The following is a 112,034-nucleotide window of genomic DNA, read 5'->3' as shown; positions in this document are numbered from 1 at the left end:
CCTTTCAAGCTTTTCAGGCGTATCTCAGTTCATCAGGCCGGCATGCTTCAGCGCCGCATCGATCGCCGCTTCCGTTGCCGGTTCCAGCGTGCTCATCAAGGGCGAACGGACCCGGCGATTGCCGCCGCGTGTCTTCGACAGCGCATATTTGGTGCCGCAGACGCCGGGCTCCATGAAGATCGCCCTGTGCAGCGGCATCAGGCGGTCCTGATACTCAAGCGCCTTGGCGTAATCACCGGCAAGCATTGCCGCCTGAAACTCGGAACAAAGGCGCGGCGCGACATTGGCGGTGACCGAAATGCAGCCGACGCCGCCATGGGCGTTAAAGCCGAGCGCCGTGCCATCCTCGCCCGACAGCTGGACAAAATCCTTGCCGCAGGAAATGCGCTGTTCGGAAACCCGATCGAGTTTGCCGGTCGCATCCTTGACGCCGATGATATTCTTATGCGCTTTGACCAGCGCACCCATGGTTTCCGGCGACATGTCCACCACCGAGCGCGGCGGGATATTGTAGATGACGATCGGCAGTTTCACCGCTTCGGCGACAGCGGAAAAATGCGCGAACAGGCCCTTCTGCGTCGGCTTGTTGTAATAGGGAGTGACGACCAGCAGGGCATCCGCACCGGCCTCCTGCGCGTGCAGCGCAAGCTCGATTGCTTCATCGGTATTGTTGGAGCCAGCACCCGCAATGACCGGAACCCGTTTCGCCGCAACCTCGATGCACAGCTCAACGACCCGTTTGTGCTCATCGTGAGAGAGCGTCGGGGATTCCCCCGTCGTGCCCACGGGCACAAGGCCGTTGCTGCCTTCGGCGATCTGCCATTCCACATGGGCGGCAAAGGCCTTTTCGTCCACGGAACCATTGTCCGTGAACGGGGTAATGAGGGCGGGAATTGATCCCTTGAACATGCAAAGCTCCTGGCGCCGAGCGGTTCATGCTTCGGCCGCATTCGATGGTTAAAACCGGCACACATTAGAGCCAGCCCTTGGCGCCGACAAGCGCAAAGGCAGCGTATTTTGTCCGAAATTGTCGGAAGTGTGACAGTCTCCGGGCCGGGATCGGCGAGCGCAAAAAGCTGACGCCAAAAAGCGACGTCGCTCGCGGGCCAGTGAATAAAAGTTGATCGAATTGCAGGGCGGAAATTAAGATTTCATTAAGCCTGAAATCCCAAGATTCCGGTGCGGGACTGAAAACCTTCTCGGCAATCCCGCTGCAATGAAGCGATATTACAAGAAAGTCGACAAATCCGTACACGATGAAGAGCGGCATGAAAAAGACAGTCTGGGGATTAATGGCGGCGGGGCTTGCCGCAACCGTTTGGAACGCACTGGCCGGACCACTGCCGGAAGGTGCGGCCCCCCTACCCTATGTCAAGCCAAACGCGCCAGCCGTTCCCGCTTTCATGCCCGCCTCGCCCGAAATCACCGGCGCCATACCGCGCCTCAACCGTCCTGATGATACCAGCCAGTTGAAGGCCGGCCTCGACGCGCTTTCCAGCCGCGATGCGGCCAGGGCAATCGCGCTGCGCAACACCATGCCGAGCGGCAGCCTCGACCGGCATATTCTCTCTTGGGCGATTGCTGTCTCCGGCCAGAAGGACGTGCCATCAGCCGAGATCGCCACCGCCCAGCGCGAACTGGCCGGCTGGCCCGGTGCCGCCACCCTGCGGGCGAATTCCGAAAAGGCGCTTTACCGGGAAGATCCGCCGGCCGCTCAGGTGCTTTCAGCCTTCGGCAGCAGCCGGCCGGAAACGGCAGAAGGCACGGTCGTGCTTGGCAAGGCGCTCGCCTCCTCCGGTAAGACAGACGAATCGCAACGTCTCATTCGCCAGCTCTGGGTCAGCGAAGGCATGGACAAGGACATGGAAGACCGTGTGCTTGCCGAATTCCCTGCCTATCTGACGCCGGCCGATCACAAGGCACGCATGGATTATCTGATGTATCGCAGCCGCATCGGCCAGGCGAAGCGTTTCGGCGATCTCGGCAAGGCGCAGTCGCTTTATAATGCCTGGGCGGCGGTGCTGCAGCGATCCGCCAATGCCACAGCGTTGCTGGGCAAGGTCGACGCCTCCTGGCGCAACGATCCGACCTATCTCTTCGCGCGCATCGAGAACCTGCGCAACCAGCAGAAATATCCCGAAGCCGCCGTCCTTCTGCGGCAGGCGCCGAAGGAAACGGCCAAGCTCGTCAATCCCGGCGAATGGTGGAATGAGCGCCGCATCATCGCGCGTGGTGTTGCCGATCTCGGCGATTTTGCCGAGGCCTATCGCATCGTCGCCAATCATTCGGCCACCTCGTCCGTCGATATTGCCGATGCGGAGTTCCATGCCGGCTGGTATGCGCTGAGGGCGCTGCGTGATCCGACAACGGCGGCACGCCACTTCAATACGCTGCTGCAGACCTCGAACCGGCCGCTTTCGGCCTCGCGCGCCTATTATTGGCTTGGACGGACGGCGGAAGCCGGCGGGGCGGGCAATGCCCGTGATTTCTTCGCCAAGGCAGCCGCCCATCCCGGCACATTCTATGGCCAGCTGGCCGCCGCGCGAATCGGCACGAAGACCCTGAACGTCAGCTACCCCAACCCCAGCAACGGCGACCGGGAACGTTTTGCCGGCCGCGAGGCCGTGCGCGCCATCGACCGGCTGGAGGCAGCGGGTTACGGCTGGCGTGCCGACAGTCTTTACCGGTCGCTTGCCGAACAGCTCGACAGCCCCGGCGAGCTAGCCATTCTGGCAGCGCGGGCGGAAGGCAACGGCAATCATCAGGTTTCACTGCAGATCGGCAAGACGGCTTTCAGCCGCGGCATCGATGCGGCAGCTCTCGCCTATCCGCTCGGCGTCATTCCGGCCAGCGCCAATATTGCCGGCTCCGGCAAGGCGCTCGCCTATGCCATCGCCCGGCAGGAAAGCGCCTTCAACCCGGCCGCCGTCTCCGCCGCCAATGCCCGTGGCCTGCTGCAATTGCTGCCTGGAACCGCCAAGGGCGTGGCCGGGCGCCATGGCCTGCCCTACACGCAGGCGATGCTGACCAGCGATGCCGGCTACAACGCCACGCTCGGCGCCCACTATCTCGGTGAACAGATCGACAGCTTCGGCGGTTCCTACATCCTCACCTTCGTCGCCTATAATGCGGGGCCGAAGCGCGTGCCGGAATGGATCTCCCGTTATGGCGACCCGCGCGGCAAGCCCATCGACGAGGTGGTCGACTGGATCGAGCGCATCCCCTTCCCCGAGACGCGCAATTATGTGCAGCGGGTGATGGAGAATTATCAGGTCTATAAGACCAGGCTCGGGCAACAGGCCGATATCGTCGATGACCTGCGCCATGGACGTGCGGGGTAAAAGTCGGCTCCATCGTCATCAGAGCATTCAGGCACGGGCTAGCCCGTGCTTTTTTGTTTCAACAGTCAGACGACACGTCGCATTGCCTCTGGGCCCCCAAATGAAAAAACCCCGGCATCTCTGCCGGGGTTTCCTTCACTGACTGCGTCAGATCAGATTAAAAGTCGCGCTGAAGGCGGACGAAACCGGTGACCTGATCGTCCTGACCGTCTTCGTCGTAGTAGTTTGCAGTGATCTTGGTGCTCAGACCATCGGTGATCTTGTAGTCGATCGTTGCGCCGGCGGTCCATGCGTCGCGATTAGACCAGTCGTTCGAAACGATTGCCGTTGCACCGGTGTTCACGACAGTGATCTTGTCGCCAACATTGCCGAGATACTGCACTGCCGGGGTGATCGTCAGGCGGTCGGTTGCCTTGATCGCGTATTCAGCAGCAACCGTCCATTCGGACAGAGCGTAGTAAGCGTTGGGGCCAGATGCCCAAACACCAGCAAGTCCAAGGGTGCCAGGTCCGATATCCGCGAATACCATTGCGCGGATAGCGCCTTCTTCCTGATCAACGTCGTAAGAACCGATCAGCTGAAGAGTAGCAGCGCCGAACTTTCCGCCAACGCCAGCCGTGATGCCGACATTGTTATCAGGCTCCTGGGACAGCGGGAACAGACCGGTAACCGGGTCAGCTGCACCAGTGATGGTTGCGAACTGGCTGCCGGTGCCCTCAAGTTCGTCAACCGAGATACCAGCCCAGAACGAACCGGTGTCGTAGGTATAACGGATGGAGTTGAAGAGCGTATTGGACGAAAGAAGATCGGTCTCGCCAGAGAGATCGTCATCCCACCAGCTGTAGAACTTGCCGACGCGCAGGCCACCAAGTTCGATGAATGCCTGACGAGCTTCAAGACCAGAAGAGCTGGACTGACCGTTGCCTGCATCAGCACGGAATTCGATGAAACCACGCAGGGCGCCGAGTTCGGTATCGGTGCGGGTGTCAACGTTGAACTGAGCGCGGGTAAACGAATTCCAGTCCGACGTGCCGGACTGATCGCGGCCGAAGTTGGTCTGGAAACGAACGTAACCGCTGAACTTCAGGCAGGTTTCGGTGCCAGGAATGTAGAAGAAGCCGGTGCCGAAAGCGTCGCAGACGCGAACATATTCCAGGGGCTCGGGCTCGGCAGCGACGATGGCGTCGGCAGCGTGAGCGCCGGATACTGCTGCGAGAGCTGCAGCGGAGCCGATAAGAAGGCTCTTGATGTTCATGGTTGACCTCCAGTCAAACGCTTAATCTTCTAAGCAGCGGGTGGGAAAGCACTCAGAAATGCGTGCCGCTTATGAACCTGATTAGAGCTAAAACTGCGCAGGTCGGCAATCTCAATCATGACAAAAGGAAGACAGTAAGGTGTCCTTAGTTTTTCATTGTTGCGAAATAGCTACAATTCTAACGGCTGAGCACATTCATTAACAAAAGGTTAATTTCTTATTTGTTTCAGTAGCTTAGTAAATCTACCGCATCTCCGCCCGGAGGAAGAGGCGTCTTGGAAACTCGTCCAAAATTTGGCGCGCCTTATTCAAGATTGAGAATATGACCGTCCTTATTGCCTCTTTTCAGCTGATTCCTCTGCGTCCGGCGATCCATACGAATCAGAAATCGGCGGAAACCGTGAATAGCTTTTTTGATGCGAGATTCGAGTTATTGCGCGATTGTCAGAAATAGAAAAACCCCGGCATTTCTGCCGGGGCTTCCATCACTGACGATGTCAGATCAGATTAGAACGAGCGCTGAAGGCGAACGAAGCCCTTCCACTGCTCATCACGATTGTCTTCGTCGTAGTAGTTAACTGCGACCTTCGTGGAGAGACCAGAAGTGATCTTGTAGTCGATCGTTACGCCAGCCTGCCATGCGTCACGGTTAGACCAGTCGTTGGTGATGATTGCAGACGCACCAGTCGGAACGCCAGCAGCGTTGGTCAGAGCAATGCGGTCAGCAACGTTGCCGAAGTACTGACCACCGGGGGTGATCGTCAGCTTGTCAGTTGCCTTGATTGCGTATTCAGCAGCAACTGCCCACTCGGATTCAGCGTAGTAAGCGTTTGCGCCGGAAGCCCAAACACCAGCAAGACCGAGAGTGCCCGGACCGAGGTCGGCCGTTGCGATCAGGCGGATTGCGCCTTCTTCCTGGTCGATGTCGTAGCCGCCGATGAGCTGCAGGGAAGCAGCGCCGAGCTTGGCGCCGAGGCCGAGAGCGATACCAACGTTGTTGTCAAGTTCCTGCGAAAGCGGGAAGAGGCCAAGACCATTTGCCGGACCGGTGATGGTTGCGAACTGGCTGCCCGTGCCTTCGAGTTCATCAACCGAAACGCCTGCCCAGAAGGAACCAGCGTCATAGGTGTAACGGATCGAGTTGAACAGAGCGTTCGTGGAAAGAACGTCAGACTCGCCAGAGAGGCCATCGTCCCACCAGCTGTAGAACTTACCGACCTTCAGGCCGCCGAGTTCGATGAAGGCCTGGTCAACAAAAACGCTCGAAGACGAGGACGAGCCGTTGTCAGCATTGCCACGCAGACCGATGAAGCCACGCAGAGCGCCGAGCTCGGTGTCGGTGCGGGTGTCAACTTCGAACTGAGCGCGGGTGAACGAGTCCCAGTCAGAAACGCCAGACTTGTCACGACCGAAGTCGGTCTGGAAACGAACGTAACCGCCGAACTTCAGGCAGGTTTCGGTGCCGGGGATGTAGAAGAAGCCAGTGCCGAAAGCGTCGCAAACGCGAACGTATTCCAGGGGCTCAGGCTCAGCAGCGACGATAGCGTCGGCAGCGTGAGCGCCGGATACTGCTGCGAGAGCCGCAGCGGAGCCGATAAGAAGGCTCTTGATGTTCATGGTTGACCTCCAGTCAAAGTTTTTAAGTGGGTCTGGGTACTTTCGCTGAAGGACAGCATTCCCTGCCCCATTCCCGTGTTCTTAGAAGCCAAACGATCCACCGCCTCGCTTCTGGTGGTGAAAATACAAAAGGTTTCGCCGCTTGCAATCACCAACATCCGATAAAGCGCATTTACGTATATGCTTCATTTCGGTTTGTTGCGGAAACAACACACACTGAGCATCCAGCCTATGACTGCTTTTACAAAGCGTTAAGATTTTTGTTGAAAATCCGTTAGTTAGCGAAGTTAACAAGGTCTTTCTAAACTATCGGACTTTCCAGCCATTCCTTGCTCTCCAGGAGCGCGACAGCGGGATTTATTACGTGGATTGATTTGGAATCAAAGTTGCACCTGAAATGCACAGAGAGGCAAAAGCGGGAAAGACCGCTTGCCCGGGGCTGATTCACCAAGCAGCGATTCGACGGGAGGATAGATATTCGGCGTAACTGGATGATGTGCCTCGGGCACATGCCGCATGCTACCGACGACGCCACTTCCTGTTGGGTGCAGCCGCGTCGGTGCCTGCCTGTATACGAACCGCGACCATAGCCGGACTTGAGAACAGGTCCGGCGCCGGTTTAGGGCTCAGCTGCCGTCCAGAGCCACATCGAGTGAACGCCGATCGATTCGCTCCTGCAACGCAACCACGACGGCCAGCAGGAATTCCCGGCGTCGGGGCGCGGTGGTTTTCTCCAAAGTCGTCGTCAGCCGTGCGTGAATCTTCTCCATAAACCCCACATGGTCAAAGCGATGGGCGGATATGTTGATTTCAACCTCGTCCATATAGTGTGCGAGGTGTGGACCCAGTTCCAGATTCGCGTCCGTCTGATAGTGAGAAGCCATCTGCTCAGCAAGCGTGGCCATCTGCGCGTAAGGGCCGTATTCGTCGGTCATCAAATCTCCTTCGTGCGGGCGAAGATTTAGATAGGCGATCTTTTTCCGAGAACGAGATGCCTTGAAGGCTCATCCGCATAAAAGATCGGCTCGAATCTCTAAAATATCCGTGATCAATCCATAGCCTGTCGATTCGTTCTTCACCGCGAGTGCTGACGAACGCCGACAATTGCTGAAGGTCGCAAGGGAGGAAATCGGTTGCCAGCTGCCTGGCCCGCCGTCACATTACGTTCGGCCTGCAGCCAGGGAGAAATGCCGAAGCGATTATTAGTTTTGAAAGAAACTGATGGCGGAGAGGATGGGATTCGAACCCACGATACGCTTTTGACGTATACTCCCTTAGCAGGGGAGCGCCTTCGACCACTCGGCCACCTCTCCGGTGCGGCCTGATTATTGCTTAAAAAAAATGAATGCAAGGCTTTTTCGCCAAGAACCCGAAAAACCTGTTGGGCAAATAGGGCTCCGTGAAACTTTGCAGGCAATTCGGGAACTTCTTGCAGGCCGACACGTTCTGGCTTCGGTAACAGAAGAGGTGTTCTAATGGCTCAGACCAAACTGAATGTTGTCGAAGACACGATCGAAAACCAGATTGCCGAGTTGCGCTCGCAAATCTCGTCGCTTTCGAAATCCGTTTCCGCCCGCGCCGAAGGTGTGAGCGAAGATGCGTCCGAATTTCTGGACGAGGCACGCGGCCGGGTTCGCAAGGCTGCCCATAATGTTCGCGCCCAGGGCCAGAACGTTGTGGAAGCCGTGAAGGAAAATCCGGGTACGGCAACCTCGCTGCTGACGATCGTCGGCGCACTCGGTTTTGCGATCGGTTATGTGGTGGGCACGAGCACACAGCAGAGCTCGTCCAACAGCAGCCTGTATCGCTGGCGCTGATCGCCGTATAAATTGAAGTTCAGGCAAGGCGGGTCTCACCTGCCTTGCCTTTACCTATTGGGATAAAGCGCAGGAAAATGGGGGCGAATATGCGGTTCAGCGACGATCTTGAAGCAGCCTTGTCGGATTTCGCGAGGGATCATGCCATACACAGGGATGAAGCCGTGCAGCGCATCATTCGCGCCGCTCTGATCAACGGCGGCTATCTCGCTTCCGGCGAAGAAGGCATTCCGCCGGAAAAGCTGAACGCCAGCAACGACGACTGATCAATAGCCCGATCTGGATGGTTGAGGTGCCGATCCGCCCTTGTAACGGGCGGAGAGCGCGCGAAGCGTATTGGCGAATTCCGTCACATCGGCACCAACAGCCACGAAGGATGCGCCAAGCTCCAGATAACGGCGATTATAGGCCTCGTTGAAGGTCAGAATGCCGGCAGCCTTGCCCGCCGCGACGATCTTCACGATCGCTGCTTCGATCACGGCCTGCACTTCCGGCTCGTCGATCCGGCCGAGATAACCCATGTCGGCGGCGAGATCGGCCGGGCCGATGAAGACGCCGTCCACACCTTCTACCGCAAGAATATTGTCGAGATCGTTGATCGCCGCCCGCGTTTCGGCCTGCACCAGCAGGCAGACGCCATCCGAGGCGCTGTCGGCATAATCGGCTATCGTGTTGAAGGCGGAGGCACGGGCCACCGCCGCGCCCATGCCGCGAATGCCACGCGGCGGATAATGCATGGCACTGACCAGATCACTCGCCTGCTCCGCCGAATCAACCATTGGCACGAGGAGCGTGCGTGCGCCGGCATCCAGCAACTGCTTGATCATCCAGCTTTCACCAACGGGCACGCGCACGACAGGCTCGGCGGGTGATGTGGCAAGCGCCCGCAGCTGATCGATGATGCTGCGCAGATCATTCGGCCCATGCTCCCCGTCGATCACCAGCCAGTCGAAACCCGCTGTACCGGCGATTTCCGCCGTGATGGCCTCGCCCATATCGAGCCAGAGGCCAATCTGCGGCTTGCCCGCATGGATGGCGGTTTTGAAACGGTTTTCGGGAGCGGGCATGATATCCTCAGGAAAGCAATAATTTCAGATCGGCGGCAGCGTCCGCCAGGATGGCGCGATCCGGCTCTGCACCGATATCGAGCAGTTTCTTGCCGGCGACATAGGCCTTGGCATCATTGACGGCATCGACGGCCACGAATCGACCGTCGCGGAAATACCAGACAGACCAGCTGCCTTCGCGCGCACCGGGCCTCAGCATCGTTTCGTCGTAACCGAGATTGAAGCCGGCAATCTGCAGCTTCACCTCATATTGATCCGACCAGAACCAGGGTTTCGCCTCATAGGCGGCTTCGGTGCCGGCCAGCACCTCAGCGGCGGCCTCAGCCTGATCAACGGCGTTCTGTACCGATTCGAGACGAACATGCTGACCACGCCACGGCAACATGTTGCAATCGCCGACCGCATGAATATCTGCATCCGATGTGCGGGTAAGAGCGTCAACGACAATGCCGTTGCCGACATCAAGGCCCGATTCGCGGGCAAGCCGGTCGTTCGGAGTCACGCCGATGCCGACGATGACAAAATCGACATCGAGCATCGAACCGTCGGAAAGTTCGGCAGCGGCCACCCGGCCATCCATGCCGACAAGGCGCACGAGCCCGGTTTTTTCGCGGATAGAGACGCCATGGGCCTGATGGATGCCGCGCATGATATCGGCGGTTTCCTTCGCTGCCACGCGCTGGAGAATACGGTCGGCCATCTCGATCAGCGTCACTTCAAGGCCGAGCTTGCGGGCAACCGCCGCCGCTTCGAGGCCGATATAACCGCCGCCGATCACCAGCAGCCTGCGCCCCGGCTTCATCTCCTCCACCAGCCGGTCGGCATCGCGCTTGTCGCGAACCGTCAATACGCCTTCGAGATCGCCGCCAATGCTGGCGGGCAGCAGACGGGGTGCCGCACCCGTCGCCAGCGCCAGCTTGTCATAGGAAAGTGTGCTGCCGTCCTGCATGCGCACGGTTTTCGCCGCGCGGTCAATCTCCTCCACCCAGGTAGAGAGCCGGATATCGACGTTGTTTTCCGCGTACCATTCCTCGGGGCGGAACATCAGCCGGTCAAAGCTCATCTCGCCGAGAAGGTATTTTTTGGAGAGCGGCGGCCGCTGGTAGGGATAGGCATCCTCGGAGCCGATGATGGTGATGGGACGCTCGTCCTTCAGCGCCCGAAGCTTCGACGCCAGCGCGAAAGCGGCCTGCCCTGCCCCGACGATTACCAGCCTTCCCGTCACAGTCCACTCCCAGAAGAATCACGAAGCGCCGATAGTGCCGCACCTCGCGAAGTCATATTGCAGGATCAGGCGTAACGCCAAGTACGGCCCCAGTCAACCGCGCAGCGACACCAGCCCTGTGCAAGCGTGACACATTATCAGCATAGCCTGCGGCTTCGCTGCAACCGGATGGGGCATAGCGCATTTTCATGAGTGGAAACATCGGCTTCCCCAGTGAAAGCTGGTCGAGATCGACACAGACTAGAGAGAATTGCGTAGATTTCCTTCACGCCCTGGCAAGGAAGCCGCGTTAAAATAGGCACCTAAAGAGGCAATCCGGGAGGTTGTCATGGCTCTACATATGGATATCAGTCAGAACGTTCCCCAGGACGAGAAGTATGAGAAATTTCCGATCGACCGGCCCGGCAAGATCACCTTCATCGGGCATCATCTCAGCGCCAAGGACACCATGCGTTGCCTGGTGCGCAGCATTTCCCTCTATGGCGCGGAACTGGATGTGAGCCCCGAACTGGAAATGCCGACCAATTTCTATCTGGAGATTCTCGGTATTCGCGATGAGATCGGCTGCACGCTGATCCGCCGGGAGGAAGAAAAGGTCACCATCGGCTTCAACATGCTGATCGATGCGGAATTCCTGCACCATGTCCGTCGGCTGAGTTTCGAGACCAGCGCCTGAGCCGGCCGCACAGGGCCAGCGATTCGCCGACAGCGTTTCCTGCCGTGTCGTGCTAAGAAAAAACTCTTCCAAAACAGTCATTGGATAACCGGGCGCGCCTTGCGTCCGGTATTTTTGCACCTATTGTGAGCCGTGTTTTCAAACACAGCTACCGGAACTTTCAGCCAATGTCCGCTTTCTCACGCCTCACGCCGCTTGCCGTCTCGCTTCCCTCAACCGTTCCTTTCGTTGGCCCTGAGGCCATCGAGCGCAGCCGCGGCCTGAAGGTGGAAGCGCGCATCGGCGCCAATGAAAGCGGCTTCGGCCCCGCGCCTTCAGTGCTTCTCGCCATGCGGGACGCGGCGGCGGAGACCTGGATGTACAGCGATCCGGAAAATTTCGAGCTGAAGGAAGCGCTTGCCATTCACCACGGCGTTGCACGCGGCAATATCGCCATCGGCAGCGGGGTTGATGGATTGCTGGGGGAGATCGCCAGGCTGATCGTTGAGCCGGGCACGCCTGTCGTCACCTCGTTTGGCGGCTATCCCACTTTCAATTACCATGTGAACGGTTTTGGCGGCAAACTCGTCACCACGCCCTATGTCGATGATCACGAAAATCTTGACGGGCTTCTCGATCTCGTCATCCGGGAAAATGCGCCGCTCGTCTATTTCGCCAACCCTGATAATCCGATGGGAAGCTGGTGGGAGGCGAGCGAAGTCGTCGCCTTCGCCCGCGCATTGCCGGAAACCTGCCTGCTCATTCTGGACGAGGCCTATTGCGAAACCGGGCCCATCAGCGCCGTGCCGGCCATCGACGCGCTGATCGGCCAACCGAATATCCTGCGCATGCGCACCTTTTCGAAAGCCTATGGGCTGGCCGGTGCGCGCGTGGGTTATGCCATCGGCACGCTCGGCAATGTCGAAGCCTTCGACAAGATCCGCAATCATTTCGGCATGGCGCGTATTTCCGTCGCCGGCGCCCTCGCGGCGCTGAAGGATCAGGCCTATCTGCATGAGGTGGTTGGCAAGATTTCCGATGCCCGCGATCGTATTTCCGCGATCGCCCGCAATAACGGCCTTTCGCCGCTGCCGTCGGCCACCAATTTCGTCACCATCGATTGCCACCGCGACGGCGCTTATGCCCGCGCCATCGTTGATGGGCTGATGGACCATGGCGTGTTCATCCGCATGCCGGGCGTTGCCCCGCTCAACCGCTGCATTCGTGTCAGCGCCGGCACCGCCGACAAGCTCGATCTTTTCGAGCAGGCGCTGCCAAAGGTTCTCAAGGCGATCGGGTAAATTCCCAACCCAACCTCATTCCTGTGCTCGTCACAGGAATGAGGGGTGGAGAATGCCGCGGGTTCCACGCACCGATTCAAGTTCCCCTCACAACCCCCTGTTCGCGAATCATTTTCTGCATCACCAGACATAAGAAAACCGCGCCGGCCTTGTTCCTGCCGGTCGCGGTTTGATGTGTCAGCGCAAAAGCTTGTTTTCAAAGCCCTCGCCGCGTTCCCCTTCGGGTTTACTTTCCTTTGCACCGGTCAGCGGGACTGGAGGGAACCGGACCGGAAATCTCAATGATACCAAGGGTAAATCAGTGCATCGTCATCCAGTCGCGGGCGGCGCGCAGCGCTTCGGCCAGTTCCGCCTTCGTCATGTTGCGGGCAAGATCGGCGCGCAGCGAAGCGGCTCTTTCCGATCCGCGGATCGCGGCGATGTTGAGCCATTTATGGGCCGCGATCAGGTCCACCTTGCAGCCCCGGCCGGTCGCATAGACCAGGCCGAGATTGCAAAGAGTGTCGGCGCGGGTTTCGCCACCGGCAGCCATTTCGATATCGCTGATGTCAAAGCGTGCCATCGTTTTTATCCCTGTCCTTCTGCCTGTTTCATCATTGCCTTCTTGTCGAGGCTATCGTCCGGACCCGCCGTCTTTTGCGGCTTTTTTCGTCCTTCCGTCCGGCAGGTTTTCCCTGCGCTTTTGATGACTTCACTATGCCACGGGGCTTTCAACGCTCGCTTAAAAGGCATGATTAATGCGTCGCAAACAAACTGCAAACGATTGGTAAAATTGGGTTTTTGTTAAATATCACGAGCCGCGGAAATTAAGGACTTTGCGGCGAATTTTACGAAAACTTCAGAATTGGATTTAAATCCTTCCTTCACCATGATCAAAACAGCAATTTTCGAAATTGGCCTTTTTCCCTCTTCCAGCCGATGCAAATGCCGCGCCGCAGCCGCAAATTTCTATTTCCTTTTACGTGAACGTCAAATACTATCCGCCTGCCCGTCATGAGGATGAAGCGGGCACAGGATAGAGCGGCGCGAGGAGCAATCGTTGCACCGCAGGGCGGCTTTGGGCCAGAGACGGCGCATGGCACGCTAAAGAGGTTTGATCTGCGCAAGCCGCGTCTTCGGCCCATCCGGCTCAGGAAAGCCTGCGCGAATTTCGGGAGGAATTTTATGAAGCGTATAATGACGATTGCCGCCGCCCTTATGATGAGCGGCAACCTTGCCTTTGCTGGCGAGGCAATCGAGGGCAACTGGAAGACGGCCAGCGGCGAAACCGCCGTGATCGGCCCCTGCGGCGGCGCCTTCTGCGTGACGCTGAAGACCGGCAAACATGCCGGAAAACAGATCGGCAAGCTTTCCGGCAAGGGAAACAGCTATTCCGGCGAAATCACCGACCCCGCCAACGACAAGACCTATAGCGGCTCCGGCACCGTTTCCGGCAATTCGCTGAGCATGAAGGGCTGCGTGCTGAAGATTTTGTGCAAATCGCAGACCTGGACACGGCTGTAACCGGGAAGGCGGCGGGCAGGCTTTCAGCCGCCCGCCAGCACGGCGTCATGCGACCTGGACAGAGATCGCGCGTGGAACACACAGGCCCGTTGATGTATCGTTGCTTCGAGCCGAATATCAATGAGAACGACGATGCCCCCTAGCCTTTCGACGATCCTGATCGCCGGCACATCACATGTGGGCAAAAGCACTCTTGCCGGCCTGTTGAGCACAAGGCTCGGCTGGCAGGCGATATCCACCGACAGTCTCGCCCGCCACCCCGGCAGGCCGTGGCCAGGCATTCCGGCACCGGTGGAGGAATATTATACGGCTCTCTCGACCGAGACGATCCACTGGTTTCTGAAGGTGCATCACCAGAACATCTGGCCACTGATCCGCCCGATGATCGACAGCAGTTCCCATACCGGTAATCCCGCAATCTTCGAGGGTGCGGCCCTGCGCCCGGAATTCATATCGCCCCTGCTCGGCAGCACGGTTGCCGGCGTCCTGCTTCATGCCGGGAATGATTTCCTTCTCGAAAGAATGCGCTCCCACGCCCGATATGAGGATGCAACGGCCGGCCAGCGGCGCATCATGGACGCCTTCATCGAGCGTTCGCTGCGGGAAAATACCGAAATGCTGGCATCGGCGCGCGAACACCACCTGCCGATTGTCGATGTGACCAGCCCGGAAGCATTGAAAACCCTCGTGGCCGATCTCGCAGCGCGGGCAAAGGCTGCTCCTGCCTGAAGAAAATCGCGGGATCTGTGATGCGCCCTGCGCCATTGCGGCATCAAGCCGCCATGTCACCACCTGTTAACATCCCTGAACACCATATGAACCGGGGCCTCAGGGTCCGTTCAGTCCGACTATGGCAAAACTCTGTCCATCAACTCCAATAAAGGGGAATGGACATGACAAAGTTGATCAGCCGGCTGGCAATCTTCGCGTTTCTCATGGCGATCTTCGCCATGTCCTTCGCCTCGCTCGTCGTTAATCCCAACCGCAGCTTTCAGCGGGTGAATGCCGGGGCGGCGATTGCCTGCCAGCACGGCCCGGCGCCGGCCACCAATTGCCCCGTCGTGCTGTGAGGACCTGATGATGACGACAAGCTTTTCCAACGGCCTGTTCTCCGCCCTGCGGCTGGTGCTGATGGCCTCGATCTTTCTCGGCCCGGTGGCCGGACTTGCGGTCTACAAGGCCGATCCCCGCCCGGCATCCAAGGGCGCCGGTTTCGTGCTGCTGATGAGCCTGCAACGCGGCGCGCTCGGCTGAGATTTCGCGCACCCTCCTATCGATCCAGCAGCTTTTTCCGTTTCTTTTCAGTTTCTTCGCATTTCTGTCGCTTGCCTGTCGAAATAGGCCTCTTATAATGGGCCATGACAATAGCAAAACCAACGATTCCGCCCTTCACCTTCATCAGCCCCGAGCCTTTCGCGCCGCAGTCCTTCACGGACCCGAAAGAAGCTGTTGAGGCTTTGACCGCGCTTTACGAACGCAATACGGCGTTCCTGATCAATTCCTTCACCGACCTTGCCAAGGGCGCGCCGATCACCGGCCGTTACCGCGCCTGCTACCCGCAGGTCAGCCTCGAGACATCCACGTTCGGCCATGTCGATTCACGCCTTTCCTACGGGCATGTCACCTCCCCCGGCGTCTATACGACCACGATCACCCGGCCGGATCTGTTCCGCCATTACCTGAAAGAGCAACTGGGGCTTCTGATCAAGAACCACGGCGTTCCGGTCACCGTGGCGGAATCGGCTACGCCCATTCCGCTGCATTTCGCTTTCGGCGAAGGCGCCTATGTCGAGGCGGCGGCGGCTTCGTCGCTCTCCGACGTGCCGCTGCGCGATCTGTTCGATACGCCCGACCTCAACAATACCGACGACCTCATCGCCAATGGCGAATATGACCAGGTGCCGGGCGAACCCGCTCCGCTCGCGCCTTTTACCGCGCAGCGCATCGATTATTCGCTGGCCCGCCTCAGCCACTATACGGCGACGAGCGCCAGCCATTTCCAGAACTTCGTGCTGTTCACCAACTACCAGTTCTATATCGATGAATTTGCCGCCTGGGCGCGCAAATTGATGGCCGACGGCGGTGAAGGCTATACGGAATTCGTGGAGCCAGGCAACATCGTCACGCTTGCCGGTTCCGACAGGCCGACAACCGATATGACGCTGGCGCGGCTGCCGCAAATGCCCGCCTATCATCTGAAGAAGAAGGGTCATGCCGGCATTACGCTCGTCAATATCGGCGTTGGCCCTTCCAACGCCAAGACGATCACCGACCATATCGCCGTGCTGCGCCCGCATGCCTGGCTGATGGTGGGCCATTGCGCCGGCCTGCGCAACAGCCAGCGGCTGGGCGACTATGTTCTGGCCCATGCCTATGTGCGTGAGGATCACGTTCTCGACGACGACCTGCCGGTCTGGGTGCCGATCCCGGCGCTTGCCGAGGTGCAGCTGGCGCTGGAAGGTGCCGTCGCCGAAGTGACGGGTTACGAGGGCTTCGAGCTGAAGCGCATCATGCGCACCGGCACCGTCGCCACCATCGACAACCGCAACTGGGAACTTCGCGATCAGGCCGGCCCGGTCAAGCGCCTGTCGCAATCGCGCGCCATCGCACTCGACATGGAATCCGCCACCATCGCCGCCAACGGCTTCCGCTTCCGCGTGCCCTACGGCACCCTGCTCTGCGTCTCCGACAAACCGCTGCATGGCGAATTGAAGCTGCCGGGCATGGCGACGGAATTCTACCGCACCCAGGTCGCCCAGCATCTGCAGATCGGCATCCGCGCCGTGCAGAAACTGGCCGCCATGCAGAAGGAAACCCTGCATTCCCGCAAGCTCAGAAGTTTTTACGAGACGGCGTTCCAGTAAAAACAGATTTCGCGGCACCCTGCCTTGGTGTATGATTTCGAAAATCGATACACCAAGGATTTTTCTATGCGCACGAATATTGAGCTTGATGACGCCTTGATCGCAGAAGCGATGGAAATCACTGGCCTTCCGACGAAAAAGGCGACGGTCGAAAAGGCGTTGCGCGATCTCGTAGAAAATCTCGGGCGGCGAAAAGCGTTGCAGGAACTTAGAGGTATCGGCTGGAAGGGCGATTTAGAAGAAGTCCGCGGCAGCTGGAGCGCAGATAGTATAAAGTCGCAAGACGCCGCAGAATGATCGTTGTTGACACGTCTGTCTGGATCGACTGGTTTCAGAATAAACAAACGCCGCAAGTCGCTACACTCAGCGATATCAACGATCTTTCCGACGTGATTATCGGAGATATCATCCTGCTCGAAATCCTACAGGGAGAGCGGAACGAAAGACGGGCGGCGGCGATCGAGAGCCGGCTGAAGGTTTTCGAGCTTGTATCAATGTTGACACCCGAATTTGCCGTGGCTGCCGCTGCGAACTACCGAAAACTACGCGGCCTTGGAAAGACAGTGCGCAAAACAGCCGACCTCATCATCGGCACCTACTGCATCGAGCACGGGCACAAGCTCCTGCAAAACGACCGGGACTTTCAGCCGATGGCCGATCATCTCGGTCTGCAATTCGTCTGAACCTCAAACCACCTTCACAGTCCCCTGCACGCGGATGGGAAAATTCACCGAACGCGCTATGAAGCACTTGTCATGCGCATCATGGTGCAGCTCATCCGCCCGGGCGGGATCACCCTTCGAAATAGTGATGACCGGTTTCAGCACCACTTCGCTGAACTGCCCGGCGCCATCCTTTTCCATGACAAGCGTGCCTTCGGCATTGTCGACATAGTCTTCGACGATGATGCCGTTGACGGAGCAGAAATGCAGGTACCAGAGCTTGTGGCAGGCCGAGAGCGAGGCGACGAGCAGGTCTTCCGGGTTCCAGCGGGAGGGATCACCGCGGAAGGCGGGGTCCGAGGAGCCGGTGATATCCGCCTTGCCCGCCGTGGAAATCGTGTAGTCGCGCTCATAATCGCGGTATCCCGACGTTCCCTTGCCGCGATTGCCGGTCCATTTCACCTGCACGGCGTAATGATGTTCCTGTCCTGCCATGTGATTATTCCTCCCTCGAAATCTTTTTTCCGCATTTCCCAACGGAAAACCGGTGTCCACTTTTCCTAGAAATGCTCGCGTGTATCGCGCAGGTGGTTGAGCCCCTGGCGCAGCGTCTCGATGATCTCGTCCACTTCGGAACGGCTGACGGTCAGCGCCGGCGAGGCCAGCATGCGATCTCCCGTGGCACGCATGACGAGGCCGTTTGCAAGGCAATGGTTGCGCACGGCGGTTCCGATATCGTCCGGCTTGGCGAAACGTCTGCGGGTTGCCTTGTCCGCCGTCAGTTGCAAACCGCCCATCAGGCCAACATTCACGGCCTCGCCCACCAGTTCATGATCGGCAAGGCTTTTCCAGCCCTCGGAGAAATAGGGGCCGATATCGTCACGTACCCGCTCCACCAGCCCCTCATCCTCAATGATACGGAGGTTTTCCAGTGCCGCGGCAGCACAGACGGGATGGCCGGAATAGGTGAAACCGTGGTTGAAATCACCGACCTCTGAAAGCATCACCTCCGCCACCCGGTCTGAAACGATGACACCACCGATCGGCAGATAACCCGATGACAGTCCCTTGGCGACGGGAGCGAGATCCGGCTCCACGCCAAAATGCTGGTATCCGAACCACGAACCGAGACGGCCGAAACCGCAGATCACCTCGTCGGACACCAGCAGAATGTTGCGCGCCTTGCAGATGCGGGCGATTTCCGGCCAGTAGGTCTCCGGCGGCACGATGACACCACCTGCGCCCTGAATGGGTTCGGCCACGAAAGCGGCGACATTTTCCTCGCCGAGTTCATCGATCTTGGCGTCCAGTTCCCGAGCCACCTTCAGGCCGAATTCGGCGGGTGAGAGATCGCCACCCTCGGCATACCAATAGGGCTGGCCGATATGGGCGATGCCTTCGATGGGCAGGTTGCCCTGTTCATGCATCCATTTCATTCCACCGAGCGAAGCGCCGGCTACCGTCGAGCCATGATAGCCGTTGCGTCTTGCGATCACCCTGGTCTTCGTGGGATGGCCAAGCGCCTTCCAGTAGACCCGCGCCATGCGGAACCAGGTGTCGGTGGCTTCCGAACCGGAATTGGTGAAGAACACATGGTTCATCTTCGGCCCGGCGCGCGAGGCGATCTTTTGCGCCAGAAGCGTCGCGGGCGGGGTGGTGGTGCCGAAAAAGGCGTTGTAGTAAGGTAGCTCGTTCATCTGGCGCTGCACGACATCGGCGATCTCGCGGCGTCCATAACCGATATTCACGCACCAGAGGCCGGCAAAGGCATCGAGATATTTCTTGCCGGTGCTGTCGTAGATGAAGACCCCTTCCGCGCGCTCGATGATGCGGGTGCCGGCGGCATTCAGCTTGCCCATGTCGGAAAAGGGGTGAAGGTGATGGGCGGCATCGATGGCCGCGAGATTGGACATCGGCTTGGAGACTTCATTCATGACAGATCGCACTCCCATAAAGGCAACGGCGCTCACGCCACCGCGCCCGCCGAACATGGCCGGGCAGCTTCGATTTGGCAAGGCTGGTGGTTTTTAAGAGAATATTGATTGGCTCGGCGCAGCCCCTGAATTTACAGTCGGTTGCGCTATGCGAAAAACGCCCGCCCCACCAGTACCTTCAACTCGCCGGCGTGAACCTTCAGCGCGACGTCCCGCTCCATCGGCAACAGTTCACCGTCGATGACGCAGCGCACATCGTGGCGTTTCTTCGGAAAATGCAGTTCCACGTCCGTTACGGTCATCGCCGTCACAGCAGCGTTTTCTTTGAGCTTGCCGCGCAGAATGTCGAGGGCGAGTTTTGCAACGCCCGAGGGGCGCAGCGGATCGGTGAGGTAAAAGCCGAGATGGCCGCCCGAGACATTCTCCGCCACGAGCAGGGAATTCTGGCCGAACTCGTTATTGGAGACGGAGATCGCCGAGACCTTGCGGTGCTGAGTTTTGCCATTAACGGTATATTCCACCTCGAAGACCGGCGGATTGAGGATGACGCTGATGGCAGCGCGGATGCTCGCCTTGATCTTGCCGAGACGGGAAGCGAAGGCGAGATTGTTGCGATAGCGCACCATGCGCGAATGCAGGCCCGCGGAAAACTGGTGCACGAAAAGGCGGCCATTGACGCTGGCGATGTCGACGCTGGCGATTTCGCCATGCGCCAGTGTTTCCAAGGCCTGGCGAATGTCGAGCGGCAGTTTCAGCGAGCGGGCGAAGAGGTTCATGGTGCCGGCTGGAACAATGCCAAGCGCGATGCCGTGTTTCCAGGCGATGGCCGCCGCGGCGGAAATCGTGCCGTCACCGCCGCCGGCGATGATGCCTTCAATGCCCGGCTCCTCGGCGGCGCGTTCCATCTCCTTGACGATGTCCTTGCCGGAAACCAGACGGCAGTCGATTTCGTGGCCGGCGCGGGAGAAGACCGCGCGAGCATGATCGCAATAGGCGTCCATATCAGTGGTGCGAAATGTGCCACCGTCGCGATTGAAAATTGCTATGAGCTTCATGTTTCCAACCCGATCCCGCAACGCAGCCGCGCGTAAATGCCTGGCTTCCAATAGAGTTCCGAACACCATCGCGTGAAGATGTTTTTTTACCGCGAATCGCTCTACCGCAATGCGTCATTTCATGTTAGGGGTCACTTAAGGTCATTTTCATGACCGCGCATCTCCAGTCAGGGCAGACCGTTCCCATACGGTCTTGCCCTTTTTTCTGTGGGCCCTCCCCGTTTTTCAGGTCACGATGAGCCAGTCGAATATGTCCGAAGCCCGCTCTGGTGCGGAGAGTGAAACCGTTTACACGGCAGCACCAGCCGTCGCCCTTTCACCGCTTGCCATCGCGCTGATCGAACTGGCGCTGGCCGCCGGCGGTTTCGGCATCGGCACCGGCGAATTCGCCATCATGGGCCTGCTGCCTGACGTCGCCACCACCTATGGCGTCACCGTTCCGCAGGCGGGTTATGTCATCACGGCCTATGCGCTGGGCGTCGTCATCGGCGCGCCGATCATCGCCGTGCTGGCTGCGCGCATAACACGCCGCACGCTGCTTCTTGGCCTGATGGGACTTTTTGCGGCCGGCAACATCTTGAGCGCGCTTGCGCCTGACTTCCTGAGCTTCACCCTGCTGCGTTTCGTTACCGGCCTGCCACATGGTGCCTATTTCGGCGTTGCAGCACTGGTGGCGGCCTCCATGGCGCCTATCCACAAGCGTGCCCGCGCGGTTGGCCGCGTCATGCTCGGTCTCACCATTGCCACCCTGCTCGGCACGCCGCTTGCCACTTTCTTCGGCCAGCTCCTGTCCTGGCGTGCGGCCTTCATGCTGGTGGGCGGCATCGGGCTCCTGACAGTCGCGCTTCTGTGGCTGTTCCAGCCGCGTGACAAGGTGGAGGAAGGCGCAAGCGTCTGGCGCGAACTCGGCGCATTCAGGCGCGTGCAGGTGTGGCTGACGCTCGCCATCGCCGCCGTTGGTTTCGGCGGCATGTTCTCGGTGTTCAGCTATATCGCCAAGACCACCACCGATGTGGCGATGATGCCGGTGTCCACCGTATCCATGGTGCTGGCGCTGTTCGGCATCGGCATGAATGTCGGCAATGTCGTCGGCTCACGGCTCGCCGATATCTCGCTCAATGGCACGATTGGCGGCATGCTGGCCTTCAACGTGCTGGCCATGACGGTGTTCGGCATGACGGCGGACAATCCGTTCATGCTGTGCATCTGCGTGTTCCTGATCGGCTGCGGTTTTGCCGCCTGCCCGGCCGTGCAGACCCGGCTGATGGATGTGGCGCAGGATGCGCAGACGCTGGCGGCCGCCTCCAACCATTCCGCCTTCAACATTGCCAATGCGCTCGGCGCCTGGCTTGGCGGCCTCGTCATCGCCATGGGTTTCGGTTACGCCTCGACAGGGTATGTCGGCGCGGTCCTTTCCCTTCTCGGGCTTGGCGTTTTCCTTGTTTCGGTCACCGTCGAACGGCGCGCAAAAGCCGGCTGACAGCCGGTTTTTCAGCGGTCGAAACGCCCTCTCCGGCACGCTTCAGAAACCTTACGGAAATTTCACAATCGGCTCGCTTGACTCTTTTTCGTTTCAGGCGCAACACGACGTTACGCACCGGCCGTGACCCGGCACAGTGCGGATTTCAACGGAGCATCATTAGATGTCTAGCGACAGTAGTAGTCGATTGCCTTTGCCGAAAGCGGCGAACGGGAACTGATCCGACCTCTGTCGGCTCACCACCGCGTTCGCCGTAATCGGCGAATCGACGGAAAGGTGAGCAATCATGAACTTCCACACTCTCTCCCAGAGAGCCAGCAAGGCCGCACGTCTTCTCCGCAGCGGAAATGCCGGTTCCACCACCATTGCAGAACGTGTCGAGCACCTCAACACGCTTGATACCGACGCAGCCGTCGCTGCCCTGCTTGCCATGCCGCAGGCAAAGGCCGTGGCCATTCTCGACCGGCCGGAACTGCATGACGCAGCCGCCATCATTGCCGGCATTCCCCTTGAACAGGCCGCCCGCTTCGTCAACCTGATGTCCGACGACCGCGTCGCCGACGTCATGGCGGAAATGGAAGAAGAGCCGCGTGCCAAGCTGTTTGCCCGGCTGGACCGCACCACCGCGCTCTCCATCAAACATCTGATGGGTTATCCGCCGCGCACGGCCGGTTCCATCATGACCACGGAATTCGTCAGCGTGCCGCTTGACTGGACGGTGGAACAGACCCTTTCGCACATCCGCGTCGTCGAGCGGTCGCGTGAAACGGTCTATGCCATCTATGTGCTGGCTGAGGACGGGACGCTGACGACCGTCGTGACGCTGCGTCGTTTGCTGACCGGCGAGCCCAGCGCTTCCATCCTCTCCGTCGCGTCGAAGGAGGGCATTGCCTATGCAAGCCCACTAATGTCGCAGGAGGATGTGGCCCGGCTCATCCGCAAGCATGACCTTCTGGCGCTTCCCGTCGTCGACGACCACTCGCATATTCTCGGCATCGTCACCGTTGACGACGTGATCGACACCATGATCGCCGACACCACGGAAGATGCTCACAAGTTCGGTGGTATGGAAGCGCTCGGCAAGCCCTATATGGCCATGGGCTTTCCGGACATGATCCGCAAGCGCGCCGGCTGGCTCGCAGCCCTGTTCCTCGGTGAAATGCTGACGGCGAGCGCCATGCAGCATTTCGAGGGCGAGCTGGAAAAAGCCGTTGTGCTGACGCTGTTCATTCCACTCATCATGTCTTCGGGCGGCAACTCCGGTTCGCAGGCCACCTCGCTCATCATCCGGGCGCTGGCACTCGGCGAACTCAAGCTTTCGGACTGGTGGCGGGTACTGCTGCGGGAAATCCCGACGGGCCTGACGCTCGGCTGCATCCTCGGCGCCATCGGCTTCCTGCGGCTGACCATCTGGCAGCAGGCAGGTTTCTACAATTACGGCGAACACTGGCTGCTGGTCGGTGCCACCGTCTTTGCGGCACTGGTCGGCATCGTCACCTTCGGTTCGCTCGCCGGTTCCATGCTGCCCTTCCTGCTGCAACGCCTGCGGCTCGATCCGGCCAGCGCATCGGCACCCTTCGTCGCCACGCTGGTGGATGTCAGCGGCCTCGTCATCTACTTCTCGGTGGCGCTGGTGATCTTGAGCGGCACGTTGCTCTAACGACAAAAGGCCCGCTCGAAAGAGCGGGCCTTTTTCATTTGCGACCGAAAAAGCGCGAGGCCCTGCCCTCAGCCGCCGGCGCTGATGACGCCTGTTCCCAACAGAGCGAGCAGAATGAAGCCGATGACCACGCGGTACCAGACGAAGGGCATGTAGCTCTTGGTCGAGACCAGCTTCAGGAACACGACGATCACGGCATAACCGACGATAAAGGCGATGAGGGTCGCAAGCCCGGTCTGGCCCCAGCCGACCGGATTGTCCTCGCCGATGCTCTTGAACAGTTGGTAGAAGCCGGAGCCGAAGACGGCGGGAACGGCGAGCAGGAAGGAATACCGCGCCGCCGCCTCACGGGTATACCCCAGAAGCAGGCCGGCGCTGATGGTGCCGCCTGAACGCGAGACGCCGGGAATGAGCGCCATCGCCTGCGCGAAACCGAAAAGGATGCCATCGCGCCAGATCAGCTGGTTCAGCTTGTAGCGCTTCTCACCGATCCTGTCGGCAAGACCAAGAACGATGCCGAAGACGATCAGCATCACCGCGGTGATATAAAGATTGCGCAGCGAATGTTCGATCGCATCCTTGAAGAACAGCCCCAGAAACACGATCGGCACCGAACCGACGATGATCAGCCAGCCGAGCCGGGCGTCCGCCTTGTTATATTCGCCAAGGCGCAGGTTCTGCCGTAGCCAGGCGGCGGCAATCCGCATGATGTCGGACCAGAAATAGACCAGCACCGCCATTTCCGTGCCGATCTGGGTAATGGCGGTGAAGGCGGCGCCTGGATCTGCGCCTGATGGCAGGAACTCCCCGGCGATCCTGAGATGCGCGCTTGAAGAAACCGGAAGGAATTCCGTAAGTCCTTGCAATAGACCGAGAAATCCGGCCTCCATCCAACCCATGCTCATGTGCTTTGATGTCCCTGCTGCGAATCGAGTTTGCAGCATTATGCATCAATCGGGGCAAATCCGTGTTGCATCGCACCATGAAAATGGCCCGCGCGCGACCTTGCTTTTACCCGTAATTTCTCTCAGGCCGCCTTCTCCGCAACCGTGGGCGCCCGCGTATATTTCTCGCCGTTCTTGCACACGACATGCGCGTCGCCCCAGCTTTTCAACGCCGAAATGACCGGCCGCATCGTTTCGCCAAGCGGCGTCAGCGCATAATCCACCCGCGGCGGCACCACCGGAAAGACGGTGCGCGAAATCAGGCCCGCCTCTTCCAGCTCACGCAGCTGCTTGGTCAGCATGCGCTGGGTGACGCTCGGGATGTGGCGGCGCAGCTCGTTGAAGCGCAGCGTGCCCTCATTGATGAGGTGATAGAGGATCACGCCCTTCCATTTGCCATCGAGAAAACTCAAGGCCGATTCCACCGGGCAGCCGGGAAAGTTGCCGGTGAGCTTGGCGCGCGGTCGCGACATCTACAGTATCCTTTTTGTATGTATCACCACAAAATGTGCATTCTTGCGATTGATGTTCATATGTATCAAGTAAGAGGCACGCAAACAAGCAAAGGAGACTGTTCATGCGCGCCATCGGTTACAAAACCAGCCAGCCCATCACCGCGGCGGATGCCCTCATCGACATCGATCTGGCCCAGCCGGAAGCCAAGGGGCACGACATTCTGGTGGAGGTGAAGGCGGTTTCGGTGAACCCTGTGGACACCAAGGTGCGCCGCAACCAGTCGCCGGAAAATGGCGCCACCCGCGTGCTGGGTTTCGACGCTTCGGGTGTAGTAAAGGCCGTCGGCGACAGGGTCTCGCTGTTCAAGCCGGGCGACGAGGTGTTTTACGCCGGCGTCATCAACCGTCCGGGCTCCAACAGCGAATTCCATCTGGTCGATGAGCGCATCGTCGGCGCAAAGCCGAAATCACTCAATTTCGAGGAGGCCGCCGCCCTGCCGCTGACAGCGATCACCGCTTACGAAACGCTGTTCGACCGGCTGCGGGTGAAGGAGCCGGTTCCGGGCGCTGCCAATGCCGTTCTTGTCATCGGCGGTGCCGGCGGCGTCGGTTCTATCGCCATCCAGCTTCTGCGCGCCCTGACGGATCTCACCGTCATCGCCACGGCATCGCGGCCGGAAACCATGGAGTGGGTGAAGGAACTCGGCGCGCATCATGTCGTGGATCACGGCAAGCCGATCGCACCGCAGGTGGAAGCGCTTGGCCTTGGTGCGCCCGGCTTCGTATTCTCGACCACCCATAGTGATATCCACGCCGCCGACAGCGTGGCGACGATTGCGCCGCAGGGTCGTTTTGCGCTGATCGACGATCCGGCCGGCGGTTTCGACGTCATGGCCTTCAAGCGCAAATGCGTGTCGATCCATTGGGAAATGATGTTCGCCCGCGCGGTTTTCGAGACACCTGACATGATCGAGCAGCACAAATTGCTCAATCACGTCGCGGAACTGGTCGATGCCGGCAAGATCAGGACGACGCTGACCGAGGTTTTCGGCACCATCAATGCCGCAAACCTCATCAAGGCGCATGCCCTGATCGAGAGCAACACGGCCAGGGGCAAGATCGTGCTTTCGGGCTTCTGATCAACGGCGAGGCATCCGCATCGCGGACGTCTTTGCCCCTTAAAGAGATATCCGTGCCGCGCGAAAACCGCGCGGCCGTTCCATCAATCATCATCAGGATCTTCCGGGCACGGCCAGGAGGCCGGCGCGGTGAGGCCATTCGGCAATTTGGTCTTGGCGTCGCCACAGGCAATGTCGATCTGTTTCTGGTCGAGGCCGGTGGCCGTGGAGAGATCGACACCTTCGATGCGGGTGAGCAGCAGGAAGGCGCTGGTGAAATCCACCGGACCGCCAAGCGTGGCACCGCCGAAGCGGGCACGCGACAGGTTGGTCAGGGAAAATTTCGAGCCGTTCAGCGAGGCACCCTCGAAATCGGCACGTCCGAGCTCGGCCTTGGTGAAATCCGTACCGTCGAGCTTGGTCTTCTCGAATTTGGTTCGCTGCATTTCTGCATTGACGAATTTGGCGTTGGTGGCGTCGGCAGCGGAAAAATCGCTGCGATAGGCTTCCACCTTGGTCAGATTGGCGCCCTGCAGGTTCGCCTCGCCCAGCGCCGTACGGATGAGCTTGGCCTTTTCGAGATTGGCCCCCTTCAGCGAAGAGCCGCGCAGGTCGGTATAGGTGAAATCCGTGCCGTAAAGCATCGCCGAATCGAGATTGCTGCTGCCGAGCATCAACATGCGCTTGTTGCATTCGCGCCAGTCGATGCCGGCCATCGCATCGGTGCGGCAGCTGGCAGCCCCGAGCGGGCCGCCGCTCAGCGAAACGACCGCCAAAACCACCCCCGCCGCCACAGCAGCGCCAAACCGCGTCTTTCCCACGATATTCAGCCTTTGAAAGCCGGACATTCTTTCACTCCCTGTCGCCGGGCGACGGCGCAAACGCAACAGCTCTTGAGCCGAACCGGGACCATATGCACATTCAAGGCGTTACCGCATTATCGCCCCGCAATCCACGGGCCGGATGAGGTTACAACACCCCAACATCCTATATGTAAGAAATCGAAGAGCAATCCACAAATACTGAGGGAAAAGAGGCAATGGTCGCTACTGTTGCGTCATGGCGGACGCGATGCGGCGGCGAGGGCTTATTGCGCCTATGTTGTTGGAATGAGTTTTTGCAGGCGGAAACGGCACGCTCCGCAGAGGTCGCCCATTCGGTCACGCGCGCCGTCCGAACAAATTCGACATCATCCTCGGGCCTCTCCCGAGGATTCGTCCAAATATCGTAAAATCATCTGTTGCAGATGCTCGGGACAAGCCCGAGCATGACGAAGAGGGATACCCTCACCCCATCACATATTGGCGTAAACCGGCCCCTCGCCGCCCTGAGGCGGCACCCAGTTGATATTCTGGTTGGGGTCCTTGATATCGCAGGTCTTGCAGTGCACGCAGTTCTGGGCGTTGATCACGTAAACTTCCTCGCCGTCCTTCTCCACCCATTCATAAACGCCGGCGGGGCAATAACGGGTCGAGGGACCGGCATAAATGTCGTGTTCGGAGCGCTTCTGCAACTCCATGTCCTTCACCTGAAGATGCACCGGCTGGTCCTCCTCATGGTTGGTGGAAGACAGGAACACCGACGACAGCCGGTCGAAGGTCAGAACGCCATCCGGCTTCGGATAGGCGATCGGCTTGTGCTTCGAGGCCGGTTCGAGGCTCTGCGCATCCGTCTTGCCGTGCTTCAGCGTGCCGAAGACCGAGAAGCCGAACAGCTGGTTCGTCCACATGTCCAGACCGCCGAGGCCGACGCCAACCAGCGTGCCGAATTTCGACCAGAGCGGCTTGACGTTGCGCACCCGCTTCAGGTCCTTGCCGATATCGCCGTCGCGCCATTCGGCTTCGATCTCGACTACCTCGTCATGGGCGCGGCCTGCTGAGAGGGCTGCGGCGATCTTTTCCGCCGCCAGCATGCCCGAAAGCACCGCATTATGGCTGCCCTTGATGCGCGGAACGTTGACGAAACCGGCGGAACAGCCGATCAGCGCGCCGCCGGGGAAGGTGAGCTTCGGCACCGACTGATAACCGCCCTCGGTAATCGCGCGCGCGCCATAGGAGATGCGCTTGCCGCCCTCGAAGGTATCGCGGATCGCGGGATGGGTCTTGAAGCGCTGGAATTCCTCGAAGGGGTAAAGATAGGGGTTCTTGTAATTGAGGTGGACGACGAAGCCGACGGCAACGAGATTGTCTTCCAGATGATAGAGGAACGAGCCGCCGCCGGTCTTGAAACCCAGCGGCCAGCCGAAGGAGTGCTGCACGAGGCCTTGCCTGTGGTGTTCCGGCTTGACCTGCCAGAGTTCCTTGATGCCGATGCCGAATTTCTGCGGCTCGCGATCCTTCGACAGGTCGTACTTTGCGATCAACTGCTTGGCGAGCGAACCGCGCACGCCTTCTCCAACAAGCACATATTTGCCGTGCAGCTCCATGCCGCGGGTGAAGGCAGGGCCGGGCTCGCCGTTCTTTTCGATGCCCATATCGCCGGTGGCGACGCCGATAACGGCGCCTGCGTCATTATAAAGCACTTCGGTGGCGGCAAAGCCCGGATAGATCTCGACGCCGAGCGCTTCCGCCTTTTCCGCCAGCCAGCGACAGACGAGGCCAAGCGAGACGATGTAATTGCCATGATTGTTCATCAAAGGCGGCATCATGAAATTCGGCAGGCGAATGGAGCCAGCCGGGCCTAAGAACATGAACTGGTCGTCCTTGACCTCGGTCTTGAAGGGATGCCCCTCCTCTTTCCGCCAGCCGGGCAGCAGCCGATCGATGCCGATGGGATCGACCACGGCGCCCGAGAGAATATGCGCGCCAACTTCCGCGCCTTTTTCCAGAACGACGACCGAAAGCTCCGGCTCGACCTGCTTCAGCCGGATCGCCGCGCTGAGACCCGCAGGACCCGCGCCAACGATCACAACGTCGAATTCCATCGCTTCGCGTTCGGGCAGTTCCATCGCTTCCGTCATCTTGTCCTCTCAGATCGCCGGTCCCATCCGGCTGTTGTTATCGTTTTTCGTACCGCCGAGTCGCACCGCCTGCGCCAGACAAAAAGCCCATCCGCGACACCGCAGCGATCGGCACCTGTCTTCGCAAAGCGAGACGCCTTTGTCGAGCGTCTATAATGCCAAATCAGGTCGTACGCCAGTCAATTGTCAGACAACCTGATGAATACAGATTACTTTTACGTGCACGTAATAAAAAGAATAGGCTCCGCCCTTTCGGCCGTCAAGTATGATTGGTTTAACGTCTCGAAACGAGAGAACGCAAAAGCATGTTTTCGATCCTGGAGTTATGCACCATCTTGAATAATGTCAGCCTAACGGCCGTCTTCAGAAACCACGCGGCCATTGTGATGCATGTTCGCCATCAGCCTTTGTAAGCCTTTGATTCGAAACCGGGTGAAAGCGGCTATATCGCCCGTGGCTTTCACGCGAATAAGCGCACCCTCGTAAGCCTCGATGATACAAGCGCAAAGATCCGATACATCCTCATCGCCGGCAATATCGTCTTCATATTGGGCTTGGGTGAGCAGTTCGCGAATACTCGTCTCCCATCGCCCGAATGAAATAGCAAGCGCGTCCCGAACCAGAGCGCTACGGCCTGCGGAAGTCTGCGCAATGACGCCGTAAAGGCAGCCTGCATAAGGCCCGTCTTGCTTAAGCTCCAGTTCCAGCGTTTCAAAATATACCGATAGGCGCTGCAACGCGCGCAACGATGTATCCGAAAAAAGTCGCTCCCTGATATGCGCATACTTTTGCTCGTAGGCCTCGATGACCGCCACCACGAAGTCGTCCTTGCTCGCAAAGAAGTAATAGAACGACCCTTTTGGGACATCCACTTCCTTCAGGATCGGGCCGATCCCCACGCCCTCATACCCGTGAGCGAGCAGCTGGCGCATTCCCTCCGAAATGAGACGCGTGCGCGTCGCAGATTGACCATTCATAACTAGACCGATCGTCTACATTGCTGATTATACATACTTCTCTCCTTGGAGCGATGCCTATATGAGTCTAGCACATGAACGTTCTAGTGGCATATATCTTGTAGCAGCCTCGGCAGTTTTATGGAGCACGGCTGGGCTTTTCGTCCGAATGGCGGATATGGATATGTGGTCGATGGTGGCGTGGCGCTCTGCCTTCACCTTTTTGGCTCTTGGGGCGTTTTTTCTGCTTCGAAATAGATTTGCCAGACAACGGTCGTCGATGTCATTCGGTTTCCCCGGCATTGCCGGATGCTTGGTGTCTGCGATCGCGGCGATTACATATATCGCGTCCCTGCGATGGACGACCGTCGCCAACGTGATGACGATCTATGCGACACTCCCATTTATTGTGGCCGGCATCGCATTTGTGTGCTTGCGGGATCGGGTTACCTACCGTTTCGTCATCGCTGGCTGCTTGGCTTTCGTTGGAGTATTGATTTCGGTTGGCGCGGCAGTATCGCACCAGGACATGCTCGGTATCTTTGCCGCCTTCATCATGACCACGGGATGCGCCACGCAAATCGTTATCGCGAAGCGCTTTCCGGACATGGACACCACCCTGATGACCGCTCTTGCAGCCCTGATCTGCATTTGCGTCGCGCTGCCGCTGATGCAATTTGAGATACCCGCTCCGACGCAGATCATCGCCTGCGCACTTTATGGCGTCCTCACCACGGCATTCGGCTATATATTCCTGCTCCAAGGATCCCGGCGCATAAACGCCGGCGAGGCCGGATTAATTTCCATGCTGGATGTTATTCTCGGACCAGTATGGGTCTGGCTATTTTACAATGAAGTCATATCGCCCATCGTCCTGACGGGAGGCGGCATCGTGATAATGTCTGTAGCCTGGTATTTGGCGGGAGATCGCAGAGCGGCTACAGCACCGTGAAATACAGTTCTACTGAGGCTGACGCACGGAGCATTCAAACTGCCCATTCCTCATCCGTCGTGAACACGATCGTCAGCCAGCGGTCACTCCCCTCGCCGCCGAGCGCATTGCCGATCTCGTCGCGGATCGCGTCCCACTCCTCCAGGCGCCGGGCCGGCCAGTTCTTCGGGACAATGAAGAAGAGCTCGATCTGCCGGCCGCGGCCGACACGGGCGACGTAGGAATAGTGCGAAGCAAAGCCGAATTTCGTCACGATCTCACCTGCCACGCCGTCCACATGCTGCTTGAACTCCAGCGGCGTCACCAGAAGAATGTCGGCAAGCGCCTGTTTCACATTGCCGAGCGGCATGGGGATGATGACGAGGCAGACCAGCGCCAGCACGGCCGGGTCGATATAGGGCGCGAGCCAAGCTTGCGACGTGCCCGTGAGGCCGTAGCCGATGGCGAAGGCGACGAACAGCGCCATGCTCAGAAGCGCACTCATCAGCCAGCTTTTGGCATCCAGCGCCACGAAAGCGGATTTCAGCCTGCGGTTTTGCCGTTTGACGAACCATGCCATGGCGAGTGAGACGGTAAAGCTGACGAAAGTGACGATGATGGCGTAATCGAACTCGATCGAGCGTCCGCCATCCATCAGGCTATCGATGGCATTGATGAGCGCATAGATCGCCGCCCCCATCAACAGCGTGCCGTTGAGGCCGAGCACCATCGGCTCCAGATGCCAGAAACCCATGGTGAAACGTTCCGCCAGGCGGCCACCGGGCCTGGGTGCTGCGGAAGCGGCAATCAACCGCGCCACAAGCAGCGCCAGCACCGTCATGAAAGCATCGGTGAGCGCATAAACACCGTCGAAAACAACCGCGAACGAGCCGGAAAACAGGCCCGCGCCAATGCCGAACAGCGCCAGGACAACCGTGACGGCAATGGAGAATTTCAGCAGGGATTGTTCTGTCATGACGTGTATTTGACCTTCAAAAGCAGAAACCGCCTTATAGAGGTTTTTCGCGTTTCTGCGCGTGGCGAAAAATCTCTAACTCTTTGTTTTGTCGCATTTCCGGACGGAAAACCGGGGTCCACTTTTCCTGGAAATGCTCTATAAACACCACATACGGCACTCACAAGACAGGACAAACTCCATGGATTTCGGCATTTCCGGCAAACGCGCCCTCGTTCTCGCCTCCTCTCGCGGCCTTGGGCTGGGCATTGCCACCGCGCTGGCGAAAGAGGGCGCAAACGTCCTTCTGGTTGGCCGAAGCGGTGAAAAGCTGGCGGAAAATTGCAAGGCGATCAATGCGCTCGGCAAGGGCAAGGCCGACTGGGTGTGGGGTGATCTTGCCGATGACAATTTCGTCGAATCCATGGTTCAGGCCGTCGAGGACAAGCTCGGCGGCATCGATATTCTCGTCAACAATACCGGTGGTCCGACGCCCGGCCTTGCGCAGGAAATGACGGTCGACAAGCTCGACACCTTCTTCCAGTCCATGGTGCTGCGGGTCATCACGCTGACCAACGCGCTGCTGCCGCAGATGAAGGAACAGGGTTTCGGCCGCATCCTCACCGTCGCCTCGTCAGGCGTGTTCGAACCGATCCCCAATCTCGCCCTTTCCAACACCCTGCGCGGCGCGCTTGTCGGCTGGAGCAAGACGCTGTCGTCAGAAGTGGCCTCCTTCGGCATCACCTCCAACCTGCTGCTGCCCGGCCGCATCCATACCGACCGCATCGACGAGCTGGATGGCGCCAATGCCAAGCGTCTCGGCAAGAGCATTGAGGAAGTGCGTGAGGCCTCCGTCAAGGGCATTCCGGCCGGCCGTCTCGGCACGGTGGAAGAATTCGCCGCCGCCGGCGCTTTCCTCTGCTCGGTGCCGGCGAGCTATATTACCGGCACGATGCTGCGGGTAGACGGCGGCGCCGCGAAGTCGAATTAAAGGCTTCCGCCTCAAGGCCGATCAAGGAACCGTTGCGTAGATCACGTAACGGTTTCGCCCCGTATTCTTGGCTTCATAAAGCGCGGTATCGGCGTGGCGCAGCACCTCGCTGGCGCTTTCGCCGGGATTGGCATAGGCGATGCCGGCAGAGCAACTGTAACGGAAATCCGGCCTGTCCCCAAGAGGCGAAGCCTGCGCCAGCGATGACAAAAGCTGCCGCATCAGACTATCGGCGCTGTGCATCCGTGACCCGCTGAGGACCAGCAGAAACTCTTCTCCGCCGATCCTGCCAAGAAGATCATCACGGCCGGCGGTGGCGGAGAGCCGGGCCGCAAAATCTTTCAGCACGAGATCGCCATAGGCATGGCCGAAGCGGTCGTTGACACTCTTGAAGTGGTCGATATCCATGATGATGACGGCGAGCGCCTGCGCCTTGTTCGGTCCCAGCAGATGGTTGAGCGTATCCATCGCATAACGGCGGTTTCCAAGCCCCGTCAGTTCGTCACTCAGCGCGGATTTGAGCGCCCGGTCCCGCTCCTGGCGCAGATCGCGCAATTCGATGCCGAGTTCAGACACGTCGGTGATGACGCACAGCATCCAGCCGCCCGGCAACGTCGTTTCGGTCGTCAGCATCCACCGACCGTCCTTCAGGCTGGTTTCGATGGTGCGAAACGGCAATTTGCCACGCCGCGTCTTTGCCGAGCGCAGCCACAATTCGAAATCCGAAGTCTCTATGCTCGTGCCGGTGGTGGTACGATAGCCGCTGCGCATCATATCCACCCAGCTGGGGAATTCATGGCGTCCTATGCCGAGCGCGGCGCGGAATGCGCTGTTGGCGAAACGAAGCTCATCATTACCATCAAATAGCGCGTAGCCTTGTTGCGACGCCTCCATGAGTGTCATGAGCTGGTGGATGAAAACGTCCATATCACCCTGAACGATACCGCTGTCGTCAGGCGTCGCGTCGTCCAATACGTATTGGCTGATCTTGTAGGGCATCGAATTTCCACGGCTACGAAAACGACAGGCGACCAAATAAACTGTGCCAGAAAAACATGCCATTATTGAATAAAATATTTATTTCACATAACAAATTAGCATCGTTTCGTGCCTCTTACTTTATGTGACGACCTTAGCAGCGAATCCCTCAAGTTATTTTCCAAAACTACCGTGTTGTTTCATCATGGAATAATCGTTCTGTTTACCATGCGCCGCGACGGTGCCGTCCCTTTTCAAAAACCAAAGACGGGCGGCACAGGGCGCAAAAACAATAGGCGGCGCTTGCCATTCCGTCGGCCTTGTGCAATCAACCGCCCTCCTCTGACATCGGGGTGCCAAGGGCATCCCTTATCTTCACGCCGGGCCGCCCAAGGGCCGGGCGGGTTCTTCTATCGGCACAAGGATATGGCGATGACGCAAAAGCGGGCTCTCGGCCTCGATTTCGGCACGACCAACACGGTCATGGCTCTTTCCGACACTGGCAGCGCAAGCCATTCCATGCGCTTCACCAGCAGCGCGGGCACGGATGACAGCATGCGCACGGCGCTCTCTTTCATGAAGGATGCCGGCCTGGGTGCGGCCGCCCTGCATGTGGAGGCGGGACAAGCCGCCATCCGGCAATTCATCGACAATGCCGGCGACTGTCGTTTCCTGCAGTCGATCAAGACATTTGCGGCCTCGCCGCTGTTTCAGGGCACGCTGATCTTCGCCAAGCGCCAAAGCTTCGAAGACCTGATGGAGGTGTTCCTGCGCAAGCTGAAGACCTATGCGGGATCCGAATGGCCGGGCGATGTGTCGACCGTCATCGCCGGCCGGCCGGTGCGTTTTGCCGGCAGCAATCCGGACGAAACGCTGGCGCTTGCCCGTTACAACGAAGCGCTCACCCGGGCCGGTTTCCCGGAAATCCACTATGTCTATGAGCCGGTGGCGGCCGCCTATTATTTCGCCCAGAGCCTGAAGAAGGACGCCAATGTGCTGGTGGCGGATTTCGGCGGTGGCACGACGGACTATTCGCTGATCCGGTTCGAAACCCATGCCGGCAAGCTTTCCGCCACCCCCATCGGCCATTCCGGCGTCGGCGTGGCGGGCGATCATTTCGACTTCCGCATGATCGACAATCTGGTCTCGCCTGAGATCGGCAAGGGCAGCAAGTTCAAAAGCTTCGACAAGGTGCTGGACGTGCCTTCCGGTTATTACGTGAACTTCGGCCGCTGGAACCAGCTGTCGATCTTCAAGACCTCCAAGGAATTCACCGACCTCAAATCGCTGGTGCGCTCGGCGCTGGAGCCCGACAAGCTCGAACTCTTCATCGATCTCGTCGAGCATGACGAAGGTTACCCGCTCTATCAGGCGATCTCCGCCACCAAGATGGCGCTGTCGTCTGCCCAAGAGGCGGAATTCAACTTCTCGCCGCTCGGCAAGGCCGGACGCAAGATGGTGAAACGCAGCGATTTCAACAACTGGATCGCCGACGATCTGGCCAAGATCGAGGGTGCGCTGGACGAGGTTCTGGAGAAGACGAAAGTTGCACCAGAGGCGATCGACAAGGTGTTCCTCACCGGCGGTACCTCCTTCGTGCCGGCGGTGCGGGAGCTTTTCACCCGCCGTTTCGACGCCGACCGGATCGAAAGCGGCGGCGAGTTGCTCTCGATCGCCCATGGTCTCGCCATGATCGGCGAAAGCGGCGATATTCAGCGCTGGACAGCGTGATTTACGGGTTCCCCGGGCGGGGAACATGGGGTAATTTCCACCCATGATCGCCGCCCACGACCTTTCCCCGGCCGAACTTGCCGCCCTCCTGCATTTCCATGCGGATGCGGGCGTGGACTGGATGCTGGAGGAGGCGCCGGTCGACCGTTTCGCCGAATTTGCCGCCGCCCGCCCGATGCCGGGACAAGACGCTGCCACACCGGCTAGGCAGGCGCAGAGCCCGGCCGACCGCCGTACTGATGCGCCTCAACGGCAGGCGCCAGGCCGGAGCGCGCCTGCGCGCGGTGCACCGGCAGCCCCCGCCATTCAGCAAAATGTCGCCATGCCGGACGAGCAGGCCGTGTCGGCGGCGCGTTTTGCGGCGGAAAGCGCGCGCTCGCTCGGCGAACTGAGAACCGCGCTTGAGGGTTTCAACGGCTGCAACCTCAAGAACAGCGCGCGCAATACGATTTTCAGCGAGGGCGACCCCGCCTCCGCCATCATGGTCATCGGCCCCATGCCTGACGCCGATGACGACCGCGAGGGCACGCCCTTTGCCGGCAAGACGGGGCAGCTGCTCGAGCGCATGCTGGCGGCCATCGGCCTGGAGCGCAGCGCCATCATGATCGGCAATGTCGTGCCGTGGCGGCCGCCGGGTAATCGTCCGCCGACTCAGGCCGAGATGGATATCTGCCGCCCGTTCATCGAGCGCCAGATCGCACTGGCAGAGCCGAAACACCTGTTGCTTCTCGGCAACTTCACCGCACGTTTCTTCTTTGGCGGCACCGGCACCATCCATACGCTGCGCGGACAGTGGCGTGATGTCGCAGCCGGACACCTGATTCTGCCGGCGCTCGCAAGCCTGCACCCACAGGAACTGCTGAACGCGCCAGCCAGCAAGTCCTTGGCCTGGCAGGATTTATTGGCTTTTCAGACAAAGATCACTGAAGGCTGATTGCCTCATTCCTGATCAATGTAAATGAATTATGAAAAAAGCCATGCGCATTACGCATAACAGCGGCGCATTTGGCCGGCTTGCCGAATCCATGCTGCGCTGCGATATACCGGACGTGTCTTGGGAGGAATTCGGTTAAAGGAACCAAGGCAATGACCACTCGCTTCCGTCCGGTACATTCCGGCTTTGAAACGCTCCGCCTGGCGGGCCTCGGCCCTCGCTCCAGTCAGGGTTACCATCGTTTCGGCGCAGCCGCAAACGAACAGATGACCGCACGCGCTGCCATGCAGCAGGTCCGCGTGACGCGTCCCTCGGCAGTCTTTGCGGATTTCCGCGAGCGCTGAGAAGCACTCAGGCCAGTTTAACGCTGGTCCCTGGATATGATTGCGCGCTGGCGTCTTTCTTCGGGAAGGCGCCTTTTGCTTTTGCGCGTTTTGCTGAGAGAGACAGCGAGGCTATGAACCTCGCCAAATACTCTGACGTCATCAACTTGAATACAATGCCACCAAGTATACGGCGGTGGAGAACACCCCTCACCCCTGCGGTGTCGATGCCTTGCGCGCCGCGCGTCTCGCCAGACCCAGTTGATGCTCGCGGAAAATGATGAAGATGCCGGCGAGGATGACGATCGCGGTGCCGATCAGCATGGTGATGGTGGGAATATCTCCGAAAAGGATATAGGAAACCGCGATCCCGAATACGATGGAGCTGTATTCGAAGGGCGCGATGACGGAGACTTCGGCGTGGCGATAACTTTCCGTCAGGAGAATCTGTGCAACGCCGCCGCAGATGCCGCTGGTGATCAACAGCATGGCCTGCGTCATCGTCAGCGCGCTCCAGCCGAGGGGCACGCTGATCAGCGATAACAATGTGGCGGTCAGCGAAAAATAGAGCACGATAGTCGGCGTCTTTTCCGTTTCCACCAGCTGCCGCACCTGGATCATCGCCAACCCGCCCAGCGCCGCGCCGCACAGCACGGCAATAGCGCCCAGCCCCTCGCCCGCGGCGAAGCCGCCTTCCCGCAAAAGCGTCATCTTCGGCCACAAAATGACCAGCACGCCCATCATGCCGACAAAGACCGCGCTCCAGCGATAGATGCGCACCTTCTCACGCAGGATGAAGGCGGCGAAAACAACGGCAAGCAGCGGTGAAGCATAACCGATGGCGATGAATTCCGGCAGCGGCAGCATGGTCAGCCCGTAAAAACCGCAGACCATCGAAAGAATGCCGAGAAAACCGCGCTTGAAATGACCGAGAAGATTGTTGGTGTGCAGCGCGCTCGCCAGCGCATGCAGCCAGGCGAGATAGACGACGATGGGCAAAATGGCGAAAGCGGAGCGGAAGAAGGTGATCTGTCCGGCCGGCACATCGCCCGCGGCCTTGATACAGGTCTGCATGACCAGAAAAAAGCCAACCGAAATCAGCTTCAAGCTGATCCCGCGGAAGGGGCTCATCGGTTCGGCGTTCATTGGCAGTTACTCATATCGGCTGCGCAGACACGCCATCGGGAGGTTTCATGCGGGGGAGACGACGCGGGGGAATTGGATTGGCGCAAGGCTAGAGCATTACCCGGCCGCTTTACAACAAAAAATGTTATTCACCCATGAATTTCGTTGATCTCAAGCGCGCGACAACCGCATCGACCGGCACCTGATCCAAGCTGGCGTGATGAACAAAAAATCAGCGCACAAGCGACACCGCTAAAATTTGAAGAAAATAAAATATAATTTCAGCAATCGTTCAACATTTGCTGCGATGGTCCTGATGTCCGGCGGCGGGAGGATCGTCTGCGGGGCCGGCAAAGCCTTCCATGGCGGGACAGAACGTCCTCCGATGCGCACATGAACGTGACGAATACTCCACCTATTTTACATCCGGGCCTTATGACGACATGATGCCGGGAGACCACGCCAAGTTATTCAGGGATAGTCATGCGAACAGACACGGGCCAGATCGTTCACCTGGCAGATTACCGCCCAACCGATTTCGTTCTGGAGCGGGTGGATCTCACCTTCGAACTCGACCCCAAGAATACCAAGGTCGAAGCCCGTCTGATCTTTCACCGGCGCGAGGGCGCAGAGCGTGACGCACCGCTGGTTCTCGATGGCGACGAGTTGACGCTTTCCAGCCTGCTGCTCGACCAGGTAGAGCTACCTGCCGGTCGATATGAGGCGACGCCTGATAGCCTGACCATCCGCGACCTGCCGGCCGAATCTCCCTTCGAGATCTGCGTCACCAATTACATCAACCCGCAGGTCAATACGCAGCTGATGGGGCTTTATCGCACCAATGGCGTCTATTGCACCCAATGCGAGGCGGAAGGTTTCCGCCGCATCACCTATTTCCCCGACCGCCCGGATGTTCTGGCGCCCTATACGGTGACGATCATCGCGGCGAAGGAAGGTAATCCGCTGCTGCTCTCGAACGGCAATTTCCTCGGCGGCGGCAATTACGACGAAGGCCGTCACTTTGCGGCCTGGTTCGATCCGCATCCGAAGCCTAGCTATCTCTTTGCGCTTGTCGCCGGCGATCTCGGCGTGGTGGAAGATACCTTCACTACCATGTCAGGCCGCGACGTTGCGCTGAAGATTTATGTCGAACACGGCAAGGAGCCGCGCGCGGCCTATGCCATGGATGCGCTGAAACGTTCGATGAAATGGGACGAAGAGCGTTTCGGCCGCGAATACGACCTCGATATCTTCATGATCGTCGCCGTGTCCGATTTCAACATGGGCGCGATGGAGAACAAGGGTCTCAACGTCTTCAACGACAAATTCGTGCTGGCCGACCCGGAAACCGCCTCCGACGCGGATTACGCCAATATCGAGCGCATCATCGCGCATGAATATTTCCACAACTGGACGGGCAACCGCATCACCTGCCGCGACTGGTTCCAGCTGTGCCTGAAAGAAGGCCTGACGGTTTATCGCGATCAGGAATTTTCCGCCGACATGCGCTCGCGCCCGGTCAAGCGCATTGCCGATGTGCGCCATCTGAAATCGGAGCAGTTCCCGGAGGATTCCGGCCCGCTGGCGCATCCGCCGCGCCCGGACACCTATCGCGAAATCAACAATTTCTACACAACGACCGTTTATGAAAAGGGTGCCGAAGTCACCCGCATGATTGCCACCATTCTCGGGGCTGACGATTTCAAGAAGGGCATGGACCTCTATTTCGAGCGCCATGATGGCGAAGCGGCAACCGTCGAGGATTTCGTCAAGAGCTTCGCTGACGCCAGCGGCCGCGATCTGTCGCAGTTTTCGCTGTGGTACACGGAAGCCGGCACGCCGCTCGTCTCCGTCTCATGCGCTTATGATGCCGGCAATGCTGCCTTCAAGCTGACACTGGAACAGACCGTGGCGCCGACGCCCGGCCAGCCGGTGAAGCAGCCGCGCCACATTCCGCTATCGCTGGCGCTGATCCTCGATAATGGCCAGATCGCCGAACCGCAGGCCGTCGAAGGCGGCGAATATCGCGATGGTGTGCTGCATCTGACCGAACGCAACCAGACCTTCTCCTTCTCCGGCATTTCCTCGCGCCCGGTGCTGTCGATCAATCGCAGTTTCTCGGCGCCGATCAATCTGGATTTCGAACAGAATGCTGATGATCTGGTGCAGATCGCCCGGCATGAAACCGACATGTTCGCCCGTTTCCAGGCGCTGACCGATCTCGCCCTGCCGGCACTGATTGCCGCCACCAGGGCGGTGCAGAATGGCGAGGAAATCCGCACTGATGCGGCCCTGTCGGCCACGCTTATCGAAATCATCGGCAACGACGCGCTGGAACCGGCATTCCGGGCGCAGGCGCTGGCCCTGCCGAGCGAAACGGATATCGCCCGCGAACTGGGTGGCAACACCGATCCCGACGCCATCCACAAGGCACGCAATGCCACGATCGCGGCGATTGCCACGGCCGGCGTCGAAACGCTACGGCGCCTTGCCGATGGTGTTGCCAATGGCGAGGCGTACAGCCCCGATGCCGACAGCGCCGGCCGCCGTTCCCTGCGAAACGGCGCCCTGAGCTTCCTCGCCTTTGCCGAGGGAACACCGGAGCGGGCGGCGAAGGCCTATGCCGACGCCACCAACATGACCGATCTCGCACATGCGCTCAGCGTCCTGACCCAGCGTTTCCCTGACAGCGCCGAGACGAAGGAAGCCCTTGCCGCCTTCGAAACGCGCTTTGCCGACAATGCGCTCGTTCTCGACAAGTGGTTCTCGCTGCAGGCCGCCATTCCCGGCGACGGTGCGCTTGACCGCATCAAGACGCTGATGAAATCGAAACATTTCATCGCCACCAATCCGAACCGGGTGCGCTCGCTGGTCGGCACGCTCGCCTTCGCCAACCCCACCGGTTTCCACCGTGCCGATGGCGCTGCCTATCGCTTCCTCGCCGAGCAAATCATCGCCATCGACAAGCGCAATCCGCAGCTTGCCGCCCGCATTCTCACCTCCATGCGCTCCTGGCGGTCGCTGGAGGCAAGCCGTGCCGAACACGCGAAAGCCGCGCTTTCGACCATTGCCGAGGCAAAGGGCCTGTCGACGGATGTGAGCGATATTGTCGGACGCATCCTGAAGGGCTGAACATCCGCCGAAGCTGCACTACTATTCTGATCCACGCCATGACGCCGTCTTGATTTCCATCAAGGCGGCGTCATGCATTGCGCCGCATCATGCTGTGGAAGGGCCGAAGGCGCCCGCGATCAGAAAGGAATTGCAGATGACGGACATGTCGAGGACCAGCGCTTCGTTTCAGCGCTTCATGACCGATGCCCCGGCCCACAAGGCGGCATGGTTTCAGGCCATTCAGGGTCTCGGTGCGGCCTCCACGCTGGATGTGAAAACGCAGAGCCTGATCTATATCGGCATTCTGGCCGCACTGCGCCTGGAAAGCGGCATCGGTTTTCATGTGATGGAAGCCAAGGCGCGCGGTGCGAGCCGCGAGGATATCATCAGCGCGGTGCTCACCGGCCTCCCCGCCGCCGGCAATGCCGTGATCGGCGCGCTCGGGCCTGCATTGGATGCTTTCGACGGCATTTGAGCACGTCCCCGCACCACCGGAATTGAGGTGTCGGCTCACTGTTTTTCTTCATGAATCCCGCTTTCCCCCAAACCGGCACAGATTGTCCCGAAAAAATACGGAGTCGGTTCAAGGGGTTAAAATTCTTTTAACTTTTGCCTCTGGACACGGCGAATCGCATTTGATTCATTAGGGATATTCGAGCGGCGGCGCTTCGAATCAGTGGGGATATCTAAAAGGCGGGACAATGACGAACGTGCGGCGGGCGACTGCGGGCGATGAGCGGCCGTATGCCAAATTTTCTGATCTTGCGGCCTGGGGCGAAAGGCTTTCCAACGACCTGATGGGTTTGATGAATGGCTCCGACCGCCCGATGCCGCAGGTCGAGACCCTGCTGAAACGCCTGATCCCCATTCTCATCCTCGCCTTTCTTGTCGTTGTCGCGGCCTCGCGCATGCTGGGCATCGCCGCCGAATATGGCCGCATGGAAGAAGCCGCCCGCCACTCCACCGCGCTGACGGCGCTCACCGCCAAGGCAGCACTTCTCAACAATGATACGATCTTCACCGCGCAGGATCGCACCCGCGCCGAGGCGAGCCTTGTCGCCGCTTTGCCGTCGGGCAGCCTGGCCGATGGCACTATGGTGCTGCTATCCGGCAGCAACGGCCGCATCTTCGCGGGCGCCGGCAAGGAAGCTTCGCTTTATGTCGGCACCTCGCTGCCGGCCCTGCTTCCCGAGATCGCCATCGTGCAGCGTTTCCCCGGCACGCCCGGCACCATCGAGACCAATATAGACGGCCAGCAGCATTATGCGACGATGATCCCCTTCGGCGACGATGGCGCGATGGTGATCGCGGCACGCTCGCTGCAACCTATTCGCTCCTTCTGGCGCAGCGAAATCGCCATGAACGTCACGCTGTTTGCCGGCATCTCCTCCATCCTGCTCGTCGTGCTCTATGCCTATTACATGCAGGTGAAGCGCGCCCGCGATGCCGACGACATCTTCGCCGAATCGAACCTGCGGGTCGAGACGGCGCTCTCGCGCGGCCGCTGCGGCCTGTGGGATTTCGATCTCTCCAGCCGACGCATGTTCTGGTCCGGTTCGCTCTACGAAATTCTTGGGCTGCCGCCGAAGGCCGCACCGCTTTCCTTTTCCGACGCGGCCCGGATGATGCATTCCGAAGACGGCAATCTCTATGAACTGGCACGCGCTGTCGGCTGCGGTAACCTGCGCCAGATCGACCAGATTTTTCGCATGCGTCATTCCAAAGGGCACTATGTCTGGCTGCGGGCCCGCGCCCAGGTCATCCGCACCAATAACGGTCCACGCGTCATCGGCATCGCCATGGATGTCACCGAGCAGCATCGTCTTGCCCAGCGCTACGCAGAGGCCGATCAGCGCCTTGCTGACGCCATCGAATCCACCTCGGAAGCCTTCGTGCTATGGGACAAGAACGACCGCCTCGTAATGTGCAATATCCACTACCAGAAGGCCTATGGCCTACCGGACAGCGTGCTGGTGGCCGGTACGGAAAAGAGCACGGTCTACGCTGCCGCCGCACGCCCGGTCGTGGAACGGCGCGTCGCCGATCCGGATCAGTCCGGCCTGTCGCGCACAACGGAAGTGCAGCTTGCCGATGACCGTTGGCTGCAGATCAACGAACGCCGCACCCGCGATGGCGGCCTCGTCTCCGTCGGCACAGACATCACGCTTCTGAAGCGCCATCAGGAACGGCTGCGCGATTCCGAGCGACGGCTGATGGCTACCATCGGCGACCTCTCCGCCTCACAGCACAAGCTGGAGCGGCAGAAGACCGAGCTTTCGGACGCCAATGCCAATTACCTCGCCGAAAAAGAGCGCGCCCAGGCCGCCAACCGGGCGAAATCGGAATTCCTCGCCAATATGAGCCATGAGCTGCGCACGCCGCTCAACGCCATTCTCGGCTTCTCAGAAATCCTGCAAAACGAGATGTTCGGGCCGGTCGGCTCACCGAAATATTCCGAATATGCCCGCGACATCCATGACAGCGGCAAACACCTCTTGAACGTCATCAACGACATTCTCGACATGTCGAAGATCGAGGCGGGCCATATGCGCATCAACCGCGAGACCATCGATCTCGCACCGCTGATCGAGGAAACCCTGCGTCTGACTGCCATTCAGGCCGAACAGAAGAACATCACCGTGCAGCAGAAGGTGTGCGCCGGGTTGACGATGCAGGGCGACCGCCGGGCCATGAAGCAGATCATGCTCAACATTCTTTCAAATGCCGTGAAATTCACCGGCGATGGTGGCCGCATCGCGCTGCGCACCCATGTGCATGAGGCGGCGATGATCCTCACCATCGCCGATACCGGCATCGGCATTCCGGCGCAGGCCTTGCAAAAGATCGGTCAGCCCTTTGAACAGGTGCAGAGCCAATATGCCAAGAGCCAGGGCGGCTCCGGCCTCGGACTTGCGATTTCCCGCTCGCTGGTGAAGCTGCATGGCGGCACGATGAAAATCCGCTCGTGTGAGGGCCGCGGTACGGTGGTGACGATCATTATTCCGCATGCGGCAGGGGTGTGTGGGACGGTGCATTGAAGCTTGGTGGGCGTGGTTTGCGCCCCTTTGCGTTGGCGAGTGCGGTTTACCCCCTCTGCCCTGCCGGGCATCTCCCCCTCAAGGGGGGAGATCAGCTAGAGGCTAGCGCTCACCCATTCGCAACGTAAGAGATGGCCGAGAGGCTGCCCCATGTCGATCTCCCTCCTTGAGGGGGAGATGTCCGGCAGGACAGAGGGGGGTGAAGCCGCACCCACCGAGCTACCCGCCGTTCTTCACCACCGCCACAAACGCCTTCCGCACCGCCTTCGACAACCGCTTAACCTCTCCCTCCAGCGTCGGGATATCAGGGCAATCCCCCGCCCGGCACACAAGATCGATCAATCCGGCCGGCGCTTCCTTCGGATTGAAGGCGCCATCGATACATAGACGCACGATCTGCGAGATTTCCGTGTAGAGCCCCATCGCCGCCATGCAGTCGTCAAAGGCTTGGCTCTCCATCACGGGTGCGGCGAGCGCCTGCAGCGCTTCCGCCGTGTTGCGGCCCGGTTCGTGCGCGCCAAGGCCCTTTACCGGCCCGATCAGCGCCAGGTATTGGGCGATGAATTCGAGGTCGATCAGCCCGCCATTGATGAGCTTGAAATCCCAGTTGTTTTCCGGCGGCTTTTCCTGCTCGATGAGGCTGCGCATGTCCAGCACATCTGTGGAGACCTTGGCCACATCTCGCTTTTGCGAAAGGATGGAGGCGATGATGCTGCGGGCATCCTCCATCAGCGAAGCATCGCCGCAAATGAGGCGCGCGCGGGAGAGCGCCATGTGCTCCCAGGTCCAGGCTTCCTCGCGCTGGTATTTCTCGAAAGCGGATATGCGGGTCGCCACCGGGCCTTTATTGCCGGAAGGGCGCAGCCGCATGTCGACCTCGTAGAGCACGCCTTCCGCCGTTGGGGCGGACAGGGCGGCGATCAGCCGCTGGGTGACGCGGGTGAAATAACGCACCACATCGAGCGGTTTGGCGCCGGTGGATTCCTGGGCGGTGTCGTCATAATCGTAAAGCAGGATGAGATCGACATCCGACCCCGCTGTCAGCTCGAAGGAGCCGAGCTTGCCCATGCCCATGACGGCCACGCGACCGCCGGGATAGGGCCCATGCGCCGCCTCCATTTCCGAAAGAACGGCATTCAGCGCCGCCTCGATCACCAGATCGGCAAGATGGGTGAAGGCGCGGGCGGCGACCTCGCCGCGGATAGCGCCGGTCAGCAGCCTGACACCGATGAGGAACCGCTGTTCGGCGGCGAAGATGCGCAGCCGGTCGAGAATATCCTCATAATGGCGGGCATTGGAGAGGAAATTGCCCATGCGGTGGGCGAGGTAGTCGCGGGTCGGCACGTCGCTCATCAGCGCCGGGTCGAGCATGCCATCAAACACATGCGGACGGGCGGCGATGATTTCCGCAAGACGCGGGGCCGAAGACATGATCGTCACCAGCAGCGACAGGAGTGCGGGGTTGTTGCCGAGCAGCGAGAAAAGCTGGATGCCCGCCGGCAGGCCCGAGAGGAAATTATCGAAGCGCAGCAGCGCCTCATCCGCCCGTTTGCTTTCACCGAAAGCCCTGAGCAGATCAGGCGTCAGCTCCGTCAACCGCTCACGCGCCTCGACCGATTGTGTTGCCCGGTAACGGCCATTGTGCCAGGTGCGGATGACACGGGAAATATCCTCCGGCCGCTGAAAACCAAGCGTGGAGAGCGTCTTCAGCGTATCGGGATCATCCTTCTGGCCGGTGAAGACCAGATTGCCAGCCTCTCCGGAAAGCTTCGTTTCCTGCTCGAACAGCGCCGAATAACGGCGCTCCACCAGCCGCAGCACCTCTTCCAGCTTTTCCGAAAAAGCCTTGGTGTCTTCAAAACCGAGCATGAAGGCGATGCGCTTCAATTCGGCCTCGGTGTCTGGCAGCACATGGGTCTGCTCGTCGCGCACCATCTGGATGCGGTGCTCCACCTCGCGCAGGAACCAGTAGGCTTCCGTCAGGCTGTCGCGCGTTTCGGCGTCGATCCATTTCGCCTCGGTCAGCGCGGCCAGCGCGTCCTCGGTCGCCCGCACGCGCAGCGGCGGCATGCGGCCGCCGGCGATGAGCTGCTGCGTCTGGGCGAAGAACTCAATCTCGCGGATGCCGCCACGCCCGAGTTTGACATTGTGGCCCTTCACCGCAATGGCGCCATGGCCCTTATGGGCGTGGATCTGCCGCTTGATGGAGTGGATATCGGCAATCGCTGCATAATCGAGATATTTGCGGAAGATGAAGGGGGTCAGCTCGCGCAGGAAGTTCTCGCCCGCCTTGATATCACCGGCAACCGGCCGCGCCTTGATATAGGCGGCGCGTTCCCAGTTCTGACCCCTGCCCTCGTAATAAAGCAGCGCCGCTTCCACGGGGATGGCGAGCGGCGTTGAGCCGGGGTCTGGCCGAAGCCGGAGATCAGTGCGGAAGACATAACCATCGGCCGTGCGCTCCTGCATGATGCGCACAAGGCGGCGCATCATGCGGCCGAAATTCTCCGTCGCATCATAGGGATCGTCGATGATGCCCGCTGACGGTTCGAAGAAGACGACGGCATCGATATCGGAGGAGTAGTTGAGCTCGCGCGCGCCGAGCTTGCCCATGCCGAGCACGATCAGGCCGGAACCCTCGCTGGGTGCTGCAAGATTCTTCAGTTTCAGCTTGCCGCTCTCATGGGCTGAGAGCAGCAGGTGGTCGATCGCGGCAGAGAGCGATGCATCCGCCATCTCGCTCAGCCAACGCGTCGTATCGCGGGCGGTGAAGATGCGGGCGAGATCGGCAAGGGCCGCGACAAAGGAAAGCCGCCGCTTGGCGATTCTCAGCCGTGACATCACTTCGTTTTCGACGGGCACGGCGTCCTCGGCGGGCTTCCAGCAATCGCGCGCGTCACGGACCAGATCAGTCAGCAGCGGCTCCAGCGGTTTCGAAATCGCCAGCGTCAGAAGCCCCTCATCCGCCGCCGCCATGTCGCGCAGATAGGGCGACAGGGTAAAAGCGGCAGCGATGAAATCCTTCAGCGGACTTTCGCCGGCCAGCAGCGCAGCCACCGCCGGCTCGGCCTTGCCGATATCCTTTAGCGTCGAAAAAACGGATTTCAGTTCCGTCTGCGTATAGGGGCGGATCACGCCCGGCGGAACCTCGCTCAGCCGCCTCTCGACGGTTTCCCGTTTCGTCACTGTCTCTCTCCCTCTTCCGCCCGACCTGCCAAAGCCTGCCGGCGCGCCTCTCTGGCGTTGTAACAAATGCCGCGCGCTTTGCGACCAGAAAACCGCTTGCGGTGATGTTTTACCAAGGCCCGGCACCGCGTAATGTCTCCGCAATTGTGCCCGCATAGCGTCATCCTCAACGAAACCAGACTTCCCGGTTTCCGAGGCCTGGTGCTGCAACGGATAGGATGATGAAAAAGATTTTTAAGGTGAAATTTCAGAAAAACCTGCGCGCTGCGGCACTCTGCCTTGCCGCGCTGCCGATGGTCGGGGCGCTCCATGCGCCGGCCTTCGCCGCAGATATCGGCAAATCGGACCGCATGGCCGAACCGGGCGCGGGTTTCGACAATGCCCGCTACAGCAACTCCAGCGAATGGAAAATCACGCTCGGCGTTGGCGCGGCCTATGCCCCGAAATATGAAGGTTCTGACAAGCTGAAAGTCGGCGCCGTGCCGCTGATTTCCGTGGCCTATGGGGATTTTCTCAACGTCGATTTCAGCAGCGCCACCGTCAATCTCCTCAACCAGAATGGTTTCAGGCTTGGCATCAAGGGTGGCTGGGAAGGTGGCCGCAAGGAAAAGGATGACCGGAAGAACCTGCACGGTCTGGGCGACATCAAGGCAGGCGGCGTGGTCGGCGGCGTCATCGCCTATAGTGTCGAACCCTTCGAAATCTACGCCAAGGTGGACAAGACCATTGGCGGCAGCGAGGGCCTGACCGCAACGATCGGCGCGAGCGTTTCGCACAAGATCGACCAGTTCATCCTCGGCGCCGACCTCTCCGCCACCTGGGCCGACGATAACCACATGAAATCCTATTTTGGCGTCACCTCGGCACAATCCGCCCGCTCCGGCCTGCGCCGCTATGACGCGAAGGCCGGTTTCAAGCGCATCGATGCCACCGCTTCGATCTCCTACATGATGACCGAAAACTGGTCGGTGACGGGGATGGGTGGTGCCGGCTTCCTGATTGGCGATGCCAAGGACAGCCCCCTGTCGAAGAAGGATATCCAACCCTTCGCCATGATCGGCATGTCCTACACGTTCTGAGCGGGGAAATAGCGCATGCATTAGCGGGGGGGCGAGCTTTACGCACACGTCCCTGCCCTTGCGCATCTGACATCTACAACAGGATGCCGCCCCATGCACCTGCGGCGGCCTCAAGCATGTCTTCGCGCACGAGAATAACGGTGCTAAAACCACAGGTGTCCGTTAAGGCTTCGAAATGGGAAAAACCATCGAAATGGTCAGTCCCGGGCAGGCCGTATTGGTGGCATCCGTGTCCGAGAGCACCAGCGATCCGCCGTGCAATTCCATCACGGCTTCCACCAGCGAGAGGCCAAGCCCAGTGCCCGGCTTGGAGCGGCTTTCGTCCAGCCGCACGAAGCGTTTCAGCACCTCACCGCGCTTGTCGGCGGGAATGCCGGGACCATGATCGGCAACAGAGAGCACGATTGCTTCGGGTTCTTTCACCAGACGGACGACGAGTTTCTTGTCGCCCTCGCCTTCGCAGGCATATTTCATGGCATTGTCGATGAGATTGGAAAGCGCCTGGCCGATCAGTTCGCGGTTGCCCTGCACCGAAAGGCCCGGCTCTATCTGCGATTCCAGCGCAAGGCCGGCATCCTCGGCCACCGGCTCGTAAAGCTCGGCGCTGTCGGCGGCGATGGCCGACATGTCCACGTCAGTCATTTCGGCGGCGATCGAGCCTGCCTCAACGCGGGAGATCATCAACAGTGCATTGAAGGTGCGGATGAGCTGGTCGGATTCGGCGATGATGCCTTCAAGAGCGGCGCGCCGTTTCGTCTCGTCATTGTCATCGAGGGCGGCGGCCGCCTTGTTGCGCAGCCGTGTGAGCGGCGTCTTCAGGTCATGGGCGATGTTGTCGGAAACCTGGCGCAGGCCCTCGTTCAGCTTTTCGATACGGCCGAGCATGGCGTTGAGCGAGCCGGACAGCCGGTCGAATTCGTCCCCGGAGCGGCCCTGCGGCAGGCGCTGGGAAAGGTCGCCGGCGATGATCCTCTTGGTTGCCGCCGACATGCGGTCGATGCGTTTCAGAGCGTTGCGGCCAATGCCGAACCAGATGAGCAAGGCACCGCCGCTCATGATCGCAAGCGCCACCATCAACGCATTGCGCACCAGCGCCCGGAACTTCGTCGGCTCTCCAAGATCGCGGCCGATCAGGATGCGCAGACCGTTGTCCAGCATGAAAACATTGGCGGTGGCGAGATGCTGCACGCTGTCGCCGCTTTCGGAATAACGCTCGTAACGGAACGGAAAGCCCGTCCAGCCTTCCTTGTCGAAGACGCCGGGCTGCACGGAGGCGACGTTGCCGGCAAGGATTTCGCCGTTCGGGCCGGCAATGATGTAAAGGCTCGCGCCCGGCTGGCGGGCGCGGCGCTCCATCATCCGCAGCAGCGGATTGATGCCGCCGCGATTATAGATGCGCTGCACATCCGAGACTTCCTGCAACACGGCATCGCGCGTCTGCTGGTTCAGCAGCCGTTCCGACAGGGCGGTGACGTAAAAGACGAGGAAGGCGGCGCAGAGTGCGAAGAGCAGGATATAGAGCGCCGAAAGGCGCACCGCTGTCGATCTGAACAATATTCTGAGGCGGGCCATTTTCGCCAATCAGCCCTCGTCCTTCATCATGTAACCGGCACCGCGAATGGTCTTCAAGAGCGGTTTCTCGAAGTCCTTCTCGATCTTCGAGCGCAGGCGGGAAACATGGACGTCGATGACATTGGTCTGCGGGTCGAAATGATAATCCCAGACATTTTCCAGCAGCATGGTGCGGGTCACCACCTGGCCGGCATTCTTCATCAGATATTCCAGCAGCCGGAATTCGCGCGGCTGCAGCAGGATTTCCTTGCCGCCGCGGCGGACATCGTGCGACAGGCGGTCGAGTTCGAGATCACCCACGCGGTAGATCATGTCCTGCTCGGGCTTGCCCTTGCGGCGGCCGAGCACCTCGATGCGGGCGAGCAGTTCGGAAAAGGCATAGGGTTTCGGCAGGTAATCATCGCCGCCGGCGCGCAGGCCGGTCACGCGGTCATCGACCTGGCCCAATGCGGAAAGGATCAGCACCGGCGTCTCGATACCGCGGCGGCGCAGCTCGCTGATGACCGAAAGCCCGTCGCGTCGCGGCAGCATGCGGTCGATCACCAGTACGTCGTAGGCATTCTCGCAGCCCATGAACAAACCGCTCTCGCCATCGCTGGCATGGTCGGCGACAATTCCGGCTTCGCGGAACGCCTTGGTCATATAGGCCGCAGCCTCGAGGTCGTCTTCAATGACAAGAATCTTCATGTGCGGGACAATAGCGCCGTCGCCCTTTTCCGCACAACCGGAAAGAGATGTGACAGACATTTCCTGAACCTTGTTTTCCATGAGGTTTCCTCCGCGGTGCTGCCTTGACCGGGGTTGCCGGTCCTTTCTCCTCCCCGCCGGGGAGAGGGTGGCCCGAAGGGTCGGATGAGGGGGTCACGTTGCCGAATACCTCTACCGTCCCCCCCTCATCCCGCTGCCGCGACCTTCTCCCCGGCGGGGAGAAGAAACAACCGGCGAGGGCTCGTTCCACATGCTTTGTCCCGCCTTAAAGCCAAGACATAGTCTGGGGCGGCGCCGGCCTCCCAAGGAAGCCGGCATCGCATTTCAGCCTATCAACCCTGGTCGATATCCAGCGCGATGAAGCGGCTGCCGTCATCCGTCTGGATCTGGAACAGCGCCTTGGAACGTCCGTCCTTCTTGGCCTGCTCGAGGATCTTCTCGATATCAGCTGCGGAAGCCACCTGCTGGTTGTTGACCGAGGTGATCTTCTCGCCCGTCTTCAGGCCCCGGGCAGCGGCGTCGCTATCGGGGTCGACATCGGTGATGGCAAGGCCGTTGCCGTCATCGGAAGGCGAAACCGTCAGGCCGAGGCTGGACAGCACCTTCTCGCTGGAGGACTGGCTGCCGCCCTTGTCATCGTTCTGGCTTGGCGTCGCCTTGGAGGCTTCATCGCTGGTGAGATCACCGAGCGTCACCGTCACGGACTGCGACTTGCCGCCACGCCACAGCGAGATTTCAACCTTGCTGTTGGGCGCCATGCCGCCGATGCGGCGCGACAGATCGCGGGCATCCTTGACCGGATCGCCGTTGACGGCGGTGATGATGTCACCCTGCTTGATGCCGGCCTTGTCGCCCGGAGAACCGGACTGCGGCGAAACGACCAGCGCGCCCTTGGCTTCGGCAAGGCCGAGCGATTCGGCGATATCCTTGCTGACGGGCTGGATCTGCACGCCGAGCCAGCCGCGTTCGACCTTGCCGTCCTTTTGCAGGTCGGCGATCACATCCTTGGCGACCGAGGACGGGATGGCGAAGGCGATACCGACATTGCCGCCGGAGGGCGAGAAGATGGCGGTGTTGATGCCCACCACTTCACCGTTAAGGTTGAAGGCGGGACCACCCGAGTTACCACGGTTCACGGCAGCGTCGATCTGCAGATAGTCGTCATAGGGGCCTGAGCCGATGTCACGGCCGCGGGCCGAAATGATACCTGACGTCACCGTACCGCCGAGGCCGAAGGGGTTACCGACGGCAACGACCCAGTCACCGACGCGAATCTTGGTGTCATCGGCGAATTTCACATAGGTGAACTTGCGGTTCACATCGACCTTCAGCAGCGCCAGATCGGTACGCGGATCGCGGCCGACAAGCTTGGCTTCGAGTTCGGTACCGTCATTCATCACGACCGTATAGGCGGAACCGTCGTCAACGACGTGATTGTTGGTGACGACATAACCGTCTTCGGAGATGAAGAAGCCGGAGCCTTGCGCGACCGGGCGCAGCGGACCCTTGCCGTCACGGTGGCGGTTCGGACCACGGTCGGAGCGATCCTGGTTCTGGCCGCCGAATTCCTTGAAGAAACGCTTCAGCGGGTGATCATCCGGCAGCTGGTCGAGGCCGCGGCCGCCGAAATTGAAGGAGAAGTTGCTGGAATCGTCGGAAGCCGGCTGCACGTTCGACTGCACGCGAACGGAAACGACGGCGGGCGAGACGGCATCAACCACATTGGCGAAGCTCGGAACCTGCGGTGCGGTCACTTCGACGGGGGCAGCAAAGGAGTGGAGGATCGGTGCGGCGATACCGGTCGACAGCATCAGCGCCGCGAGGCCGCCAACGGTCGTGGCCTTCAGGGCCGTCTTCAGCGAGGCCGTCTTCAGCGAGGAATGGCCGTTTTGCGAATGAGACATGGTGTACCTTCTTTCTTCATTCAGACTGGAACCCGTGTGACCGGGGAAGCGGTGGATGATGAAGATATAGGAGGCAACACCTTACGGCGAAGTGTCTGAGGAATGAAAAATCCGTAATGTTGAAAAAGAACCGAGGATGAAAATGAAAACCGGTTATTTTTCAATGAGATTGCGAATGCGCTCTTCTTCATCCGCACTCAGTTTTTGTGGGCGTTCCTGGGTGGCGCGGCGGCGCGAAAACACGAAGACGGCGAAAATCCCGGCAAGGGTGAGGCCGATGGGCGCGCCCCATAAAAGCAAGGTGCGCAGGCTGAGGCGTGGCTTCAGGAGCACGAATTCGCCGTAACGCGACACGACATAATCGATGACGGCCTTGTCGCTGTCGCCCTGAACCAGCCTTTCGCGCACGAGGACACGCAGGTCACGCGCCAGCTCGGCATTGCTGTCGTCGATAGACTGGTTCTGGCAGACCATGCAGCGGAGCTGAGAGGTAAGGTTGCGGGCGCGCTGTTCCAGCACGGGGTCTTTGAGGACTTCGTCCGGATTGAAGGCGAGAGCGGGAGAAGCTGCAGCGAAGATCAGGGTGAGAAGCAGACAGAGCGCCACCACACACTCCCTCATTCCTGTGCCCGTCACAGGAATCCAGCCAGCCCAAGTCCTTGGGCTTGAAGGACTCTCTCGCCGCGCAGACGCGCGTCGGCTGGATTCCTGTGACAAGCACAGGAATGAGGGTAGCGAGGCAACACTCATTCCGCCGCCTCCGGCATTGCAGCCCGTACAGGCTTCGCCTTGCGGGTCGGCGCACCCACCCGCAACCGCCTGTCGGAAAGCGAGATGAAACCGCCCGCCATCATGAACAGCGTGCCGCCCCAGATGCAGAGGATGAAGGGTTTCCACCAGATGCGCACGACCATGCCGCCATCGGCCATGGGATCGCCCAGCGAGACATAAAGCTGGCTGAGGCCGAAGGTCAGGATGCCGGCTTCCGTCGTCGGCATGCGCCGCGCGGTATAAAGCCGCTTGGACGACCAGACGTCGGCCACCTCAACACCCGCCTTGCGCACGGTGAAATGGCCACGATCCTCGGTGAAATTCGGGCCGACGGCGTGGCGGATGCCGTCGAAGGTCAGGCTGTAACCGCCCGCTTCCGCCACCGTGCCCTGTTTCATTTCCAGAACCGTTTCGGTCTCATAGGTGGTGACGATGACGATGCCGAGCACGGTGATGCCGAGGCCCATATGCGCCAGCGCCGTGCCGAAGGCCGAACGCGGCAGGCCTTTCAGGCGGCGGAATGCAATGCCGAAGGCCAGTTTGCCGAAATTGGCGCGATACCAGAGATCGGTGAGCGCCCCGAAGATCAACCAGAAACCGGCGGCAATACCGAGTGCTGCCAGCACCGGACCGCCATTTTCGATATACCAGAGGGTCAGCCCGGCCAGAGCCGCGATAGCCGCGGCCACATAAAGCCGCTGGAAGGCACCCAAGAGATCGCCGCGCTTCCAGGCGAGCATCGGCCCGAAAGGTGTGACGATCAGGACCGGGATCATCAGCAGGCCGAAGGTGAGGTTGAAGAACGGCGCACCGACCGAGATTTTTTCGCCCGTCAGGGTTTCGAGAATGAGCGGGTAAAGCGTGCCGATCAGCACGGTGGCGGTCGAAACCGTCAGGATAAGGTTGTTGAGGACGAGCGCGCCTTCACGCGAGATCGGCGCGAACAGGCCGCCGGCCTTCAGCGACGGCGCGCGCCAGGCAAAGAGCGCAAAGGCGCCACCGATGAAGATCGTCAGAATGCCGAGAATGAAGATGCCGCGGCTCGGATCGGTGGCGAAAGCATGCACGGAGGTCAGCACGCCGGAGCGCACGAGGAAGGTGCCGAGCAGCGACAGCGAAAAGGTCATGATCGCCAGAAGCACGGTCCAGATTTTCAGCGCCTCGCGTTTTTCCATGACGAGCGCCGAATGCAGCAGCGCCGTGCCGGCAAGCCAGGGCATGAAGGAGGCGTTTTCCACCGGATCCCAGAACCACCAGCCGCCCCAGCCGAGTTCATAATAGGCCCAGTAGGAGCCCATGGAGATACCTGCGGTCAGGAACGTCCAGGCGGCGAGCGTCCACGGCCTTACCCAGCGCGCCCAGGCGGCGTCGATACGACCTTCCAGAAGTGCTGCGACGGCAAAGGAGAAGCAGACGGAAAAACCGACATAACCGAGATAGAGCAGCGGCGGATGGATGGCGAGGCCGAAATCCTGAAGGATGGGATTGAGGTCCTGCCCCTCGGCCGGCACCCGCTCCAGCCGCAGGAACGGGTTGGAGGTGAGCAGGATGAACAGCAGGAAGGCGACCGAAATCCATGCCTGTACCGCAAGCACATTGGCTTTGAGCGTTTCCGGCAGGTTGCCGCCGAAGGCGGCGACAAGCGCGCTGAAAAACACCAGGATCAGCAGCCACAACAGCATGGAGCCTTCATGGTTGCCCCAAACACCGGTCAGCTTGTAGAGCATCGGCATCAGCGAATGGGAGTTTTCCCAGACGTTGCGCACGGAAAAATCCGAGACGGCATAGGCATGTGTCAGTGCCGCGAAGGAGAACCCCACCAGCAGGAACATCAGGACCGAGCCAAGGGAGGCGACATCCATCAGTGCCCGATCGTTGCGGCGCGCGCCGATAACAGGCAGCGTCGAGACGATCAGCCCAACACCGAGCGCCAAAACCAGGACATAATGGCCGATCTCGTTGATCATTTCGTCGCTCCGGTCTTGTCGCCTGAGGCGGCGCTGGCGGCGGGTGCCGCTCCCTCAGCGCCCTGCTGCCACAGGCCCTTGTCCTTCAGCCGGTCGGCCACTTCCTTGGGCATATAGTTCTCGTCATGTTTGGCGAGAACGCTGTCGGCCACGAAACCATGGGTGGCGGCGTCGAACATGCCTTCGGTCACCACGCCCTGCCCTTCGCGGAAGAGATCGGGCAGGATGCCGGTATAACTGACCGGCACCTTGGCTTCGCCATCCGTCACCGTGAAGCTGACCGTACGGCCCTCGCCGCGCTTGATCGAACCTTCCGCCACCAGCCCGCCAAGGCGGATGCGGGTGCCGGGATTGACCGGCGTCTTTTCCAGATCGGCAGGCATGTAGAAATAGGCGATCGACTGGCCAAAGGCGAACATGACCAGCAGCACGGCCGCGACGATGAAGCTCATGCCGCCGCCGATGATCGCCAGACGTTTCTGTTTGCGGGTCATTGCGTCACTCCCTGCGGCGCAGAATCCTTTTGCCCATCCATGCGGATCGGTCCGGCGGAAACGCCCAATTCCTTCGCCAGCGCCAGAAGCTGCCTGCCCTCTTCACCCTCCGGCGGGAAAGCCTGCAGGCCGGCCCGCAAGGCTTCACCGGCCTTGGCCTCGTTCTTCAGCACGGAATAGGCGCGCAGAAGGCGCATCCACCCTTCGAAATCGGCCGGGTTATCCTTCAGCTTGGCATTGAGGCTTGCCACCATGCCCTCGATCATCGCCTGCCGGTCGTTGGCCGTCATGTCATTGGCCGCAGCCATATCCTGCGCGGTCGGGCCGGGTGCTGCAGGCGTCGCTTTGCCGCCGGTCCGGGCAATATGTTCACGCACCAGCGGCAGCCAGGGTGCGCCAGCCGGCGCATCGGCCTCCAGCGCCGCAAAGGCCGCGCGCGCTTCTTCCGCCTTGCCGGTCTGCTCCAGCGACAGCGCCAGATAAAAACGGGCGCGCGGATTGCCGGGCTTCAGCTGTTCGGCCTGAGCAAACGCATCCCGCGCCGCCTCAATGACGATACCGTCATTGCCGGCCACCAGCGTTTCACCAAGGCCCGTCAACCGTTCTGGGCTCGGGCCCAGAATACGAAGCGCGTTGCGATAGGCAAGTTCGGCATCGCCAAGCCGTAGCGTCTTGAAATAGATCGGCGCCAGAACATCCCAGCCGCCACCGTCCTCCGGGTTCTGCGCCAGATGCCTCTCGGCCCGCGCGACCAGCAGGTTCATGTCGTTGCCGGGGCTTTCAAGACGTGCCTCGAGCGGCATGTCCGGCGTCTCCGGACTGCCGTTCCAGATGTAAAGACAGAGGCCAAGTGCAGGCAGCAGGATGGTTATGAGGCTGGCAGCGAGATTGTGCCGGCGCGGCCGGGCCTCTTTCGCCATCACCTCTTCCGCCTCGGCGGCGGCCAGCAGGCGGCGGCCGATTTCGGCGCGGGCATAATCCGCTTCGTTTTCGCCAATCAGGCCGGCGGCACGTTCGCGGTCCAGCTCGGCCAACTGGTCGCGATAAACGGCAACCTCACCGTCGCGGCGCGTCTGCGGCGCCTCGGTCTTCCGCATCAGCGGGTACATCAGGACGATGGCGACAGCCGCCGTCAATATCGCAACGACAATCCAGAACATAAGGCTCAATTACTCGAATGCGTGGCACATGGAAACACGAAGCGCGGGGATGACGTGAATTTGAGACATCACGCCGCACCGCAGATCGCGTTTCGCTGTTCCGCCGTGCCTCTTCCTGTCACCGCGGAAGGCCCGTGACCTTGATTTACGTCAAACTGATCAGATCAGCGGAGACCAGCTTCCGTCGTCATTGCGGCAGGCCGCGCCGCGCACCCTGGTGTCGCGCCCGTCGACAGTGAGGGTATGGGAATATTGCCGGCAGTTCTGGTTGCCGACCTGATAGGGCGCATTGGCGACCACCTGACCCTTGACGTCATCGCCGGTCCAGATAACAGGCGTGCCAACCGGGGCCGTTTCCAGCGCCTTGTATTCCGCCTCCAGCGCCTTGGTCTGGTCGCCCCTGTCGAGCTCCACGCCGCTTTTCCCGACGATGCCACCTTGCAGATTGGCAAGGAAAGGCGTGGAAGGCTGGGCCGAACGGCCAAACAGGCTACCGCCAGCCGGGCGGGTGCCCGTGGTGGTGCAGGCGCTCAGCATCGATACGCACAGGATCGAGAGAAGTGCCGGGCGTGACACCAGCGAACGCATCGTCACGGAGCGACAGCCATCATACACGTCAACCAAACCCTGTCCTCTTTCCTATCGCATTGCACCTAGAGCATTTTCGCTGTTCTTCGAACCGTGAAAACACGCTAGATTTTTGTTCTTCCGCATTTCCTGACGGGAAACCGGGGTCCACTTTCCCTGGAAACGCTGTCATGTACCGGTATTGAATTTCTTGCCTTTTTTCGCGGCTCACGCAAGCTCTTTCGAAAGACCCGGCAAAATCAGATCGGCCTTCAGGCCGCCAATGGCGCTGCGCGACAGCGAAAAGCGACCGTGGTATTCAGACACCACTTCAGAAACGATCGACAGGCCGAGGCCCGTGCCCGGCCGGCTCTCGTCCAGCCGGCGGCCGCGTTTCATCGCTTCGCTGATCTGTCCCGGCTCCAGCCCCGGGCCGTCGTCCTCCACGGTCAGCTCCACCCAGGAGCGGCGGCCGATTTCGGCGTCGGAAGAAGGATGCGTGCCGGTGGCAAGCGTGACGACCACTCTGGTTTCGGCAAAACGCGCCGCATTTTCCAGGAGATTGCCGACGACCTCTTCGAGATCCTGCTGTTCCATCCCGAGCACCGCGCCCGGCTGTTCGAAATTCAGCACGAACTGCTTGTCGGGGTTCAGGCGGCGCATCACCCGCACCAGCCGTTCCAGCGCCGGCTCCGCTTCCACGCGGGCAAGGATCGAGCCGCGCTGGGCGGCAATGCGGGCGCGGGAGAGATAGGATTGCACCTGCGCCTGCATGGCATCCGCCTGCGCCCGCACCAGATCACCATGTTGCGGTTCCAGCGTGCGGGCCTCGTTGAGGAGTACGGCGATCGGCGTTTTCAGCGAATGCGCGAGATTGCCGACCTGCATGCGGGCGCGCTCCACAAGGCGGCGATTGCTGTCGATCAGCGCATTGACCTCATTGGCGAGCGGCTGGATTTCGCGCGGGAATTCGCCTTCGAGGCTTTCCGCCTCCCCGCCTCTGATCTTGCCGAGTGCCCGGCGGGCCTGATCGAGAGGCCGCAGACTGTAGAGAATGGCAAGACCGTTGACGACCAGACTGCCGACACCGAAGACGGCAAGCGCCAGATAAAGGCTGTTGGAGAAGTCGCGCACATCGTCTTCCACGACGTTCAGATTGCCGGAAACACGAAAACGCGCGGCCCGGCCTTCGCCATCCAGCACGACTTCCGTTTCCGCCACGCGCACCTGATTGCCGGCCTCGTCGGTCACGGCATAAAATCGCTCGTATCTGTTGTCGAAGGGAGCATCGATAATGCTCGGCACCGGCAGCGTCGAGACACCGAGCGAGGAGGACACCAGCGGCGCGGTCTGGAAATTACCGAGCGGCTCCACCACCCAGTACCAGCCGGTATCCGGCTGCGAGAACCGGAGATCGCCAAGCTGCGGGCTGCCGGCCAGCGTATTTTCGTTGGAAATCGTCACTGAGTTGATGACGTTATAGAGCTGCGCCCGCAGAAGATCGGTGAAGCTGCGCTCCACGCCCTGGCGGTAAAGCGTCGAAATCACGACGGCGATCACGACAAGCGCCAGCGCCGACCAGGCAGAGGCGAGCAGCAGAACGCGGGCGGTGAGAGAGTTACTTCGCATCTGCCGGCGCTTGCATCCGGTAACCGAGACCGCGGATCGTCTCGATCAGATCAACTCCGATCTTCTTGCGCAAACGTCCGACAAACACCTCGATCGTGTTGGAATCGCGGTCGAAATCCTGATCGTACATATGTTCGACCAGCTCCGTGCGCGAAACGACCTCGCCCATGTGATGCATGAGATAGGACAGGAGCCGGAACTCATGCGAGGTGAGTTTCAGCGTCGTGCCGTTGACGGTCGCCTTGGAGGATTTGGTGTCGAGCCGGACCGGGCCGCAGACCAGTTCGGAAGAGGCATGGCCAGCGGCGCGGCGGATGAGCGCGCGCACGCGGGCAAGCACTTCTTCGACATGGAAAGGCTTGGTCACGTAGTCATCGGCACCGGCATCGATGCCCGCCACCTTGTCGCTCCAGCGGTCGCGGGCGGTAAGGATGAGGACCGGCATGGCCTTGCCGGCGGCACGCCATTTTTCAACGACGGTAATGCCATCCAGTTGCGGCAGGCCGATATCGAGGACGATGGCGTCATAGGGCTCGGTGTCGCCGAGGTAATGCCCCTCTTCGCCGTCGAATGCCTGATCGACGACATAACCGGCCTCTTTCAGGGCGTCGGTCAGCTGACGATTGAGATTGGCATCGTCCTCAACAACGAGAATACGCATTGTCCGCCCTTTCCTTCCGTCCCGGCCCACGCAGGTGGCCGGTCATGCTACATGTGTCGGGTTGTTTTCCGATATTTCGGCGATGCGGGCAAGCTACATCGGCACGCGCATCGTCACCTTGCGCGGACGTTCGCCATTCCCCTGGACGAGAACGGTAACGACACAGGACTGACCATCGCCGGAAGGATAGACCGAAAGCAGCTGACCACCGGTTTCGCGCACCACGCGGGCGACGGCTGCGCCGCAATCGCTGGCAGCCAGAATGTAGTGGCCCTGCAGATCAGCCTCGGGCGCCGTGAAACCGGAAAGCCCGGCTGCAAGCGTCGCGATGATGAGAGGTGATGCCATTCTACAAACTTCCGCAAAAAACCGGGTGCGTCTCGAACCCTAGTGTGAGCGAATATGTAGCGCAAAGCGTCTGAATGGCAAATGAATGCCGGGCCCGCCGCCGCAATGCGTGGCGGGAGCGGCGTTTTCGTGAGCCCCGTCAGCGGATGGAGCGGGTCGCCGAAAGGCGGCCGTAAAGTGCGATCAGACCGCCGATTCCGCCCGCAACCGTCACCAGCCCTTCAGCGAGCTCCCCGTGCAGGCCAGCGGGCAGATCGAAGCCGGCAATGCTGAAAAGCGGTGCGAAAACCGCGATCAGCGCGCCCCAGATCGTGCGGGATTGATACCATGCTTTGGTACTGTCCATAATCTCGTCCTTTGCGTTGTTTTTCAGGCACATGTCAGAGCGGGAGAAGGGCCTGAGACACCACCCCCAGCGGCACCGCGCGGCCCAGCTGGCGGACACGCACGGAAATGTGATCCCGTAGCTGCGGGAAATCTGTGAGTTCGTCCCCTGCGGGGTAGAGCCAGAAGGGTTCCGGCACCTCCACCGCACGGCGCACGGTTCCGCTGTCCAGCACCTCGACGCGATAAAGCTCGAAAGGCTCGTCGAGCGGAATGTCGCTCGCATCCCAGCCATCGGCCTCCACGCGACCTCGACGCTTCCATTGGAGGAGAATGCCGTCCCGCCGGCGCTTACCGGAAAGATGCACCGGCGCAAGCGGGGTCTGCGCCCGCACGCCGCCCTCAAAGGCAAAAGGCCCGGCCGGTGCACCCGCCATGCCCGCCGCTTCCGCAATCCAGTTCAGCCGTCGCCCGCGCTCGTTTGCGGCAAGACCGAGCGGCTGCACCGCCGCATCGAGAACCACCACCGGAGCCCCCTTCGGCGCGCCTGCGGCAAGCGCATCCTCCGTGCCGGCAAGACCCCGCAGGAGCGAAGAGAGCCGCCAGCGCGAGGGTGCGATTTCCTCGGCCTTTGCGAAGGCGACAATTTCCCAAACGCCGTTTGCGGCCTTGATGGCGAGACGGTTCTCGCCATTCAGCACCGAAAGCTCTGCGGCTGACGATACTTCACCGGCGGGCAGATCGATCAGAATGGTGTTCTTGCGGTCAAACCGCCCGGAGGCCCCCCCTACCAGCGGCTGCGCAAGCGCCCCGATCATCGCGGCCCGGTCAAGCAGCACGCGCTGGCGATATCCTTCCGTGCCTGATGATGAAGACACGACGATGGGCCGCCAGGGTTTTGCGAAGGAGGCAATCCGCGCCGATTGTTCCGGCGCAGCGCCATCGTAATACGGCAGATCGAGAAACAGCACCTCCGGGGCGAAACCTTCGGCGCCGCTTGCGCCGGCACTACGCCGCTCCTCCGCACCGCCGGCGGCGGCTGAAAAGGCCGGGGAAAAGGCCCGCGCCTCCACCTGCCGCACCGCGCCGTCCTCGATGCGGCTGACCAGAAACCGCCCGGCCGGCGCCTGCGGAAAGACACCCTCCGAAAGGCGGATGCAATCGCCGGGTTCAAGCGTGATATCGGATGGCGGCAGGGCGAAACGCAGGCTGCGTCGCGCCTGGCGGTTGTCACGCAGCAGCGCCTCCACGGCCGCTTCCGCCGTTTCCGCCGGCAAGGCAGCGTTGAGATCGAGCCGCAGCAACCGGCTGCCGGCATTGTCGATGCGGCGGGAACGGGCGCTCGCCTGCTCATAATCGAGTGCCGGATTAAACGAGGTCAAGACAGCTTCCGCCGCGAAATCGCTGTCATGGCCGCGATTTTCAGACCAGAGCGGCTCGTCCTCGATATCCGCCAGCACGGCGATATCGCGGACGAGCATGACTGCCGTATTGCGGGAGCGGAAGCGCAGGGTTCCGCCATCCTCCGCCACATCCACCTGGAACGCCGCCATCAGCGGCTCCAACAGGTTGCGGGCCGAGGTTATGTCACCCTGCACATAACCTGTCAGATCGCCGCTGACCGCCGAGACGTCGAAGGCGGAAAAGCCGTGATCGGTCAGGATGGCGGCGATGGTGTCGGCGAGTGTGGCCGTGCCCAGCCGGCCGTTCAGCCAGTGGCCGGTGCGCCAGTTCGCGCCATCGCTCCAGACCGCGCCGTTCTGCGGAAAGGCGGGAAAAGGCCGCGCATCCCAGGTCCAGAGATAGACCCGGCCTTTATCCACCATCGCCGTCTCGCCCTCGCCCCAGTGATCGAGATGCGCTTCCAGAAACCGTCGCTGCTGGCTGTCGGCACGGCTGCGGCGGGAAAAATAGGGAAAGGCGTTTTCCGCCGATTTCGGATCGGGAAAGACATTGGGGCGCGTCGCGCTCTTGTCCACCGCCGGGCAGCCGAGTTCGGTGAACCAGATCGGCTTGGTGCCCGGCACCCATGCGGTGGGTACGGATTTCTCCACACCGCGCACCCGTTCATAATGCAGGTTGCCCCACCAGTTGCGAAGGTCCTTGTAACGGAACACCCACGGCTTGCCTTTCAGCCCATCCGTTATGGGTGTGCGGCGCCGCGCCGCGCGGTCGGCATCGCTGGCATAATACCAGTCGAAACCCTCGCCTGCCGTGATGGCACGGCGAAACGCGCTCGCATCATCGGGGCCGGTCATGCCATCGGGATTGCCATTGGCGGCATCCTCGTCACGCCAGTCGGAAAGCGGCATGTAATTGTCGATGCCGATGGCGTCGATGTCAGGGCTCGCCCAGAGCGGATCGAGGTGGAAAAACACGTCGCCCGAACCGTCCGCGGGCTGGTGGCCGAAATATTCGCTCCAGTCCGCCGCATAGGTGAGCTTCGTCGCCGGTCCGACGATGCTGCGCACATCGCGTGCCAGCCGCACCAGTTCCTCGACGAAGGGAAAGGCATCGTTCTGGTCACGGAGGGCGGTGAGCCCGCGCAGTTCCGAGCCGATCAGGAAAGCGTCCACCCCGCCCGCCCGCGCCGCAAGCGCCGCATAGTGCAGCACCATGCGGCGGTAACCGTCCTCACGGTTGCAGAAGGCGGAAACCTGTGCCCGCGCAGCCGCACTACGGTCCGGGGAACCGGCTTTGCCGGGTGCGGGAAAACCGGTGACGCGGCCACGCCAGCCATAGGCGGCCTGCTCGCGATCGCCATAGGGGTCAGGCAGGCCGTTGCCGGCGGGCACATCCATCATCACGAAAGGATAAAGGCAGACCCGCAGGCCCCGGGCCTTGAGATCGGCGATGGCCTGCAACACGCTGGCATCGTCAGGCGTGCCGCCATAGGCTGGGCCGGCACCGTGATGGCTCACCAGATGCGCGTCACCGCGCGAAAGACCGGCGACGGACCAGGGCGTGGTTTCCCCATCGCGGCCTGCCACCTCCACGCCCGGCAGAATGCGGCACTCCCCCGCCCGCATATCCGTGCCGAACCAGCTCACCACCAGCGCCACGCTTTTGAGATTGGGGCAAAGCGCCTGCAATTCGTCGATCGCCGCCTGCCAGTCGGTCGCGGCGGTGAGATTATTGCGGTTCATGATGCGGCTCTGGCCGATGCCCGTGCGCTCGCTGACCTGCGTGGTGGCATAACCGTGTTCGGTCGCGCCGGGAATGACGGTGATGGCGCGGATCTGGCGTTCGAGCTTTCCGACCGGCCGCACGACTTCGAACTGCATCAGCGGAATACGATTGCCATAGCTCTCAAGCGGCAGACGTTCGAAGACCGCATAGGCCAGTCCGCGAAAGGCCGGCGTGTTTCCTGTGCCCTGTCTCGCCTCGATCAGCGGATCGGGCAATTGTGTCTCGCTGCCGGGATAAAAGCGCATTTCGACGCCGGTGAGATCAACTTCACGTCCATCGGCCCAGATACGCCGCACCAGGGCCGCCTCGCCTTCACAGAGGCCGATGGCAAGATTGGCGAAATAACGGAAGCTCTCCACCTTTGGGCCGCGATTGCCCTTGCCGCCACGCCGCTGCACCTCGACACTTTCGTCGAAACGAGTAGCCCAGATGAGCGTGCCGCCAATCCTTGCGGTGCCATAAAGCCGGTTGATAGCAGCGCCCTCATCCGCACCGGGTATCCGCGCAGTCGAAAGCCGCGCACCTGCTACCGTGCGGCCGTCCGAAAGCAGCGCACGGTCGACGGCATTGCCGGCCAGCGCCCCCGCCGCCCGGCCGATGATGGCGCCCACGGGGCCAAAAATGCCGCCGAGCGCCGCGCCCGCCGCCTGAAAAACGATTGTCGCCATGTTCGCCTCGAAAAATGTCAGGGATCGGGAAAACGAAAAGTCCCGGCAATGCGCCGTTTCCAGCCCGGCACCAGCGCCGACCGCACCACCGCGGCCTGCTCATAGGCATGGATGAAATGCTCCGGCCCGGCGAGGATGCCGAGATGTTTCGCCGCCGCATCGGCGCGCCAGCGAAACAGCAGCAGGTCTCCGGGCTGCGCCTCTTCCATGCCCGGCACCGTCAGAAAATGGCGCTTCGCCGCCGCCATCAGCCGGTCCTCTCCGCCGCGTTCGGCCCAATCAGGCGCATAGGGCGGCGGCAATTCCGGTTCGTGCCCGTAAAGGCCGCGCCAGATGCCGCGGATGAGGCCGAGGCAATCGCAGCCGACACCCGACAACGAGGCCTGGTGCCTGTAGGGCGTGCCGATCCAGCTTTCGGCCATCGCCAGCACTTTTTGTGCCGTATCGCTCATGGAAACAGCACTCCGCCGTCGTGGCTCTGGCCGCCGCTTGCGTAGGAATAGGCAAAATCCGCTCCCGGAAGATGCGGAAAGCCCCTAAAATTCAGGTGATTGCCGAACTTCGCCTTGCAGGTGGCGAAACTCTTGTCGCAGCCGGCAGTCACCGAAAAGCGGTCTCCCGGCGACGGCATCCGGTCCGGTGTCAGCCAGAAGGAAAGAAGCACGCCGCCGTCACGCCGCTCGTGGCCGTCGAGGTCGAAAGCCTTGCCGGCGAGACTGCCGGTCAAAAATCCGAGCTTGCCCCGGCTGAAGAAACCCTCGGCAAAAGCATCGAGCCCGGAGACCCGCAGTTTGCCCGAAACATCCACCGCCGCCACGCTGCCATGGCCGGTGAACCGTGTGAGATCAACACCGCAACGCCCGTCACCCAGCGCGGCATCGCAGCGCCGCCCATAGCTCCTGCCCTGCGGTTGGCCAAGGCGATGAGCAATGCTGCGCAACTCGGCGCGGAAGGCCCCGCCCGCCCGCGTCACCTCGCCGATCTCGCGCAGGCTCAGCAGCACATGCTCATCCGGCGCCTGCCAGTTGACGAGGAAAAGTTCCACCTTGGCGCCGTCGAAGCGACCGGCGGCAAGATCGTCTTCGGCAATCGCCTCGCTCGAAAAACCACCCGCCACCTCGCCGGCGCTCGCGCCAAGCCCTGTTTCGCTGTCGCTGTCGCTTGCCGAAAAACCACTGGCAGCGAGATAGGATGTGCCGCCGAAGGATAGCGTCTCGTCGTGGTCGGTAAACCCCATCACGACGCCATCCTTCAACGTCACCCGCCAGCAATGGCAGGTGGTCGTCGCATCTGCTTTCAGATGATCGGCAAGGGAAGCTGGCAGGGTCTTCATGGCAGGATTTCCATCAGCGGAATGGAGGGAATGCGGCCGGCTTCAAAGGCGGTCACGTTGATGTCGATGCGGTCGATGGCGAAGCGCACGGGCACGTCGAATTCAAAACCGGCGCGGATCACGGCACCGGTGGGCGGCGCACGCCCCGCCCGGAATATCACCATGCCGGTCGCATGATCGACGGACAGATCGGTCGGCGCGGCCTTCACCCCCTCGACCGAAACGATGACCGACCCTTCGACCGGCTTGTCGATCCGCCGGGAAAACGAGCCGCCGGCATCGGCATAGGTCTTCACCAGCTGAAAGCCCGTCACCACGCCGTCACCTGTGCCGATCCTCTGGTCCGTCGCGGCGGGCGTCTCGCCCGGCGGGCAGGATTTGAAATCCACCGGATCGCGAAAACGGAAACCATAAAGCTCCCCGCGCCGCGCCTCGAAAAAAGCCAGCACCTCGTAGAGATCGGCGACGGAGCGGATGCCGGAGCCGGCATCATAGGCGCGCCTGGCATTTCGCCAGCGCTGGTTGCGGTTCTCCCGGCCGTTGGACAGATTGACGATGTCGGTGCGCCGCACGGGTCCGCCGCTGACGCCGAGCGCCAACCGCAGCGGAAACCGCACTTCATGAAATGCCACCATGTGGTTGTTCCTGGATTCGTTTTGCTGGTTGGGACGTGGGAGATGCGGGCAGCGCTTGCGTCACAATCCCCGCTGGCCACGCCCGACGCTGCGCGCCAGCATCGCGGCGATCTGCCCTTCGCTTTTGCGGAAACTTGCCGCATCGGTGGCCGTCACGTTAAAAACGATCTGCGCCCCGCCGCCGCCCGAGGGTGCGGCGACACCGAGAGCACCGTCCGAACCACGCTTCAGCGGCAGGATCGCCTCCGCCCCCGCTTCCCCCATCAGTCCAAGCCCGCCGCCCATCGGGAAAAAGGCAGGGCTCGAAACGACCCCGCCCTCCGCAAAAGGCGTGATGGCGCGCGCCGGAACACCTCCCTCGGCAAAGGCAAAGAGCGACCCGCCGCCATTCAACAGCCCGCCGACGGCATTGCCGATCATGTTCTCCAGCGGCTTCAGCCCAGCCGAAAGCGCAATGCCGGACAGCCGCTGCCCGAGCCCGCGCAACACATCGTCCAGCCCCTTGCCGCCCGTCGTCGCTGCCTGCAAGGCGGAGGTCAGCGCCGCCCCGAACCGCTCCGAGCGCCGTTCGAGATCACCCATCACCTCGGAAAGAGCTTCCGCCTCCTGCCGGTTCTCCGCAATCGATTCTTCGCCCGCCATCGCGCTTGCCTTTCTGATTCAACTGGGGAATGCATGGTGCTGAAACAGCTTTTTAAAAAACCATTGCTTCAGCCCAAGTCCTTTCAAAACCCAACTTCATGGGTTATGGTTATCGTGGTCACCGTTCTGCGCCAGCATGGCATGCGTTTCGTCATCTACACGGCCGATCACGAGCCGCCGCATGCCCATGTCTATGGAGAGGGTGAAGCCCGTATCGATATCGTCAGCCTCACCGTTCTCACGCAGGGCGGCATGTCGGACCGGGACGTTCGTCGCGCCGTTGCCGTGATCGAAGAGAACCGGACGCTGTTTATGGAAACCTGGAGACGATATCATGGTTGATGTCAGCGACATGGAACTCGCCGCCGCCAAGGAGCGCTGGCAAAAGGAGCGCGCCGGGCGTCCCATTCCGGTCTCCGTGCGTTTCGAAGCAGCGTCGGCGCGCGTCATCGTCGATTTCACCAATGGCGCCTGTTTCATGTTTCCGGCCCGGGCGCTGGAAGGCTTGCAGGACGCCACGGCAGAGCAACTCGCCGAAGTCGAACTTCTCGGCGAGACCGGCCTGCATTGGGAGAACCTCGATGTCGACTATACGATCGCCGGCCTGATGAACGGCATCTTTGGCAGCCGCACCTTCATGGAAGCGCAGCGCAAGGGCGGGCAATCCCGTTCCCCGGCGAAGACAGCCGCCAGCCGCGCCAACGGTGCGAAGGGCGGCCGGCCGCGAAAGATGCCCTGACGCCGTCACCCATCCGGAAACCGCCGCATCATCGCCTCCATTGCCTGCCGATCAGGACCCTGCGGAACGACGTAACCGCCCGTCATCGCGAAGAACTCCTTCGGTGTCAGCCGCCAGAAAGTCTCAGAAGAAAGCCGCAGCAGGCAGAGGCCGGCATGGATGACCGCCGGCCAGGGAAAGGGGCGGGTTGTCGCCTCGCCTGCTGCGGCATTCAAGGGTCCGGTGTTGCGTCACCCTTCAGGCCGCCGAAGGTGGCGGTCAGGAGATCGGCGACGATCGCGGCGTGGCCGGCAATGCCGCCCTCCACCGTCGCCGTGGCCACATCTTCATCGGAAAAGACGTTGCCGGCACCGCGCAGGCCCGCGCCGATGACCCGGATCATGTCGGCGGCCTTCATGCGGCCGCTGGCGAAACGCCCTGCGAGTGCCGTGAGGTCGTCGGCTGCAAAGGCGGTTTCGAGTTCGGCGAGCGCGCCCAGCGTCAGGCACAGGATGCGCCTTTCACCGTCGATCAGCGCCTCGATCTCGCCGCGATGACGGTTCGCCCGTCCGTAACGCAAACGCTCAGGCATCACAGCACTCCAAATGTGAGAAGACCGGCGGATTCCAGCGCGATCTCGAATTGCACCTCGCCATCGTGGCGGCCCGAATATTCGAGCGCCACGATCTGGAACGGTCCGGCGATGGTGCCGAAATCGGGAATGACGATCTGCCAGCCCGGAATGGTGCCGGCGAAAAACGCGCCGCGCACCAGTGCATCGCTAGCCGCGTCCTTGAAGATGCCCGACGCCGTCAGCGCGGCCCTTTGCACGCCAGCACCCGCCAGCAACTCGCGCCAGCGCCCGGCGCTTTCGCCGTCGGTAATGTCCACCGCCTGGGCGTTAAAGGCCAGCCGCTGAGTTCTGAGCCCGGCAACAGTGAGATATGTTCCGGTATTGTTGAATTTCAGCAGAAAATCCTTACCCTTCTGCGCCACCATCATGTTTCCTTCCGTTTCGATTGCGGTTGCAGGGTTTTGCGACCTGCGACCAAAAATGTTCCTTCCTCTCGCATTCAGCGATCTTGCCATGTCCGATGCTGCCTCCCTGACGTCCCGTACACGCCTTATCGGCGTGCTGGCGCTCGGACAGGTGCTCAGCTGGGGTTCGGGTTTCGACATGCTGGCCATTCTTGGTCCACGGATCGGCAGCGAGCTGCACCTCTCCAATGAAGTCGTTTTTTTGGGTCTCACCGTCATGATGACGATCAGCGCGCTCTGCGGTCCGCTGCTTGGACGCATGCTCGTGCGACACGGCGCAGCCCCCGTGCTGGTGACAGGCACCATTCTCTTTGCGGCTGGCTTCGGCTTGCTTGCCTCTGCGGGCGGCGTAGTGAGCTATCTTCTCGGCTGGGCCGTGATGGGGCTTGCGGGAACATGCGGGTTGACGACGGCGGCCCATACGGCGGTGGTGGAACGCGTCGGGGCGGAAAGCCGCCGTTCGCTGACGTTGCTCATGGTGTTCACCGGCCTTTCGGGCGCTGTTTTTCTGCCTTTCACCGCCTTTGCAGACCAGCATCTTGGCTGGCGCGGCACCCTAATCTTTTACGGCTGTTTTCAGCTTTTCGTGCTTCTGCCGCTTTACCTTTTCGTTCTTCCGCAAAGAACGGCACCCAATACCGACCACAGCTTGAAAACCGCAGATGCCCCAAAGGTGCCAGTCGATACGCGTCGCGCATTTTTACTTCTGGCAGCGATGACGACGCTCAGCGCCTTCACCGCCTTTGGCCTCTCACCGCTCCTGCCGTTGCTGCTGGTTCATTCCGGCGCTTCGCAAGCCCTTGCCATCCAGCTGGCGTCAGTACGCAGCGTGCTTGCCATAACGGCACGCGGGCTGGATTTCCTGCTCGGGAAACGCGGCAATCCCTTTGTCACCTGCATGATCGGCCTCTGTCTGCTGCTCGTTTCTTTCGTGCTGCTGATTGGCTTTTCGCCGGCCATGCCTGCCTTCATCGGCTTCATCGCCTTTTTCGGCTTTGGTGCGGGTGTGCTGACGGTCAGCCGCGCCGTGCTGCCGCTTGCGGTGTTTTCCCCCACACAATATGGCCTTCAGGCTGCCCGCATCTCGCTTCCGCAAAATCTGGCCATTGCCGTTGCGCCGGTCATTTTCACCATGGCACTGGATCGCGGCGGCGTGGGCGCCATGCTGGGCATCGCCTCCATTCTGATCGGCCTTTCCGTGCTGCTGTTGATTCTGTTATGGAGAACAGTCAGACAGGGGGCCTGACGCAACGCTATTCCGTCACGGCCCTGAAACGCATCTCCGAAACAAAGTTCCGGGTCTTCGTCTCGCGCCGCGAGCGGCTTGATAGAAGCTGCAGATTGACGAGGGAGACACCCGCGATCGACAACGCCGCATCGTCGAGCAGGTTTTTCACCCGAGCGGCGATTTCCCCCGCCCCCTTGCGGCCATTGGCATCGCTCCAGATTTGCAGCGACAGGAAATGCTCCTCGGCCTTTTCCGTCGCCGTCGAATAGTCCCGGCTTTCAAGATCGCCGAGCACGATGCACGGCAGAACAGCGTGCGGCAGAAGCCGGTCGACAACGCCGCCGGTGATGAGCGTCATCAGCGCCGCGTCGCCCGTCAGCCGCGCGAAAATCGCCTGCAGCAAGGCGTTGACAGCGCTCATCGGCTTTCCTCCTCGCAACGGCAGACGATGAAGCGGCGCGTCTCGTCGGGATCCATCGTCGCCCGGATCGCCAGAATGCGACGGTCTTTGCGAAAGCGCATGCCGGCAGTGACGTCGCTGCGAAAGGCCAGCCAGACGCGGTGGGTGATTGTCACACCCTCGGCTGAGGCCCGCTCATGGGAGGCCTCGGAAACCGGTTCGATGGCGGCCCAAAGCGACCGCAGGACGGTCCAGCTTTCCGTTGCGCCGCCCTGCCCGTCCGCTACGTCGGTGCGCAGTTCCAGCTCCAGCCGCGCCGTCAGCTTGCCGGGATCGAGAAAAACGAGGTTCATGGCTCAAAGCCCCAGACGGCAGAAGGGCGCCACCAGCCGCTCATAACCGGCGGGAACCGCCGCAGGCTGGTTTTCCGGCGCGACCGCGCCGCGAAAAGCGAACATCTGCGCCACATGCATCAGCATGGCGCGTTTCAGCGTGCCGGGCACATCCGTGCCGGCCTCGCCGTAACCGGCGACGAAATCGATCTCGATGCCGTTCATCGCCCGGCCGGGGCTCGGCGGATCGCGCAGCCACAGCCGCGCCGGGCGCGCCAGGCCGTCGAGCAATCTGTCAGCGCCGGTGATATCTGCCGCGCGGCCCTGACCGTCAAAAACCAGAATCGTTTCGATGGCTTGCACCGGTCCCTTGCCAATCAGAATCACGCCGGTCTCAGGCCACCGGTCGAGATAAAGCCGCCAGGTCTGGCGGATGAGGCAAAGGCCGGTCACCCGCTCCAGATGTTCACGGGCGGTGCGAAGCAGTGCGGCCAGAAGCGCGTCCTCCTCGCCGCCGTCGAGACGCAGATGCGCCTTGACCTCGGCAAGCGTCAGCGGCTCCGCCTGCGGCGGATGAATGAGGGCATAGGTCATGGGGTCTCCGGAAGGAAGATGGTCGAATGGGGAGCGAGCGGGTGCCGCTTGTTTCTTCTCCCTGGCCGGGGAGAAGAAAAGGGCAGCACAGCGGCTATCAATTCACCCCGAATTTCACCAGCTTGATCGCCTCGAAATTCTGCACGCCGCCACCCACGCGCTTGGTGGTGTAGAACAGCACATAGGGTTTCGCCGAATAGGGATCGCGCAGGATACGCACGCCGGTACGGTCGACGACGAGGTAGCCGGCGCGGAAATCGCCAAAGGCAATGGCGAAGCTGTTGGCGGCCACACCAGGCATGTCCTCGGCCTCCGTTACCGGAAAGCCCATCAGCGATGCCGGCTGACCGGCTGCGGCCGGCGGGTGCCAGAGATAGGCGCCGCTGGTATCCTTGAAACGGCGCAGCGCTCCTTGCGTCTTGCGGTTCATCAGGAAGGTGCCGTTCTGGCGATGGCCGGCCTTCAGCGCATAGACGGCATCGAGCAGCACGTCCATCGGCCCGGCCGAGGCGAAACCGGCCGAAACGCCGGTCGCGACATAACCGATATTGCCCCAGTTCCAGCCATCATTGGCGATGGCGGTATACGACAGGAAACCCTTGGGTTTGTTGACGCCGTCACCGGCGATGAAGGCGGCGGCCTCCTGTTCGGCAAAGGCGATGTCCACTTCGGAAGCGATCCAGGCTTCGATATCGACCGCCGCATCATCCAGCAGCCCCTGGGTTGCAGCCGGCATGGCGTAAAGCTCCATGGTCGGGAAAGAAAGCTCGGCAAGCTGCGGTGTTGCCGTCTGCGGACGTGCCGCCGTTTCGGAAACCCAGCCGGTCGTCATCCCACCGAGTGCGAAGGGTTTTTTCAGCACAGCGGCGGAAACCTGCCGCACGGTCGCCAGCGCCCGGATCGGCGAAATCGCTGTCATGCGCCGGCCGATCTCGCCGTCCGTCTCGCTCGGCAGCAGAAAACCGCCATCTGTCCCGGTCGAGCCGGCGAAGGCCTTCGCCTCGAGATCGCGCAGTGCGCCCTCCTCGCCACGGCGGATATAGGCCTCGAACGCCGCCTTGTGCTCCCCGGCATCGTGGGAAATGCCGTCCTTGCGGCCAAGCGCGGGTCGCGCTTTTTTGAGCGCGAGGTCGTCCATGATCATGCGGTTGTCGTCGAGCGCCTTGTCGATGCGGTCGAGCTTGTCGCGGGTCACGACATCCGACCCCATCTTGCGCTCGATATCGGCAAGCCGCTGGTCGTTGGTTTCGCGGAAGGCTTCGAAGGCCTCCATGAAGTCGTCGAAGGCGGCCGTCACCGTATCCGGCACGGCTTTTACCTGCGGCGCGACGGTCATCGGGGCCGGTGTCGTCATCTGGTCCGTCATGTGGTTTTCCTTTTTCGTAGATACCTGGAGGGTCAGCGTTTGAAGGTTGTGTCAAACAGCGAGCGGGCGGCACGGCGCATCGCGCGCACCAGTTCGGTCTCGCGATCCCGGAAGAAGCGGGCATGCTTGACGTCGGAGACCCGCGCCGAAGGCAGCATCGGGAAGGTCACGACCGAGATTTCCCAGAGATCGGCTTCCAGAATGCGCCGCACGCCACTGCCCGCGCCCTTGCCGGAGCGAACAGTACGAAAGCCGATCGACAACCCGTCCAACGCGCCGGTCTTCATCAGCGAATGCACCTCGCGGGAACGGGCGACGCCGGGTGCGAGGATACCTTCGACATAAAGGCCACGCTCGTCCTCACGGATGGTGCGCCATGCGCCGATCGGCTCGGCCGGATCATGCTGGTAGAGCATGCGGATACCCGCCGCTCCCCGTTCCTCGATCGAGCGGCGGAAAGCGCCGCGTTCGATTACGTCCTTACCGAGATCGACTTCGCCGAAGACGCTGGCATAACCGGAAAAGGTGCCATCGCTGGTGATGCCGCGCAGTTCCAGACTGGCGAATTTGCGCGTGGCGGGACGCGGCCCGCGATAGACGTGCACGAAAAGCTCCTGCGATGTGAAGGGAGAAAACGACGCCGGCGAAGGGCTATCAGGCGCGCGGGCGTGTGCCGTATCGGTCGGCGATGCGCACCAGAACGCCGAGCCCCCACCAGGCGCCCATGCTGGCGGCAGCGGAGCCGGCCACCATGATTTCCCGGCCTGAAAGCGCACCGGCAATATCGAGCTGCTGCACGATCCAAAGGCCGATCGGCCCGCCGAAGATCATGCCGCAGGAAACGCCGGTGACGAAACGGCTCGCCGCCTCGCGTTTGCTTTTCGGCAGCAGATAAACAAGCGATACGCCGGCACCCGCAATGGCGCCGGTAATACGGGCGGCCCAGATACCGGCCTCATTGGCGAATTCAGACATGGGTAATCATTCCCGTTTAGGATGGTGTTATCGGGCCGACGCACCGCGCCGCCCGCCGGCGTTTTCTGCACGCCTGTGATGGGTGATTTTCGAATCTTCGGAATCGCTTGGGCGGAAGACCTCACAAAGAGAGTCCGCTTCTTCAGAAAGTGATTCAACTGAACCCGCCCGTTTCATGGACGTGGTTCCTACCGCTCAGTAACCGACGGCTTCGCGTTTTTCCTCGTCGCTCAAAAAGGATGCCGCGCCGATGCGCGTCCAGAGCGCATCCCGCTCGCCGGCAAGCCCGGCGATCCTGTCGAGATCGGGTTCAAGCCTCAACCCGGCGCCGAAGACCGGTGCCAGCCAGCCGCAGAGCCTTGCCGCCGTGCGATAAACCAGCGGCAGCACGGTGAGGCGATAAAAGGCGCGATTCGCCTCCTGGTAATTGGCATAGGTATTGTCACCGGGAATACCGATCAGCATCGGCGGCACGCCGAGCGAGAGCGCGATATCGCGGGCAGCACCGTTGCGTGCTTCCAGAAAATCCATGTCGCGCGGCGAAAGACCCATGGCCTTCCAGTCCAGCCCGCCTTCCAGAAGCAGCGGCCGGCCGGCATTCATGGCGCCCTGATAGCCCTCCTCCAGCTCGCGCTTCAGCCGATCATATTGCTCGGTGGAGAGATTGCCGCCCTCCTTGGGCTGATAGACCAGCGCACCGGAAGGCCGGGCGGAATTATCGAGCAGGCGCTTGTTCCAATGGCTTGCGGCATTGTGGAGATCGAGCGCCGCACCGGCAGAGGCGAGCGGCGCAAAACCGACCCGGTCGTCCAGCGGATGGAAAAGCTTCAGATGCAGAAGCCCCAGCCCGTCGCGCTCGGCGGCGATGCGCCGCGCGGCACGGCCCTCAGCGCGGTATTCATAAGCCACCGGCCAGCCATCCGGCCCCTCGACGATGCTGACCCGATCGGGCCTCAGGAGATGCAGCTCGCGCAACCGCCCGCCAATCATCAGCGGTTCGATATAGGCGTTTCCGGAGAGCATAAGGTGGCCGTAAAGCGCCTCGAAAAAATCCGGCCCGCCCATATGGGCGCTCGGCTGCGACAGCAATGCCAGCAGCGGATGATCGGCCAGCTCCTCGTCGCCATCATAAATCAGCCAGCTGACGGCGGCGGACGTTTCCGCCACCATGCGGGCGGCGCGGTGGGCGACCGGGTTTTTCATGAAACCCTCGCGGGCCAGAGCGGCATAGGAACGGCCGGACCAGAAGGCGGGCCCGCCCTGCACCGCCACGGCCATGAAGCCCTCGGCCATTTTCCGGCTTTCAGGCACGGCTTTGCCATCCGCCGGGCGCAGCCACGGCAGGGAGAAAGGAAATCGCATGGAATTGTCCTTGTTTTTATTCCGGCTCAGCCTCCCGCCCGGCCCTCTTCCCCGTGTTTCTCACAGGGATCCAGCCAGCCAAAGTCCTTTGGCTGAAAAGAGTCCTCTCGCCGCGCAGACGCGCGTCGACTGGATTCCTGTGACAAGCACAGGAATGAGGGCGGAGGAGGCCTGAGCCCTATGACGGAGGAAGGTTTGCGCCCGTTGTCAGCAGACTAAATGTGCATGCGCGTTACTTCGCAGACGAAACGAGACGTTACCGGATCGGGGCCTTCACCGCCGTATCGCTGTTGAAATCGGCCGCAACACGGGTCTCGCGCAGGGGCTTTACCGTGCGGGTCGAAAGGTCATAGGCCGGATCGGCCTTGTAGGCCGCCAGCGCCGCCTCGTTTTCAAACTCGCCATAGACGATGAAATCGACCGAGTTGCCCCATTGATCCTTCTTGACGTTCTCGCCGATTTCCAGCTTCAGCGCATGCGGTATGGCGGTGAGGCCGGAAAGCCCCTTGCGCACGGCGTCGCGGTTTTCCTCGGGAACGGTGAAAAAGACGATATGGCGGATCACGGTGTCACCTGTCATGCAAAGTTCAAGAGCGGCCTCAGCGGCACGGTGTAACGGGTTATCATCTGGCCGACGCCGGTTCAATCCGCGCCGTGACAATCGGCGCCATAACAAGGGCGCGATGAAATGCCCGTCCGTAGCTGCCTATGAGCCGCGCCCGGTCGCTGCCATTGATGATGGCGCGGGCGCCATCCCAATCCTCGTCTTCGCCACTGAAGAAATCGGCAAGGCTGCGGCCGGTGAAGCTGCCGGCCACCATGCCGTGAATCAGGATCGCCGTTGCCACTTCCGCCTCCATGGCCCGCTCCGGGCGCTTCACCAGGTCGATGCCGGTCAGCGCCGACATGGCTTCGTAGTTGCGGCGATGGGTCAGTTGCACGAAACCGCGCCCCAGCCAGCTTTTTCCTTCGGCATCGAGCCGCCAATAGGGTTTGCGCACCATGGGCAGCCTGCCCGCCGCAAAGGCGCGGTCGAGTCTCACGATCGCTTCGGCATCGCTTGCCGCCAATGTCTCGCGCACCGGCTGCATTGTCGCCGCCGTCTCGTGAAAGGCCGTCGCCAGCATATAGGCCAGCCAGCGCGGATCGCCGCCCGGCAGCGCCTTTTCGAAACCGGCAAGCACCGTTTTCGTGCCGGCAAGCTGGGCGGCGCGCAGGCGGCCCCCGAAAATAGAAATTCGCACCGACGCGAAGAATCGCGCCTCGTCATAGGCCATGGAAGGCTCCTGAAAGTGACGGGCGGCAAAGCGCCCGGTTTTCCACATGACAGCCGTCAGGACTAAATCGATTTGAAAAAACCTTAATCGATTTTAATCCGCCGCCCGGGGTTTTGGGGTAAAAAATTCCTTGAATTCCGGAACCTTAGCGCGCTAACTCCATTCACCGCGCAGTTCAGCTGCGTTAACCAATCAAGGAGGAATGCCACCATGACAGCGACAATCCCCCAGACCGTTTATGACCGCCTCGAAAACGAGTGGCGCCAGATGCGCGAAACCGGTTCTCAGCCGAAACCCGCGCAGTCTCCGAAGAAGTAAGGCCCACCGGATGCCCGCTTTTGGGCGGATGCGGTGCCGAAGATTTCTTCTCCCCGCCGGGGAGAAGAAACATGCGGCACCCGCTTGTTTGCGGTTCGATAGCCCTGCTCGCAGGCCCGAAATCACCAGCTCACATCCCCCGCACCCTCGGCTCATTCACCACCATCGTCGTCAGTGCCGTGATCGCCCAGACGAGCGCGTCCAGCCTGTCTGGCGAACGCCCGGATGACAGGCCATCGGGCCCGAAATCCGTCATCTGGTCCTCCAGCTTTTCAAATCTCCCCGAATGGCGCACCCGGCCCTGCTCGTAGAGTGCCGCGACGGGCTCGGCGCGGGTGAATTTGCCGCGGCTGGCGCGCACCAGCGTCAGTGGCAGGTTGGCATCTATGCTCTGCAGCATGGCCCGCACCATTTCGCCACCCTGGTTGACCTCGGCCACCACCCGGTCCGCCTCGTGGCGGCGGAAGGCGGCGACCACGGCGCGCGCCCAGCCCGCTGGTGTTTCACCCTCCACCGAACAATCCGCCAGCACCACAAGCCGCCCGGACATGCCAAGCCCCGCCACAACGATGCCGCAGCAGGAATTCTCTCCCACACCGGCAGGCGGATCGACTGCCACCACGATGCGCGATAACGGCTCATGCGCCGCCTCGATGATCGCTTCCAAATCGGCGCGTTTCCACAGCGCGCCTTCGCGCTCATCGATCAACTCGCCGCCGATTTCCTGACGGCCGAGCCGCGTGCCGCCGTACCGCTCCTGCATGGCCTTCAGGAAACCGGGCGACAGGTTCTGCGCATTCATCGCCGTCGGCATCCGCGCCACCCGGCTTGTCGGATCAGAAAGCAACGCCTTCAGCAGCGGGATGGGCCGCGGCGTGGTGGTCACCAGTTGCCGTGGCATCTCGCCCAGGCGAAGGCCAAATTGCAGCATGTCCCAGGTTTCCTGCGGATATTTCCATTTGCCCAGCTCATCCGACCAGGCCAAGTGAAATTGCGGGCCGCGCAGGCTTTCCGGGTCCTCCGAGGAAAATACCTGCGCCATCGCGCCATTCGGCCAGAGGAGCCGGCGGCGCGACACTTCGAAGGCGGGACGATGGCGGCGGGCAATGCGGCAGATGCCGGAAATGCCGTCGATCATCACCTCGCGGGCATCGCCCAGTGTTTCAGCCACCAGCGCGATGCGCAGATCCGACTGTTTGCCGGCGGAAGCAACGGCGTGCACCCATTCGGCCCCGGCGCGGGTCTTGCCGGAACCACGTCCGCCGATCAGCAGCCATGTCCGCCACTCACCCTCCGGCGCCTGCTGCGGCAGGTTGCCGATGAAACGCCAGTCGCGCAGGAGGTTGAAGACCTGTCCCTGCAAGCGGGTTTCAGTCAAAAATTCCGCCATGCCTCAGCCAGACCCGACGGAAGTGCCCAACGCAGCGATCGCCTCCAGCCTCTCTCGGCATTTCTGCTCGGCCAAATCGTCGATGCGTCCAAGGAAATGCGCCACCGCCGCCTCGTAGTCCTCGGTCTCGGTTTCATCCTCGGCCATAAGCGCCTGCCGTTCCTGCGCCAACACCCGTTGCAGGGCATCGATCCGTTCCAGCGTGCGGACGATGAGCGACAGCTGATCCGTTGCGATTTTCACATCGGCGCGCGCCTGCTTGGCCTGCGCATCATCGGCATCGGGCAAAAGCCCCGCCTCGCCCGCCTCCCGCATATTGCGGTACATCGAGAATTGCTGGCGCATCTCCTCTGTCAGCTCATTCAGCAATTGTCGCAGATTGCCATTACGCGCCGCATCCTCGGCGGCCAGCCTGTCGGCCCGCGATTTTATTTCGGGGGCGGCTTCCGGCATGTCATCGTCGGCATAAGCGGGCGTCTCCGGCCAGGCTCCGTAGAGCGCCGGGTCGTAAGTGTGGGAACTTGTCATGGGATTGGCCTGGGAGTGATTATATCGAGAGACACAAGGCAGCTTTGCCCGCAAATCTCCGACCGTACCCAAACACTACCAAACCACCGTCACGCTGTAAAGGATTATTTTCCTATAATTGTGATTTTTATCCTAATGACAGCATTTGCACCCTTCCCCGCACCATACTACACTTGCGCCGCAAGCGGTGGACAGAAGGGGCAAGTCAAGTTGGTGAAACAATGGGTTGAGCGGTTGTTTGCGGGTCTTTCGGCAACCGGCATCGTCTTCGGCACGGTACTCTTCTGCGCTTCTCTCACACCCTCGCTTCTGCCGCGTACATGGCTGATGCAAGGCGTTTTGTGCGGTTTTTCCTTCGCCATCGGTTACATGATCGGCGTTGCCCTGCATGCCATCTGGGCCTATCTGGAGCTGCCCGAGCCCTCGCGCCACAATGTCCGCGGCGTCCGGTTTCTCATCGCCCTTGCCGCCGCCATCACGGCGATTGCCTTCCTGTGGCAGGCGAAGGACTGGCAGAATTCGATTCGCGTTCTGATGGAGCTTGATCCGCTGCCCAGCGCCCACCCCACCAAGACCGGCGGCCTTGCCGTGCTGGTCGCGGCCCTGCTCATCGGCGCTGGTCGGCTTTTCCAGCTGATCCGCCGGTTCTTTGCCGCCCGCAGCCGTCACTTCCTGCCGCGCCGACTGGCCAATGTTCTCGGCATCGCCGCCGCCATCGTGCTGTCATGGATGCTGCTCAACGGGCTGATCTTCGATATCGGCCTGAAGTTTGCCGATTCCTCGCTGAAACAGGTGGATTCGCTGATCGAGCCTGACGTGCCGCGCCCGGCCGATCCGCTGAAAACCGGCAGCAGCGCCTCGTTGATGACATGGGAATCGCTTGGCCGCCGCGGGCGGGAATTCGTCGCGGAAGGCCCCGCCGGCACGCAGATTTCCGCCTTCACCCATCGCCCGGCCAAGGAGCCGCTCCGGGTCTATGCGGGCCTGAATTCCGCCGCCACACCCGAAGAGCGGGCGGCGCTGGCGCTTCAGGAGTTGAAGCGGGTCGGCGGTTTCGAGCGCAAGGTTCTGCTCGTCGTCATCCCCACCGGCACCGGCTGGATCGATCCGGAAGCGCTGGATACGGTGGAATATCTGCATGATGGCGATATCGCCAGCGTCGCCGTGCAATATTCCTATCTCTCCAGCTGGATCGCGCTGCTGACCGAACCGGATTACGGCGTCGAGACGGCGCGCGCCCTGTTCGAAGCCGTTTATGGCTATTGGACCACCTTGCCGAAGGAGACACGGCCGAAGCTCTACCTGCATGGCCTCAGCCTCGGTTCGCTCAATTCGCAGAAATCATCCGATCTCTATGATGTGCTGTCCGACCCGTTCCAGGGCGCCTTGTGGAGCGGCCCGCCCTTTTCCAGCCCCACCTGGCGCATGGCCACAAATGGCCGGGTGGAGGGCACGCCGGAATGGCTGCCGCGTTTCCGCGATTCCTCCGTCATCCGCTTTGCCAACCAATATACGACAGCCCATATGCCCGGTGTGGACTGGGGTCCGATGCGGATCGTCTATCTGCAATATGCCAGCGACCCCATCACCTTCTTCGAAGCCGCTTCGCTTTACCGGCGGCCGCAATGGATGGTGCATCATGGTCCCGACGTTTCCACGTCCTTCCGCTGGTTCCCGGTGGTCACCCTGCTGCAGCTCGGGCTCGATGTTGCCGCCGCGACCACGGCGCCAATGGGTTATGGCCATGTCTATGCGCCGGAGCATTATATCGACGCATGGATGGAGGTGACCCAGCCACAGGGCTGGAATGCCGAGGATATCCAGCGGTTGAAGATGCTCTTCAAGGCCCGCCGCGGCTCCACCGATCCGGCGTAAGCGCAGCGGGCCCGCTTTGAGCCTCAGCCCTTCAAGCGGTCCAGATTGTCGGCAATATAGGTTTCCAGCGAACGCGGAGCATGGCCGGTCAGCGTTTCCGCGTCGCCGGTCACCACGGCCGTCCAGCCTTCACGCACGGGATAGAAGATCGAGGCGAGGAAGGATGCGTAGTCCTGCGGCACGCCGGCACCGGTGAGGATGCCGATGAAGACGTCGTCCGAAACGGCGCTATAGGACACCGGCTTGCCGATCGCCTGTGAGATCAGCGCAGCCGCCTCGGCGTAACCAAACGCCTGCGGGCCCGTTAGGTTGAAAGCCTTGCCATTAAAGGCGTCGGAGGTAAGCGCCGCGGCGGCACTGTCGGCGATATCACGCACATCGATAAAGCTCGACTTGCCCTCGCCGCCGGGAACGGCGATCTGACCGTGCTCGATGCCGGCCTTCCAGTAGCTGTGGAAATTATCCGCGAACCAGTTGGGGCGCAGGATGACGTAAGGCGTGCCTGACGCGATGATCTTCAGTTCGATCTGGCGATAGGGAATGGAATCGTCGGCGTCGACACCGAGAACGCTGAGGAAGACGATCTTCACCTTGCGGCGTGCGGCCTCCTCGACGACCGGCGTCAGTGCATCGATGGTATCCAGACGCCCGCCGGCCAGCATGAGGAACAGGCGATCAACGCCGTCAAATGCATCCGCGAAAGTGGCGTGGTCGGTATAATCGAAGCGCACGCCTTCCGCGCCATTGGTCGGCTTACCGCTGCGCGACGCCGCCTTCACGCTTTCGCCCCTTGCAACCAGCGCTTTAACCAGCGGTGTGCCGATGGTGCCTGTCGAACCGATCACGAGTATCTTGCCTGTCATCTCAAATATCCTTAGTATCTAATGGAAACCATGTTTCGAAAACACAGATACTGCGTTGGAGAAATCATGAAAAGAGAGCACTTTTCGGTTATCTGGTTTCCTCGTGGAAACCGGATTTCTCCCGAAAGATGCCGCTGAAAGCACGGAACAAACCGATGGAACACATCTATGACGTCTATGAGGATCGCTGCCCCACCCGCATGGTGCTGGACAGGATCGCCGACAAATGGGCGCTACTGATACTCGACAAATTGCGGGTGGATGCGGTGCGCTTCAACCTGCTGCGGCGGGAGATTAAGGGCATTTCGCAGAAGGTGCTGTCGCAGACGCTGAAGAAGCTCGAGCGCGACGGCCTGATTTCACGGCAGGCCTTTCCGACCGTGCCGGTGACGGTCGAATATTCGCTGACGCCGCTGGGGCGGACGCTGACCGAAACGGTGGCGGCACTCGCCCATTGGGCGGAAGGCAATATCGAGGCGGTGATGGCGGCGCAGAGGGCTTATGATGAGAGGGTAGCGGCTTAGCCCGTGACAGCCCCTATACTCCCCGTAATCGCTATCGCGAAATCCGCGTGGACAGAATGATCGACGACAGCGTGCGCTCCACGCCATCAAGTGCGCCGATCCTGTCGATCAGCCGATCGAGATCGAGGATCGAGGGGGCGGCGAGAATGGCGATGAGATCGAAGGTGCCGCTGACCGAATGCAGCGTCGTCACCTCTTTTATGGCGGTGAGCGCCGCCGTCACCGCCGGCAGTGCCTTCGGCCCGATGGTGATCAGCACATGGGCGCGCACCAGCCCGGAAAGATAACTTTCCGACAGCCGCAAGCCGTAACCGGCAATCACACCATCGGCCTCCAGCCGCTCGATTCGCGCCTGCACGGTGGTACGGGAAAGCCCGAGTTTGCGCGCCAGTTCCGCCACCGGCATGCGGGCGTTTTCGGAAAGCAGGGCGAGCAGCGCCCGGTCCTTGTCGGCGATTGCCATAGTGTTCAATCCTGTCGTCTTATCGTCTAATAATAGACTTCAATATGCACATAGTGAAGCTTCGAATCGCAGCAGAACCGCAATATGATTGTGCCCTATGAATTTTTCTGCGGGGAACAAAAATATGAAAAACATCGTCGTCATCGGCGCAGGCAACATCGGTTCAGCCATTGCCTGGATGCTGGCCGCAACGGGCGATTATCGCATCACCGTCGCCGACCGTTCGGCAGATCAGCTGGCGAATGTGCCGGCTCATGAGCGCGTCGATACCGAGATCGTCGATATCGCCGACCGCCCGGCGCTGGAAGCACTGCTGAAGGGCAAATTCGCCGTGCTCTCCGCCGCCCCCTTCCATCTGACGGCGGGCATCGCCGAAGCGGCCGTCGCCGTCGGCACCCATTATCTCGATCTGACCGAAGACGTGGAATCCACCCGCAAGGTCAAGGCCTTGGCGGAAACGGCCGAAAGCGCGCTCATCCCGCAATGCGGCCTTGCGCCCGGCTTCATTTCCATCGTCGCCGCCGATCTCGCCGCCCGCTTCGATAAGCTCGACAGCGTGCGCATGCGCGTCGGCGCGCTGCCGCAATATCCATCCAACGCGCTCAACTACAATCTCACCTGGAGCACGGACGGGCTGATCAACGAATATATCGAGCCCTGCGAAGCCATCGTCGAAGGTCGTCTCACCGCCGTTCCGGCGCTGGAAGAGCGTGAGGAATTCTCGCTCGACGGCGTTACTTACGAGGCCTTCAACACCTCGGGCGGGCTTGGCACCTTATGCGCCACGCTGGAGGGCAAGGTGCGGACGATGAATTACCGCACCATCCGTTATCCCGGCCATGTGGCGATCATGAAGGCGCTGTTGAACGATCTCAACCTGCGCAACCGCCGCGATGTGCTGAAGGACCTGTTCGAAAATGCCCTGCCCGGCACCATGCAGGATGTGGTCATCGTCTTCGTCACCGTCTGCGGCACCCGCAACGGCCGTTTCCTGCAGGAAACCTATGCCAACAAAGTGTATGCCGGCCCGGTTTCCGGCCGGATGATGAGCGCCATCCAGATCACCACCGCCGCCGGCATCTGCACGGTTCTCGACCTTCTGGCCGAGGGCTCTTTGCCGCAGAAGGGTTTCGTGCGGCAAGAGGAAGTGGCGCTACCGAAGTTCCTCGAGAACCGGTTCGGCCGGTATTATGGCGCGCATGAGCCGCTGGCCCGGGTGGGGTGATTTAGACCGCCTTCAGTTTCCTCCGTCATACCGGCCTCGAGCCGGTATCCACCCAGCCCAAGCCCTTGGGCTGGAGAGAGTGCTCTCGCCGCGCGGACGCGCGTCGGCTGGATGCCGGATAAGGTCCGGCAAGACGGCCCGGGCGGATGCTCAAGTCCCGCAAAACGTCCTGAACACCCGCTCATGGCTCATCGGCGGCTGCATATAGACGAAATTGTCCGGCCGTTCCTCGAAGGGCGTTGCGATGGCCGTCAGCATGGCGTGGAAGGGCTCGAAATCGCCATCCTCCACCGCCGCCTCGATCAGTTCTTCGATGCGGTGGTTGCGCGGAATGATGGCCGGATTGATCGACAGCATCGCGGCTGACCTCTCGGAGTCGGAAATACCTTCCCTTCCAGCCCGTTCCCGCCAGCGGGTCAGAAACGCGTCCGCCCCGGCAATATCGATGAACATGCCGCGGAACGGCTCGGCATCGCCATTGGCCGCATGGGAAAGACGCCGGAAGGTCAGTGTAAAATCGGCTTCCGATGCCTGCATCAGTGAAAGAAGCGACTGGATCAGATCCATGTCGCCCTCCTCCTCGGTGGTCAGGCCGAGCTTTTCGCGCATGCCAGTGAGCCAGCGTTGGGGAAAGGCGGCGGCGAAATCGGCCAGTACGGCGTTGGCGAGTTCGGCTGCTTTCTCCACCTCAGGATCGAGCAGCGGCAGCAGGCATTCCGCCAACCTCGCTATGTTCCATTGCGCAATGCCGGGCTGGTTGTTGTAGGCGTAACGGCCCTGCGCATCGATGGAGGAAAACACCTTGTTCGGATGGTATTCATCGAGAAAGGCGCAGGGGCCGAAATCGATGGTCTCGCCGGAAACCGCCATATTGTCGGTGTTCATCACGCCGTGGATAAAACCCACCATCATCCAGCGGGCGATAAGCGCGCACTGCCTTTCAGCAATGCCACGAAGCAAAGCGAGATAGGGATTTTCGGTGTTTTTCGCGTCTGGATAGTGGCGGTCGATGACATAGTCCGCGAGGCTCCTGATTGCCTCGTCATCTTCGCGCGCGGCGAAGAACTGGAAGGTGCCGACACGGATATGGCTTGCCGCGACACGGGTGAAGACACCGCCCGGCAGGCCTACTTCACGCTGCACCCTGTCGCCGCTAAGGACGGCCGCCAGCGCCCTTGTGGCGGGTATGCCGAGCGCAAACATGGCTTCCGAAACGATATATTCGCGCAGCACCGGGCCGAGCGCTGCGCGCCCGTCTCCCCGGCGCGAAAACGGCGTGGGGCCGGAACCCTTGAGCTGGATATCCCGCCTTCTGCCGTTTACGTCGATTACTTCGCCGAGAAGAATGGCGCGGCCATCGCCAAGCTGCGGCACGAAACCACCGAACTGGTGGCCCGCATAGGCCATGGCCAGCGGCTCGGCCCCCTGAGGCACGACATTGCCGGAAAAGATCGCCGCCAGCCTGTCATCGTCGAGGTCCGCAACGTCAAGAAGAAGCTCCTCCGCCAGCGTACGATTAAAGGCGATGAGGCGCGGCGCCTTCACCGGCGTGGGCAGCACGGCGGCGCTGAACCGCTCCGGCAGGTGGGCATAGGAATTGTCGAATTTCATCACGGGTAAACTCCCTGCTTTTGCCTGATATGGCGGTTTTTACGTCCAGTTGCGAGAGGTGTCAGCGGTAAATACGAAACGGCGATGCGGGAGCATGGCGGCGGTTGAACTTTCTTTCGTCCCATTCGTTGCGTTCTCTGAGCCAGAATTGCCGCAACGAAAGGAACGGGAATGACCGTCGTTGAAGCCGTAACTGCAGAACCGGAAAGCGCCATCCGCACCCTTCACACCGACCTGCCGGTCAACGCCACCTTCCATGTGTGGCTGAAGGCGAAAAAAGACGCCGAAGCCGGCGCTGTCTCTTTCTCCAACCAGAACGGAAAATTCGCCGAAGTTTCAAGCGTCAATACCGAAGAGTTCAGTTTTCGAATCTATCAGGTCTTTGGCGGCGGCCATGTGGAGCTGAGCTACGACACGGTGACCACGGCGGTTTCCGTCATCTACTGGTTCACCGCTTCGGATGTGCTGGAAACCGGCATCACCGTCGTCCATACCAAGCCGGACAATGCCGCACCTGAGCTACCGGGAAGCTATCATTTCCGCCCGCCCTTCGGCTGGATGAACGACCCGAACGGCTTTGGCCGCTTCGAGGGCAGGCCACATCTGTTCTATCAGCATTATTCGCACGGGCTGCGCTGGAACACCATGCATTGGGGCCATGCGGTCTCCTCGGATTATCTGCGCTGGCGGCATCTACCGATCTTCCTTTTCCCCTCCGAGGACCTGACGACGCGGCCGGACAAACGCGGCGGCGCCTATTCCGGCTCGACCATTCCGCTGGTGGAAGGCTCAGGCATCCGGGTCTTTTTCACCGAGCAGGTGCAGGACCGTATTCCCGAGCAGCAGATCCAGCTTACCGCCACCTCGTCTGATCTCATCATGGCCGGGCAGGCAGACGTCATTCTCGCCCACCGCCCGGATGGGCAGGGGCTGACGCCTGACTTCCGCGACCCTTACGTGTTTCGTGGCCCCGATGGCTTGTGGAAAATGCTGCTCGGCAGCCAGAGCGATGGCGGCGGCGTGATCCTGCTTTACGAGACGCTGGACCCCACGGCCGCCTCCGGCTGGACCTATGTGGGCAAGCTGTGGGTGGAGACACGTTACAAGACCACGGCCATCGAATGCCCCTGCCTGCTGCCCCTCGATGGCCCCGCCAATGCCCGTTCCACAAGGTGGGTGCTGATCTACGGGCTGATGCATTCGGAAGACCCGGAGACCGGCCGCAAGAACCTGACCATGGCCGATGTCGGCTGGTTTGACGGCAAGGTCTTCACCAAGGAATTTGGTCAGGAGCTGGATTTCGGCACCGATAATTACGCCTTTCAGGCCTTTCTGGATGGCGACAGCATTATCGGCATCGGCTGGCTGGCAAACTGGGCGGATGCCAATCCGGAAATCGATTTCCCCACCTCCATGACCCTGCCGCGCCGAATTCACTACGCGAACGGCGAACTTCTGACCCCGCCGATCGGCGCGGCGGAAAGCCTGCGCAGCCATATTCTCGACCGCACGCGGCTGGCGGCCGGTGAGCGCGTCACCTTCATCAACGGCGCGGTGGAAATATTGATCGAACTTGCCTCGTCAGACGCGGCCTTCGAGCTGGCGCTCGATCATCCGACCGTCACGCTCGGTCTCGTCTCCGACGAGACGGGCCTGTGGATCCGCCATGAGGACGGGCGCGACGGTGCTTCGCCGCACTACATTGCCAAGGGCGCGCGCGCATCCCGCATCCGCATTTTCCTCGACTACGGCTCCATCGAGGTCTTTGCAAATCGCGGCCGTTATGTCGGTACCAAGCGCATCGAAGGTTTCGAACCGGTGCGTTCGGCGCTGCTCCGCGCCGACCCCGGTGCGGTGGTGCATGCCACCAGTTGGGCACTGAAACCGTGAGGAACCTTTTGGCGGACTGGGCGGTTGATAGACCGAAACCGCCCAATCCACTGATAAGGAGAAACGGCATGACCAAAATCCGCGATACCAGCGACCCGATCCTGTTTCCGACCGAAGCCAATGAAAACAAGGCGGAGAAGAAACGCGCCGGCAAGGGCGTCGTCATCATCATCGGCGCGGTCGCGATCATGGCCTTCGTCGTTTATCTGGCGGCGATCACCATCGCCACTACTCAGTCCTGACCGGGTGGGCGAGCGGCGATTCGTTTGATTTTTCGCATTTATGGACGGAAAGCCGGGTTCACTTTTTCTGGAAATGCTCTACCGGCGCTCGCCCCGCAGGCCCCTCGCCGTCATGATCGCCAGCAGCGACACAACCACACCCAGCCCATAAAGATAAAGCATCGGCGTCGTCACATCAGCACGATCGATCTGCACGACGAGATCGGTCGCGGCGGCGACAGTGCCGCTGGCACCCGCACCGGCCGCCGAACCCAGCGTCGCGACCGTGGGCAGCAATGCGCCAGTCATCTTGCGCTCCTCTTCAGGTGCCGCCTCCATGGCAGCCTGGCTGATGCCGGCCCAGGACATGCCGAAGGCAGAGCCGATCAACGTCTGCCCGAGCAGCATCTCTCCCCAGTTGCCCGTCGCAAGCCCGAGCCCCAACAGGACGCAGCCCGGCACCATCTGGTAGGGGCCGTAATGCAGGCAGATTTCCCGCAGGCGGTTTGAGCGCAGGCTGCCGATCAGCATCGCCACGAAGCTCCAGGCGAGCGGCATGGTGACGACGATGAAACCGGCAAAAGTCGGTTCATGCTGCCAGAGATTGATGGCCACATAAGCGAGGTAGACGCTGCCCAGCGCATGGGCATAGGACATCAGGAACAGCACCCAGAAGCCGCTGCCGAGCACCGTTTTCAGCCGGAAGGAATCCCTGGGGAACAGGCCGGAGGAAGGCTGGATGCCTGCCCGCAGGGAAGCCCACAGCAAGGCAGCGCCCGCCAGCAGGGAGATCGCCCGCAGGCTCGCATCCTCAAAGGCGGAAGGCGCGGAAAAGGCCAATGCGCCAACAAGGCAGAGCAGCAGCGGCACCAGCGGCCTGCGCGTGGCCACCACCGGCCGCTCGGCGGAGACGGCAACCACCGTATAGACCACGAGCACGATGATCAGCGGTGCCGAGAGCAGGAAGGTGGCGCGCCAGGAAATGTGCTGGGTGGCAAAACCGCCAGTCAGCGGACCGATGAAGGAGGCCACCGCCCAGATCGCCGCCTCGATGGCAAAGACCTTGGGCAACAAACCGGAGCGGAACCCGGCGGGAATGAGACTATAGCACACCGCCACGATCAGCCCGTCCGCCACCCCCTGCAACGCCCGGCCGACGACGACCCATAAAAAATCGCCGGCGATTGCCGAAAGTACCGAGCCGAAGGAAAAGATGAGGCAGCACAGAAGCAGGATAGCGCGAGCGCCGAAACGTTCGCGAAACAGCACCGCGGTGACGCCGCCCGCCACGGAGCCGACGAAATAGAGACTATAGGCCCAGCTATAAAAACCCGCGCCGCCGATGTCGTTGACGGCGACGGGCAAGGCCGTGACGACAGCAAACTGATTAAAGGCGTGCAGACCTATACCGGAGGAGATGACGGTCAGAAGCGAGAGGTTAGCCCCGCTCAGCAATTCGCCCCAGCCGTTTTTCTCCACCATTTCCATACTCGACAAAGCCGTATCCTTTCCATTTTTGCGACACGGCGGGCAAACTAGAACCTCAAGCGCCATTGAGGTCAAGCGGGCTTTTTTATCCGATGCGAAATCAGGGAATTGACCGGCGGCAGGAACCCACCTGCCCCGCCGGTCGTTTGCCGAGTGAACCGCTAGAAAGGATACCGTCATGGACCGCAATAAGATCATGCCTCACAGTGAAGACGCCATGGACGAGGATTTGCTCGATCTCGACGTCGACGCCCTTCCCGCCAAGGGAGAGATTCCACAATCGATCGAACAGGAAATTGAGGAAGAAGAGGCCGAAACAGAGGACGACCCCTATCAGGAAAGCGACGAGGCCCTGCCCGACGACGCCGAGGAACGGGTGATAGACCGCAATCCTTCGCGTGAAGGCGGAGCGTTTGACGAGGTTTAAACCTCGCTCAAGCTGGATCGATCATGCTGATGACGCGCCCGGCGATTTCATCGATCGTCGCATCATCGAGGGTTTCGATATATTTCGCTTTCTTCTGGGCAACCCGGGCGACGATATCCATGCTTCTCACCTGATTGCACAAAGCGACGCCCGTTGTCTTGTGGCCGGATATATTTACGGCAAGCCCTGCCTTGCGCGTAAACATGCCGCCGGTGGTCACCGGGACGACGAGACAGAGTCCGACCGCGTTAATTTCTCTGGGCGTGATGACGACACAGCGATGTTCGTCCTTGATTTCGCTGCCTACGACAGGGTTTAGATCAACCAGATAAACGTCGCCGCGCTTGGGGATCTGGTTGCGGACCATCACAACGCTTCTTTGCCGACAGGAGGCGCTGTGTCCCACGCCCGCTCCCTGGCGTTTAGAGCTGCCACTTCCTCTGCACCATCCAGTAATTCGGCCAGCGTGAAGCGTTTCTTTTCCAGTCGAACCGGGCTTGCCACCAGAGCGCCATTATCGACCTCGAGCGTCAGTTGCTCACCGATTTCCAGCCCCAGCATCTTCAAAAGAGCGGGCGGGATCGTCATCACCGCCGCGCCGCCCTGGCGTCTTATTTTCGTGGTCACGGTCATCCGTCTGCGCTCCTGCATTGTGCAACATATGTAGCACATTTTCACATTTGCGCAAACAGAAGCCGCATTTCAGCCCGCCCGTTCGGGCGAATAACCGGCTTCGCGGATAGCCTCCTCCGCGGTTGAGGCGTCGCCCGTCACGGTCAGCTTATGGGCATCGAGATCGATGGCCACTGACGCACCAGGAAGTACATCCGCAAGTGCGCCGCGCAGGGTCTTTTCGCAATGGCCGCAGGTCATATCAGGGATGTGGAAGGTGGTTGCACTCATGGTTTTCTCCTTTTGAACGGCACGATATTTGTGCGCCGGCTGATATTGCAGTTCAGTGGGTTCTCGCGGGCTTGCCGTCTGTCTTGTCGGCGCCCGCGAGATCGTCGAGGATGGGGCAGTCGGGTCGGTGGTCGCCACCGCAGCAATGGGCGAGATGGGAGAGCGTCTTCACCATGCTCTTCATCTCGGCGATCTTCTGCTCGAGATCGGCGATATGGACGAGCGCGATCTCCTTCACCGCCGAACTCTCGCGGCTCTTGTCCTGCCAGAGTTTCAGCAAAGTCTCGGTTTCTTCCAGCGAGAAACCGAGCGTACGCGCCCGCTTGATGAAGCGCAGATTGTGCACATCCTGCTCGCCATAGACCCGGTAATTATTGCCGGTGCGGGCGGCGGGGGTGATGAGGCCGATCTGCTCGTAATAACGGATCATCTTGGCGGAAACGCCCGATGCCTCCGATGCCTGGCCGATGTTCACGACGTCACCTCCCTGTGCACAACCTTTGCCCGTTTCAACCGCAGCGCATTGGCAAGGACGAAGACGCTGGACAGCGCCATCGCACCCGCGCCGATCATCGGCGACAGCGTGATGCCGAAGGCGGGATAAAGCACACCCGCCGCAACCGGTATCAGCGCCACGTTATAACCAAAGGCCCAGAACAGGTTTTCCTTGATGTTGCGCATGGTCGCCCGGCTCATCTCGATGGCATTGACTGCGCCTAGAAGATCGCCGCCGACCAGCACCACATCGGCGCTTTCGATGGCGACATCCGTGCCGGTGCCGACGGCGATGCCGATATCGGCCTCGGCGAGCGCCGGTGCGTCATTGATGCCGTCACCCACGAAGGCCAGCACCTTGCCGCCGGCGCGCATTTCGTGGATCGCCTTCACCTTGCCCTCGGGCAAGACTTCCGCCACGACGCGGGAAATGCCGACCTGCCGGGCAATGGCGTTCGCCGTGCGTTCATTGTCGCCCGTCACCATCGCCACTTCGATGCCCATCGCCTGCAACGCCTTGATGGCGGTGACGCTCGAGGGTTTCAACGGATCGGCGACGGCGATCGCAGCCGCCAACCTGCCGTCGATGGCGGCATAAAGCGGTGTCTTGCCCTCGTCGCCCAGCCTTGCGGCGGCTTCAGCGAAGATATCGACGGAATGGCCGAGTTTCGCCATGTAGCGATCCGCGCCGACTTCGACCTTGCGGCCATTGACGGTGGCCGCGATGCCGTAGCCCGTCACGCTTTCGAAGTTCTCGACAGTGGTAGGCGCGAGTCCTGCAGGAGTCGCCACATTCTTTTCTTCCGCAGCCCGGACGATGGCTTCGGCTATCGGGTGTTCCGAGCGGCCCTCAACAGCGGCAACCAGCGCCAGAACTTCGTTATCGGCAAATCCTTCCGCAACCACCAGATCGGTCAGTTCCGGGCGGCCCTTGGTCACCGTGCCGGTCTTGTCGACCACCACGATCTGCGCCGAGCGCAGTTCCTGCAGGGCTTGCCCCTTGCGAAACAGTACGCCCAGCTCCGCCGCCCTTCCGGTGCCGACCATGATGGATGTCGGCGTGGCGAGACCCATGGCGCAGGGGCAGGCGATGATGAGTACCGCGACAGCATTGACCAGCGCGAATGTATAGGCGGGCTCAGGACCGAAGATCGCCCAGACGATGAAGGTAAGCACCGCAATGGCGATGACGACGGGCACGAACAGGGCGGTAACACGGTCCACCAGCAGCTGGATCGGCAGCTTGGAGCCCTGAGCCTCCTCCACCATGCGGATGATCTGCGACAGCATGGTATCGGCGCCGACCTTGGTCGCCTTGAACTTGAAGGCGCCGGTCTTGTTGATGGTGCCGCCGACAACAGTTGCGCCGACCGTCTTTTCCACCGGCACTGGTTCACCCGAAATCATCGATTCATCGACATACGACGAGCCTTCGACGACTTCACCATCCACTGCCAGCCTTTCGCCGGGACGGATGACGATGATATCGCCGGCCACCAGATCATCGGGAGAAATATCGATGGTGGCACCGTCGCGCTCCACCCGGGCAGTCTTCGCCTGCAGGCTCATCAGCTTGCGGATGGCGTCTCCCGTGCGGCCGCTGGCGCGTGCTTCGAGAAGCCGCCCGGTGAGGATCAGCGTCACGATGACGGTTGCCGCTTCATAATAGACGAACTGCGCCTCTGCCGGCAGCAGATCGGGTGCGAAGGTCGCCACGACGGAGTAGAGATAGGCCGCTGTGACACCCAGCGCCACCAGCGAGTTCATTTCCGGCGCGCCGCGTAGCAAAGCGGGAAAACCGGCCTTGAGGAAGCGCAGTCCCGGTCCGAAAATCACCGCCGTCGCCAGCACGAAATAGATGTAATAGAGGTTCTGTGTCTCGATGATGCCCATCAGCCAGTGATGCATCGGCTCATAAATATGGCCGCCCATTTCCAACACGAAAAGCGGCGCGGTCAGGATCGCGGCAATCGTCAGGTCGCGTTTCAGCGCGCCCTCCTCGCCGGCATGTTGCATATGGTCATGGCCGCCGCTTTCACCGGCCGCCGTCATCTGGCTGTGGCCCTGATGGTGTGCATGGTGCTGGCCGTGATCGTGATGGGCGGAATGTCCGTGCGGTTTCGGTGTCTTCAACGCAAAGCCGGCAAGCTTCGCCGTTTCCACCAGCGCATCCCGCTCCCGCCGGCCGCCGATGGTTTCCACCGCGACCTTGCCGGCGGCAGCATCAACCTTCACGTTGACTGTGGTCGCGACGGCGTTCAGAACGGCCTTCAGTCGCTCGGCCTCTGCCTCGCCGTGCAGGCCGTCGACCGCAAATTCCTGCCGCTCCGGCGCGATATCGTAACCGACCTTCTTGATGGCCGCGCCGAGCGTCCTGGCTGAGAATCCTTCGGCCGGCTCGACGGTAAGCTTCTTCGTGGCGAAGTTCACCGAGCTCGAAGCGACACCCGGTACCTTGGCCGCGGCGGTTTCCACACGCCGCACGCAGGAGGCGCAGGTCATGCCTTCCACGGGCACGGAAACCGGTTGATTTGGATGGGCGTGTCTGACTGTCTCGTTCATGGGAAATCCCCTTTCGAGACCTTATGTAGGGCTTCCCATGATGGGAAGGTCAAGGGAAGGAGATTTTTTTGTCGAACACACAATCGTGAGCGCAGCCAACGGCCATAAAGGCAGCAATATCAAGGCGGTCATGTGGCTCATCGGCTAGGGATGGCCGGGCTGTACAAGCCACCGATCACGCCGTAACGCGTCTGGCAAGATAAATCGTCGCCCCACCACACTGCGGATCTTCGACTATGTGGTCGAGAAGCCTGAATCCGTTGGCGGCCAGCAGGCTCTCATAGTCCTCGCGCGCAAGGCTGGCGTGATAAAGCGGCTTGCCCTGAAACGTGCCGATTGCTTCGCCGCGGCCCGGCCCGGCGGTGAATATTAGAGCCGCACCGTCATTGGCGTGCTGGCAGAAGATGCCGAACATCAGTCGTTGATCCTCGGGACTCAGATGGAAAAAACTGTGCCAGGCGATCAGGCCGTCAAAGCGGCGGCCAAGAGCCAGTTCGCGCATATCGGCGACTGCCCAGAGATTTTCCGGAAACCGGCTGCGGCAGAGTTCGATCAACGGCCGGGACGCATCAATGCCGGTGACGGCATAACCTTTGGCAATGAAATAACCGGCAATCGGTTCGCCCGAACCGCAGCCGATATCGAGAATGGAGCCGCCATCGGGCAAAAGCGAGGTGAACCTGTCCAGCCAGGTTTTTTCGGCAAGGGAACGACCACGCTCCTTGTCGAAATCGGCGCCGTGATCCGTATAGAGTTTGATGACATCGCGGGAGGCGTCCGACATATCCTGATGTCCTTTCCGATTTCAGCAACCTACCGTCAATTGTGCAGCGGCCATTGAAAATGATGCTCAATTGAGCTACATACCGCACTATCAAAAGGAGGTCTATCATGACCGCAAATGCTTATGTAAGAGCGCGCATCGATCAGACACTCAAGGACGACGCGACGGCCGTGCTGGACCGCCTGGGACTGACTGTTTCAGATGTCATGCGAATGATGCTGACGCGCATTGCCCGAGAAAAAGCTCTGCCGATAGAACTGACACAACCAAACGCTGAAACCCTTGCCGCGATTGAAGAAGCGCGCGCCATCGCGGCGGCCGGGCGCAATCGTTTCGGCACGTCTGAAGCCTTGTTTGAGGCGCTGGACGCTGGCAAACGGTGACGAATAAGAAAGATCACGGAAAAGACGCGGCATTGAAGCGAGCCACCCTGCCGCGCAGGTCGGATTTCACCAAGCAATTTATCAAAGACTGGCAACGGCTGAACAATTCCGGGCGTTACGACATGGTGAGACTGAAGGAGATCATGCTCCTTCTTATCGCCAACGGCGCGCCGTTACCGACGCAGTTTCGTGACCATGAACTGACCGGAGACTGGCGCGATCACCGGGAATGCCATGTCGGCGGGGATTTTCTGTTGATCTACACAGTCGATGAGAAGCAGAACCTTCTCATCTTCACCCGCGCGGGAACGCACGCCGAGCTTTTCAGGTAAATGTGCAATCTGAAAGTCACGATCTTGCTACCGATGCACGGCCAGCCGCGGAATATCGCGTAGGAAGGCATCGCGCACGGCGGGTCCGAGCGGCTCGTTCGATGGTTTGTCGGAGACACGCAGCCTTGCAAAGACGATGTGCTGGCCTTCTCTTTCCGCCCAACCGACAAACCAGCCGAAGGGACGGTTACGGTCGGGATTGCCCTTTTCGTCACGCATGTAGCCGGTACCGGTCTTGCCGTGCACCGCCCAGCTTTCCGGCGCATCGAAGACCGGCATGATGGCCCGTGTCTTTGCCTGCGCATCGCGGGAGAAAGGCAGATTGCCGCCGAGAAGACGGCGAAGGAAACCCACCTGCTCCACCGGCGAAATCGTAAGTGACGCGCCAAGCCAGGAATGGGTGAGGCCGTTATTCTTGCCCGGTTCGCCGGACACATCGGCATTGCCGTAACCGAGGCGCTTCACATAGGCGGCGAATTTTTCCGGGCCGAGGCGGCGGGTAATTTCGCGCGAATACCACAATACCGAATCCTGCTCCCAGATCGTCGGATCGACCGTCTTTCTGTCGGAAGCGCGGGCTTCAGTGCCGGGTTTCCAGTCCCAGGCGGGCGTCTTGCCATCCTGAAGAATACCGGCATCGAAACCGATCAGCGCCAACGGCACCTTGAAGGTGGAGGCTGGCGCCACGCGCTGGTCGCAGGCGCCCTGCTGGTTGATGATGGCGCCCGTTTCGATTGATGTGACCAGCGTGCATTCAAAGGCCTGCGGCTGTTGCTGGGCAAAAGCGGAAAGCGGCAGAAGGCCCGGAAGGGCAAGGCACGAAAGAACGATGGCGGGCAGCCGGTAGTGCATGCGTTTTGATGTCCCTTGTCCGCTTTTGCGGATCATTTGCCGGAATGGTCGGAGCGGTTTAGGTAACGGATGGGGCAGGAATAGGACCAAAACGAAAATGGACCTTTTCCGTCAGGTCCGCTGCTTTTCGCCCGCCTTCTCACCCACTGTCAGGGGCCAGTCCACCACATAATCCTCGAAGTCGTCAACATCCACATGGGCCTCGCTGACGGTGCGCCCACGCGCGGAAATGCCGGCCTCATGCACCGTCTCGATATCGCCGGAGACGAGATAATGCCACCAGTAGAGATCCTTGCCGTCGCGCACCAGCGCATAGGCGCAGGTGGGCGGCAGCCAGCCGATCTCATGCACCTTCTTCAGGTCAAGCTGGATACAGTCCGGCACGGTGGCGCGGCGGTTCTCGTAGTCGGAGCATCGACAGCTCTCGCCATCCAGCAGCACGCAGCGAACCGAGGTGAACACCACTTCGCCGGTGTCCCAGTCCTCGAGTTTGTTGAGACAGCACAGGCCGCAGCCGTCGCACAGGCTTTCCCATTCCTCGCCGGTCATCTCCGTGAGGGATTTGGTTTTCCAGAACGGCGCGTCATTCATCGTTAACATTTCCGTTTCATTTTGATCTCTTGGACGGGAGTGTTTAACCGGTCCCTAATCCTTTATATCGTATCGCCAAGGGCTGGTTTGTACGATATTTTATGACGATTGGCGGGCGGCAGAGGGTCATTGGCCCGCAAGAAGCCGCCGCGTCAAGCAATTCCGACACAAGCATGCCATGGTTTTGCGTCGGGAATGGGTTGAAACGCAGAAATACCGACGGGCCGCGTTGCCTCGAACAGGAAAACATCGCCAGGTGCAGGAAGAAAAAGACGATAATAAAGGCCGCAGGAAGCGGCATATCCTGCTCCGGATCGATAGCTTCATCGACTCCGGCCTGTGGACGGCTGCGGCACGGCTGGTGGATTTCTGGGAAGACGTCACCATCGCCTCGCGCAAACTGCATGTGCGCGGCTGGAAGAAGCTTGTCGTCAACCTGACCTGTGACGCGCTGACCTTCGGAACGGCCGGCTCGATTGTGCTTCTGGCGCTCGCCATGCCTGCTTTCGAGGAAACCAAGAAGGACTGGCGTTATCGCGGCGATTTCGCCGTCACCTTCCTCGATCGTTACGGCAACACCATCGGCCATCGCGGCATCATCCATGAAGACAGCGTGCCGATCGACCAGATGCCTGATCATTTCATCAAGGCGGTGCTGGCCACCGAGGACCGGCGTTTCTTCGACCATTTCGGCATCGATTTCATCGGCCTTGCCCGCGCCATGAGCGAAAATGCCCGCGCTGGCGGCGTGGTGCAGGGCGGCTCGACGCTGACGCAGCAGCTTGCCAAGAACCTGTTTCTCACCAATGAGCGCTCGCTGGAGCGCAAGATCAAGGAAGCCTTCCTCGCGCTCTGGCTTGAGAGCAACATGTCGAAGAAGGAAATCCTCAGCCTTTATCTCGACCGCGCCTATATGGGCGGCGGCACCTTTGGCGCGGCGGCGGCGGCGCAGTTTTATTTCGGCAAGAACCTGACCGACGTGACGCTCTCCGAATCCGCCATTCTGGCCGGCCTGTTCAAGGCGCCGGCCAAATATGCGCCGCATGTCAATTTGCCGGCGGCCCGCGCCCGCGCCAATACCGTGCTTTCCAACCTGGTTCAGAGCGGGCTGATGACCGAGGGCCAGGTGATTGGCGCACGGCGCAACCCGGCCACCGTCATCGACCGCGCCGATGTGAAGGCGCCGGATTATTTCCTCGACTGGGCCTTCGACGAGGTGCAACGACTGGCCGCCGAAGGCAAGTTTAAGGATCATACCGTCGTTGTGCGCACCACCATCGATACCGGCCTGCAGCAGGCCGCCGAGCAGGCGATGGAAATGGAGCTGCGTGAATATGGCGAGGGTTACCGCGTCAAACAGGGCGCGATGGTGATGATCGAGAATGGCGGCGGCGTGCGCGCCATGGTCGGCGGGCGTGATTATGGCGAAAGCCAGTTCAACCGCGCCACGGCGGCGCTGCGCCAGCCGGGCTCTTCCTTCAAGGTCTACACCTACTCGGCCGCGATGGAAAAGGGCATGAAGCCGGACACGCTGATATCAGACGCGCCGGTGACCTGGCGCGGCTGGTCGCCTCAGAATTACGGCCGCTCCTATGCCGGCAAGGTGACGCTGCAGGTAGCACTCGCCAAATCCTACAATACCGTGCCGGTCCGGCTTGCCAAGGACGTGCTAGGCACGCAGGTGATCGTCGACACCGCCAAGGCAATGGGTGTCGCCACACCGCTTCGCAGCGACAAGACCATTCCGCTCGGCACGTCGGAAGTCACGGTTCTCGATCAGGCCACCGCCTATGCCGTGTTCCCGGCCGACGGTATGCAGTCCCGCCGCCACGGCATCGAGCAGGTGATGGATTACGAGGGCAACGTTCTCTACGATTTCAGCCATGACGAGCCGCCCGCCAAGCGGGTGCTTTCCGAAGAAGCCAATTCGAAGATGAACCAGATGCTGGTGACCATTCCGGTGATGGGCACGGCCCGGCGCGGCGCACTGGATAACGGCATCGTCTCCGGCGGCAAGACCGGCACCTCACAGGCTTATCGCGACGCCTGGTATGTGGGCTTTACCGGCAACTATACGACCGCTGTCTGGTTCGGCAATGACGAGTTCACGCCGATGAACAACATGACCGGCGGCGCGCTTCCCGCCATGACCTACAAGCGGCTGATGGACTATGCCCATCAGGGCATGGAGCTGCGCCCCATTCCCGGCATCCAGAACCTGCTGCCGACAGGCGCGCGTCCGCAGCCTTCGGCACAGGTCGCCGCCGCATCCGCCACCACTGCGCCCGCCATGCCGGCACTCACCCGCCCCCGCTCGCTCTCAGCCGAGGCAACCCGTGTCATCCGGTCCATCGCCAAGACGATGAAGGAAGCCCCGCCTCTAGCGGTCACGACGCAGAAGGTGGCCGAAGCCACTATCCGCGATGGCAGGGATGAAGCGGGGCGGCGTTAGGATACGTCCCATGCCGCCACTGGAAATGGAGTTTCGCGACCCTTGCGGCTGCAGGAACATTCATTCTCTCAAACAACCAGAGGGTGTTGATCGAGCAAATTATAATATGCCCGAGCAGGTATTCGGGAAGCAGGACGACGATAATTCCAGCGCCTCCACGCCACGGATATATCAATCATGTTCGAAAATGCTCCTATGTGAACTTTTTTACAGTCGGGGGTCCCCCGCTGTAAAACAGCCGAATATTCTTTCCACACTCCAAGATTGAATAGACCAATCCAACCAATTCATGTCTAAGTGGGCGCAGTTATTACTGTGTGATAACGGCGATCCCGGGGGGGCGGCATGAGCAATGCGAGAGAAGAACGGCGGGCAATTGCGGCCGTTCTTGTCGCCGGCCTGGGGTTTGTACCCGCTACGGCCCATGCGCAGGATCCCATGCTCCTGATCGACGAGCCGGGATTCGAATTGCGCCTGCATTTTCAGGCTGGTGTGAACGCCGTGGCCGAGCAGAACCTGTTCTGGAACTTCGCCGATACCTTTGCGCCATCCGCCGGCTTCGACAGCGACACGCGATGGCTTGAAGGTTATCTGATGCCCGGGATCGGTTTTACCGTCGATGCCGGCGACGTGCTCGAGGTTTATGGAAAACTCTCCGTCGTTGCCTCGGGCACTCTTGGCACCGATGCCTTCGACGCGGGCGGCACCGGTGCCATCACGCTTGAGGACGGCTATCTTGGCCTGCGCTCAAAGGCAAAAACCGGTCCCTTCTTCGATATGTCTCTCGGGCCGCGTCCGTTCCAGACCGGGACCGGCATGCTGATCGCCAATGGCGGTTCGAGCGGCTTCGAGCGGGGCGCGCTGAAACTCGGCCCCCGAAAGGCATGGGAACAGGCAGCCATTCTCCGGCTGGGTGTAGATGACCTGACGGCGACGGCGTTTTTCATCGATGCGAACGAATTATCCGACAAGGACAGCGGAACGAAGATCGTCGGCGCGGATCTGCGCTACGAGGTGGACAAGGGGCGATATGCCGGCGTCACTTTCGGCCATGTCCCGGAATCCGGCTCGCCCTACCCCCGGGCCGCAGCCGGTGGCATCGGCGCGCCGGTGATCGTGCCGGGCGCGCGCGAGGGACTGAGCTTCGTCAACGCTTACGCCCGCAGCAATCCGTTCGAGGGACAACTTTCCGGATTTTTCATTGGCGGCGATATCGCCTATCAATGGAACCCCGATATAGATCTCAGGGCCTGGGGCGGGCGTACCCAGATCGGTTATGCGTTCGAAGAATTTTCATGGACGCCAACGATCGCCTACAGCTACCAGACTTTCTCCGGTGACGATCCGTCAACCTCGCGTCTGGAACGCTTCGACCCGCTCTACTACGAGGGCAATCCCAGCGCATGGTCGACGGGCACGAAGTCCTCGATGATGTTCCTGAATTCGAACGTCAATGCGCATCAGCTCAGCCTGCAGGTAAAGCCGACGCAGGCCGATACATGGACGCTGCGTTACGCGCACATCCGCGCCAATGAGCTGAACAGCCCGATCCAGTTCGGCCAGGGCACGCGCCTCGATGAAATCGACGGCACGCCCACCCCGGTTGCCGGCGTGGGCAACCGCCATCTGGCCGATGACATCTATCTGGAATATTCACGCGTCATCAATCCCAACACCTTTCTGACGGCGGGTGTCAGCATTTCTTTTCCCGGCAAGGGCATGGAATCCATGACTGCAGAAAATTCGCCGACCTGGCTTGGAGGTTTCGTCAATGTCATCGTCAATTTCTAGCGCCCTGTCGATCATGCTTGCGGCGGTTCTGCCGGTTCTGGTGTTCCCGCACGGCGCTTCCAGTCAGGTTGCCACCCCGCTTTCGGCGGAGCAGTCGGACCCGCTGAAGCTCGGCTGGATGCAGGGCTTTCCGCCACCGGAAGACAAGATCATCCGCTTTTCCGACAGTGACTATTTCAACTTTCCGAAATCGCGCTGGACGGTCTGCCACTTTCGCCAGCTGATGCCGACCGTCAATGTAAGCCGTGGTCTCGGCGCACCGGCAGCGCTTGAGCGCAAGCTCGATCCCGCCATGGACGCCGTGACCTTCCGGCCGACAGGCGCCGATCAAGACATGACGTGGCTGCAATCGCTATCGGCGAATTATACCGACGGCATCGTCGTGCTGCACAAGGGTGTGCTCGTCTATGAGCGTTATTCCGGCTGCCTGAACGAGGCGGGGCAACATGGCGCCATGTCGGTGACGAAGTCGCTGACCGGCCTTCTCGGTGAAATGCTGGTTGCCGAAGGCACGCTGGACGAGAATGCGAAGGTCGCGACCGTCGTTCCCGAACTTGAAAAAAGCGCCTTTGGCGATGCGACGATCCGGCAGGTTCTCGATATGACGACCGGCCTGCGTTACAGCGAAGACTATGCCGACCCCAATGCCGATGTGTGGATCTATTCGGCCGCCGGCAATCCGCTTCCCAAGCCCGATGGTTACGAAGGCCCACGCAGCTATTTCGATTATCTGAAAACGGTGGTGAAACAGGGCGAAAACGGGTCTGCCTTCGGCTACAAGACCATCAACAGCGATGCTCTGGGCTGGGTCATTGCCCGCGCTTCGGGAAAATCGGTGGCGGAGCTGCTGTCGCAGCGGATCTGGAGCCGGATAGGCGCCGAGCAGGACGCTTATTATACGGTTGATTCCACCGGCACACCCTTTGCCGGCGGCGGCCTGAATGCCGGGTTGCGTGACATGGCGCGCATTGGCCAGTTGCTGCTTGATGACGGCATGGCCGGCGGCCATCGTCTCATTCCGCAGAAGGCGATCGACAATATCCGCCACGGCGGCGATAAGGCGGCTTTTGCGAAGGGCGGTTATCCGGCATTGCGGGGCTGGAGCTATCGCGCCATGTGGTGGGTCACCCACAATGCCAATGGCGCCTTCATGGCGCGGGGCGTGCACGGTCAGGCAATCTATGTCGACCCGGCCGCCGACATGGTCATCGCCCGCTTTTCCTCGCACCCCGTCGCCAGCAATGCCGCCAACGACCCGACATCGCTGCCCGCCTATGAGGCCGTGGCGCGTTATTTGATGGGAGGTGCGGCTAGGCCGTGAGTCTGTGCTTGGCTGGGATAGTGTGCGTGGTCCGGACCATCGCTTGACCGGGACGGCCCGGAAGGTGGCGATGCGGCTCGGCGGTGATATCCGGGCGCATCGCGCTTATTGAGGATAATTACGGAGCGTGAGGTTTACCCCCCTCTGCCCTGCCGGGCATCTCCCCCACAAGGAGGGAGATCGACCAGTGGCGACCTGTCAACCACATTGAATGCTGCGGGAAGAGCGAGAAGCATGCGTCTTGCCGATCTCCCCCCTTGTGGGGGAGATGTCCGGCAGGACAGAGGGGGGTGAACCACACGTTCCAGCGCTCACCACATCGCCCACCGCCGCACGACCCGAACCACCTCACCCTACCGGCATCAACACCACCCTCGCCGTCCCCACCATATTTGCCGTCAACCCGGCCAACCGCTCCGCCGCAAGCCGGTTCACCTGCCAATAAAGCGGAATATCAAGCGGCGTGCCCGGCATCAGCTCAACCAGGCGGCCAGCAGCCAGATGCTCCGCCACCAGCTGCACCGGATTGAGCCCCCACCCCATGCCGGCAAGGCTCGCTTTCACAAAACCATCGGTCGAAGGCAGCCAGTGGGTGGGATAGGAGACATCCTCCCCCAGCGCTGTCCTGATCCAGCTCGCCTGCAGCCTGTCCTTCTGGTTGAAGGTCAATCCCGGCGCGCGGGCAAGGGCGGCGGGCGTGACGCCATCGGCAAAATGGCGGGCCATGAAATCCGGGCTGGCGGTGGCATGATAACGCAGCACGCCAAGCGGCGTTACCCGGCAACCCTGCACCGGTTTGTCGTGGGCGGTGACGGCGGCGAGCACCCTGCCGCCGCGCAGCCATTCCACCGTGTGATCCTGATCGTCGACGGCGATATTGACGAGATAATCGCTGCCGCCAGTGAATTTCGACACCGCGTCCAGAAACCAGGTGCCGAGGCTGTCGGCATTGGTGGCGATGTTGAGCGTCACCCGCTCCTGCGCATCGCCTGCCTCCGTGAGCGCTGGAAGCTGGCGGAACAATTCACTTTCCAGCATGCCGACATGATCCATGTGCCGGCAGAGCCATTCGCCCTTTTCCGTGGCCACGCAAGGGTTGCCGCGCACGATCAGCACAACGCCCAGCCGCTCCTCCAGCTGCTTGATACGCTGGGAAACGGCTGATGGCGTGACACACAGCACCTGCGCCGCCTTTTCGAAACTGCCGGTCCGGGCAACGAGCGCCACGGCGCGCATGGAAGGATAGTCGAGCATTATGGCACCTGAGGACGTTGGAATTAATGCGACTGGTGCGCCGCTACAGACCATTGGTGAGGAGCTCGCCTCTCCTCATTCCTGTGCTTGTCACAGGAATCCAGTCGACACGCGTCTGCGCGGCGGAAGAGTCTTTTCAGCTCAAGGACTTGGGCTCGCTGGATTCCTGTGACAAGCACAGGAATGAGGGTTGAGGGGAGATAGCGCCTCAGAAAAGCACTATGCGAAATGACATGGCAAGACATTAGCTCAACTTATCTGGATGGAGTTTATTTAACTGGATTAAACCATCCCACCCAAATATCCAAGTACTCGGTCCGCAAGCGAGGGCTTGCGCCATTTCGCATGGACAAAGACAAGAGGCTTCGACGCGCATGGACATCCAGATCTTCTTCACCGGCCTCACCATGGGCCTCAGCCTCATCGTCGCCATCGGCGCGCAGAATGCCTTCGTGCTGAAACAGGGGCTGGCGCGTTCGCATGTGTTTGCCGTCTGCGCTACCTGCGCGATATCAGATGCGCTGCTGATTATGGTCGGTGTGTTCGGTTTTCAGCGGATCAGCGCGATCATGCCGGCGCTCGATCCCATCATGCGTTATGCGGGGGCGGCTTTTCTTATCTGGTATGGCGCCAAAAGCCTGTATTCGGCGCTGCGTTCATCCGAGGTGCTGTCTGTGGCCGAGCGGCGGGAGGCGAGCCTGTGGCAGACGCTTGCCATCTGCCTGGCGCTCACCTTCCTCAATCCGCATGTCTATCTCGATACCGTCGTGCTGCTCGGCACGATTTCCACGCAGTTTCCCGGTTTCGAAAAGACCTTTGCGGCAGGCGCGGCAACCGGCTCGCTGCTGTTCTTCTTTTCGCTGGGTTACGGCGCGCGCTGGCTGCGGCCGATCTTCGAAAAACCCTCTGCCTGGCGCATTCTCGAAGGCGTCATCGCCATCACCATGTGGGCCATCGCGTTCAAGCTGGTCATGGGTGCGTAGGGGGGTGCATAAGGGCAGGAATTTCGCGCTCGCGTCACTTTCAAGAGGACTAAACAGGCCACGCCATTTTCCAAACGGGGAATCAGTGATAGTCCTCGACCTGTTCGAAAACGGGAAAACAGCGTGTTCCGAGTTCCATTCCTTGTCGGCATTGCCCTTCTGATCGCCTTTGGCGGCGGTATTGCCGCGACGATGGCAGCGCTTGAAGCGACATCGGGTTTCGGCTCGATCCGTATCGGCTCCTGGGATGCCTTTCCCGAGGCGCAGACGATCGAGGCCGACCCTTACGCGAAATCGCACCGCGCCGACGCCGGCAAACTGCTTTACGGCACAGCCGAGGGACTGTCTTTCACCGCCGCCGTGGATAGCGATGGCCAGCGCCTGAGCGGTGAATGCCGCTATCGTCTGGCCGGCGCCGTGCCGCCGGCGCGTTTCTGGACGCTTTATACCGCCGACCAGCAGGGCAATGTGCTGGCCGAAGATGCCGGGCGGCCCTTCGCGCTCAATTCCCGTACGCTGCTGCGCAGCGCCGATGGCGGCATCGATATCACCATCGCCCCCGATGCCCAGACCTATAATTGGCTGGCGGTGCCGCAGGGCCAGACCTTCAAACTCGTCATGACGCTGCTCGATACGCCGGTTGCCGGTAGTTCCGGCCTGATCGACATTTCCATGCCGCAGATCCGCAAGCTGGGGTGTGGCAATGCTTAGGATCCTGCTCGCCATCATCACCGGCCTCGTTGCCGCCGCCGTGCTGCATGTCATCGTCATTCTGGCGATACCGCATTTCAGCAATCGCGACGCCTATACGCGGGCGCTGGCGGAAGGAAGACCGCATCTGTTTCATCTGCTCGAGGAGACGACGGAGAAAAAGACCCTCGGCAGCGGCGATCCCTTCATGCGGGTGGCCGTCTGCACCTTCAATATCGAGGAACAGCCGGTCCGGCTCACCGCCATCGGCGCCGTGCCCTTCTGGTCGGTCGCGGTTTACGACAAGGCTTCGAACGAGGTGTTCAGCATGAACGACCGCACGTCCGCCGGCGGCGAGATGGATATTCTGGTGGCCGATGCGGTGCAGATCGCCGCTATCCGCAAGGCGCAGCCTCCCGCGCTCTCTCAGGCCATTCTGGCGGAATCGGATCAGACGGAAGGGTATGTGGTGTTGCGAACCATGGTGCCGCAGCCGAGTTTCGGCGAAGAGGCGGAGCGGTTCCTGAACGAGGCGAAATGCCAGCCGACGCCGTGGAAATAACGTCGGTTCATCGTCGATAATCAGGACTTGAGGGCAGTCTCCGCTGCGGATTTGCCCTTGTGCGCGACTTTTCCGGTCGGTTCGGTATCGCGTTTCTCATAACGAACGCCGGTAAACAGCACGACCTTCGCCGGGCCGATAACGTGTGCAACCACGCCAGCGGGGCGCAGGCTTCGTCGGGCGTCGCCAATTGCAATAATCTCTGCCATGCTCATCTCCTCTTCGGGACATGATTGTCAATGTTGCCCATGGGAACCGCGCAAGCCTCGTCTTGCGTCGGGAAATGTCATCACCATCACATTGCGCATAGGCCAGTCCACAGACTGGTTTTCGCACGATCCAAAAATCCAAAGTGATTCTTATAAGGCGATCGTGCGCAGATTCAGGCTTCACATGCCATTTTTGCATTTTTTCCGAAGATCAGAATAACATGGAATCCTAATACTGCCCATGGAATTACAAACAGACAGAGGTTAATGATCCGTTAACCCTAATTACCGGACCCTCATTTCTTTCTCTGTGAGCCGCACCCGTTGAAAACTAAGGCGATGCAGCAAAGTTCCATCGGATTTCCGGCGTCATCAAGGTTTTAAAATTTCCTTGTTGAAAGAGGCAGATTCCCTCTTGCCACCCCCCATAGTTAACAGGACGTCAACGCATTTGCTCTAATTTGAGCCGATATTGTGTTTGCGTTTGTTGGGTAGTGCGTTGACCGACCGGTTTCGAGAACTTGAGAGGCCAAGAGCCATTAGGAAGAAAGATGTGGTGCTTATGGCCACGGTGACGAATTTCGAGTCTGTGTCCCATCCGTCAAAAACGGACCTCCGGCAGTTCGCCGAACTTTTCATGCCGCTTTTCAACGCCTCCACCGAAGAAGCCAAGCGCGAGGCCATCGCCGCGCTCTCGCAGCATCCGAGCGTGCCTTCGGCCGTCGCCTTCTTCATTGCCTGCCAGCCGATTTCGCTTTCGGCACCCTTCCTCATCTCCTCCAAATGCCTTGACGATGACACGCTGATCACCATTGCCCGCACGCAAGGGGCAGCCCATGCGCGCACCATCGTGCGGCGTGAAGACCTCTCCCCCACCGTCATCGATGCGCTTGTCGGGCTTCGCCATGCCGAAGATCTGAAACGGCCGGACGATCAGGCTGACGTCGCCGAACCGCAGGCGGTAGCAAATCCTGAAAAGCCAAAAGCGGAAGAAAAGACCGACAACATCGCCGCCGCTTCCGCATTCGAAGAAGAAATGCGCCGGCGCATCAAGCAGATGGCGCATCACCTCAACCGCCCGGAAAACGATATTCTCGGCCTTCGCCGCCTGAGCGAGGTGCAGGAAGCGCTGCTCGTGCGTTTCGCGCGTGAACGCAACGCCCGGCAATTTGCGGTGGCGCTGGCGGACTCTCTCTCCTCCAGCTACTGGCTGTCGGAGCGCATCATGCTAGATATATCAGGCGTGCAGTTGGCCACGACGCTGACCGGCCTCGGAATGGAGTTTTCCGAAGCGGCCTTCGTGCTGCAATGCTTCTATCCGCATCTTTCCGCCGCCGAAGGCGACATGAGCCGTGCGGAAGCCCTGCTCGACGGCCTCGACGTCGTGCAGTGCGAAGAGCGGCTGGAAAGCTGGCGGCGCGCCGACAGCTATACACATGGCCGCGAACGACCAAGCCACAGCGCACCGGCCACGCAGAGAACCGGGACGCAGGGTTAGGCAGGCTGGCCCCGCATCTTCACGGGTTGAAGAGGCATGCCCTGGACCGGGCAGTTCTAGGCCTGCGGCTGGTCCACCAGCGTCAGCAGGGTTCCGATCTCATCGGTCTCGATCTCCACGACCCACAGGTCGCTGTCGAACCGCCTTTCCCGTTCCAGCAGGGCGGCAATCTCCTCGCCCTCCACGCCGGCCAGACGCGTTTCGAAACGGCGCTCGGCGCGCATGATGTCCTCGTCATCGGCGAAGCTCTGCGGGGCGGGTCCATAGAGGTTCTCGCGGCCGTCACGCAGCCGCTGGCGCACGAAGATCGCCCCCGCCGCCTCCGCGCCTTTCTTTTCCACAGCGGCAAATCCACCGGCGGCAAAAACGCGGCGGATGAGGGCTGAGACGAACATTTCGGATTTGAGGCGCATGGGGTTGCTTTCGGTGGAGACAGTGGCCGGGCCGGTAGGCCTGGATGGACGTGGCTTACCCCCCTCTGCCCTGCCGGGCATCTCCCCCTCAAGGGGGGAGATCGGCAGGAGGCACTACTGCCACTTCATTCGCAAACGTTAAGATGGGCGAGACTTATCCACATATCGATCTCCCTCCTTGAGGGGGAGATGCCCGGCAGGGCAGAGGGGGGTAAAGCCCCGCGCACCCTTGGTCCGCCGTCAACACTCTGGAAGCTTAAATCTAAAGCGCCCCGATCGACTTCAACTTCTTCAGCACAACCTCACTCGGCTCGCCGGTTTCCGGCAAGCGATAATGTTTCTCAAACGCCCTGATAGCATTGCGGGTCTGTTGCCCCGCCACACCGTCCACTTTCACATCGGCATAAGCGATATTGATCAGCCCCTGCTGGATCCTGGAGATCAGGTCGCGGCTTGCGGGCTTTGCGGCATTGGCCGAAGTGTTGAGGGAGGCCGGCTCGGCTTTCGGGCGCGGAGCCTCCGCCTTGCGGATGGCAGCTGCCACGGGATCGATCTCGACGCCGCCGCTGGTGTCGGAAGGCCGGTCTTTCGGGATCGCGGCAACGGTCGCGCCATCGATCTTCAGCGCCGCCAGCACCCGGGTCGTTGGCTCGCCGGTCTGCTCCATGCCCAGCGTTTCCTCGAAGAACATGATGGCGGCGGCGGTCTTCGGCCCCATGCGGCCATCCGCGTCGCCTTCATAGAGCCCACGCTTCTTCAGCTCAGCCTGAATATCGGCGACGATCTGCTGCGGCTTCTGGCTGTCGGCGGCGGGAAGTGCCGCGGTTTCCGCGGCGGCCGGAGGCTGCGCCGTCTCGTTTTCCGCCGGCCGCTCTATACGGAAGGTGGTGACGTTGCCGTGGGTGCCGAGCGGTTCGGTGGGACGATAACCGGCAATGCCGTTCGGGTTTTCCGCATCGCGCGTGCGCAGGAAGGGCGTCGGGTGGACGCCCGGCTGATACCAGAGCGCATTGGCGGCGACAAAACCGAAGACGACCGCAAAGGCACCGCAGCCGCCGACCAGTTTCGGATGGCGCAGGATTTCGCGCCCGATGGCCGAAACCACCAAGGAAACAAATCCGGCGCCGATCTGGGCCGTTGTTTTCTTAGGCGATTTTCGCTTTCGCGGGGCCATCGTCACCATCCTTCTTCATCTTCGCAGCCATGTCGCCGAGTTGGCGGATGCGCGGCGGGAATTCCACCATGCATTCGGTTTCAGCGTTTTCACCGCCACCTACCATGCCGGAACCGTCGGCAGGCAAGGTGATCGTTACGACCGTTCCCTCGGCGGGCTTGCTGGTGATGACGAAAGTGCCGCCATGCAGTGCCACAAGCCCCTTGACCAGGGACAGTCCCAGACCCGTGCCCTCATAGCGACGGGTATATTCATTCTGAACCTGCATGAAAGGCTGGCCCAGCAATTCGATCTTGTCGGATGCGATGCCGATGCCGGTATCGCTCACCGTCAGCTTCAGCATCCCACCTTCACGCGCGGCGTCGATTGACACCACACCACCCGCATCGGTGAATTTGATGGCATTGCCGGCGAGATTAATGAGGACCTGCCGGATGGCGCGCTGATCGGCCGAGATTTCGCCGATACCGCGCTGGATGCGGCTGGTCAATGTCAGGCCTTTTTCCTTCGCCTGCAGGCCGAGCATGGCTTCGCAGGACGCTATGGTCTCCGAAATCGGGAAGCTTTCCATCAGCAATTCGTAACGACCGGCTTCGAGCTTGCTCATATCCAGCATGGTGTTGACGACGGACAGGAGATGCGCGCCGGACTGGCGGATCAGGCCGACATATTCCCGCTGGCGGTCATTCTCCAGCCGGCCGAAATATTCGCCGGCCAGAATATCGGAAAAACCGAGGACGGCGTTGAGCGGCGTGCGCAGCTCATGGCTGACGGCGGCAAGGAAACGCGACTTGGCGTCATTGGCCGATTCCGCCTCCGCCGCCTTGCGGGCAACGTCCCGGCGAAGGCGCTCCATCTCAGTGACATCTGAAAGCTGGGCGACGATACGGCGCAGGCGGCCGGTCGCGCCGCGGATTGCAGTCATCTCGATACGGACGTGCATGAATTGCGTCTGGCGCGATTTTGCTCCCGTTTCGAACCGAAGCTCGGCCGTAGCCTTGTCCTCGCCCTGCCGCAGCAGGTCGAAAGCCTGCATCAGTTCGATGCGATCGGAGACGTAGACATATTCAGCAAAGATCTCGCCCTTGCTGGCCTTGAGATCAGCGGGGAAACTGTCGCGGTCGCGGCCGGAGACGCGCTCGACGAGACCGTTTTCATTGAGGGTGAGAACGAGGCCGGGCACCTGCGCGGCGGCGATCATATCCTCATCGCCGGAAGGCGCCGAAGGCGAAGAGAAACCGCCTGCGGGACGTGAAAAGGCAATCAGCAGCGCGGCGGCGGCGAGATAAAGCGCCAGCACCACGGCCGCGCCGATGGGCAGCGCGATAGCGGGGCTGAAAACAAGGCTGAACAGGGCTGGTACAATAAAAAGGCCGACGGCGCTGAAGGCGATCAGCCGGCGCAGGCGTGCAATGGTTCCGGCGCGCCTTTCGGCGTCCTCTTCCATGCGCGCAAGCCATCTGCCCGCGGCATGGTCGACCAGTGCGACCGCTTTTTCTCTCATATTACGCAATACCAAACCCGAATCTTAAAGGCGGTTCCAACGGCCTCGACAATAGAAGGCGGCGGCTTAAGGAATGGATAAAAAGAATGGCGCCAAAGGCCCGTCAAATGCGCCGCAGTCCCAATACGGGGCATTTATTCCAAGCTTTGCCAATCATGGTTAATGACGGGTAAGCGACGGATTTCGCTTCATTTTCGCCATCGTGTTAACCTTTGTGGCAAGGCTTGCCGCCGCTTTGCCCGGGAACGCGTGGGCTCTGTCGCAATTATGCTTAACATGGACTGTTAAAATGCGAATGAATTGATGGCGGGCGTGCCGACACGAGGAGAATAGATACAATTTGAATTAAATTGCGCCGCTTTTTGCAATCGGCTGTTCGCCGGTCGCCTGTAGCTTCATCACAAGCCCGAAAAACGGGACAAAGGCCGATGATCCGAAACCGGGCGGGGCTTTAGAAAACAAAGATCATCTGGCAGGGTGTCTGACAATGTGGTTTCTGATCAAAGGAACATTCTGGTTTTCGCTGGTGCTCGTGGCGCTGTCCTATATCGGCAGCAGCAACGATCCGGCCAAGGAACCTTCGGCATTTGATCTTCCCAGCGCCGTTTCGGCCGCAGGGGAAGCCTATCGTTATGTCAGCGCCATCTGCATCGAAAAACCCGATGTCTGCGTCAAGGGCGCCGAAACCTTCCATGCTCTCGGAGAGCGGGCAAAGGAAGGCGCAAAGGTTGCCTATGAACTGCTGGACAAGCAGCTTGCCTCCGGTGACAAGCCCGCTGATGTTGCTGACATTGCCGCAGACGCCGAAAAACTGGCGGCAGCCCCCGTTGTCAGCGTCGAATTTCCCGGGAAGCCCGACATGCTGAAGACCGGCACCGTTATTCCCCTGCCGCAGAAGCGCCCAACTCCTTGATCTTATCGGTCCCTGATCCTGCCGACCTCTGATTTTCAGAGGCACACCACAGCATTCATTTGCAGACGGATATATCCGTCCGCCCACTGCCTGCCTGACTTGCCCACGGAAACCTGTTTTCCGTGGGCTTTTTCTTGCACATGGTTCAAAACCGCGCACACTTCCCCTATATGCTGGGAAAGACATTGAATAACGGATGATACGGCGCAACCATGGCCTCTCTCGAAACGATCCTCGACGACTTCGCTTTCCTCGACGACTGGGAGGATCGCTATCGTTATGTCATCGAACTCGGCAAGGCCCTTCCCGAGTTGCCGGAGGACAAGCGCACGCCCGAGAACAAGGTGCAGGGATGCGCCAGCCAGGTCTGGCTCGTCAGCCACAGCGATGGCGCGGAAGACCCACTCATGACCTTTGAAGGCGATTCGGATGCGCATATCGTGCGCGGCCTCGTCGCCATCGTGCTCACCGTCTATTCAGGCAGAAAAGCATCCGAAATTGCCGATCTGGATGCCATCGAGGTGTTTAGCAAGATTGGGTTGGTGGAGCACCTCTCCGCACAGCGCGCCAATGGCCTGCGCTCGATGATCAAGCGCATCCGCGACGAAGCCCGGCTGCTGGCGGCCTGAGCCCTCACCCCCTTGCCATCCCTATCTGAGAGAAGGGCGATAGTCCGCGTCGCCCCAATGGCGTTCCTTGGGGCGATCCTTGCCCCGCGCAGGGGGAACAGGCGGCGCGTAGTGGCGGGCGAGCGAGAGCAGCGCTGCCCTGAGCAGTAATTTCGCCGAGCGCGCCGGCCATAGTCTTTCCCGCTCCACCGTCTCCAGCCCCTTTTCGAAGCAGCAGATATCGATGGCGACGCCCGAAAGTTCCGGGCCCATCGCATCCGCCGCGCGGGAAAACCGCGCCCTTGCGGCCATTGCAGCTTCGGTGAGATCAAGGGCGCCTCCCGCCTCCCCCTTGCCGCGACTGGCAATGCGCGGTTCCCACGTCGCCGTGACCCTGGGATTGAGATGGCCGCGATGAAAATCGGCAGCGAGGCGCTCGCCCGCCGCCAGCGCGTCTTCAGGAAAAAATGCGCTGCCATCCCGCTCCTTCAATCGTGAAAGGCTGGTGAGCGGCGCGGTGTTGAGGTTGCGCCGGGCCGGCTGTTTCGTTTCGTCGATCTCAACCACGACGGTCTGTATATCCCGGTGCTGCTCCTGAAACACCTCGTCCCGGTCCTTTGCCGTGGCCCGTTTCAGATAGGAGGCAAGCGGCGGTGCGGCGGAAAGGCTGTTCTGCCGCCACTCCAGCAAGCCCGAGGAAACGGCAAGCCGCACCGTCTCGGTCGGAAACCGCTGAACTGCCTGCCCCGGGCGCTTGCGGCGCAGGACGATCTCGTTCCCCTCCTCGGTGACATCAGCCGCACCGGACGCGATACAACGCAG

Annotated in this window: 112 protein-coding genes and 1 tRNA gene (1 of these 113 only partly in view); 44 read left to right on the top strand and 69 right to left on the bottom strand. The window is 60.9% G+C overall.

Going from position 1 to position 112,034, the window contains the following annotated elements; translation table 11 throughout:
• Nucleotides 1–24 precede the first annotated feature (24 nt).
• Nucleotides 25–909: a 4-hydroxy-tetrahydrodipicolinate synthase gene (gene dapA / locus ATU_RS05080; RefSeq protein WP_006311526.1), complete on the bottom strand. Its 885-nt coding sequence runs from the start codon at nt 907–909 to the stop codon at nt 25–27.
• 359 nt (nt 910–1,268) lie between these two features.
• On the opposite strand from dapA, the gene ATU_RS05070 reads away from it, so the two are divergent.
• Nucleotides 1,269–3,341, top strand: coding sequence for a lytic transglycosylase domain-containing protein (locus tag ATU_RS05070; RefSeq protein WP_035256461.1), 2,073 nt, complete (start codon nt 1,269–1,271; stop codon nt 3,339–3,341).
• A 157-nt stretch (nt 3,342–3,498) separates the two neighbouring features.
• On the opposite strand, the gene ATU_RS05065 is transcribed toward ATU_RS05070, so the two are convergent.
• The 4 genes from ATU_RS05065 to ATU_RS05050 form a co-directional block, all read right to left on the bottom strand.
• Nucleotides 3,499–4,596, bottom strand: coding sequence for a porin (locus ATU_RS05065; RefSeq protein WP_010971338.1), 1,098 nt, complete (start codon nt 4,594–4,596; stop codon nt 3,499–3,501).
• A 507-nt stretch (nt 4,597–5,103) separates the two neighbouring features.
• The gene (locus ATU_RS05060) at nt 5,104–6,213 is read right to left on the bottom strand and encodes a porin (protein WP_010971337.1); all 1,110 of its coding nucleotides are present in this window, start codon (nt 6,211–6,213) and stop codon (nt 5,104–5,106) included.
• 626 nt (nt 6,214–6,839) lie between these two features.
• Nucleotides 6,840–7,148: a hypothetical protein gene (locus ATU_RS05055; protein WP_010971335.1), complete on the bottom strand. Its 309-nt coding sequence runs from the start codon at nt 7,146–7,148 to the stop codon at nt 6,840–6,842.
• Nucleotides 7,149–7,435: 287 nt separating this feature from the next.
• Nucleotides 7,436–7,526, bottom strand: a tRNA-Ser gene (locus ATU_RS05050).
• Between the two features lie 162 nt (nt 7,527–7,688).
• Between ATU_RS05050 and ATU_RS05045 the strand changes: the two genes are divergently transcribed.
• On the top strand, nt 7,689–8,030 hold the full coding sequence (locus ATU_RS05045; RefSeq protein WP_010972649.1) for a hypothetical protein: 342 nt from the start codon (nt 7,689–7,691) through the stop codon (nt 8,028–8,030).
• Nucleotides 8,031–8,119: 89 nt separating this feature from the next.
• A complete protein-coding gene (locus ATU_RS26525; protein ID WP_162854807.1) occupies nt 8,120–8,296 on the top strand; it encodes a hypothetical protein in 177 nt (58 codons plus the stop codon).
• Here the strand turns inward: ATU_RS26525 and ATU_RS05040 are convergent, their stop codons facing one another.
• Nucleotides 8,297–9,097 (bottom strand): aldolase/citrate lyase family protein, encoded by an 801-nt coding sequence (locus ATU_RS05040; RefSeq protein WP_010971334.1) that lies wholly within the window; start codon nt 9,095–9,097, stop codon nt 8,297–8,299. It abuts the gene before it with no gap.
• A gap of 7 nt (nt 9,098–9,104) precedes the next feature.
• Entirely contained in the window at nt 9,105–10,322 is a 1,218-nt protein-coding gene (locus tag ATU_RS05035; RefSeq protein ID WP_010971333.1) for an NAD(P)/FAD-dependent oxidoreductase, read from the bottom strand.
• A 328-nt stretch (nt 10,323–10,650) separates the two neighbouring features.
• Between ATU_RS05035 and ATU_RS05030 the strand changes: the two genes are divergently transcribed.
• Entirely contained in the window at nt 10,651–10,998 is a 348-nt protein-coding gene (locus ATU_RS05030; RefSeq protein WP_010972648.1) for a hypothetical protein, read from the top strand.
• A gap of 167 nt (nt 10,999–11,165) precedes the next feature.
• A complete protein-coding gene (locus ATU_RS05025; RefSeq protein ID WP_010971332.1) occupies nt 11,166–12,278 on the top strand; it encodes a pyridoxal phosphate-dependent aminotransferase in 1,113 nt (370 codons plus the stop codon).
• 298 nt (nt 12,279–12,576) lie between these two features.
• Here ATU_RS05025 and ATU_RS05020 read toward each other — a convergent pair whose 3' ends face one another.
• Complete coding sequence (locus ATU_RS05020; RefSeq protein WP_004440874.1) at nt 12,577–12,840, bottom strand: SEL1-like repeat protein; 264 nt, start codon at nt 12,838–12,840, stop codon at nt 12,577–12,579.
• A gap of 602 nt (nt 12,841–13,442) precedes the next feature.
• On the opposite strand from ATU_RS05020, the gene ATU_RS05015 reads away from it, so the two are divergent.
• The 7 genes from ATU_RS05015 to vapC all read left to right on the top strand — a co-directional run bounded on the left by ATU_RS05015 (nt 13,443) and on the right by vapC (nt 17,328).
• A complete protein-coding gene (locus tag ATU_RS05015; protein ID WP_006311505.1) occupies nt 13,443–13,781 on the top strand; it encodes a DUF2147 domain-containing protein in 339 nt (112 codons plus the stop codon).
• 132 nt (nt 13,782–13,913) lie between these two features.
• Nucleotides 13,914–14,510, top strand: coding sequence for a hypothetical protein (locus ATU_RS05010; protein WP_010971331.1), 597 nt, complete (start codon nt 13,914–13,916; stop codon nt 14,508–14,510).
• Between the two features lie 158 nt (nt 14,511–14,668).
• Nucleotides 14,669–14,851 (top strand): hypothetical protein, encoded by a 183-nt coding sequence (locus ATU_RS05005; protein WP_035256459.1) that lies wholly within the window; start codon nt 14,669–14,671, stop codon nt 14,849–14,851.
• 7 nt (nt 14,852–14,858) lie between these two features.
• On the top strand, nt 14,859–15,035 hold the full coding sequence (locus ATU_RS05000) for a hypothetical protein (RefSeq protein WP_162180287.1): 177 nt from the start codon (nt 14,859–14,861) through the stop codon (nt 15,033–15,035).
• Between the two features lie 104 nt (nt 15,036–15,139).
• Nucleotides 15,140–16,645, top strand: a complete 1,506-nt coding sequence (amn, locus tag ATU_RS04995; protein WP_010971329.1) for an AMP nucleosidase — start codon at nt 15,140–15,142, stop codon at nt 16,643–16,645.
• Nucleotides 16,646–16,711: 66 nt separating this feature from the next.
• A complete protein-coding gene (locus ATU_RS04990) occupies nt 16,712–16,942 on the top strand; it encodes a type II toxin-antitoxin system VapB family antitoxin (protein ID WP_010971328.1) in 231 nt (76 codons plus the stop codon).
• Nucleotides 16,939–17,328 carry a type II toxin-antitoxin system VapC family toxin gene (vapC, locus tag ATU_RS04985; RefSeq protein ID WP_010971327.1) on the top strand — a complete coding sequence of 130 codons (390 nt, stop codon included), beginning with the start codon at nt 16,939–16,941 and terminating at the stop codon, nt 17,326–17,328. The genes ATU_RS04990 and vapC overlap by 4 nt, the downstream gene beginning before the upstream one ends.
• 3 nt (nt 17,329–17,331) lie before the next feature.
• On the opposite strand, the gene ATU_RS04980 is transcribed toward vapC, so the two are convergent.
• The 3 genes from ATU_RS04980 to ATU_RS04970 all read right to left on the bottom strand — a co-directional run bounded on the left by ATU_RS04980 (nt 17,332) and on the right by ATU_RS04970 (nt 20,296).
• Entirely contained in the window at nt 17,332–17,802 is a 471-nt protein-coding gene (locus ATU_RS04980; RefSeq protein ID WP_010971326.1) for an OsmC family protein, read from the bottom strand.
• A 65-nt stretch (nt 17,803–17,867) separates the two neighbouring features.
• Complete coding sequence (locus ATU_RS04975) at nt 17,868–19,241, bottom strand: aspartate aminotransferase family protein (RefSeq protein WP_035256750.1); 1,374 nt, start codon at nt 19,239–19,241, stop codon at nt 17,868–17,870.
• Between the two features lie 146 nt (nt 19,242–19,387).
• Nucleotides 19,388–20,296, bottom strand: a complete 909-nt coding sequence (locus ATU_RS04970; protein WP_010971324.1) for a diacylglycerol/lipid kinase family protein — start codon at nt 20,294–20,296, stop codon at nt 19,388–19,390.
• 235 nt (nt 20,297–20,531) lie between these two features.
• Here ATU_RS04970 and ATU_RS04965 point away from each other — a divergent pair, with 235 nt between their 5' ends.
• Both ATU_RS04965 and mgtE read left to right on the top strand, forming a co-directional pair.
• A complete protein-coding gene (locus ATU_RS04965) occupies nt 20,532–21,776 on the top strand; it encodes an MFS transporter (RefSeq protein ID WP_046033519.1) in 1,245 nt (414 codons plus the stop codon).
• Nucleotides 21,777–22,062: 286 nt separating this feature from the next.
• Entirely contained in the window at nt 22,063–23,436 is a 1,374-nt protein-coding gene (gene mgtE, locus ATU_RS04960) for a magnesium transporter (protein WP_010971322.1), read from the top strand.
• A gap of 68 nt (nt 23,437–23,504) precedes the next feature.
• Here mgtE and ATU_RS04955 read toward each other — a convergent pair whose 3' ends face one another.
• On the bottom strand, nt 23,505–24,341 hold the full coding sequence (locus tag ATU_RS04955) for an undecaprenyl-diphosphate phosphatase (RefSeq protein WP_010971321.1): 837 nt from the start codon (nt 24,339–24,341) through the stop codon (nt 23,505–23,507).
• 122 nt (nt 24,342–24,463) lie between these two features.
• Entirely contained in the window at nt 24,464–24,853 is a 390-nt protein-coding gene (locus ATU_RS04950; RefSeq protein WP_010971320.1) for a winged helix-turn-helix transcriptional regulator, read from the bottom strand.
• Between the two features lie 104 nt (nt 24,854–24,957).
• Here ATU_RS04950 and ATU_RS04945 point away from each other — a divergent pair, with 104 nt between their 5' ends.
• The gene (locus ATU_RS04945) at nt 24,958–25,974 is read left to right on the top strand and encodes a zinc-binding alcohol dehydrogenase family protein (protein ID WP_010971319.1); all 1,017 of its coding nucleotides are present in this window, start codon (nt 24,958–24,960) and stop codon (nt 25,972–25,974) included.
• An 83-nt stretch (nt 25,975–26,057) separates the two neighbouring features.
• Here ATU_RS04945 and ATU_RS04940 read toward each other — a convergent pair whose 3' ends face one another.
• The 3 genes from ATU_RS04940 to ATU_RS04930 all read right to left on the bottom strand — a co-directional run bounded on the left by ATU_RS04940 (nt 26,058) and on the right by ATU_RS04930 (nt 29,889).
• Nucleotides 26,058–26,801, bottom strand: coding sequence for a pentapeptide repeat-containing protein (locus tag ATU_RS04940; protein ID WP_010971318.1), 744 nt, complete (start codon nt 26,799–26,801; stop codon nt 26,058–26,060).
• A 446-nt stretch (nt 26,802–27,247) separates the two neighbouring features.
• On the bottom strand, nt 27,248–28,912 hold the full coding sequence (locus ATU_RS04935; protein WP_010971317.1) for an electron transfer flavoprotein-ubiquinone oxidoreductase: 1,665 nt from the start codon (nt 28,910–28,912) through the stop codon (nt 27,248–27,250).
• Between the two features lie 350 nt (nt 28,913–29,262).
• Nucleotides 29,263–29,889 (bottom strand): TetR/AcrR family transcriptional regulator, encoded by a 627-nt coding sequence (locus ATU_RS04930; RefSeq protein ID WP_010971316.1) that lies wholly within the window; start codon nt 29,887–29,889, stop codon nt 29,263–29,265.
• 61 nt (nt 29,890–29,950) lie between these two features.
• Here ATU_RS04930 and ATU_RS04925 point away from each other — a divergent pair, with 61 nt between their 5' ends.
• Nucleotides 29,951–30,820, top strand: a complete 870-nt coding sequence (locus ATU_RS04925) for a DMT family transporter (RefSeq protein ID WP_010971315.1) — start codon at nt 29,951–29,953, stop codon at nt 30,818–30,820.
• A 34-nt stretch (nt 30,821–30,854) separates the two neighbouring features.
• Here the strand turns inward: ATU_RS04925 and ATU_RS04920 are convergent, their stop codons facing one another.
• Nucleotides 30,855–31,775: a cation diffusion facilitator family transporter gene (locus ATU_RS04920; RefSeq protein ID WP_010971314.1), complete on the bottom strand. Its 921-nt coding sequence runs from the start codon at nt 31,773–31,775 to the stop codon at nt 30,855–30,857.
• 181 nt (nt 31,776–31,956) lie between these two features.
• Between ATU_RS04920 and ATU_RS04915 the strand changes: the two genes are divergently transcribed.
• A complete protein-coding gene (locus ATU_RS04915; RefSeq protein ID WP_010971313.1) occupies nt 31,957–32,745 on the top strand; it encodes an SDR family oxidoreductase in 789 nt (262 codons plus the stop codon).
• Between the two features lie 21 nt (nt 32,746–32,766).
• Here the strand turns inward: ATU_RS04915 and ATU_RS04910 are convergent, their stop codons facing one another.
• A complete protein-coding gene (locus tag ATU_RS04910) occupies nt 32,767–33,744 on the bottom strand; it encodes a sensor domain-containing diguanylate cyclase (protein WP_035256455.1) in 978 nt (325 codons plus the stop codon).
• Between the two features lie 411 nt (nt 33,745–34,155).
• Here ATU_RS04910 and ATU_RS04905 point away from each other — a divergent pair, with 411 nt between their 5' ends.
• The 3 genes from ATU_RS04905 (at nt 34,156) to ATU_RS04895 (ending at nt 36,732) form a co-directional block, all read left to right on the top strand.
• The gene (locus ATU_RS04905) at nt 34,156–35,454 is read left to right on the top strand and encodes an Hsp70 family protein (RefSeq protein ID WP_010971311.1); all 1,299 of its coding nucleotides are present in this window, start codon (nt 34,156–34,158) and stop codon (nt 35,452–35,454) included.
• Nucleotides 35,455–35,497: 43 nt separating this feature from the next.
• Complete coding sequence (locus ATU_RS04900; RefSeq protein ID WP_010971310.1) at nt 35,498–36,388, top strand: uracil-DNA glycosylase; 891 nt, start codon at nt 35,498–35,500, stop codon at nt 36,386–36,388.
• Nucleotides 36,389–36,540: 152 nt separating this feature from the next.
• Entirely contained in the window at nt 36,541–36,732 is a 192-nt protein-coding gene (locus ATU_RS04895; protein ID WP_003509784.1) for a hypothetical protein, read from the top strand.
• A 189-nt stretch (nt 36,733–36,921) separates the two neighbouring features.
• Here the strand turns inward: ATU_RS04895 and ATU_RS04890 are convergent, their stop codons facing one another.
• Entirely contained in the window at nt 36,922–37,857 is a 936-nt protein-coding gene (locus ATU_RS04890) for a DMT family transporter (protein WP_010971308.1), read from the bottom strand.
• A gap of 462 nt (nt 37,858–38,319) precedes the next feature.
• Here ATU_RS04890 and pepN point away from each other — a divergent pair, with 462 nt between their 5' ends.
• The 3 genes from pepN to ATU_RS04875 all read left to right on the top strand — a co-directional run bounded on the left by pepN (nt 38,320) and on the right by ATU_RS04875 (nt 43,988).
• Nucleotides 38,320–40,968 carry an aminopeptidase N gene (pepN, locus tag ATU_RS04885; RefSeq protein ID WP_010971307.1) on the top strand — a complete coding sequence of 883 codons (2,649 nt, stop codon included), beginning with the start codon at nt 38,320–38,322 and terminating at the stop codon, nt 40,966–40,968.
• Nucleotides 40,969–41,104: 136 nt separating this feature from the next.
• On the top strand, nt 41,105–41,425 hold the full coding sequence (locus tag ATU_RS04880; RefSeq protein ID WP_010971306.1) for a carboxymuconolactone decarboxylase family protein: 321 nt from the start codon (nt 41,105–41,107) through the stop codon (nt 41,423–41,425).
• Nucleotides 41,426–41,651: 226 nt separating this feature from the next.
• Nucleotides 41,652–43,988, top strand: a complete 2,337-nt coding sequence (locus tag ATU_RS04875; protein WP_010971305.1) for a PAS domain-containing sensor histidine kinase — start codon at nt 41,652–41,654, stop codon at nt 43,986–43,988.
• Nucleotides 43,989–44,207: 219 nt separating this feature from the next.
• Here the strand turns inward: ATU_RS04875 and ATU_RS04870 are convergent, their stop codons facing one another.
• Nucleotides 44,208–47,174 (bottom strand): bifunctional [glutamine synthetase] adenylyltransferase/[glutamine synthetase]-adenylyl-L-tyrosine phosphorylase, encoded by a 2,967-nt coding sequence (locus tag ATU_RS04870; protein ID WP_010971304.1) that lies wholly within the window; start codon nt 47,172–47,174, stop codon nt 44,208–44,210.
• A gap of 218 nt (nt 47,175–47,392) precedes the next feature.
• Between ATU_RS04870 and ATU_RS04865 the strand changes: the two genes are divergently transcribed.
• Entirely contained in the window at nt 47,393–48,253 is an 861-nt protein-coding gene (locus tag ATU_RS04865; protein ID WP_010972647.1) for a MipA/OmpV family protein, read from the top strand.
• A 162-nt stretch (nt 48,254–48,415) separates the two neighbouring features.
• Here ATU_RS04865 and ATU_RS04860 read toward each other — a convergent pair whose 3' ends face one another.
• The 17 genes from ATU_RS04860 to ATU_RS04780 all read right to left on the bottom strand — a co-directional run bounded on the left by ATU_RS04860 (nt 48,416) and on the right by ATU_RS04780 (nt 66,825).
• The gene (locus ATU_RS04860) at nt 48,416–49,825 is read right to left on the bottom strand and encodes a sensor histidine kinase (protein ID WP_010971303.1); all 1,410 of its coding nucleotides are present in this window, start codon (nt 49,823–49,825) and stop codon (nt 48,416–48,418) included.
• Nucleotides 49,826–49,834: 9 nt separating this feature from the next.
• Nucleotides 49,835–50,593: a response regulator transcription factor gene (locus ATU_RS04855; RefSeq protein ID WP_006311306.1), complete on the bottom strand. Its 759-nt coding sequence runs from the start codon at nt 50,591–50,593 to the stop codon at nt 49,835–49,837.
• A 272-nt stretch (nt 50,594–50,865) separates the two neighbouring features.
• Complete coding sequence (locus tag ATU_RS04850; RefSeq protein ID WP_010971302.1) at nt 50,866–52,437, bottom strand: Do family serine endopeptidase; 1,572 nt, start codon at nt 52,435–52,437, stop codon at nt 50,866–50,868.
• Nucleotides 52,438–52,590: 153 nt separating this feature from the next.
• The gene (locus ATU_RS04845; RefSeq protein WP_035256452.1) at nt 52,591–53,058 is read right to left on the bottom strand and encodes a cytochrome c-type biogenesis protein; all 468 of its coding nucleotides are present in this window, start codon (nt 53,056–53,058) and stop codon (nt 52,591–52,593) included.
• A gap of 125 nt (nt 53,059–53,183) precedes the next feature.
• Nucleotides 53,184–55,175, bottom strand: coding sequence for a heme lyase CcmF/NrfE family subunit (locus ATU_RS04840; protein WP_010971300.1), 1,992 nt, complete (start codon nt 55,173–55,175; stop codon nt 53,184–53,186).
• Nucleotides 55,172–55,669, bottom strand: coding sequence for a cytochrome c maturation protein CcmE (gene ccmE, locus ATU_RS04835; protein WP_010971299.1), 498 nt, complete (start codon nt 55,667–55,669; stop codon nt 55,172–55,174). Before ccmE ends, ATU_RS04840 begins: the two co-directional genes overlap by 4 nt.
• On the bottom strand, nt 55,666–56,829 hold the full coding sequence (gene ccmI / locus ATU_RS04830) for a c-type cytochrome biogenesis protein CcmI (RefSeq protein WP_035256448.1): 1,164 nt from the start codon (nt 56,827–56,829) through the stop codon (nt 55,666–55,668). Before ccmI ends, ccmE begins: the two co-directional genes overlap by 4 nt.
• A 159-nt stretch (nt 56,830–56,988) precedes the next feature.
• The gene (locus tag ATU_RS04825; protein ID WP_010971297.1) at nt 56,989–57,417 is read right to left on the bottom strand and encodes a lipA protein; all 429 of its coding nucleotides are present in this window, start codon (nt 57,415–57,417) and stop codon (nt 56,989–56,991) included.
• Between the two features lie 207 nt (nt 57,418–57,624).
• Complete coding sequence (locus ATU_RS04820) at nt 57,625–59,025, bottom strand: sensor histidine kinase (RefSeq protein WP_010971296.1); 1,401 nt, start codon at nt 59,023–59,025, stop codon at nt 57,625–57,627.
• A complete protein-coding gene (locus tag ATU_RS04815; protein WP_006311298.1) occupies nt 59,015–59,686 on the bottom strand; it encodes a response regulator transcription factor in 672 nt (223 codons plus the stop codon). The genes ATU_RS04820 and ATU_RS04815 overlap by 11 nt, the downstream gene beginning before the upstream one ends.
• A gap of 93 nt (nt 59,687–59,779) precedes the next feature.
• Nucleotides 59,780–60,034: a hypothetical protein gene (locus ATU_RS04810; RefSeq protein ID WP_003497070.1), complete on the bottom strand. Its 255-nt coding sequence runs from the start codon at nt 60,032–60,034 to the stop codon at nt 59,780–59,782.
• Nucleotides 60,035–60,173: 139 nt separating this feature from the next.
• On the bottom strand, nt 60,174–60,380 hold the full coding sequence (locus ATU_RS04805; RefSeq protein ID WP_035214779.1) for a hypothetical protein: 207 nt from the start codon (nt 60,378–60,380) through the stop codon (nt 60,174–60,176).
• Nucleotides 60,381–60,414: 34 nt separating this feature from the next.
• Entirely contained in the window at nt 60,415–64,215 is a 3,801-nt protein-coding gene (locus tag ATU_RS04800; protein WP_010971295.1) for a baseplate multidomain protein megatron, read from the bottom strand.
• Between the two features lie 17 nt (nt 64,216–64,232).
• Nucleotides 64,233–64,667: a C40 family peptidase gene (locus ATU_RS04795; RefSeq protein WP_010971294.1), complete on the bottom strand. Its 435-nt coding sequence runs from the start codon at nt 64,665–64,667 to the stop codon at nt 64,233–64,235.
• Entirely contained in the window at nt 64,664–65,548 is an 885-nt protein-coding gene (locus ATU_RS04790; RefSeq protein ID WP_010971293.1) for a DUF2163 domain-containing protein, read from the bottom strand. Before ATU_RS04790 ends, ATU_RS04795 begins: the two co-directional genes overlap by 4 nt.
• On the bottom strand, nt 65,545–66,183 hold the full coding sequence (locus tag ATU_RS04785) for a TIGR02217 family protein (RefSeq protein WP_010971292.1): 639 nt from the start codon (nt 66,181–66,183) through the stop codon (nt 65,545–65,547). The genes ATU_RS04790 and ATU_RS04785 overlap by 4 nt, the downstream gene beginning before the upstream one ends.
• A gap of 60 nt (nt 66,184–66,243) precedes the next feature.
• Complete coding sequence (locus tag ATU_RS04780; RefSeq protein ID WP_010972646.1) at nt 66,244–66,825, bottom strand: phage tail tape measure protein; 582 nt, start codon at nt 66,823–66,825, stop codon at nt 66,244–66,246.
• A 33-nt stretch (nt 66,826–66,858) separates the two neighbouring features.
• Between ATU_RS04780 and ATU_RS04775 the strand changes: the two genes are divergently transcribed.
• Nucleotides 66,859–67,167: a DUF4160 domain-containing protein gene (locus tag ATU_RS04775; RefSeq protein ID WP_236762261.1), complete on the top strand. Its 309-nt coding sequence runs from the start codon at nt 66,859–66,861 to the stop codon at nt 67,165–67,167.
• Complete coding sequence (locus ATU_RS04770) at nt 67,160–67,564, top strand: DUF2442 domain-containing protein (protein WP_010971291.1); 405 nt, start codon at nt 67,160–67,162, stop codon at nt 67,562–67,564. Before ATU_RS04775 ends, ATU_RS04770 begins: the two co-directional genes overlap by 8 nt.
• A 5-nt stretch (nt 67,565–67,569) precedes the next feature.
• Here ATU_RS04770 and ATU_RS04765 read toward each other — a convergent pair whose 3' ends face one another.
• From ATU_RS04765 to ATU_RS04755, 3 genes are read right to left on the bottom strand one after another with little or no spacing between them, the layout of a single operon-like run.
• Nucleotides 67,570–67,779 (bottom strand): rcc01693 family protein, encoded by a 210-nt coding sequence (locus tag ATU_RS04765; RefSeq protein ID WP_035256443.1) that lies wholly within the window; start codon nt 67,777–67,779, stop codon nt 67,570–67,572.
• Nucleotides 67,776–68,135, bottom strand: a complete 360-nt coding sequence (locus ATU_RS04760) for a gene transfer agent family protein (RefSeq protein ID WP_035256441.1) — start codon at nt 68,133–68,135, stop codon at nt 67,776–67,778. The genes ATU_RS04765 and ATU_RS04760 overlap by 4 nt, the downstream gene beginning before the upstream one ends.
• Nucleotides 68,135–68,542 (bottom strand): phage major tail protein, TP901-1 family, encoded by a 408-nt coding sequence (locus ATU_RS04755; RefSeq protein ID WP_035214777.1) that lies wholly within the window; start codon nt 68,540–68,542, stop codon nt 68,135–68,137. Before ATU_RS04755 ends, ATU_RS04760 begins: the two co-directional genes overlap by 1 nt.
• An 88-nt stretch (nt 68,543–68,630) precedes the next feature.
• On the opposite strand from ATU_RS04755, the gene ATU_RS04750 reads away from it, so the two are divergent.
• Nucleotides 68,631–69,827: an MFS transporter gene (locus tag ATU_RS04750; protein ID WP_035256735.1), complete on the top strand. Its 1,197-nt coding sequence runs from the start codon at nt 68,631–68,633 to the stop codon at nt 69,825–69,827.
• A gap of 7 nt (nt 69,828–69,834) precedes the next feature.
• On the opposite strand, the gene ATU_RS04745 is transcribed toward ATU_RS04750, so the two are convergent.
• From ATU_RS04745 to ATU_RS04695, 11 genes are all read right to left on the bottom strand, one after another.
• Nucleotides 69,835–70,230 carry a DUF3168 domain-containing protein gene (locus ATU_RS04745; protein WP_010971288.1) on the bottom strand — a complete coding sequence of 132 codons (396 nt, stop codon included), beginning with the start codon at nt 70,228–70,230 and terminating at the stop codon, nt 69,835–69,837.
• A complete protein-coding gene (locus ATU_RS04740; RefSeq protein ID WP_035256438.1) occupies nt 70,227–70,562 on the bottom strand; it encodes a phage head closure protein in 336 nt (111 codons plus the stop codon). Before ATU_RS04740 ends, ATU_RS04745 begins: the two co-directional genes overlap by 4 nt.
• 3 nt (nt 70,563–70,565) lie before the next feature.
• On the bottom strand, nt 70,566–71,135 hold the full coding sequence (locus ATU_RS04735) for a head-tail connector protein (RefSeq protein ID WP_035256436.1): 570 nt from the start codon (nt 71,133–71,135) through the stop codon (nt 70,566–70,568).
• Between the two features lie 97 nt (nt 71,136–71,232).
• A complete protein-coding gene (locus tag ATU_RS04730; RefSeq protein WP_010971286.1) occupies nt 71,233–72,501 on the bottom strand; it encodes a phage major capsid protein in 1,269 nt (422 codons plus the stop codon).
• A 32-nt stretch (nt 72,502–72,533) separates the two neighbouring features.
• Nucleotides 72,534–73,106 (bottom strand): HK97 family phage prohead protease, encoded by a 573-nt coding sequence (locus ATU_RS04725; protein WP_010971285.1) that lies wholly within the window; start codon nt 73,104–73,106, stop codon nt 72,534–72,536.
• Nucleotides 73,107–73,155: 49 nt separating this feature from the next.
• Nucleotides 73,156–73,476, bottom strand: a complete 321-nt coding sequence (locus tag ATU_RS04720) for a DUF6107 family protein (RefSeq protein WP_010971284.1) — start codon at nt 73,474–73,476, stop codon at nt 73,156–73,158.
• A 195-nt stretch (nt 73,477–73,671) separates the two neighbouring features.
• Complete coding sequence (locus ATU_RS04715) at nt 73,672–74,838, bottom strand: phage portal protein (RefSeq protein ID WP_010971283.1); 1,167 nt, start codon at nt 74,836–74,838, stop codon at nt 73,672–73,674.
• A 256-nt stretch (nt 74,839–75,094) separates the two neighbouring features.
• Nucleotides 75,095–75,403: a Dabb family protein gene (locus ATU_RS04710; RefSeq protein WP_010971282.1), complete on the bottom strand. Its 309-nt coding sequence runs from the start codon at nt 75,401–75,403 to the stop codon at nt 75,095–75,097.
• A 58-nt stretch (nt 75,404–75,461) separates the two neighbouring features.
• Nucleotides 75,462–76,115: a lysozyme family protein gene (locus tag ATU_RS04705; RefSeq protein WP_010972645.1), complete on the bottom strand. Its 654-nt coding sequence runs from the start codon at nt 76,113–76,115 to the stop codon at nt 75,462–75,464.
• Between the two features lie 448 nt (nt 76,116–76,563).
• Nucleotides 76,564–77,823, bottom strand: a complete 1,260-nt coding sequence (locus ATU_RS04700; protein ID WP_035256432.1) for a DNA-packaging protein — start codon at nt 77,821–77,823, stop codon at nt 76,564–76,566.
• A 3-nt stretch (nt 77,824–77,826) separates the two neighbouring features.
• Nucleotides 77,827–78,351, bottom strand: a complete 525-nt coding sequence (locus tag ATU_RS04695; protein ID WP_010972619.1) for a hypothetical protein — start codon at nt 78,349–78,351, stop codon at nt 77,827–77,829.
• A gap of 234 nt (nt 78,352–78,585) precedes the next feature.
• Here ATU_RS04695 and ATU_RS04690 point away from each other — a divergent pair, with 234 nt between their 5' ends.
• Nucleotides 78,586–80,226 (top strand): alpha/beta hydrolase, encoded by a 1,641-nt coding sequence (locus ATU_RS04690; RefSeq protein ID WP_035256428.1) that lies wholly within the window; start codon nt 78,586–78,588, stop codon nt 80,224–80,226.
• 23 nt (nt 80,227–80,249) lie between these two features.
• On the opposite strand, the gene ATU_RS04685 is transcribed toward ATU_RS04690, so the two are convergent.
• Nucleotides 80,250–81,089 (bottom strand): SDR family oxidoreductase, encoded by an 840-nt coding sequence (locus ATU_RS04685; RefSeq protein ID WP_010971279.1) that lies wholly within the window; start codon nt 81,087–81,089, stop codon nt 80,250–80,252.
• A gap of 155 nt (nt 81,090–81,244) precedes the next feature.
• Here ATU_RS04685 and ATU_RS04680 point away from each other — a divergent pair, with 155 nt between their 5' ends.
• Complete coding sequence (locus tag ATU_RS04680) at nt 81,245–81,613, top strand: winged helix-turn-helix transcriptional regulator (RefSeq protein WP_010971278.1); 369 nt, start codon at nt 81,245–81,247, stop codon at nt 81,611–81,613.
• A 31-nt stretch (nt 81,614–81,644) separates the two neighbouring features.
• Here the strand turns inward: ATU_RS04680 and ATU_RS04675 are convergent, their stop codons facing one another.
• Nucleotides 81,645–82,076, bottom strand: a complete 432-nt coding sequence (locus ATU_RS04675) for an Lrp/AsnC family transcriptional regulator (protein ID WP_010971277.1) — start codon at nt 82,074–82,076, stop codon at nt 81,645–81,647.
• A 124-nt stretch (nt 82,077–82,200) separates the two neighbouring features.
• On the opposite strand from ATU_RS04675, the gene ATU_RS04670 reads away from it, so the two are divergent.
• Complete coding sequence (locus tag ATU_RS04670) at nt 82,201–83,301, top strand: saccharopine dehydrogenase family protein (protein WP_010971276.1); 1,101 nt, start codon at nt 82,201–82,203, stop codon at nt 83,299–83,301.
• Nucleotides 83,302–83,451: 150 nt separating this feature from the next.
• Here ATU_RS04670 and ATU_RS04665 read toward each other — a convergent pair whose 3' ends face one another.
• On the bottom strand, nt 83,452–84,912 hold the full coding sequence (locus ATU_RS04665) for a protein adenylyltransferase SelO (RefSeq protein ID WP_010971275.1): 1,461 nt from the start codon (nt 84,910–84,912) through the stop codon (nt 83,452–83,454).
• 171 nt (nt 84,913–85,083) lie between these two features.
• On the opposite strand from ATU_RS04665, the gene ATU_RS04660 reads away from it, so the two are divergent.
• Nucleotides 85,084–86,802, top strand: coding sequence for a glycoside hydrolase family 32 protein (locus ATU_RS04660; protein WP_035256424.1), 1,719 nt, complete (start codon nt 85,084–85,086; stop codon nt 86,800–86,802).
• A gap of 68 nt (nt 86,803–86,870) precedes the next feature.
• Nucleotides 86,871–87,044, top strand: coding sequence for a hypothetical protein (locus ATU_RS26520; RefSeq protein WP_010971273.1), 174 nt, complete (start codon nt 86,871–86,873; stop codon nt 87,042–87,044).
• A gap of 78 nt (nt 87,045–87,122) precedes the next feature.
• Here ATU_RS26520 and ATU_RS04655 read toward each other — a convergent pair whose 3' ends face one another.
• A complete protein-coding gene (locus ATU_RS04655; RefSeq protein ID WP_169539085.1) occupies nt 87,123–88,511 on the bottom strand; it encodes an MFS transporter in 1,389 nt (462 codons plus the stop codon).
• 178 nt (nt 88,512–88,689) lie between these two features.
• Here ATU_RS04655 and ATU_RS04650 point away from each other — a divergent pair, with 178 nt between their 5' ends.
• A complete protein-coding gene (locus ATU_RS04650; RefSeq protein WP_006311245.1) occupies nt 88,690–88,938 on the top strand; it encodes a hypothetical protein in 249 nt (82 codons plus the stop codon).
• A 7-nt stretch (nt 88,939–88,945) separates the two neighbouring features.
• Here ATU_RS04650 and mazF read toward each other — a convergent pair whose 3' ends face one another.
• The 6 genes from mazF to ATU_RS04620 form a co-directional block, all read right to left on the bottom strand.
• On the bottom strand, nt 88,946–89,305 hold the full coding sequence (gene mazF, locus ATU_RS04645; RefSeq protein WP_006311244.1) for a type II toxin-antitoxin system toxin MazF: 360 nt from the start codon (nt 89,303–89,305) through the stop codon (nt 88,946–88,948).
• A complete protein-coding gene (gene mazE / locus ATU_RS04640; protein ID WP_010971270.1) occupies nt 89,305–89,571 on the bottom strand; it encodes a type II toxin-antitoxin system antitoxin MazE in 267 nt (88 codons plus the stop codon). The genes mazF and mazE overlap by 1 nt, the downstream gene beginning before the upstream one ends.
• Nucleotides 89,572–89,640: 69 nt before the next feature.
• On the bottom strand, nt 89,641–89,841 hold the full coding sequence (locus ATU_RS04635; RefSeq protein ID WP_006311242.1) for a heavy-metal-associated domain-containing protein: 201 nt from the start codon (nt 89,839–89,841) through the stop codon (nt 89,641–89,643).
• A gap of 52 nt (nt 89,842–89,893) precedes the next feature.
• Nucleotides 89,894–90,316, bottom strand: coding sequence for a Cu(I)-responsive transcriptional regulator (gene cueR, locus ATU_RS04630; RefSeq protein ID WP_006311241.1), 423 nt, complete (start codon nt 90,314–90,316; stop codon nt 89,894–89,896).
• Complete coding sequence (locus ATU_RS04625; RefSeq protein ID WP_035256421.1) at nt 90,313–92,898, bottom strand: heavy metal translocating P-type ATPase; 2,586 nt, start codon at nt 92,896–92,898, stop codon at nt 90,313–90,315. The genes cueR and ATU_RS04625 overlap by 4 nt, the downstream gene beginning before the upstream one ends.
• Before the next feature lie 175 nt (nt 92,899–93,073).
• Nucleotides 93,074–93,682: a class I SAM-dependent DNA methyltransferase gene (locus ATU_RS04620; protein WP_010971267.1), complete on the bottom strand. Its 609-nt coding sequence runs from the start codon at nt 93,680–93,682 to the stop codon at nt 93,074–93,076.
• Between the two features lie 107 nt (nt 93,683–93,789).
• Here ATU_RS04620 and ATU_RS04615 point away from each other — a divergent pair, with 107 nt between their 5' ends.
• Both ATU_RS04615 and ATU_RS04610 read left to right on the top strand, forming a co-directional pair.
• Nucleotides 93,790–94,065 (top strand): type II toxin-antitoxin system RelB/DinJ family antitoxin, encoded by a 276-nt coding sequence (locus ATU_RS04615; RefSeq protein ID WP_010971266.1) that lies wholly within the window; start codon nt 93,790–93,792, stop codon nt 94,063–94,065.
• Nucleotides 94,062–94,397: a type II toxin-antitoxin system YafQ family toxin gene (locus ATU_RS04610; protein ID WP_010971265.1), complete on the top strand. Its 336-nt coding sequence runs from the start codon at nt 94,062–94,064 to the stop codon at nt 94,395–94,397. Before ATU_RS04615 ends, ATU_RS04610 begins: the two co-directional genes overlap by 4 nt.
• Before the next feature lie 27 nt (nt 94,398–94,424).
• On the opposite strand, the gene blaOXA is transcribed toward ATU_RS04610, so the two are convergent.
• On the bottom strand, nt 94,425–95,249 hold the full coding sequence (gene blaOXA / locus ATU_RS04605; RefSeq protein WP_010971264.1) for a class D beta-lactamase: 825 nt from the start codon (nt 95,247–95,249) through the stop codon (nt 94,425–94,427).
• Nucleotides 95,250–95,360: 111 nt separating this feature from the next.
• Nucleotides 95,361–95,840, bottom strand: a complete 480-nt coding sequence (locus ATU_RS04600) for a YcgN family cysteine cluster protein (protein ID WP_010971263.1) — start codon at nt 95,838–95,840, stop codon at nt 95,361–95,363.
• A 256-nt stretch (nt 95,841–96,096) separates the two neighbouring features.
• Here ATU_RS04600 and ATU_RS04595 point away from each other — a divergent pair, with 256 nt between their 5' ends.
• The 3 genes from ATU_RS04595 to ATU_RS04585 all read left to right on the top strand — a co-directional run bounded on the left by ATU_RS04595 (nt 96,097) and on the right by ATU_RS04585 (nt 101,404).
• Nucleotides 96,097–98,292, top strand: a complete 2,196-nt coding sequence (locus ATU_RS04595; RefSeq protein WP_035256415.1) for a transglycosylase domain-containing protein — start codon at nt 96,097–96,099, stop codon at nt 98,290–98,292.
• A 345-nt stretch (nt 98,293–98,637) separates the two neighbouring features.
• Nucleotides 98,638–100,083 (top strand): alginate export family protein, encoded by a 1,446-nt coding sequence (locus ATU_RS04590; protein WP_010971261.1) that lies wholly within the window; start codon nt 98,638–98,640, stop codon nt 100,081–100,083.
• Complete coding sequence (locus ATU_RS04585) at nt 100,064–101,404, top strand: serine hydrolase domain-containing protein (protein ID WP_046033511.1); 1,341 nt, start codon at nt 100,064–100,066, stop codon at nt 101,402–101,404. The genes ATU_RS04590 and ATU_RS04585 overlap by 20 nt, the downstream gene beginning before the upstream one ends.
• A gap of 348 nt (nt 101,405–101,752) precedes the next feature.
• On the opposite strand, the gene ATU_RS04580 is transcribed toward ATU_RS04585, so the two are convergent.
• Nucleotides 101,753–102,658, bottom strand: a complete 906-nt coding sequence (locus ATU_RS04580; RefSeq protein ID WP_010971259.1) for a LysR family transcriptional regulator ArgP — start codon at nt 102,656–102,658, stop codon at nt 101,753–101,755.
• 374 nt (nt 102,659–103,032) lie between these two features.
• On the opposite strand from ATU_RS04580, the gene ATU_RS04575 reads away from it, so the two are divergent.
• The 3 genes from ATU_RS04575 (at nt 103,033) to ATU_RS04565 (ending at nt 104,893) form a co-directional block, all read left to right on the top strand.
• Nucleotides 103,033–103,641 carry a LysE/ArgO family amino acid transporter gene (locus tag ATU_RS04575; RefSeq protein WP_010971258.1) on the top strand — a complete coding sequence of 203 codons (609 nt, stop codon included), beginning with the start codon at nt 103,033–103,035 and terminating at the stop codon, nt 103,639–103,641.
• A 123-nt stretch (nt 103,642–103,764) separates the two neighbouring features.
• Complete coding sequence (locus ATU_RS04570) at nt 103,765–104,352, top strand: DUF1214 domain-containing protein (RefSeq protein ID WP_010971257.1); 588 nt, start codon at nt 103,765–103,767, stop codon at nt 104,350–104,352.
• The gene (locus ATU_RS04565; protein ID WP_010971256.1) at nt 104,345–104,893 is read left to right on the top strand and encodes a DUF1254 domain-containing protein; all 549 of its coding nucleotides are present in this window, start codon (nt 104,345–104,347) and stop codon (nt 104,891–104,893) included. The genes ATU_RS04570 and ATU_RS04565 overlap by 8 nt, the downstream gene beginning before the upstream one ends.
• Before the next feature lie 20 nt (nt 104,894–104,913).
• Here ATU_RS04565 and ATU_RS04560 read toward each other — a convergent pair whose 3' ends face one another.
• On the bottom strand, nt 104,914–105,102 hold the full coding sequence (locus tag ATU_RS04560; protein ID WP_035214766.1) for a hypothetical protein: 189 nt from the start codon (nt 105,100–105,102) through the stop codon (nt 104,914–104,916).
• A 562-nt stretch (nt 105,103–105,664) separates the two neighbouring features.
• On the opposite strand from ATU_RS04560, the gene ATU_RS04555 reads away from it, so the two are divergent.
• Nucleotides 105,665–106,600: a DUF2336 domain-containing protein gene (locus ATU_RS04555; protein ID WP_180217530.1), complete on the top strand. Its 936-nt coding sequence runs from the start codon at nt 105,665–105,667 to the stop codon at nt 106,598–106,600.
• 56 nt (nt 106,601–106,656) lie between these two features.
• Here the strand turns inward: ATU_RS04555 and ATU_RS04550 are convergent, their stop codons facing one another.
• From ATU_RS04550 to ATU_RS04540, 3 genes are all read right to left on the bottom strand, one after another.
• On the bottom strand, nt 106,657–107,013 hold the full coding sequence (locus ATU_RS04550; protein ID WP_010971254.1) for a DUF1491 family protein: 357 nt from the start codon (nt 107,011–107,013) through the stop codon (nt 106,657–106,659).
• A gap of 262 nt (nt 107,014–107,275) precedes the next feature.
• The gene (locus ATU_RS04545; protein WP_035256732.1) at nt 107,276–108,187 is read right to left on the bottom strand and encodes a peptidoglycan-binding domain-containing protein; all 912 of its coding nucleotides are present in this window, start codon (nt 108,185–108,187) and stop codon (nt 107,276–107,278) included.
• Entirely contained in the window at nt 108,159–109,691 is a 1,533-nt protein-coding gene (locus ATU_RS04540; protein ID WP_010971253.1) for a sensor histidine kinase, read from the bottom strand. The genes ATU_RS04545 and ATU_RS04540 overlap by 29 nt, the downstream gene beginning before the upstream one ends.
• Nucleotides 109,692–110,178: 487 nt before the next feature.
• Between ATU_RS04540 and ATU_RS04535 the strand changes: the two genes are divergently transcribed.
• Nucleotides 110,179–110,604 (top strand): DUF5330 domain-containing protein, encoded by a 426-nt coding sequence (locus tag ATU_RS04535; RefSeq protein ID WP_006316637.1) that lies wholly within the window; start codon nt 110,179–110,181, stop codon nt 110,602–110,604.
• A gap of 212 nt (nt 110,605–110,816) precedes the next feature.
• Nucleotides 110,817–111,233, top strand: a complete 417-nt coding sequence (locus ATU_RS04530; RefSeq protein WP_010971252.1) for a SufE family protein — start codon at nt 110,817–110,819, stop codon at nt 111,231–111,233.
• A 21-nt stretch (nt 111,234–111,254) separates the two neighbouring features.
• Here the strand turns inward: ATU_RS04530 and ATU_RS04525 are convergent, their stop codons facing one another.
• Nucleotides 111,255–112,034, bottom strand: the 3' portion of a protein-coding gene (locus tag ATU_RS04525; RefSeq protein WP_010971251.1) for a DUF6456 domain-containing protein. Its footprint extends 57 nt past the window's final position; only the last 780 of its 837 coding nucleotides appear in the window; its start codon lies beyond the right edge, outside the window; it ends in the stop codon at nt 111,255–111,257.

This window comes from Agrobacterium fabrum str. C58, assembly GCF_000092025.1.
Classification (GTDB): Bacteria; Pseudomonadota; Alphaproteobacteria; order Rhizobiales; family Rhizobiaceae; genus Agrobacterium; species Agrobacterium fabrum.
The sequence above is the reverse complement of the archived record's forward strand: the minus strand, read 5'-3'. Positions and strand labels throughout refer to the sequence as shown.

Coding starts and splice junctions, on each gene's coding strand:
- dapA (WP_006311526.1), bottom strand. CDS start 909: ATGTTCAAGGGATCAATTCCCGCCCTCATTACCCCGTTCACGGACAAT.
- ATU_RS05070 (WP_035256461.1), top strand. CDS start 1,269: ATGAAAAAGACAGTCTGGGGATTAATGGCGGCGGGGCTTGCCGCAACC.
- ATU_RS05065 (WP_010971338.1), bottom strand. CDS start 4,596: ATGAACATCAAGAGCCTTCTTATCGGCTCCGCTGCAGCTCTCGCAGCA.
- ATU_RS05060 (WP_010971337.1), bottom strand. CDS start 6,213: ATGAACATCAAGAGCCTTCTTATCGGCTCCGCTGCGGCTCTCGCAGCA.
- ATU_RS05055 (WP_010971335.1), bottom strand. CDS start 7,148: ATGACCGACGAATACGGCCCTTACGCGCAGATGGCCACGCTTGCTGAG.
- ATU_RS05045 (WP_010972649.1), top strand. CDS start 7,689: ATGGCTCAGACCAAACTGAATGTTGTCGAAGACACGATCGAAAACCAG.
- ATU_RS26525 (WP_162854807.1), top strand. CDS start 8,120: ATGCGGTTCAGCGACGATCTTGAAGCAGCCTTGTCGGATTTCGCGAGG.
- ATU_RS05040 (WP_010971334.1), bottom strand. CDS start 9,097: ATGCCCGCTCCCGAAAACCGTTTCAAAACCGCCATCCATGCGGGCAAG.
- ATU_RS05030 (WP_010972648.1), top strand. CDS start 10,651: ATGGCTCTACATATGGATATCAGTCAGAACGTTCCCCAGGACGAGAAG.
- ATU_RS05025 (WP_010971332.1), top strand. CDS start 11,166: ATGTCCGCTTTCTCACGCCTCACGCCGCTTGCCGTCTCGCTTCCCTCA.
- ATU_RS05020 (WP_004440874.1), bottom strand. CDS start 12,840: ATGGCACGCTTTGACATCAGCGATATCGAAATGGCTGCCGGTGGCGAA.
- ATU_RS05015 (WP_006311505.1), top strand. CDS start 13,443: ATGAAGCGTATAATGACGATTGCCGCCGCCCTTATGATGAGCGGCAAC.
- ATU_RS05010 (WP_010971331.1), top strand. CDS start 13,914: ATGCCCCCTAGCCTTTCGACGATCCTGATCGCCGGCACATCACATGTG.
- ATU_RS05005 (WP_035256459.1), top strand. CDS start 14,669: ATGGACATGACAAAGTTGATCAGCCGGCTGGCAATCTTCGCGTTTCTC.
- ATU_RS05000 (WP_162180287.1), top strand. CDS start 14,859: ATGATGACGACAAGCTTTTCCAACGGCCTGTTCTCCGCCCTGCGGCTG.
- amn (WP_010971329.1), top strand. CDS start 15,140: ATGACAATAGCAAAACCAACGATTCCGCCCTTCACCTTCATCAGCCCC.
- ATU_RS04990 (WP_010971328.1), top strand. CDS start 16,712: ATGCGCACGAATATTGAGCTTGATGACGCCTTGATCGCAGAAGCGATG.
- vapC (WP_010971327.1), top strand. CDS start 16,939: ATGATCGTTGTTGACACGTCTGTCTGGATCGACTGGTTTCAGAATAAA.
- ATU_RS04980 (WP_010971326.1), bottom strand. CDS start 17,802: ATGGCAGGACAGGAACATCATTACGCCGTGCAGGTGAAATGGACCGGC.
- ATU_RS04975 (WP_035256750.1), bottom strand. CDS start 19,241: ATGAATGAAGTCTCCAAGCCGATGTCCAATCTCGCGGCCATCGATGCC.
- ATU_RS04970 (WP_010971324.1), bottom strand. CDS start 20,296: ATGAAGCTCATAGCAATTTTCAATCGCGACGGTGGCACATTTCGCACC.
- ATU_RS04965 (WP_046033519.1), top strand. CDS start 20,532: ATGAGCCAGTCGAATATGTCCGAAGCCCGCTCTGGTGCGGAGAGTGAA.
- mgtE (WP_010971322.1), top strand. CDS start 22,063: ATGAACTTCCACACTCTCTCCCAGAGAGCCAGCAAGGCCGCACGTCTT.
- ATU_RS04955 (WP_010971321.1), bottom strand. CDS start 24,341: ATGAGCATGGGTTGGATGGAGGCCGGATTTCTCGGTCTATTGCAAGGA.
- ATU_RS04950 (WP_010971320.1), bottom strand. CDS start 24,853: ATGTCGCGACCGCGCGCCAAGCTCACCGGCAACTTTCCCGGCTGCCCG.
- ATU_RS04945 (WP_010971319.1), top strand. CDS start 24,958: ATGCGCGCCATCGGTTACAAAACCAGCCAGCCCATCACCGCGGCGGAT.
- ATU_RS04940 (WP_010971318.1), bottom strand. CDS start 26,801: ATGTCCGGCTTTCAAAGGCTGAATATCGTGGGAAAGACGCGGTTTGGC.
- ATU_RS04935 (WP_010971317.1), bottom strand. CDS start 28,912: ATGACGGAAGCGATGGAACTGCCCGAACGCGAAGCGATGGAATTCGAC.
- ATU_RS04930 (WP_010971316.1), bottom strand. CDS start 29,889: ATGAATGGTCAATCTGCGACGCGCACGCGTCTCATTTCGGAGGGAATG.
- ATU_RS04925 (WP_010971315.1), top strand. CDS start 29,951: ATGAGTCTAGCACATGAACGTTCTAGTGGCATATATCTTGTAGCAGCC.
- ATU_RS04920 (WP_010971314.1), bottom strand. CDS start 31,775: ATGACAGAACAATCCCTGCTGAAATTCTCCATTGCCGTCACGGTTGTC.
- ATU_RS04915 (WP_010971313.1), top strand. CDS start 31,957: ATGGATTTCGGCATTTCCGGCAAACGCGCCCTCGTTCTCGCCTCCTCT.
- ATU_RS04910 (WP_035256455.1), bottom strand. CDS start 33,744: ATGCCCTACAAGATCAGCCAATACGTATTGGACGACGCGACGCCTGAC.
- ATU_RS04905 (WP_010971311.1), top strand. CDS start 34,156: ATGACGCAAAAGCGGGCTCTCGGCCTCGATTTCGGCACGACCAACACG.
- ATU_RS04900 (WP_010971310.1), top strand. CDS start 35,498: ATGATCGCCGCCCACGACCTTTCCCCGGCCGAACTTGCCGCCCTCCTG.
- ATU_RS04895 (WP_003509784.1), top strand. CDS start 36,541: ATGACCACTCGCTTCCGTCCGGTACATTCCGGCTTTGAAACGCTCCGC.
- ATU_RS04890 (WP_010971308.1), bottom strand. CDS start 37,857: ATGAACGCCGAACCGATGAGCCCCTTCCGCGGGATCAGCTTGAAGCTG.
- pepN (WP_010971307.1), top strand. CDS start 38,320: ATGCGAACAGACACGGGCCAGATCGTTCACCTGGCAGATTACCGCCCA.
- ATU_RS04880 (WP_010971306.1), top strand. CDS start 41,105: ATGACGGACATGTCGAGGACCAGCGCTTCGTTTCAGCGCTTCATGACC.
- ATU_RS04875 (WP_010971305.1), top strand. CDS start 41,652: ATGACGAACGTGCGGCGGGCGACTGCGGGCGATGAGCGGCCGTATGCC.
- ATU_RS04865 (WP_010972647.1), top strand. CDS start 47,393: ATGATGAAAAAGATTTTTAAGGTGAAATTTCAGAAAAACCTGCGCGCT.
- ATU_RS04860 (WP_010971303.1), bottom strand. CDS start 49,825: ATGGCCCGCCTCAGAATATTGTTCAGATCGACAGCGGTGCGCCTTTCG.
- ATU_RS04855 (WP_006311306.1), bottom strand. CDS start 50,593: ATGGAAAACAAGGTTCAGGAAATGTCTGTCACATCTCTTTCCGGTTGT.
- ATU_RS04850 (WP_010971302.1), bottom strand. CDS start 52,437: ATGTCTCATTCGCAAAACGGCCATTCCTCGCTGAAGACGGCCTCGCTG.
- ATU_RS04845 (WP_035256452.1), bottom strand. CDS start 53,058: ATGAGGGAGTGTGTGGTGGCGCTCTGTCTGCTTCTCACCCTGATCTTC.
- ATU_RS04840 (WP_010971300.1), bottom strand. CDS start 55,175: ATGATCAACGAGATCGGCCATTATGTCCTGGTTTTGGCGCTCGGTGTT.
- ccmE (WP_010971299.1), bottom strand. CDS start 55,669: ATGACCCGCAAACAGAAACGTCTGGCGATCATCGGCGGCGGCATGAGC.
- ccmI (WP_035256448.1), bottom strand. CDS start 56,829: ATGTTCTGGATTGTCGTTGCGATATTGACGGCGGCTGTCGCCATCGTC.
- ATU_RS04825 (WP_010971297.1), bottom strand. CDS start 57,417: ATGCGTTCGCTGGTGTCACGCCCGGCACTTCTCTCGATCCTGTGCGTA.
- ATU_RS04820 (WP_010971296.1), bottom strand. CDS start 59,025: ATGCGAAGTAACTCTCTCACCGCCCGCGTTCTGCTGCTCGCCTCTGCC.
- ATU_RS04815 (WP_006311298.1), bottom strand. CDS start 59,686: ATGCGTATTCTCGTTGTTGAGGACGATGCCAATCTCAATCGTCAGCTG.
- ATU_RS04810 (WP_003497070.1), bottom strand. CDS start 60,034: ATGGCATCACCTCTCATCATCGCGACGCTTGCAGCCGGGCTTTCCGGT.
- ATU_RS04805 (WP_035214779.1), bottom strand. CDS start 60,380: ATGGACAGTACCAAAGCATGGTATCAATCCCGCACGATCTGGGGCGCG.
- ATU_RS04800 (WP_010971295.1), bottom strand. CDS start 64,215: ATGGCGACAATCGTTTTTCAGGCGGCGGGCGCGGCGCTCGGCGGCATT.
- ATU_RS04795 (WP_010971294.1), bottom strand. CDS start 64,667: ATGAGCGATACGGCACAAAAAGTGCTGGCGATGGCCGAAAGCTGGATC.
- ATU_RS04790 (WP_010971293.1), bottom strand. CDS start 65,548: ATGAAGACCCTGCCAGCTTCCCTTGCCGATCATCTGAAAGCAGATGCG.
- ATU_RS04785 (WP_010971292.1), bottom strand. CDS start 66,183: ATGGTGGCATTTCATGAAGTGCGGTTTCCGCTGCGGTTGGCGCTCGGC.
- ATU_RS04780 (WP_010972646.1), bottom strand. CDS start 66,825: ATGGCGGGCGAAGAATCGATTGCGGAGAACCGGCAGGAGGCGGAAGCT.
- ATU_RS04775 (WP_236762261.1), top strand. CDS start 66,859: ATGGTGCTGAAACAGCTTTTTAAAAAACCATTGCTTCAGCCCAAGTCC.
- ATU_RS04770 (WP_010971291.1), top strand. CDS start 67,160: ATGGTTGATGTCAGCGACATGGAACTCGCCGCCGCCAAGGAGCGCTGG.
- ATU_RS04760 (WP_035256441.1), bottom strand. CDS start 68,135: ATGCCTGAGCGTTTGCGTTACGGACGGGCGAACCGTCATCGCGGCGAG.
- ATU_RS04755 (WP_035214777.1), bottom strand. CDS start 68,542: ATGGTGGCGCAGAAGGGTAAGGATTTTCTGCTGAAATTCAACAATACC.
- ATU_RS04750 (WP_035256735.1), top strand. CDS start 68,631: ATGTCCGATGCTGCCTCCCTGACGTCCCGTACACGCCTTATCGGCGTG.
- ATU_RS04745 (WP_010971288.1), bottom strand. CDS start 70,230: ATGAGCGCTGTCAACGCCTTGCTGCAGGCGATTTTCGCGCGGCTGACG.
- ATU_RS04740 (WP_035256438.1), bottom strand. CDS start 70,562: ATGAACCTCGTTTTTCTCGATCCCGGCAAGCTGACGGCGCGGCTGGAG.
- ATU_RS04735 (WP_035256436.1), bottom strand. CDS start 71,135: ATGACCTATGCCCTCATTCATCCGCCGCAGGCGGAGCCGCTGACGCTT.
- ATU_RS04730 (WP_010971286.1), bottom strand. CDS start 72,501: ATGACGGACCAGATGACGACACCGGCCCCGATGACCGTCGCGCCGCAG.
- ATU_RS04720 (WP_010971284.1), bottom strand. CDS start 73,476: ATGTCTGAATTCGCCAATGAGGCCGGTATCTGGGCCGCCCGTATTACC.
- ATU_RS04715 (WP_010971283.1), bottom strand. CDS start 74,838: ATGCGATTTCCTTTCTCCCTGCCGTGGCTGCGCCCGGCGGATGGCAAA.
- ATU_RS04705 (WP_010972645.1), bottom strand. CDS start 76,115: ATGGCCTATGACGAGGCGCGATTCTTCGCGTCGGTGCGAATTTCTATT.
- ATU_RS04700 (WP_035256432.1), bottom strand. CDS start 77,823: ATGGCGGAATTTTTGACTGAAACCCGCTTGCAGGGACAGGTCTTCAAC.
- ATU_RS04695 (WP_010972619.1), bottom strand. CDS start 78,351: ATGACAAGTTCCCACACTTACGACCCGGCGCTCTACGGAGCCTGGCCG.
- ATU_RS04685 (WP_010971279.1), bottom strand. CDS start 81,089: ATGACAGGCAAGATACTCGTGATCGGTTCGACAGGCACCATCGGCACA.
- ATU_RS04680 (WP_010971278.1), top strand. CDS start 81,245: ATGGAACACATCTATGACGTCTATGAGGATCGCTGCCCCACCCGCATG.
- ATU_RS04675 (WP_010971277.1), bottom strand. CDS start 82,076: ATGGCAATCGCCGACAAGGACCGGGCGCTGCTCGCCCTGCTTTCCGAA.
- ATU_RS04670 (WP_010971276.1), top strand. CDS start 82,201: ATGAAAAACATCGTCGTCATCGGCGCAGGCAACATCGGTTCAGCCATT.
- ATU_RS04665 (WP_010971275.1), bottom strand. CDS start 84,912: ATGAAATTCGACAATTCCTATGCCCACCTGCCGGAGCGGTTCAGCGCC.
- ATU_RS04660 (WP_035256424.1), top strand. CDS start 85,084: ATGACCGTCGTTGAAGCCGTAACTGCAGAACCGGAAAGCGCCATCCGC.
- ATU_RS26520 (WP_010971273.1), top strand. CDS start 86,871: ATGACCAAAATCCGCGATACCAGCGACCCGATCCTGTTTCCGACCGAA.
- ATU_RS04655 (WP_169539085.1), bottom strand. CDS start 88,511: ATGGAAATGGTGGAGAAAAACGGCTGGGGCGAATTGCTGAGCGGGGCT.
- ATU_RS04650 (WP_006311245.1), top strand. CDS start 88,690: ATGGACCGCAATAAGATCATGCCTCACAGTGAAGACGCCATGGACGAG.
- mazF (WP_006311244.1), bottom strand. CDS start 89,305: ATGGTCCGCAACCAGATCCCCAAGCGCGGCGACGTTTATCTGGTTGAT.
- mazE (WP_010971270.1), bottom strand. CDS start 89,571: ATGACCGTGACCACGAAAATAAGACGCCAGGGCGGCGCGGCGGTGATG.
- ATU_RS04635 (WP_006311242.1), bottom strand. CDS start 89,841: ATGAGTGCAACCACCTTCCACATCCCTGATATGACCTGCGGCCATTGC.
- ATU_RS04625 (WP_035256421.1), bottom strand. CDS start 92,898: ATGAACGAGACAGTCAGACACGCCCATCCAAATCAACCGGTTTCCGTG.
- ATU_RS04620 (WP_010971267.1), bottom strand. CDS start 93,682: ATGTCGGACGCCTCCCGCGATGTCATCAAACTCTATACGGATCACGGC.
- ATU_RS04615 (WP_010971266.1), top strand. CDS start 93,790: ATGACCGCAAATGCTTATGTAAGAGCGCGCATCGATCAGACACTCAAG.
- blaOXA (WP_010971264.1), bottom strand. CDS start 95,249: ATGCACTACCGGCTGCCCGCCATCGTTCTTTCGTGCCTTGCCCTTCCG.
- ATU_RS04600 (WP_010971263.1), bottom strand. CDS start 95,840: ATGAATGACGCGCCGTTCTGGAAAACCAAATCCCTCACGGAGATGACC.
- ATU_RS04590 (WP_010971261.1), top strand. CDS start 98,638: ATGAGCAATGCGAGAGAAGAACGGCGGGCAATTGCGGCCGTTCTTGTC.
- ATU_RS04585 (WP_046033511.1), top strand. CDS start 100,064: ATGTCATCGTCAATTTCTAGCGCCCTGTCGATCATGCTTGCGGCGGTT.
- ATU_RS04580 (WP_010971259.1), bottom strand. CDS start 102,658: ATGCTCGACTATCCTTCCATGCGCGCCGTGGCGCTCGTTGCCCGGACC.
- ATU_RS04575 (WP_010971258.1), top strand. CDS start 103,033: ATGGACATCCAGATCTTCTTCACCGGCCTCACCATGGGCCTCAGCCTC.
- ATU_RS04565 (WP_010971256.1), top strand. CDS start 104,345: ATGCTTAGGATCCTGCTCGCCATCATCACCGGCCTCGTTGCCGCCGCC.
- ATU_RS04560 (WP_035214766.1), bottom strand. CDS start 105,102: ATGGCAGAGATTATTGCAATTGGCGACGCCCGACGAAGCCTGCGCCCC.
- ATU_RS04555 (WP_180217530.1), top strand. CDS start 105,665: ATGGCCACGGTGACGAATTTCGAGTCTGTGTCCCATCCGTCAAAAACG.
- ATU_RS04550 (WP_010971254.1), bottom strand. CDS start 107,013: ATGCGCCTCAAATCCGAAATGTTCGTCTCAGCCCTCATCCGCCGCGTT.
- ATU_RS04545 (WP_035256732.1), bottom strand. CDS start 108,187: ATGGCCCCGCGAAAGCGAAAATCGCCTAAGAAAACAACGGCCCAGATC.
- ATU_RS04540 (WP_010971253.1), bottom strand. CDS start 109,691: ATGAGAGAAAAAGCGGTCGCACTGGTCGACCATGCCGCGGGCAGATGG.
- ATU_RS04535 (WP_006316637.1), top strand. CDS start 110,179: ATGTGGTTTCTGATCAAAGGAACATTCTGGTTTTCGCTGGTGCTCGTG.
- ATU_RS04530 (WP_010971252.1), top strand. CDS start 110,817: ATGGCCTCTCTCGAAACGATCCTCGACGACTTCGCTTTCCTCGACGAC.